This is a genomic window from Scandinavium sp., assembly GCF_032012665.1.
Taxonomy (GTDB): Bacteria; Pseudomonadota; Gammaproteobacteria; order Enterobacterales; family Enterobacteriaceae; genus Scandinavium.
The window spans coordinates 1-115,343 of sequence record NZ_DALZVG010000008.1 but is presented as its reverse complement, the minus strand read 5'-3'; the positions used below and the strand labels follow the sequence as shown (position 1 = coordinate 115,343).

Below are 115,343 nucleotides of genomic sequence, written 5' to 3'. Positions count from 1 at the left end.
TTACTGGAATCACCGTTTACTGGCCATGCGCCAGGTCCTGCCTGATACCGCCACAAGATAATTCTAAATACAGCCTCAACCATACGCATTCCCTGCTCGTTTAATCGCCCGGCCTGAATATAATGGCCGCTCTTTTAACGATCTCGTTATGGCGAGGCTCCTGTACAAATATAAGTTATCGCCCTGACGGTATCGAGAGAGACCCCACAGGGAAATACAGGCATCCATCGAATCAAGGTGTTGCCAAGATAACTTCTGCCGGTGATATATACCGGACAGATACGTTGTACAGTGCTAAATCCAGGACGTGGGGATCTGCTCAGTTTGCTGTTCCTGTCTTGTTCGCCCCTATGAGATATTTTTTATAGGGAATGTAAAATGTCACACCTCCAGCTCCCGGCGCTTTCGCCAGCTTCAGCCTCATTTGACGGCGATACCATTGCCCATTATGTGTCTGCGCAATACATTGCGCTGCCGGACCATTTCTGCGTGCACGAAGCGCGTGAATCTTTTTTATCGCAGCTCAAAGACAACGATATTCCCGGCCATGCTTTTGTGGTGGCAGGAAATAAACTACGGGGCATTTTGTCCGTGCGAAAATTGTTACAGGAAAGCGATACCGGCCAGTCCATCTGCACGCTGATGGACAGCTGCGTTTTTCACGTAACGCCGCAGGATGAACGCCAGCAGGTCGCCGCCCGGCTGGCGGATCGTCAGTTCAGCGTCGTACCGGTTATTGACCAGGGCGTGCTGGTCGGCGGGCTGATGGAAAAAGAGATTGATCGTCTGCTGGCCGATGACGTCACCGAAGATGTGCAACGCCAGGGCGCCACGCTGCCGCTGGAAAAGCCTTATCTGGACACCAGCCCGCTTGCCCTGTGGAAGAAGCGATCCGTCTGGCTGCTGCTGCTGTTCGTCGCAGAAGCCTACACCAGCAGCGTCATTCAGCATTTTGAGGAAGCGCTGGAATCGGCCATCGCTCTGGCTTTCTTCATCCCGCTGCTGATTGGTACCGGCGGCAACAGCGGCACGCAGATCACCTCCACGCTTGTGCGCGCCATGGCGCTCGGTGAAGTGCATCTGCGCGATATGGGACGGGTCATCCGCAAAGAAGTTTCCACTTCTCTGTTGATTGCCCTGACGCTCGGTACGGCAGGCTGTATCCGGGCATGGATGATGGGGATTGGCCCGGAGATTACGCTGATCGTCAGCATCACGCTGGTGTGCATCACGCTGTGGAGCGCACTGGTATCGTCGGTGATCCCGATGGTGCTTAAGCGTCTGGGGATCGATCCGGCCGTGGTCTCAGCACCGTTCATCGCCACGCTTATCGACGGCACCGGACTGATCATCTATTTCAAGATAGCGCAGCTTTTCCTGGGCCTTGAGTAACCCGGCATAGAGAAAGAGAGCCAGCCAAACCGCTGGCTCCTTTTTCAGACCAGCAGCGTTACCAGCGCAAAGCCTGCGGCGGTCATCAGCAGCGAGCCTATAACGTGAATGGCGACCGATGCCGCAGCCCAAAGGTAGTTCTGCGCCTGTAGCAGCGCGTATACCTCGGCAGAAAACGTGGAAAAGGTGGTCATCCCACCGCACAGGCCGGTGGTGATCAGCAGCTTCCAGGCCGGATCCAGCTGCGGCTGACGCAGGAAAAAGGCCAGCGCCGCGCCAATAATCAGCCCACCCAGCAAATTCACCAGAAGCGTACCCGGCGGTAAATCCGGCCACAGCGTATTCAGACGCATCGACAGCACCCAGCGAATCACACACCCGGCAGAGCCGCCCACAATCACAGCCAGTAACGATTTCAGCATCAGGCGCTCACTTAGTCATATCTGCGGAAATATGGTGGATCAGAATGTCGACGCTCAGGCGGTTGATAAAACCAACCGACCGGGAAGACCAGGTGCCGAACAGGCGGTTGCGATGGCCGACAATCACCAGGTCAATCTGCAGATCGGCTACGCATTTCTCAACATCTTCAAAGCGATGAATCGTGACCAGCTGGCGCGTGTTCAGCGGAAATACGGTCAGTTGCACCAGCTTGCTGAACAGCGCTTTGGCTTTAATCACGTCTTCCGCCACGGAATCGTCCATCAGGCAATCGGCGATGTAGTTCATCGCCCGATAGTCTTCGTTGAGGTGGGCAAGCGTGATCTTCACGCCGCTGGGATGCGCTTTGGCAATCTGCACGGCGTGCGTCACAAGTGTTGCGCCATCTTCTGCGCTTTCGATCAGCACCAGCAGGTGCCGGAAGAACAGCTGAGTCCCGCTCTCTTCTGAGGGAATAAAATCAATCATCATCGTTGGCCCGGGTTGGGAAGGCATGTCGGGCGGGAGTATTCAGATACGCCTGACATGCCTCGGTTAAAAGAGACATCGTCAGGCGTCATCAGCTTCTCAGGGAAGCGGTTGGGAAAGGTGGAACGCCATCACCTTATCGGATAAGTGTGAACCTGCGAAGCGCGTTTGGCAAGGCGCTGCGGTGAATCAGCTTTCCACCAGCGCCTGCGCGCAGGCCCATGCGGAAGCCCATGCCCACTGGAAGTTATAGCCACCGAGCCAGCCGGTAACGTCCATCACTTCGCCGATAAAATAGAGACCCGGTGCTTTGCGCGCTTCCATGGTGCGTGAAGAGAGCTCGTTGGTATCGACACCGCCAAGGGTCACTTCCGCCGTGCGGTAGCCTTCGGTACCGTTCGGCTGCACGCGCCAGTGGGTCAATGTTTCCACCAGTTGCGCCTGTTCTTTGCTGTTGAGCTGCTTGAGCTGCACGTCCGGGATTTGCCCAAGTTGTTGCAGGCATTCCACCAGGCGCTTCGGCAGCTGCATCGCCAGGGTGTTTTTCAGGCTTTGATTCGGATGCGCGTTGCGCTGCTCATCGAGGAAACTTCCCAGATCGCACTCCGGTACCAGATTGATATCAACGAACTCACCCGACTGCCAGTAGCTGGAAATTTGCAATACCGCCGGGCCGGACAGGCCACGGTGGGTAAACAGCAGGTTTTCGCGGAACACGGTGCCGTCGTTGGCGGTAATCACCGACGGCACGGAAACGCCGGAGAGCACCTGAAGCTGTTCGAGCAGCGGCTTATGCAGCGTAAACGGCACCAGCCCCGCGCGAGTCGGCAGAACGTTCAGGCCAAACTGCTCAGCGATTTTATAGCCAAACGGCGAGGCGCCGAGGCCCGGCATCGACAGCCCGCCGCTGGCGATCACCAGCTTTTTCGCCGCGACCGTTTCACCGTTAAGCTGCAATACGTAACCTTCGTCATCCTGCTCAACGCTGAGGATTTCCGTGCGCAAGCGTGTCATCACGCCCCCCTTTTCGCATTCTGCCACCAGCATGGCGACAATCTGCTCGGCGGAGTCGTCGCAGAACAGCTGACCGAGGGTTTTCTCATGCCACGCGATGCCGTATTTCCCGACCAGATCGATAAAATCCCATTGGGTATAACGCGCCAGCGCAGATTTGCAAAAATGGGGGTTCTGGCTGAGGTAAGCCGCGGGCTCCACGTACATATTGGTGAAGTTACAGCGCCCGCCGCCGGACATTAAAATCTTGCGGCCCGGCTTTTTGCCGTTATCCAGAAGCAGCACTCGCGCCCCGGCTTGCCCCGCCTGCGCTGCACAAAACATTCCCGCCGCGCCTGCGCCGACAACAATGGCATCAAACCTTTCCACACGTCTGTCCTCTCATTTTGAATGTCGGGAATTGTAAATTTTCCCCTGCGGTACGACCAGTAAGATTTTTTTGATGGTCATTCATACCGTTGAAACATATAGGATAATTCCAAACACTATTTTTACCGTCGTGAACAAATATCAATAAAAGTCTATATTTCTCTTTGCCCACGCTGCGTTTGTCCTGGATAATGCGCCGCGTTCATGTCCTCAAAATGGCGTAACGTCCTATGCTACATTTGTTTGCTGGCCTGGATTTGCATACCGGGCTTTTGTTATTGCTTGCTCTGGGATTTGTGTTGTTCTACGAAGCGATTAACGGCTTCCACGACACCGCAAACGCAGTAGCGACCGTGATCTACACCCGCGCAATGCGTTCGCAATTGGCGGTGGCGATGGCGGCCATCTTCAACTTCTTTGGCGTGCTGTTAGGCGGTCTGAGCGTAGCCTATGCGATCGTGCATATGCTGCCAACGGATTTGCTGCTGAACATGGGCTCTGCTCATGGTCTCGCCATGGTCTTCTCCATGCTGTTAGCGGCGATTATCTGGAACCTCGGTACCTGGTATTTCGGCCTGCCGGCATCCAGTTCGCACACCCTGATTGGCGCCATTATCGGGATTGGTTTAACCAATGCCCTGATGACCGGCACCTCGGTAGTGGATGCGCTGAACATCCCTAAAGTCATGGGGATTTTCGGTTCGCTTATCATCTCCCCTATCGTCGGTCTGGTGATTGCGGGCGGCCTGATTTTCATCCTGCGCCGCTACTGGAGCAACACCAAGAAAAAGGCGCGTATTCACCTGACGCCAGCCGAGCGTGAAAAGAAAGACGGGAAGAAAAAGCCGCCGTTTTGGACGCGTATCGCCCTGATCATCTCCGCAATCGGCGTGGCATTCTCCCACGGCGCGAACGACGGTCAGAAAGGCATTGGTCTGGTGATGCTGGTGCTGATTGGCGTAGCGCCTGCGGGCTTCGTGGTGAATATGAATGCCTCCGGCTACGAAATTACCCGTACCCGTGATGCCGTCAACAACGTGGAAACCTATTTCCAGCAGCATCCTGAGCTGCTGAAAAAAGTGACCGGCGTTGACCAACTGATCCCTTCTCCGGAGCCAGGCGCAACCCAGCCTGCGGAGTTCCACTGCCATCCGGCAAACACCATTAACGCGCTGAACCGCGTGAAGGGCATGCTGGAAAACATTGAGAGCTACGACAAGCTGAGCGTCGATCAGCGCAGCCAGATGCGTCGCATCATGCTGTGCATCTCCGACACCACCGATAAAGTGGCGAAGCTGCCGGACGTCAATGCTGACGACCAGCGTCTGCTGAAGAAACTGAAAACCGACATGCTGAGCACCATCGAGTATGCCCCAATCTGGATTATCATGGCCGTCGCGCTGGCGCTGGGCATTGGTACCATGATCGGCTGGCGTCGCGTGGCGACCACCATCGGTGAGAAAATCGGTAAGAAAGGCATGACCTATGCCCAGGGGATGTCCGCGCAGATGACCGCAGCGGTCTCTATCGGCCTGGCAAGCTACACCGGGATGCCGGTATCCACCACTCACGTTCTGTCGTCCTCCGTTGCGGGTACGATGATCGTTGACGGTGGCGGCCTGCAGCGTAAAACAGTGACCAATATCCTGATGGCGTGGGTACTGACCCTGCCAGCGGCAATTATCCTGTCCGGCGCGCTGTACTGGCTGAGCCTGAAGCTCATCTAAGCCTTTTCGGAAACGACAAAAAAGCGGGCCAGGAGACTGACCCGCTTTTTTTATGTCGGTACTTAATGCCAAATCATCAAAGCAATCATGCTGATAATCACCAGCCCGCACAGCGCGCTGGTTAATACAAACTGACCGCGAACGCGCTCGCAGCGGCGAATAAACTCATCATCATGATGATCGCGATAACGCTGCGCGTAGATATACCACACCAGACGCACCTGTTTGCCAGGCTGACCGTGGGAGGTAAAAAAACCTCCGCCATCCACGTACTGATACAGTAAGGGATCGCAACCACGCAGCACCACCAGCAGCGCGCGCAACGATGAGAAATAGCGCGCCATATTCACCACACACACGATGCACAAAGCCCAAAACAGCGCGACAGTGCTTACCATACCTCCTCCCCGGCGACCCGCCCACGGAGAACCCCTCCGGGACTACCGCACCCCGAAACTCGACAGACAGTCAGTGAAAGAGTGAGAGACTGGTCACGTTACATAAGCGAACCAGCCCTTTAAATAGTGTAGGAGATCAGCTGATTTTTTTGCCACATCCTTAACCCCTATCAATAGAGAAACGTGAAAGATTTGTTTAACTGATTGGTGATCAAGGGACATTGACGTTACTTGAGGCTCGTTTTAAGGTTGAGTTGTCTACACTTACAGTCATTAACCACTTAAGGAAGGAGTAACACTATGGCTTACAAACACATTCTTATCGCGGTCGATCTCTCCCCGGAAAGCAAAGTGCTGGTCGACAAAGCAGTCTCCATGGCGCGCCCGTATAACGCGAAAGTTTCCCTGATTCATGTCGATGTGAACTACTCCGATCTCTACACCGGCCTGATTGATGTCAATCTGGGTGATATGCAGAAACGCATTTCTGAAGAAACCCACCATGCGCTGACCGAGCTTTCCACCAATGCAGGCTATCCGATCACCGAAACCCTGAGCGGCAGCGGCGATCTCGGCCAGGTGCTGGTCGATGCCATTAAGAAATACGATATGGATTTGGTCGTTTGCGGTCATCATCAGGATTTCTGGAGCAAGCTGATGTCCTCGGCTCGCCAGCTGATTAACACCGTGCACGTGGATATGCTGATTGTTCCGCTGCGTGATGAAGAAGACGAGTAACTGATAGAGGCCGGTGACGGAGTGCCCGGTGGCGGCTACGCCTTACCGGGCCTGGCAAACAGAGCGAACTGTAGGCCGGGTAAGGCAGAGCCGTTACCCGGCTTTTTTATTCCGGCGTTCCCGGATAAATATCAAACCGGTGCCCCTTGGTGGTCACCGCATTGGCTGTCGCGACGTCCGCCAGCGGCGGCGCATAATCAGGTCGCTTCACCACTACGCGTTTTGTCGCAAGCTCTCGCGCAGGCGCCAGCAGGCCATCGGCATCTAAATCCGGCCCTACCAGCGACTGAAACACCCGCATCTCCTTTTTCACCAGCGCGCTTTTTTGCTTATGCGGGAACATTGGGTCGAGATAGACAACCTGCGGCCGCGGCGTGATGTCGGTGAGCGCGTTCAGGCTGGAGGCATGAATCAGCTGCAGGCGCTGCTGCAGCCAGCCGCCAATTTCCGGGTCGGCGTAGCCACGGGCAAGACCATCATCCAGCAACGCCGCCACAACGGGATTACGTTCCAGCATCCGTACCCGGCAGCCCACTGACGCCAGCACAAACGCATCGCGCCCAAGCCCTGCCGTGGCATCCACCACATCCGGCAGATAGCTGCCCTTAATACCAATCGCTTTCGCAACGGCTTCCCCACGACCGCCGCCGAACTTGCGCCGGTGCGCCATCGCGCCGCCGACAAAATCTACGAAGATGCCGCCGAGCTTTGGCTCATCGCGCTTACGCAGTTCCAGATGGTCCGGCGTGAACACCAGCGCCATCAGGTTTTCGGCATCGTGCTCCAGCCCCCAGCGGGTCGCAAGAACAGATAAGGCGCCATCGCTGGCGCCTGATTCATCCACTAAGCAGATTTTCACGAACGTATTAGCCCTTGATGCCGTAATGCTCAAGCATCGCATCGAGCTGCGGTTCGCGGCCACGGAAGCGTTTGAACAGGGTCATCGGTTCCTCAGAGCCACCGCGGCTCAGGATATTGTCGAGGAACGACTGCCCGGTTTCGCGGTTGAATATCCCCTCTTCTTCGAAGCGCGAGAACGCATCGGCGGCCAGCACATCGGCCCACAGATAGCTGTAGTAACCTGCCGCATAACCACCGGCAAAGATATGGCTGAAGGCGTGCGGGAAGCGGCCCCACGACGGCCCAGGAACGACGGAAACCTGTTTCTTGATTTCTGCCAGGGTGTCGAGAATTTTCGCGCCCTGCGCCGGGTTGAACTCGGCGTGCAGACGGAAATCGAACAGGCCGAACTCCAGCTGGCGCAGAACAAACATCGCCGCCTGGTAGTTTTTCGCCGCCAGCATTTTCTCCAGCAACTCTTGCGGAAGCGGCTCGCCAGTTTCGTAGTGGCCGGAGATAAACGCCAGCGCGTCCGGCTCCCAGCACCAGTTTTCCATAAACTGGCTTGGCAGTTCGACCGCATCCCACGGCACCCCGCTGATGCCAGACACGCCCGCAGTTTCAATGCGGGTCAGCATATGGTGCAGACCGTGACCAAACTCATGGAACAGGGTGATCACTTCATCGTGGGTGAACAGCGCAGGTTTGCCGTTTACCGGACGGTTGAAATTACAGGTGAGATAGGCCACCGGCTTTTGCAAAGTACCGTCTGCTTTGCGCATTTGCCCTACGCAGTCGTCCATCCACGCGCCGCCACGCTTATGCTCACGGGCGTAGAGGTCGAGGTAGAAGCTACCACGCAGCTCGTTCTTGTCATCGTACAGCTCAAAGAAGCGCACTTCCGGGTTCCAGACGTCCACGTCTTTGCGCTCTTTGGCGGTAATACCATAAATGCGCTGAACCACTTCGAACAAGCCGTTAACGGCTTTGTTCTCCGGGAAATACGGGCGAAGTTGTTCATCGCTGATGCTGTATAAATGCTGCTTCTGTTTTTCGCTGTAGTACGCGATATCCCACGGCTGGAGTTCATCCACGCCGAATTCAGCTTTCGCGTAGGCGCGCAGCTGGGCCAGCTCTTTCTCCCCCTGCGGACGGGCACGTTTTGCCAGATCGGTCAGGAAGTCGAGCACCTGCTGGGGGTTTTCCGCCATTTTGGTGGCGAGGGATTTAAAGGCGTAGCTTTCAAAGCCCAGCAGCTGTGCCAGCTCGTGGCGCAGCGCGAGGATCTCTTCCATCACCGGGCTGTTATCCCATTTCCCGGCGTTTGGCCCCTGATCGGAAGCACGAGTGGTGTAAGCGCGATACATCTCTTCACGCAGCGCCTGGTTATCGCAATAGGTCATTACCGGCAGGTAGCTCGGAATGTCCAGCGTCAGCAGGTAACCTCCCTGCTCTTTCGCTTCAGCCTGCGCTTTTGCTGCGGCCAGCGCGCTTTCCGGCATCCCGGCAAGCTCGGCTTCATCAGTCACCAGCTTGTTCCAGCCCATGGTCGCATCAAGCACGTTGTTGCTGTACTGGTTGCCTAACTCAGACAGACGCGCGGCAATTTCACCGTAGCGTTTCTGCTTTTCTTTCGACAGGCCAATCCCGGAAAGCTCAAAGTCGCGCAGCGCGTTATCCACCGCTTTTTTCTGCGCGGTGTTCAGGCTTGCATAGTGGTCGCCATCCCGCAGATCGCGATAAGCCTGATACAGCCCTTCGTGCTGGCCAACCCAGGTGCTGTACTCGGACAGCAGCGGCAGCGTCTGCTCATAGGCTTCGCGCAGCTCCGGGCTGTTTTTAACGGAGTTCAGGTGGCTGACCGGCGAGAAAATACGGCCCAGCACGTCGTCCACTTCCGCCAGCGGCTGGCAGAGGCTTTCCCAACTGTACGGCGCACCCTGCGCCACAACGTTTTCCACCGCCGAGCGGCAGTCATCCAGCGCCTTAGTCACGGCGGGTACCACATGCTCAGGCTGGATTTTCGAAAACGGTGGCAGTTCGAAGGGCTTTAATAATGGATTGGTCATAAGCGCTGTCCTGTTGAAAAACGGTAAATGAGCGCACGTTCCGGCGCTGTCGATATCAATTCAGAATGGGGTTAAGTGTAGAGGATTTCAATGATCAAAGAGACGGAAAGCACTCTCGCTGCGATACGCTACTGACAACACGCCCGGCGGCGCTTCGCTTGCACGGGCCTACTCGCCAGCAACAAGCAACTGTAGATTGTAGGCACGATAAGCGAAGCGCATCGGGCACTGCCGGGTCAGCGTCCCCGCCACCCGGCACGCATTTAACGCATCCGGTACCCCGCCGCGTACGCCGCAGGTAAATCCACGCGCTGCCAGAACTGCTGTTCAGACGTCAGGCCAGAGAGCGGATACCCGGCAGGCAGCGCCGTTTTCACCATCAGCGTGCGTCGTTGTTCTGCTGACAGCTTCGGCAGCGCGCTTTCCAGCAGCACTTCCGCGCCCTGCGGGACCCTCAGCAAAGGGCCCTCTCCTTTTTGCTGCGGCAAATCATACGTCATCGTGAAGCGATAAAAACGCTGCATCGCCGGGTCACGGTACGGATCGTCCTTGCCGTCCTTTTTCGCGCATTCAGCAAGCGAAATACCGCACTCTTTGGCCAGCGCGGCGCGCAGCTGATCGCGTGCCTCATTGAACAGCGCCCTGTATTTTACGTCATTGAGATAAAACGCCACGTTGCTCTGGGCAACCATTCGCGAGCCCATGATATCCAGTGGATAGTGCACGCCCAGCACGATGCGGGAATAGCCGTAGCGCGCCCCGCGTACCACCAGCGCGTCATAGCGCTCCGGCAGCATCTGCGCCAGCAGCAGCGCATCGGTCACACCGGTGTTGGTGTGCCCGCTCGGGAACGAGCCGCCGCCAGCGGTATAGGGCTTATTGTCTTTCACCACGGTATCGTCCGGTACCAGGTGAATCGTATTCCCCTGCGCGAGGAAAGGTCGCGCGTAGTTAAAGTGTTTTTTTGCCGCGCCGGTACTCACTTCACTGGCCTTGATAAGCGCTGCCGCTTTGCTCAGTTCACCTTTGTCATAGGCCGCGAGAAACGCTTTGCCCAGGCTCGGTCCCAGCGCATCGCTGAGGAAATAGAGATAGCTAATCCCTTCCGCATCGGCCAGCGCCTGATGCCTTGTGGCGGCGAGTGCATCGCGATTAATTTCAGTCACCGTTTGCAGGCTGGCGGCAAGCGTTGAGTCAGGTAGCGAGCTGAACGCTGAAAGCAGCGCAATACCGGCCTGCTGGCGGGCTTTAGTCTGGAAATCGTAGCCGCTGGCCTTGAGCCAGGCGATATCCGCCTGCGTGGCGGATTGCTTCGCCTTCTCCAGTTCATCGCGACTTAACTCAGATGCACTGCCCTTCAGCGCATTACGCAGGGCCGCAAGCGACTGACTTTCCAGCGCATCGAACGCCTGGCTGTTGGCCGCAGGCGTCACGGAGGCGGCAAGCTGCGCGGCAGCGTCTGGCGTCATCTCTTTTGCCAGTGCGGGCAGGGAGAGCAACATCGTCAGAGCCAAAAACGAGTAACGTGATTTCATATTTTTATCCTGGATTCAATCGATTACCCGACGCTAGCGCATCCATTTGACACCTTTATGACAGCCCCGCTCGCCCCCGCCTTCAGCATCAGCGGTAATCCACCGCAATCTGCGGTAAACTGTCGGCATCGTTTATTATTTCGGAACATCCGCCTCCATGCTCAGTTATCGCCACAGCTTCCACGCCGGCAACCATGCCGACGTCCTCAAACACACCGTCCAGAGCCTGATCATTGAATCGCTGAAAGAGAAAGAAAAACCGTTTCTCTATCTCGATACCCACGCGGGCGCCGGGCGTTATCAGCTGAGCAGCGAGCACGCCGAGCGCACTGGCGAATACATGGAAGGCATCGCCCGCATCTGGCAGCAGGACGATTTACCGGCTGAATTAGAGCCGTACATCGGCGTGGTACAGCACTTCAACCGCAGCGGCCAGCTGCGCTACTACCCGGGTTCACCGCTGATTGCGCGTCAGCTGATGCGCGAGCAGGACAGCCTGGAACTGACCGAACTGCACCCGAGCGACTTCCCGCTGCTGCGCTCTGAGTTCCAGAAAGACGATCGCGCCCGCGTGGCAAAAGCCGATGGCTATCAGCAGCTGAAAGCTAAGCTGCCGCCAGCTTCGCGCCGCGGCCTGATTCTGATCGACCCGCCGTATGAGATGAAAACCGACTATCAGGCGGTGGTCTCCGGCATCAGCGAAGGTTACAAGCGCTTCGCCACCGGCACCTATGCGCTGTGGTACCCGGTCGTTCTGCGTGCGCAAATCAAACGCATGATCAAAGATCTCGAAGCCACCGGCATTCGCCGCATCCTGCAAATTGAACTGGCGGTGCGTCCGGACAGCGACCAGCGTGGCATGACCGCTTCGGGCATGATTGTCATCAACCCGCCGTGGAAGCTCGAACAGCAGATGAACAACGTGCTGCCGTGGCTGCACAAAAAGCTGGTGCCGGCCGGCACGGGTCACGCCACCGTCAGCTGGATTGTGCCGGAGTAATCGCAACCATCGGTGGAACCTATGGATTCCAGGTATACAATCGCGGCAATCAACGATTAAGGAAGAAGCTATGACTAAGCATTATGACTACATCGCCATCGGCGGCGGCAGCGGCGGTATCGCCTCAATCAACCGTGCGGCCATGTACGGCCAGAAGTGTGCGCTGATTGAAGCCAAAGAGCTCGGCGGCACCTGCGTAAACGTTGGCTGCGTACCGAAAAAGGTGATGTGGCATGCCGCGCAGATCCGCGAAGCCATCCATATGTATGGCCCGGACTACGGCTTCGATACCACCCTTAATCACTTCGACTGGAACAAGCTGGTCTCCAGCCGCAGCGCCTATATCGACCGCATCCACACCTCGTACGACACCGTGCTGGGTAAAAACAAAGTGGACGTGATCAAAGGCTTCGCTCGTTTCGTGGATGCTAAAACCATCGAAGTAAACGGTGAAACCCTGACCGCAGACCATATCCTGATCGCCACCGGCGGCCGTCCGAGCCACCCGGACATTCCGGGCGTGGAACACGGTATCGACTCTGATGGCTTCTTCGAGCTGCCTGCTCTGCCAAAACGCGTTGCCGTCGTTGGCGCAGGCTATATCGCCGTCGAACTGGCGGGGGTGATCAACGGTCTGGGCGCGGAAACGCACCTGTTCGTGCGTAAGCATGCGCCGCTGCGCAGCTTCGATCCTCTGATTGTCGAAACGCTGGTTGAGGTGATGAACGCCGAAGGTCCGCAGCTGCACACCCATGCGGTGCCGAAATCCGTGGTGAAAAACGCCGACGGCAGCCTGACGCTGACCCTGGAAGACGGCAAAACGTTTGAAGTCGATTGCCTGATCTGGGCGATTGGCCGCGAGCCGGAAACCAACAACTTCAACCTCGGCGTCACCAGCGTGAAAACCAACGACAAAGGCTACATTATTGTCGATAAGTTCCAGAACACCAGCGTGCCGGGTATCTACGCCGTGGGCGATAACACCGGTGCGGTGGAATTGACTCCGGTAGCGGTTGCCGCTGGCCGTCGCCTGTCCGAGCGCCTGTTTAACAACAAGCCGGACGAGCATCTCGACTACAGCAATATCCCGACCGTCGTGTTCAGCCACCCGCCAATTGGCACCGTGGGTCTGACCGAACCGCAGGCGCGCGAGCAGTATGGCGATGACGCCGTGAAGGTTTATAAATCTTCCTTCACCGCGATGTATACCGCCGTGACCTCTCACCGCCAGCCGTGCCGTATGAAGCTGGTGTGCGTGGGCCCGGAAGAGAAAATCGTCGGCATTCATGGAATCGGCTTTGGCATGGATGAGATCCTGCAGGGCTTCGCCGTAGCACTCAAAATGGGTGCAACCAAGAAAGACTTCGACAACACCGTGGCGATCCACCCGACCGCAGCGGAAGAGTTTGTGACGATGCGTTAAGTTGCGCATCTCCTGGAGTCAAAAAGGCCAGCGTCAGCTGGCTTTTTTATTGCTGATGACCCTGCACCGCCTTCACTCAGAGTGAAAACGGGCCATTAATTCAGAAAGAAGTGGCCCGACCCGACGCAGTTCATCCAGATGCGCTGAGCTCAGCGCTGACAGTAGCTTCTCTGCCTGTTCCGTCAGCCCCAACGCCATTTTTCGCTGATCTTCCGCACAATCGATACGGTAAATCAGATTGAGCTCTTCCAGGCGCTTTACCAGCCCGGACGTACTGTGCGGCTGTAAAATAAGCCTTTCCGCCAAAAGACCAATGGTCATTTTCCCGGCCTCGGCCCCTTTAATCGCCAGCAGCGCCTGATGCTGCTGCGGGGTCAGGCCAGCCTGTTTTGCTTCCCTTTCACTGAACGCCAGAAACTGTCTTAAGGTGGCCCGGAAGTCCGCCAGCGCGACATAGTCCGTTTCTGTCATTTCCCGTTTTCCCATATTTAACTCACCGTAACGTTGATTTTATATCGCATTGCGATATAAATTACTTTCCTCTGGCACAGTCATGGCCTGAAAATGAACTTCCCCAACCCCGAATTGTAAGCCTGCAAGCCAAAGAGTCTACCTCCGGTTGGGTATAACAGAAATGCTGCCATTTCTGCATTAAGGATTTATTTGTGATGAATAAAACCGACCCTATTTTGTCGGAATCCTTATTAGTTAGTTTGTTATTTCTGACACATGCAGTGAATTGTATCCGGATGTAATCATCCGGACGCCAGAATTATAAATCATCGTGACTCACATGGCTGAAGATATCCCCTCTTCGGCAAGGCTTTCTGCGCCCAAATATCGGTGGACGGTTATTTCCTTTGCCCTAATCCCGGCGCGGCAAGGGCTTATTACTCTTAGGTGGTAAAATAAATGAAAGAAAATAAACAACGTCTTAGTCATTATGACGGCGCTGCCGGCGGTTGGGGTGCGGTTATCGCCTGTGCCACTCAGGTAATAAGCCAGAAAGCCCCCGTCAGAGACACCATTGCCCTCTTTAAAATGAACCAGGTGAAGGGGTTTGACTGCCCCGGATGCGCCTGGCCCGATCCGGACCATCGCTCGCCTATGGAGCTGTGCGAAAATGGCGTGAAAGCCGTCTCGTGGGAAACCACCAGCAAAAAAGTAACACCTGAATTTTTTGCAGCTCATCCGGTGCAGGCGCTCTGGAAACAAAGCGATTATGAGCTTGAGCAACACGGACGCCTGACGCATCCGATGAAGTACGACATTACCACCGACACCTGGCAGCCCATCGACTGGGAAACGGCTTTTAACGAAATTGGCAAGACGCTGCGCCAGCTTCAGCCGGAACAGGTTGAATTTTATACCTCCGGGCGCACCTCCAACGAAGCCGCGTTCCTCTACCAGCTCTTTGCCCGCGAATACGGCACCAACAATTTTCCCGACTGTTCCAACATGTGCCATAGCCCTACCGGCAAGGGATTAGGCGAGTCAATCGGCATCGGCAAAGGCACGGTTGAGCTAAGCGACTTTGAAGCCGCCGATCTGGTGATTTGCGTGGGCCACAACCCCGGCACCAATCACCCTCGTATGCTGGCAACGCTGCGTGAAGTGGCACGGCGAGGCGGGAAAATTGTCTCGGTGAATCCCCTGCGTGAACGCGGCCTCGAGCGTTTCAGCTTCCCGCAGTCCCCTACCGATATGCTGCTTGGCGGGTCAACGGAGATTTCCAATGACCATTTCCAGATCCGTATCGGTGGCGATGCCTGGTTCTTCCGCGGCGTAATGAAAGCAATGATAGAGCATGACGATGAGAGCCAGAAAAATGGAACGCCGGCGATTATCGATCATGGATTTATCGCCGCCCAGACCCTCGGCTATGAAGCACTCCGTGAGAGCATCGATGCGCTGGAGTGGTCACAAATCGAGTCAGGCGCGGGCGTAACCCGGGAAGAGATCGTCCATTTTGCGGAGATCTACACCGCTCACCAAAAAGTGATTGTCTGCTATGGCCTTGGGATCACCCAGCATCGCAACGGCACGCAAAATGTTCAGCAGCTGATTAATCTGCTGCTGTTACGCGGCAATATGGGCCGGGAAGGCGCAGGGATTTGTCCGCTGCGCGGCCACTCCAACGTGCAGGGCGACCGAAGCGTCGGCATCAATGAAGAGCCGAGTGAAGATTTTAACCTCAGCCTGGAAAAGCATTTCGGGATTAAAGTACCGCGCAAGCACGGCCATTCGTCAGTGGACAGCATCCGGGCCTTTGAACGTGGAGACTCGCGCGCGCTGATCTGCATGGGCGGCAACCTTGCGGTCGCGATGCCCGATCCGCTGCGTACCTTCCCGGCAATCCGTAAGCTCGAGCTTCAGGTCCATGTGGCGACCAAGCTCAACCGCTCACATCTGCTGGCCGCCAAAAACAGCTATCTGCTGCCGGCGCTGGGGCGCACGGAACGCGACATACAGCAGGCGGGCATTCAGTCGGTGACAGTGGAAGATTCCATGAGCATGGTCCACGCCTCTACCGGCTCCCTGAAGCCAGCCTCTCCATGGCTAATGTCCGAACCGGCGATTGTCGCGGGCCTTGCCAAAGCCACGCTGCCGCAGAGCCCGATTAACTGGAAAGCGCTGTCAGGCGATTATCGTCTGATTCGCAACGCTATTGAGGCAGTGATCCCCGAGTTTTATGACTACAATCAGCGCATTGAAGCACCCGGCGGCTTCCGTCTGGATAACCCGGCTTCACGCGGTGAATATCGCACCGCGACAGGGAAAGCCATGTTTATTCCGTGTACCACGGAAGCCATTGATGACCAGGGATTACCTCCGGGGCACCTGGTACTGGCCACCATCCGCAGTCACGACCAGTACAACACAACCATCTACGGAATGAACGACCGCTACCGTGGCGTTACCGGTCGACGGGATGTGGTTTTCCTCAGCGCCAATGAGGCTCGTGTACGCGGGCTCAAACAAGGGGATGTCGTCAATGTGGCGGCCTTAAACGAAAAAGGTGAAATCAGCGAAGAGCGTACGCTGCCTGACCAGACCGTGCATATTGTCTCCATGGCGGTGGGCTCCATAGCGGCTTATCTTCCTGAAGCCAATATTTTGCTCTCGCTGGATGCGGTGGATGAGCAAAGCATGACGCCAGCTTATAAAAGCGTACCGGTACTAATAACGAAGAAAAATTAGGCGATTATCAGGGCACAAGATGTTTGAGCATCGCGTGCCCAACGTAATTACTCCAGTTAAAGCCGTTCTGTAAAACCACCACCGCGTTCTGGTTGGCCTTATCAAAACCGATATAGCTGGAATAACCGCCGATATAACCGACCTGATAAGTGATTTTTTGTTGCCCGTAGGTGTCGGTTATCCAGGCAATATTGGCGGCTTCTTTTTCGCGTGGGAAATAATCGACGGTGACATCGCGGAAGGCTTTATTGAGTGTCGCATCTTTCGTCGGCGAGAAATGAGCCCGGGTATATTCAATCAGATCGCGCGCATCGCTATAAAGACTCGCCGCACCAACCATATTATTGCTGAACTGCCAGTCCGGGGTTAACGCACCGCGAGGAATGAACTTCGGCTGATCTCCGGCGTGCCCCAATGCCCGCAGCGGGAAGGCGCGCAGGGTTTCGGGGCGAAAACTGGCATTCCTCATGCCGAGCGGCTGGAAGACCTTTTGCGCGGCTAACGCGTCTATGGATTGCCCGGTCTGATATTTCAGAAGGTAGCCGGGCCGTTGTGCTCAATCACCGTCACCACCATCCCGGACACCTGTTTGCTGCGCATATATTCGCCAACAAGTTCGTCAACGGACAGCGCCCGGCCATTTTGCGCAAGCTGCTTCACTTCACTGGAAGGCATGTTCATTTGCGACAGCGTGCCGGAGCAGCCGGAGAGCAAAACGCACGTCATCAGCCCAGGGAGTAATAACCCTTTCAATGCGAACCTTCCCGTTGAGTCAAAGGCATCATGTGCGCTGGTCTGTGGAGGGCAGACCTTATCGATATTCACGCTTTGTTGCAAAGTGAAAGCTCTGAAAGTGAGAGGGCGGCTTTTCGCAACCGTTTCACCGATTTTTTCTTAAAAAACGGCGCGTTATCGGAAACAAGTGCTGAGAAAAAAAGCACATAAACGTGACTAAGAGCACGCTTTTCCCTCCTGAGACCGAAGCGAATGACTACGCTTAATTAAGCACCAATATTATGGCACCTTAGTTTTGACGTTATCCGGAGGTTTTTATCGCTATGCTCAACCAGAAATTACGTAACCCGGACACCGACGAAGTGCAGGCCATCGAGCCTGAGCTCAGCTATCTCACGGATCCGTGCGAGTTAAAACTGGATGACATATCCGAGGTCGAGCCCGAACCGGAGATGATAGAGGGGATGCCCGCCTCCGATGCGCTGACGCCCGCCGACCGTTACCTTGAGCTGTTTGAACGCGTGCAGAAAGCGCGGATCTTCACTGACAGCAAAACCTTCCCCGACTGCGCGCCGAAAATGGATCCGCTGGACGTTCTGATCCGCTTTCGCCAACGGAAACGCCAGCCCGGTTTTGATCTGCGGGCGTTTGTTGAGGAGCATTTCTGGCTGCCGGCGACGGACGGCGATCTGTACGTCTCCAATCCCAACAGCACGCTGAAAGAGCACATCGACACGCTCTGGTCAGTGCTGACCCGAGAGCCGCAGGATCATATTCCGTGGTCTTCCCTGCTGGCGCTGCCCCAGGCCTATATCGTCCCGGGCGGACGCTTCAGCGAAACCTATTACTGGGATTCCTACTTCACCATGCTCGGACTGGCGGAAAGCGGCCGCGAAGATCTGCTTAAGTGCATGGCAGATAACTTCGCCTGGATGATCGAGCGCTACGGTCATATTCCTAACGGAAACCGTACTTACTATCTCAGCCGCTCGCAGCCACCGGTGTTTGCCCTGATGGTGGAGCTGTTTGAAGAGGACGGCGTGCGCGGGGCGAAGCGGTATCTGGACCACCTGAAGATGGAGTATGAGTTCTGGATGGACGGAGCAGGTAACCTGCTACCGAACCAGGCCTGGCGCCACGTGGTGCGCATGCCGGACGGCTCGCTGCTTAACCGCTACTGGGACGACCGCGACACGCCGCGCGACGAGTCCTGGGCTGAGGACGTTGAAACCGCCCGCCATTCTGGTCGCCCACCGAACGAGGTCTATCGCGATCTCCGTGCAGGTGCGGAATCCGGCTGGGACTACTCCTCCCGCTGGCTACGCGACAGCACAAGGCTTGCCAGTATCCGCACCACGCAGTTCATTCCCATCGATCTGAACGCGTTTTTGTTCAAGCTTGAAAATACGATTGCCAACATTTCCGGTGCGAAAGGCGACCGTGAAACCGAGGCGGAATTCCGCCATAAGGCCAGCGAGCGCCGGGCGGCGGTGACCCGCTATCTGTGGGATGACGAGCAAGGCTGCTATCGTGATTACGACTGGCGGCGCGAACAATTAGGGCTGTTCTCTGCTGCCAGCGTGGTGCCGCTGTATGTCGGCATGGCGACGCATGAGCAGGCCGATAAGCTGGATACAGCAGTGCGCACGCGCCTGCTGACGCAGGGCGGGATCCTCGCCACCGAGTACGAGAGCGGCGAACAGTGGGATTTCCCCAACGGCTGGGCGCCGCTGCAGTGGATGGCCATTCAGGGCTTTAAGCTCTACGGCAACGACGCTTTAGGCAATGAGATTGCCCGCAGCTGGCTGACCACCGTGAACCATTTTTATCAGCGCCATCATAAGCTGATTGAGAAATATCACATCGCCAGCAGCACGCCCCGCGAAGGGGGCGGTGGGGAATACCCGCTGCAGGACGGCTTCGGCTGGACCAACGGCGTGGTGCGCCGCCTGATGGGCCTCTATGGCGAACCGTGAGTGAATTAATCAATCGCATCGTAAATGGCTGACTGTATGCTCAGCCATTTTTTATGCTGCGCATCCGGCGTCGCATCGGCGCGCAGCTTTGCCTGAGACACGTTATAGCGCTGGCGCTCCACCACTGCGGGCGTCGCGCAGAAGGCCTGCAAATACGATTTGCGCACAGAAGTGAGCGGTTCGCCGCTCGCCATAGCGTGACCGAGCGTGTTGATAAACCGGCGGCAGGGCTTCGGTTCATCCATCTGCAGGCGATAGCGCAGCAGCAGCTCCAGCACTTCATCGTAGCGGAAAGACTGCGCCTGTTCCGTCCATGCCAGCTGCCACGTCATTCCACCCTGTAAAAACAGCGTTGTGACTCGCGTATCATTGCGATCGATGGCCGAACGCAGGCTGTTCACATCCCAGGTAATGCCCATATTCGCCAGCTTTTCACGCTGCGACGGCGTTTCCCGTTCCGGGGCATCTACCAAAGATTCGCTGGCCTGCGCTGCCTGTTCTACAGGGGCGGTACTGTTAAACAGCCACAGCGCGGCAAACGCCATTCCCAGCATCGCCACGCCGACCGCCCCCCACAGTACAGTGGAAATCATCTGGTGCCGCTCTTGCGGGTTTCGCACCTGACTTTTTTTCGGCGGCTCGATGCTTTCACGCACCGGCTGGTTGTCGCCGCCCAGGGCACGGTCACGGCTGCGTGCATTCTCCCAGAAATGATTGAGCTCATTGCTGTCGACCGCCATAAAGGCCATCGGATTGACCCGCGTTCTGCCCTGTTCAAACGCATGCAGAACCGGGCCGGTAATCTGATGCAGGTAATTGTCGATCAGCGCCATTTCCGTGGTGGTCAGCGGGCGCCGGGCGAGAATGGCGTTGCGCATCACCCGGCAATCTTCCAGAAACGCATGCAGCGTAACGCGCTGCTCAGCAAACAACGTCAGCGCAGCGGCAGAATTAAACAAAGGCGAGTAGTGGCGGGCAAACGCCTTTTTATCCACGATGAGCAGGGCAAGCTCGCTGAACAACATCCCGGAGAGGATATCCCCGGTATCACCGTTTGCCAGCCAGCGCCGCACGCTGTCCGCGCCAAATTGCAGCTTCAGCGAGTCATTCAGCCTCATCGCATCGGGAAAGGCCTGGCCGATAAGCGCCTTCAGCGTCAGGGTCATCGCCCGCATCTGCCGCTGGGCCTGCTCCTGACGGTCGCTACCGTCTTCACCCGGCAGCGAGGGAAACGTCAGAAGAGGCTGCTGCTGGCGCACAAACTCCAGCGCCGCCACGAACCGTAGCGCAGCAATCAGCTGGTTGTCCGTCACCGCCTGTCCGCGCTCATAAACCGGCACGATTTGCTGCAAATGGCGCAGCTGCAGGGTGAAATCGCTGATTTGGGCGTCGTTGAGGTTGAGCCGTCGGGCCACGTTTGCCCAGCCGCCGAGGTTCAGGCGCGCCTGTTCAAGCTGCTCCAGAAACCAGCGCGGATCCTTTGCCTCCGCGCCATGGACGTTAAGCAGCGACAGAATCTCAGTGGCCGCCTGACGAATCACGCCCAGGCAGTGTTCAAACTGATCACCAGAGTAGTGCGATGCCGTGTGCATCTGTTTTCCTTCTCAAGGCTTAAGGTATCCCTGCCAGATACAGGGTTTTATTTTTATTTTTAGACGGTTACAAAGTAGCTTACCGCACAACAGGCAGGGCTAATCCGCCTATAAACCGATAAAAAGCCCCGGAGTAAACACGATGATAATCCTCACCACGCCACGGCTACGCTGTGAAATGTTGAAAGAAGCGGACTGGCCTTTCTTTCTGTCGCTTTATCAGGACAGAGTGGTGATGCGCAAGGTCATGGACGCACTAAGCGAAGCGGAGATTCGCGAGGCCTTTGACGTGCGCCTTACGCCCTGGTCGCCAGGAGCAGAGCACTGGCTTTGCCTGATAGTGCGTGACGCCGGCACCCACGAGCCGCTGGGATTAACGGGTTTTATTCAGCGCGAGAGAACCATGGCGGAGATTGGTTTTCTCTTTGCGCCTGGCGCGCAGGGTAAAGGTTACGCCACCGAGTCGCTGCGGGCGGTGTGTGATTATGCCTTTAGTGAAGGTGACTTCAGACGGCTGACGGCGACCGTCACAGCCGGAAATTGGGCATCGCGCCGGGTGCTGGAGAAAATGGGTTTTGTGCTGGAAGGCGAGCTGCGTGAGAGCTACTGGCTCAGCGGGGAATGGCACAATGACTGGCTGATGGGGTTATTACGGCGCGAATATTTCCCCTCACCCTAACCCTCTCCCCAAAGGGGCGAGGGAACCGATTCCTGCGGCCTTTGATTTTCTCCCTCTCCCTTTTAGGGAGAGGGACGGGGTGAGGGTAAGTTAATTAAAGGAACATCCCGCCGGAGACTTCAATACGCTGGGCGTTCATCCAGCCCAGTTCATCGCTCAGCAGCGCCGCAATCGCTCCGCCGATATCATCCGGCAGGCCCGTGCGACCAAGCGCTGTTTGCGCAGCAATATGCTGATTCATCTCGGCGTTATCCCGCACGCGGCCGCCGCCGAAGTCCGTCTCAATTGCGCCTGGCGCGATAATGTTGACCGAAATACCGCGCGCGCCCAGCTCTTTGGCCTGATAGCGCGTCAGCACTTCCATCGCCCCTTTCATTGAGGCGTAGGCCGCAAAGCCCGGCAGAGCAAAACGAGCCAGCCCGGAAGAGACGTTCAGGATACGGCCGCCGTCCTGAATCATCGGCAGCAGGCGCTGGGTGAGGAAGAACGGACCTTTGAAATGGATATTCATCAACTCATCAAACACCGCTTCGCTGGTCTCGGCGAAGGAGCCGTACAGACCGATGCCCGCATTGTTTACTAAATAATCAAACGTGCTGCGCTGCCAGGTGTGCTGTAGCTGCTGCTGCACCTGTTCAGCAAATTTTTCGAAACTTGCGCTATCGGCAACGTTCAGCTGCAATGCCGCCGCTTTCACGCCAAATTGTTCGATTTCAGCGACAACTTTTTGTGCTTCCTGCTGATTACTGTTGTACGTCAGCAGAACATGAATTCCTTTCGCCGCCAGCTTCAGCGCCGCATTTTTCCCCAGACCGCGGCTGCCGCCGGTGATTAAAGCAATACGTTGTGTCATAACCAACCTCATTTCAGACAGGTGAACAGTGAGAAGAAGCTTATTAGGTGATGTATAATCAATAAAGAGAGCAAAATACGTTTCATTGTTTCACTGATAACAACAAAAGGCGTTTGCTTTGGATAAAATACACGCAATGCAACTGTTCATTCGCGTTGCGGAGCTGGAGAGTTTTTCCCGCGCTGCGGATACGCTGGGCCTGCCAAAGGGTAGCGTATCGCGTCAGGTTCAGGCGCTGGAAAACCTGCTCGGGATCCGCCTGCTGCACCGCACAACGCGCCGCGTCCAGCTCACGCAGGACGGCATGGTCTATTACGAGCGGGCAAAAGATTTGCTGAGCAACCTCGACGAACTTGACGGTATGTTCCAGCACGACCCCACCAGCATCAGCGGACGACTGCGCGTGGACATGCCCGTTGGCGTTGCGCGAAATTTAGTCATTCCCAAACTGCCCGCTTTTTTACAGCAGTATCCGGGCATCGAACTGGAGCTCAGCAGCAGCGACCGCCTGGTGGATGTGATTCGGGAAGGATTCGACTGCGTGGTGCGGGTGGGCATACTAAAAGATTCCGGATTAGTGGCACGCCCCATTGGCAAACTGACCGTCGTCAACTGCGCCAGCCCCGATTATCTGGCGCGTTTTGGTTATCCGGAAACGCTTGACGATCTGGCAAGCCACGCGCTGGTCCATTACTCCACCAACCTGGGCGTACGCCCGCAGGGTTTTGAAATCAGCGTGGACAATCAAACGCGCTGGCTGAAAACAGGCGGCATACTGACGGTGAACAGCACCGAAACCTATCACGCGGCCTGCCTGGCGGGGCTGGGAATTATTCAGGTCCCGCGCATCGGTGTGAAAGAAGCGTTGCGCAGCGGCAAGCTGGTGGAGATTCTGTCGCAGCACCGCGCTGAGCCGATGCCGGTCTCGCTGATTTATCCGCACCGCCGCAACCTTTCTCGCCGCGTTCATCTGTTTATGGAGTGGCTGACGGAGATCCTCAAAAGCTACGTGGACTGACATCCGTGAGCTTTCAGAAAATGATCAGCACCTCATCGGCTATAATTTCATTTTGTTGTAAAAGAAAGGAATACGCACCTGATGACGCCGGATAACGACGCAAAACGCCCCACGCAGGATCTTGATTACGATCCCGTCAGGAAAATGGACACCGAAGAGCCCGTTGATAGCGGCCTCAAACAGCGTGCCGCCGGTGCGCTGAACAAAGCGACGGGCACCGCGCAAAAAGTACAGCGCCAGCCCATTATTGCTCACCTGATTCGCGCCGCAGAACGCTTCAACGACAGGCTTGGCAACCAGTTTGGTGCAGCCATCACCTACTTTTCTTTCCTGTCGATGATTCCGATTCTGATGGTGTCCTTTGCCGCAGGCGGGTTTATTCTCGCCTCACACCCGACGCTGCTTCAGGACATCTTCGACAAGATCCTGACTAACGTCAGCGACCCGACGCTCGCTGCAACCCTGAAAAACACCATCAACACCGCCGTGCAGCAGCGTACCACCGTCGGCATCGTCGGCCTGCTGGTGGCGCTCTACTCCGGGATTAACTGGATGGGCAACCTGCGCGAGGCTATCCGCGCCCAGTCGCGCGATGTCTGGGAGCGTACGCCCCAGGACCAGGAAAAAATCTGGGTGAAGTACTTCCGCGATTTCATCTCATTGATTGGTCTGCTGGTGGCGCTGATCGTCACGCTCTCGATCACCTCCATTTCCGGGGCAGCCCAGCAGATGATCATCTCGGCGCTCTATCTCGACTACATTGAGTGGCTGAAGCCCGCCTGGCGGTTGATTGGCCTGGCTATCTCTATTTTCGCCAACTATCTGCTGTTCTTCTGGATATTCTGGCGTCTGCCTCGCCACCGCCCGCGCAAAAAGGCGCTGATTCGCGGGACGTTTATTGCGGCAATCGGCTTTGAGGTGATCAAAATCATCATGACCTGGACGCTGCCCGCGCTGGTCAAGTCACCGTCTGGCGCGGCCTTTGGCTCAGTACTGGGGCTGATGGCGTTCTTTTATTTCTTCGCCCGCCTGACGCTATTCTGCGCCGCCTGGATTGCTACCGCCGAATACAAAGACGACCCGCGAATGCCGGGCAAAACCCATCGCTGAACCTCACATTGGGGTGAAATTTCACCCCAATGCACCTTATTAGCAGATAAATCCAGACGGTAACTTTTCTTTAACCAAAAACTGGTTTTATCTGCTAATTAATTATTTATGTGAAGCATTTCATAGATGTGAATCTGCCAGCCTGAAAATTATCCGCTTTTTGCCGATTTTTCACCCTCCCCCTCGCTTTGTTACACATTGAAATGCGGCTTTTGCTATGCGTAATATGGCCGTTCGTTCGCCAAAAATAAGAAAATGCTATGCAAAATGCTGCCACCACAACACTCGAAAATTCACAGGACATCGCGCCGGTCAATTCACGCAATAAAGTCGTGGTCGCCTCGCTGATTGGCACCGCCATCGAGTTCTTTGACTTCTATATTTATGCCACCGCCGCGGTGATCGTTTTCCCGCATATCTTCTTCCCACAGGGCGACCCAACCGCCGCCACGCTGCAGTCTCTGGCGACCTTCGCTATCGCCTTCGTCGCGCGTCCGATTGGCTCTGCGCTGTTTGGTCACTTTGGCGACCGCGTGGGTCGTAAAGTGACGCTGGTAGCGTCTCTGCTGACAATGGGTATTTCTACGGTCGTTATCGGCCTGCTGCCGGGCTATGAGACCATCGGCATTCTGGCGCCGATGCTGCTGGCGCTGGCGCGTTTTGGTCAGGGTTTAGGGCTTGGCGGTGAATGGGGCGGCGCGGCGCTGCTGGCGACGGAAAACGCCCCACCGAAAAAGCGTGCGCTGTATGGCTCATTCCCGCAGCTTGGGGCGCCAATCGGCTTCTTCTTCGCCAACGGCACGTTCCTGCTGCTCTCCTGGCTGCTGACCGACGAACAGTTCATGAGCTGGGGCTGGCGCGTACCGTTTATCTTCTCTGCGGTGCTGGTGATCATCGGCCTGTACGTTCGGGTTTCGCTGCATGAGACACCGGTGTTTGCCAAAGTTGCCGCTGCGAAAAAACAGGTGAAAGTGCCGATGGGCACGCTGCTCAGCAAGCACCTGCGCGTCACCATTCTCGGCACCTTCATCATGCTGGCAACCTACACGTTGTTCTACATCATGACCGTCTATTCCATGACCTACAGCACCGCGGCGGTGCCGCATGGTCTGGGCTTACCCCGTAACGAAGTGCTGTGGATGCTGATGATGGCGGTGATTGGCTTTGGCGTGATGGTGCCGATTGCAGGTCTGCTCGCCGACCGCTTTGGCCGCCGCAGAAGTATGATCACCATCACCTCGCTGATTATTCTGTTTGGCCTGTTCGTGTTCCAGCCGCTGCTGGGCTCCGGCGATCCTGCGCTGATTATGGCCTACCTGCTGATTGGCCTGAGCCTGATGGGCCTGACCTTCGGCCCGATGGGCGCGCTGCTGCCGGAGCTGTTCCCGACCGAAGTGCGTTACACCGGGGCATCTTTCTCCTATAACGTGTCGTCGATTCTGGGAGCATCCGTGGCGCCGTACATCGCCGCCTGGCTGACCGGCGCTTATGGCCTGGCGTATGTGGGCTACTATCTGGCCTCAATGGCAGCCCTGACGCTGATCGCGCTGGTGTTGACGCACGAGACAAAGCATCAGTCGCTTTAAGTGCCTTTGTGCCGGGTGGCGCGAACGCTTACCCGGCCTACCCTTTATTCCCCCTCTCCCACAGGGAGAGGGAAACCGCTACTTCCGCATCTGCGACAAAATCACATGGCACTGATTTGCATCGCCTTCTGACGGGGAAATCAGCGCCAGCAGCGCCGCCGCAGGCGTCACCAGAGTTGCCAGCGCGGCCGCCACCGCGCCGCGTACAATCAGCGGGCCGGGCTTCACGCCGTAATCCGGATTTTTGAAGGTGCCGCGTACGTACAGCGGTGAACGCAGCGTGATGATACGAATCCCCTTACTCTCCGGATCGATGGTCAAATCCATCTGCTCTGTCGCAAAGCTCGCGGTGCCGGTAACGTTAATCAGCGCGTTTTCCGTATCAAACGCCAGTATTTGCGGTCGCGCCACGCCGTTGCGGATATCCACGTTTGCCGCCGCGCAGTTCACACGCACTTCGTCGTCGCCAAATATCTGCCCGACGATAAAGTTACCGACGTTCAGGCCAAGGATTTCCATCAGGTTGCGGCTGACCACGCCGTCGTTCATCAGCAGCTTCAGGTTACCATTACTGGAACCCAGCAGCGCCGCCACGGAATTCCCCGTGCCGCGCAGCTGCGCATCCCCGTTCATTTCACCCAGGGTCTTCTGCATCAGCTCGACGTTCGGCATCAGCTCTTTCAGCCGCAGCCGCCGGGCCTGAATATCCGCTTCGCCCTGCATGGGTTTTTTATTCCCTGCCAGGTGGATCCTGGCGTTAATGCTGCCGTTGGCCATGCCGAACTTCAGCGGCTGCAGGCGCAAATCGCCGCGCTCAAGGATCACGTGGGTGGAGAGATCGCTGAGCGGCAAAGTCCCACCGTGTTCGATTCTGCCGCCCTTAAAGCGTACATCGGCGTCCATCACGTCCCATTTATCCGTTTCGAATCGCTCGTATGGCAGGACTTTCCCGGCGGGTTGGGGATCTTTCTGCACCTCTTTCTTTTTGGTGCCCTTGCCCGAATCCACGCCAATCAGCGGACCTAAATCGGCAAGCCGTAGCTGCTTCGACTCCATATCGCCTTCCAGCTTCGGCCTTGGTTTGGTCATGCTGTACTTCAGCGTGCCGTGAATATCACTGTCGCCAATGCGCCCGTTGAAGTTTCGGTAGTCAAATACCGAGCCTTTCTCAGTGTCGATTTTTGCCACCAGATGGCCGTCCGTTTCGAACGGCGGCGTGTCCGGCAACACGATACCCGTCAGCTCGTACAGCTGGCCAAGTGAATCGCCGGAGAATTTCAGGCGCAAATCCACGCCGCCCATTTTCATCGGATCGTTAATCGTGCCGCTGAACGCCACCCGCGTATTGCCGGAGTGGACATCCGCCTGCACCGGGAAGGGCGTGCCTTCGCTTTTCAGCGCCAGCATCCCACCAATTTTCCCTGTGCCGGTTAGCGGCTGACCGTTGTAGCGCCCATCGGCCTTAAGGCCAAACACATAGTCGCCCGGCTTCGGCCCGTCGCTTTTACCTTTCTCACCGGTCACTTCGCTGAATGCCAGCGGTTTGCCAAGCGGATCGACGAAGATCTCAATGTCCGCCCGGGTCACTTTATCGTCCACTTTGATCCGCCCGCGATCGAACAAAATGTTATCGAGCCGGAAGGACCAGGACGAAGGCTGGGCGTTGCTTTGCTTGTCGCTGGCGGAAGCAAGGTTGAACGTCCAGTTATTGGTTTTTTCCGACAGGCGAATAATGCGGGCATCCGGCTGCACGAGCTTGATCCAGGGCAGGTAGACGGTTTTGGTAAACAGCGCCAGGGGGGCCAAAGTGGCTTCCACGCGCGGCAGATGCACCATGGTTATCTCAGGAATATCAGGCGGGTTGCCAAGAATAACGTCGTCCGCATGAACATGCGGCCAGGGCACCCAGCTTCGCCAGCCGGTTTCGCCAGGCTGCCGCTCCCAGACCACGCCTAAATCGCCGCGAATGGCGAAGGGTCGGTTCAGCTCAGCCGACATTTTCTGATTGATGGTGGGCTTCAGGCGATTCCAGTCGAAGGTCGCAATGATTATCCAGAGCACGACGATCAGCAGAACTATCGTCGCCAAAGTGATGGTTAAAACCTTTCTGGTTTTTGTCATGCCGTAAACGCTCCTGTTTTGCCTCACCTTTCATGACTATAGCTGAGGCTGACAGAAAGGACGGCAGATCAGGCCAGATTAAGTATCACTTCTTCAAGGGTGGACAGCGGGACGGGACGGGACAGGAAATAGCCCTGTGCCGCGTGTGCCGGGGATTGCTGGACGTCACGCCACTCCTCCAGGGTTTCAACCCCTTCCACAATCACGCCCTGGCAATAGCGGTTCATCAGCTGAATCAGCAGCTCGAACAGATTGCGTCCTTCCGGGGTTTTGCGCAGCATGATGAAGAGATCGCGGGCAACTTTGATGTAGTCATACCGCACTTCACTTAGCGCCGAGAAGTTCGCCATACCGGTACCGAAATCATCAAGCCACAGCGGACCAAACTCGCACAGTGAAGCAAAAGAGGAATCCTGCGGCAGCCGGATGTGCTCCACCAGCTCAAAGCGCAGCCACGGGATCCCTTCAATTTGCGCCATCAGCGACGGATCCTGACGCATCGCCAGCAGCGTCGGGCCGTCAACGTTCACCGATGCCAGGATCCCGTTATCGGTGAAGAAGGTACGTTTTGCCGTCAGCACCGCCAATTGCTCTTTGATAACGTCGATACGCTGACGCACAGCCACCTCTGCAAAATAGCGGTCCGGCGCGATACGTTGGCTGGGGTGATCCGGGTGGGTCACCACGGTCAGTACTTCGACCGCCATCAGAGAGCCATCGGTTTTGTAGATGGGCTGGTAAGTATAAGCACGCTCACACTCCAGCCAATAGCGCCGCTCCTGGAGGCCTTCAATGCCTGCATCGGGAATGCTTAGCCGCTGGATAACCTGCTTTAACTTCATCTCAGCTGTCCTGTAAAAGGGAAATCTATCGGAACTCGTCATTGGGTTATCGGCGCTTAAAGTGAGAACTTTATGTTCACCTTTGGCATTTTGCATTTCTGTACGCGGAGGATTGGAGCAGAACCGGCGTCAGTTCAAAAAAATAATGGAACGTTGTTTTAATATAGTTGACCCCTCCGCAGCCGCAGCGCACACTACCGCTAATTTTTCGATTTCGATAAGGCTTGACGACTATGTCTGAAAAAATTGCCGTCATTGGCGAATGCATGATTGAGCTGTCAGAGAAGGGCTCGCGGGTAAACCGTGGATTTGGCGGCGATACGCTCAATACCTCCGTATACATTGCCCGCCAGGTCGCGCAGGCTGATTTACAGGTGAGTTATGTCACCGCGCTCGGCACCGACAGCTTCAGCCAGCAGATGCTGGAAGCGTGGGAAAATGAAAGCGTCGACACACATTTGATTCAGCGCATGGCCGACCGCATGCCGGGCCTCTACTACATCGAAACCGATGACACCGGTGAGCGCACGTTCTACTACTGGCGCAACGAAGCGGCAGCGAAATTCTGGCTCGAAAGCGAACAGTCGGCGGCGATCTGCGAAGAGCTGGCGACCTTTGATTACCTCTATCTGAGCGGCATCAGCCTGGCGATTCTGAGCCCTGCCAGCCGTGCGAAGCTGTTCTCCCTGCTGCACGAATGCCGCGCCAACGGCGGAAAGGTCATTTTTGATAACAACTATCGTCCTCGCCTGTGGGCCAGTCGTGAAGAGACTCAGCAGACCTATCAGCAGATGCTGGCCTGCACCGATATCGCCTTCCTGACGCTGGATGACGAAGACGCGCTGTGGGGCGAGAAGCCGGTCGATGAAGTGATTGCCCGTACGCACGAAGCTGGCGTGAGCGAAGTTGTGGTTAAGCGCGGCGCAGAGTCTTGCCTGGTATCGCTGGCAGGCGAAAGCGTGGTGGAAGTTCCGGCGGTGAAATTGCCAAAAGAAAAAGTTGTGGATACCACCGCAGCGGGCGACTCCTTTAGCGCAGGGTATCTGGCGGTACGCCTGACCGGCGGTGATGCAGAAGCCGCCGCACAACGTGGGCACCTGACAGCCAGCACCGTGATCCAGTATCGCGGGGCGATCATTCCTCGTGAGGCAATGCCTGTCTGATTGCGGCATTTTGCCGGGCGGTACTGCGTTTGCCCGGCCTACAATAGCTCGTAGGCCCGGTCGGCGTTAGCGCCACCGGGCATTACTGACTTACTGAGCCGGCGGAATATCCGTCACGTCCTGACGATCTTCAGCCGCCGAGGTGGCCGGAGCCGCGGGTGGCACCATCAGCTTATCCCACGTCGCCTGCAACTCTTTCATGCTGTATTCCGGCTCGCCTTTCGGCTGCTGGAGGATGAGCGCCATATCCTGCGACAGCTGCTGGCGCAGATCCTGGTTCAGGCTCTCCACCGTCAGCGAGTTCAGGAACTCCTGGCGCAGCTTCTGATACTGCTCCGGTGCGATATCCACGACCTGGTTCTGCAAAGCACGCATGCGCTGGCTAATCAGCAAATTGGTGTCGGTACGGGCATAGGTCGCAAACAGCTTTTGCAGCTCCAGATTTTTCTGCGCAATCAGGGCATCAAACTCTTCTTTCGTCAGCCCTTCTTCACGCACTTTCGCGAGCTCCCGAGCCACCAGGCCAAGGTTCGCGTTCAGCTTATCGTTCGGGGAATCAACGTTGATCGCGCACTGGGCGCGCAGATAGAGTACGCGGCAGTCAAACCCGATGCCGATATCCTTGACGTTGCTTTTGCTCAGGTTCTGCTGCACGTGCCAGAACAGCGCCTCACGCGCCAGATCGGCACGCCAGTAGCGCTGCAGCGCAGCGGATTCACGAATGGGTGCCCACGAGGTGTCCCACATGATGGCCAGTCTGTCCTGCTGCACCGCGTCGGTCATGATGCTGACGGCTTTCGTCGGCAGCGGCGCCAGCGTCGGTACCACCGCAGGCGTTTCACGTTTGCCTTTCAGCTCACCGAAAATTTTATTGATTTGTTCGCCCACGGTGCGGCTGTCAACGTTGCCGACGATGATCAGCGTCATCGCATCCGGCGTGTACCATTTTTGGTAGAAACTTTTCAGCTGTTCGGCATCGACGGGCTGCTTCATCGGCTCAGACGGATCGTGGCCAAGCATCGTTGACCCCTTCAGGCGATAGCGCCACCAGCCCTCTTTCGGATCCTGCGGCCAGGTCACCACCATATCTTCACCACCGAGCGCATGGTTCACCGCTTCCGGGGTGATATTGAGTTTGCCGCTGGCGTCAGAGAGCCAGGTCAGCGCCTCTTTCAGCAGGTCATTGCGATTGTTCGGCAGGCTCAGGCTGAAAAGGGTGTAATCGTAAGAGACGATGGCGGGCGGCATCGGATGCTGGGGATCGATGCCCTGCTGCCACAGCGAACGAGCCTGCATCGTCGGCAAACTGCCGCTCTGCGTCAGCGCAAGACGCGGGATAAAGTGGCTGTAGCCCGCCTGCGGCGTCATTTCGCTCAGTGAACCGTTGTTCACCTGGAGACGGACTTCAATTCTGTCACTCGGGCGCTGCGGCGTGGCTAAAACCTGCCACTGAAAACCGTTCGCCAGTGTTCCCTGTTGCCATGCCGGGTCCGGCTGGAGCGCTTCTGCTTGCGCATAGCCCACGGCTGCCATCATCAGCATACCGCCCGCTATGAGTCGAATTTTTGTGCCCTGCATGTAAACCCCTGAATCAACAATCCTGGTTATATACCCGAACGATCTCGGGTAATAAAAAAACTCATGCGCATTTTGATGAGCTAAATACGTCGTTTAGACCGTGTAAAAGATGAAATGTCACACGTTCTACGAAAAATATGGTCAATTATGCGCAGGAGCCCGTAGTCCATCAAGTGACTACGGGCAGATATGAAGGATAAGTTGCGGGATTATTGGGAAATTTCTTGTGCTTTCTCAGCGGGAATGCGGTTATTGAGCGTGTCGTCCAGCTTCTTCGAATCCAGCTCTTTCACCCATTTGGCCACCACGATAGTCGCCACGCCATTGCCGACCAGGTTGGTCAGCGCGCGCGCTTCTGACATGAATCGGTCAATGCCCAGAATCAACGCCAGGCCCGCCACCGGCAGATGGCCCACTGCGGAAATCGTCGCGGCCAGCACGATAAAGCCGCTGCCCGTCACCCCGGCGGCTCCCTTAGAAGAGAGCAGGAGCACCACAAGCAGCGTGATCTGATGGAAAATATCCATGTGGCTGTTGGTGGCCTGGGCGATAAACACCGCCGCCATCGTCAGGTAGATAGAGGTTCCGTCGAGGTTAAACGAGTAACCCGTCGGGATCACCAGCCCGACGACCGATTTACGGCAGCCAAGCTTTTCCATCTTATCAAGCATGCGCGGCAGCGCAGATTCGGAAGAGGACGTACCCAGCACGATCAGGAGCTCTTCGCGGATGTAGCGGATGAACTTAAAGATGTTAAAGCCGGTCGCCCGGGCAATGGAACCCAGCACCAGCACCACGAACAGGATACAGGTGATATAGAAGCAGATAATCAGCTGGCCGAGCTGCACCAGCGTGCCGACGCCATATTTGCCGATGGTGAACGCCATCGCGCCAAAAGCGCCAATCGGGGCCAGACGCATAATCATGTTGATGATGCCGAAGATGACCTGCGAGAAGCTTTCAATCACGTTGAAAATCAGCTGGCCTTTGTTACCCAGACGATGCAGGGCAAAGCCGAACATCACCGCAAACAGCAGGACCTGAAGGATATTGCCGCTGGCAAACGCACCGATCACGCTCGACGGGATCACATCCAGCAGGAAGGCGACGACGCCCTGATCTTTTGCCTGCTCGGCGTAGACCGCCACCGCATGCGCATCCAGCGTCGCCGGGTCGACGTTCATGCCCGCACCCGGCTGCACGACGTTGACGATAATCAGGCCGATAATCAGCGCCAGCGTGCTGACCACTTCAAAATAGAGCAGCGCCACCGCGCCGGTACGGCCGACGGCTTTCATGCTCTCCATCCCTGCAATGCCGGTGACGACGGTACAGAAGATAACGGGAGCGATAACCATTTTGATGAGCTTAACGAAGGCGTCGCCAAGCGGCTTCATTTGCGCGCCCAGTTCCGGGTAGTAGTGGCCGAGCAGAATACCGATTGCAATCGCCGTCAGGACCTGGAAATAGAGGCTTTTAAACAGAGAGGTTTTCATAGGATGTCCTTAAGATAAAACCACAGGCTAAGTAGGGTTTTTATTCGCCTGCGGCTTTAAAATAACATCCAGTAAACAATGCAGAAACAAATCATGCAGCAAATGTTAAAAACTTTGAGCTGGCTCGCGCAAGCGCGCAACGCAATTACGCGCTTGCATCATCCGTCCGGGAAGATGAGAGCCAGGTCTCTTCAAACACATCCGGCGCCGTTGCGCGGCCAAACAGGAAGCCCTGAGCAACGTCCACGCCGGCTGACTTCAGCCACGCCAGCTGGGCCTGCGTTTCCACACCTTCCGCCACAATACTCAGATTCAGGCTACGGGCCAGCTGAATAATTGCCGATACCATGCTGGTGTCATCCGGCAGCGACTCAACGAAGATTTTATCGATTTTGAGGATATCCACCGGCAGCGACTTCATATGCTGAAGATGGCGCAGCCCCGCGTAGCCCATGCCAAAATCATCCAGCGCAATCCGTACCCCGGCGTTTCGCAGCGGGCGCAGAATGGCAACGGCAGCTTTCGGATCGTCAATACGACGGCTTTCAGTGACTTCAAGCACCAGGGTGCCTCGCGCGATGCGATAGCGATTCAGCAGCTCAAGCATATCGGCTACCATATCCTGATGCAGCAGCTGCAGGGCCGAGAGGTTCACCGACAGCGGCAGCATAATGCCGCGGCTCTGCCACGCTGCCAGCTGGCGGCACGCCTCTTCCAGCACCCAGTAGCCGATGGTGACCATCAGTCCACAGGATTCGATGCGCTCAATCAAATCGGGCGGGAGTTCCCAACTGCCGTCCGCCTGGCGCAGACGCAGCAGCGCTTCGGCGCTGGACACCTTGCCGCTGGTGATATCAATCTGCGGCTGCAGCCACACGGCAAACTGCTGATTGTCGAGGGCGGAAAGAATATCGCTCTCTTCGGTCAGCCGCTGCTGCGCTTTTTCCATCTGCGCGGGATCGAAAAATTCAATTTGATTTTTACCCTTGCGACGGGCGGTAAAGGCGGCAGAAATGGCCCGACGATAGAGCTGCTCAGCGCTCAGGTCGCCGTGAAACAACGCGATCCCGATGCTGGCGCTTGGGCGCAGCTGAATGCCCTGTAACGGCAGACGCTCATTTACGATAGTGAGTACTTGCTGACCTAATGTAATCGCATGCCAGGGTTCTTTCACGCCGTGCGCCAGAATCGCGAAGTCATAGGCGCTGACCTGCGCCAGCACCATGCGCGGCGAAATCACTGATTTAAGTTTTTCCGCCAGCGTCAGCAGCAGCATCTCGCGCTGGCTCTCCTGCAGCACGCCCGCGGTGTCCTGCAAGGTTTCACAGGCAACGATCATCAGCGCAGTAGTTTCTTTATGAGCGACTGTCTGCTCAAGCAGCGCCAGCAAAAACGCTTTGTTCGGCAGATGCGAAACCGGAGAGCGCGTGGAATGGCTGAGCAGCTCTTCGTGCTGTCGCAGAATGATTTGCTGATTGCGGTTATAGCTGCGCGCAAGCATGCCCAGCTCATCATCATGATGCAGGCGCGGCACCGTCAGCTGATGACTGACACGCTCCTGCGGCGGAACATCATTCAGCTCGCGGGTCAGCGCGCGCAGTGGCCTTACGATTAGCCGGTTGATGCACCAGGTGATGGCCACGGTCAACATCAACACTAAAAGTAAGTAAGCAGTCACTAACGTCGCAAGGGCGCTCATGACGAATTTGTAAGAGCGATAAGAGTCCGACTGTAGCACCAGATAGGCCAGCGGCTGCGGGTTGGCCGGGCGCTCCAGCGAATAGAGGGGCAGAGAAATTTGCACCGGCAGCTCGAACAGGCGAGTCACCATCACCGGCACCGGGCGCTCTTCCATAAAGCGCATCCGCAGCGCCTGGAACTGGTTCGGCAGCACGACGTCGGCGCGGCTCACGATCCCGGCGGGCTTAATTCGGCCCAAAATCATTTCGGCTTCGGGGATCTCGCCTTTCAGGATGGCGGCCGAGAGCGGCTCGCGGACGGCGCGGGCGACGCTTTCCAGCTGAGTGGCAGTGGCATAACGGTTTTGTTGCACAAAATGGAACATCAAAATGGAACAAAAGACGAACACGAACACCATGGTGACAGCTGCCACCATGGCCATTTGTTTAATTGTGAGTGAGCGACTGACGCGCAAATGAACTCTCCCCAGAGTAAAACCACGCCCTCAGGCGCATCACGATAACGCCGGGTTAGCATAGTTAAGCCCGGCGTTACGTGATTTTCGGCACATTATACGCTAAGAGACTGCTCATCGGGATGGCAGAAAACGTATTTAAGGCGAATCTGTTTACCAGTCCGCGTAAGGGATTAACGGCTGCGGCGGGAGATCCATATCCCCCTGCCAGCCCGCGGCAGAATAACGCACATACAGTAACGCATGGCTTGGGGTGTAATCCTTCGCCTGCTGAATATCTATCGCCGCGCCGACAAACCAGTTCGACGTCACGCGCCGCTCGATAAGCGCGTGGGCCGTGTAGCCGGTGCCGCTACTGCTGCTGCCTTCATCCACGATGTTGCCGCCTTCAAAATTGGCGGGCAGCAGGTTTTGCAGCGGATAACGCGCCTGGGCGTTGGTCTTCGAGTGTGACCATGATACCGAACCGCCAAGCTCCCAGGACCAGTTTTCCGTACGCTGACGCCAGTTCACCGGTACCGCAAACGACAGATACTGCTGCGGGCTGTAATACCCACCCTGGCCGAGCGTGTAGCCGCTGAGGTCTTTGTCGTAGTGCCAGATCATGTTGCTCAGGCCGACGGTGACCCGGCGATCGTTTTCGTTGATGACTTTGTAGTAATACCCCGCCATCCAGCGAGCGCGCCAGTTATCTTCCACGTTTTTACCGGTCAGCGTGTCGGCGCTTAAGGAAGCCCAGACGCCGTTGGCTTCGCCTTTGTCGTAGCTCAGGCTGACGCCGCCGCCATTGGCGCGCACGCCGCCCCAGGTAGTGCCGGTATTAGGATCTTTCTGCCCGCCAAACGCCAGCAGCGAGCTGGAGATCGGACGGCGGTGGCCTTCCAGCGTATAGCCGAGGGAGCCAATGCTGTCGCTGTAGCTCAGGCCGCCGACCACATCGACCACGTCGAAGCCCATCGGCGTGGTGCCGATATCCATGTTCCAGGTATCGTTGCGCCAGCCTACTGCAACGCTCGCGCCCCTGTCGCTCTGGCTCTTGTCGCCGCCAAAACAGGTCAGTTCAGAACAGGTACCCCACTTCGGCGAATAGCCGCCGCCGCTTTCGGTAGAGAAATTCCCGGCGTTCATGTTGACGTAATCGCTGCGGAAGAACATCCGGCCATCCGCCAGCGGCGCGTCCACCTGAAGCAGGGTGGTGTGCGCTTTGAGATCCGAATAGCCGCCGGTACCGCTGGAGCCCCAGTAGTTGTGCTCCAGGGTCACGTTCACGTCCTGCTGACGATAGAGATCGGCGGCATCGCTGCGCACGCCGCGCTTAAGCCAGTCGTCTTTTGGGTCGTTGCGGGTCAGGCGGGTAAAGCTGTCGTTATCCTGAGGTCGGGTTGGCGTGATGCCAGCGGCAACCATTGCATCTTTATAGCCTTCCAGCGCCCGCTGAGGATCGCCGCTCCCGACCTGGAAACGCGCATTATCGCGCAGCACCAGCGCATTCTCCATGGAGGCGGGTTGCGCTTTGGCCTGCGGCACAATGCTGTTGAAGATTTGCTGTGCTTTCGCATTATCGCCAACGCTGGCATTCACCATTGCCATGCGGCGCTGCGTGTTGAGAGATGGCGTCTCATTCGCGGCAGGGATTTTAATGTGGGCCAGTTGTTCACGAGCCGCAACCTGATTGCCATCGGCGGCATACACTTCTGCAAGGCCAAGACGAGCATCGTCGTTAGTGGCCTCTTTCGCCAGTACCGCGCTGTACTGAGTGACGGCGGTGCCCGTATCGCCGCGCTGCTGCGCCCAGTCCGCCAGCGTCAAATCAAACCGCGTGGACGGAGGCTGCTGTTTCAGCAGAGCAATCGCCCGCTCTTCATGGCCGTTATCCCGTAAAAGGTTGGCTTTTTGCAGGATCCGATCGGCCTGTAACCGGTTGTCCAGCTCCCGAATGTTATCGTTCCACTGGCTCTTCGGAAGCCGGTTGAGATGCGACAGCGCAGCCATATCCTGCCCGTTGCCGGAAAGATACAGGCTGTACGCATAGACCTGATCCGGATCGCCCGATTTCTGCCTCGCCAGATTCAGCATTAAATTATCCGCTTCGCTGCGCTGCCCGGCGCTGGCGAGATCTTTTGCCAGGCGATACGTTACCCACACATCGCCGGGGTTGAGGGCCAGCCGACGACGCTGAATTTCCGCCGCCTGCGCCCAGCGTCCCTGGCTTTCCAGCGCTTCAGCCTGCTGCGACAGGCGGTCATTAGTGAGGCTGCGCTCGATATCGTCAATGCTTTTACGCTGGCTGGCGGAAAGCCCGTTAATAAACGCCGTCGCCTTTTCCGGCGACTCGCCGCGATAAATATTCGCCAGGCCACGCACCGCGCTGCTGTTGGTACGGTCCAGGCGCAAAGCCTGCTGGTAGTAGCGCTCGGCCGAAGCGCTGTCTTTGCGCGCCATCGCCACATCGCCAAGCCCCAGCACCGCGTAGCTGTTGCTGCCGTCCACGCGCTGCGCCTGCTGATAAAAACGCTGTGCCTGATCGAGATGATTTGTTTTGAGCGCCGCATCGCCTTTGCGAATCAGCGGCCAGACGATTTGCCAGGCCTGCGGCTTGCTGGCTTCCACTTTCGCCACTTCTGCGGCTTTCGCCTGCTGCTGCGCTTTGGCATGGAACACCGGATCGGCGAGCTGTTTTTGCTGATCCGCAAGCTGCCCGCGCGCTTCGTCGGCCAGGTCGCCGGTGGTGAAGAGCGTCAGAAAACGCTGGAGGGATTTCACGCTGGCGTCGCTGACCGGCTGGTTTTTGATTTGATCGTACCAGATGTCTGCCGCCGTGCCGCGCCCGGCGTTAGACTTCGCCATCTGCTCAAGCACTGTGTAGCCTTCGTCGTTGCGATTATCTCTGAACAGCATTTTGGCAAGCGTCGTCTGTAGCTGGACGTTGCCCGGCGATCGGGCATTCAGGGCTTTGAGTTTATTGACCGCTTCGTTATGGCGGGCCGGCAAACCCGCCACCGCCGTCCAGTACTCGACGGCCAAATCGCCATCCGGCGGCGTGCCGTTGAACAGCTTGTCATACAGCGCGATCCCCTCAGGGATATGCCCGGTTGTGACCTGCAAACGCGCCTGCTGCAGCGCCTGACGGCCATCACCGCTGGATATCTGCATCTCGCTCAGCGAGGTTTTATAGGCATCAGAATCCGGCGCGAGGGTTTTGAGACGATCGAGCTGCTTTTTCGCGCCCGCGGTATCGCCCTGGCGCAGCTCATAGCGCATGCGGGCGGCAATCACCTGCGGGTCATCCGGCGCAATCAGCTCAAGACGGTAGAGCGACTGGCGCACCAAATCGTCACGTTTAGCCGCCTCGCCAAGACGTACCTGGTTCAGCAGCTGCTGTTGCGCCGACGAATCGGCGTGCGCCAGGGGCATCAGCGTCATGCCGAGCGAAAGGCTGAGTAAACTTAATGAGAACTTACGCATTCCTGGCCCCAGTCAGGTAGAAGTTCACCGCGGGCGGTGAAACGAAAACGATGTTGATCCCATCCTTGCCCGAACAGGGTCAGAACATAGCTGTAATAGGCGTCATTGCCGGGGAAACGATCGGCGACACGCTGGCGTTGTACCGCCTGGGCATCGCGATTTTGCAGAAACGGCAGCAGCGAGGCAGAGAAGCCCACCGGGCCGTTGCCCTCCATCTTCCCGGTGGCAATATCAATTTTTTCAGGCGGTAGCCCCGCCTTTTCTGTTTGGGTCGCCATCGGCCTGAACTTCGCCAGCAGCCGCGCCTTGTGCGGATCGGCATCATTAAGCATGCCGGTCCACAGATAAACGCGGATGGCGTCATAGCTGCCAACAAGCGTCTTGTCCTGCTTCAGCTGCCAGCCTTTTTTCTTGTCAAAGCGCACCCAGTTGGGCGAGTAGCCTTTCGGTGCGGTTTCCAGCAGCAGGCGTAAATTGGTGGCCTGCAGCGCATTCCACGGCGCGCCGAAGCGTACGAAGTAGCTGGCAAGCTGCGGCGGAAGATAGCTGGGATTGAAGCGCCAGCCCGCGTCATCCGCGAAGCCGACCTTGCCCGGCAGCAGCATTGAACCCAGCCCCGGCACCTTCACCACTTCTTCACTGGCAATACGCGACAGCAGCGCTTTGCCGGTCGCGGTGTAGTCCGGCATCTTCCACAGGCGGCCTGCTTCCAGCAGCGACCAGGCAATCCAGACGTCGGCGTCAGACGCGGAATTGCCGTCGAGCACCGTCCAGCTGTCGTTCCCTTTTTTGCCCCACAGCCAGCCGGGCAGACGCGCTTTTAAATCGCCCTCCGCCAGATTGTTCTGCGTCCAGTTGAACAGCGAGGCGAACGCCTCACGATCGTTGGCGGCCAGGGCAAAGAACAGCGCGTAGCTCTGCCCTTCCGAAGTGGTAATTTTGCGGGCGTCGCTCGGGTCAATCACCCGGCCGCCGTCGCTGATATAATCCTGTTTAAACTGCTCCCACGCGGGCCAGTCGCAGGCGGCTGAGGCCTGCAACGTAGCCAGCAGAAGTAGCGCGAGGGATCCCTGGCGTACGCCTTTCATCATCTTTTACTCATCATCCGGATCCAGGCGGCGGCGGCTCAGGATACGCAGCAGTCGCCACAGCACCCACGCCAGCAGCACAACGCTCAGCGCCGCAAGAATGGACAATAAAATCGGGTGGTTGGAGAGCGCAAACCACACGCGCTCATACCACGGCAGATGGCCAACGTAATAGACATCGCCCACGCGCAGACTGTTCACACCGGACTCACGAATCACCGAAACGGAGCCAAACATCGCCGCACGCTTGCCGCTGTCGTTCAGTGCATCGTTCAACAGCTCAAAGCCGCGCGGGCTGTCGGCCATCAGGGCGATGACGCTGCGCTGATCGTGGTACGGCGACTGGAAGCCAACGATCGCGGCCATCGGGCCTTTCGAACTGACGGTAGCCTGCGCCATCGGCTGACGTTCGTCATCGTCGAGCCTTACCGAGGCCAGCTCGTTATGCCGCTGCGGCGTTTTCACCCAGCTCTGGGTAGCATTGACCAGCAGGTCGATATGGCGGTCGTCTTTCAGTTTTTCCGGGATCTTACCGATGAGCAGGATGTCTGCATCATGCTTTTGCATCTCGACAGGATCGTCGGTCAGCTTCAGGTTTGCGCCGGTCAGACCGACCTGGCCGCCGATGGTTGCTACGGTGTCCAGCATCGTGCTGACCTGGCCCTGCGTCGGATCCTTCGGCATCACGATGAGCGTATCGGAGAGATCCGCCATGCGGCTGAACGGGAAGCCCGCGTTGGCAAACGAACGCAGATCCGGCATCGCCAGGAAGTGATAGTAGTCAGAAAAATCGATCGTGGAATCGTCACCAATTACTACGTTATTTTTCACCGGCTGGAAGGTTATACAGTTCTCAATGGTTCCGCCGGGCATCGGGTTCATGTACTGGAAGTCGAAGCGCAGCTGGTTGGCGGCCCCCAGGCGCAGCGCCGGGATCGATACTTCATTTTTGCCGTCCAGCAGCCCCTGCACAATCGGCAGACGCAGCAGCAGGCCCTTCGTTTCATCGCTGCTGCTCAGGTTATACGACTGCAGGAACTGGTTATTGAGGTTGATATCCATCCGCGAGCTGTCTTTGATAGCCGGCTGGGTGTAGCGATATTTCAGATCCATATCGATGCCGTTGCTGCGCATCAGATAGAGATCCGGTGGCAGATTTAACGACAGGGTGATCGACGCCGGTTCAAGCCCGCTGGACTGCAGCTGCTGATCGTAAGTTTTCAGTTCGCCGAAGGTGACCGGGCGGTCGGTGCGCACCCAGTTCGGCGCATCGTAGGGTTTACGCGCCAGCAGCGACTTCACTTCGTCGACGGTGACGGTGTCGCCACGGAACAGAATATTACCCGCCGCAATACCTTCCGCCGCCTGGAGCAGGTCTTTGTCGTCACGCCCGAAAATCACCAGCAGCTTCAGATATGGCTTTTCAGGGTTGTTAATCATCTGGATGGTTGGAGCCTGCACCTGCGGATAATCACGCAGGAAGTCCGGGCGCTTATCGTTGGTGGCGAAGACGATGGCGTTTCTGTCCGGCAGCTGGTTATACAGCACCGGGAACGTCTGCCCGCGCCAGCCTGCTCGTGCGCCAAACCAGGAGGCGATGACCGCCGCGGCTTTTTGCTGAGTGCTGTCAGGCGCGCCTGCAAAGACCATCGGGAGATTGAGCTGGCGATTGTCGCGGGCGTCGAAAAACGGGATCGGGAAGTGGGACAGGTCGTTTTTCACGTCCAGCTGCTGGAGGGTCAAATCCAGCGAGGTGTTACGCGCCACATCCAGCCACAGCGTGGTGCTGGCCGGGTTTTCACATACGTCGCGGTAGTGGCCGACAAACTCCAGCCGCACGGTGTTCAGGTCGGTAATGTAGAGCGGATCGACCGGCACCTGAGCCATCACTTTTTTGCCCAGCTGCTCTTTGGTGACAGGCAGGACACCCATCAACTCTTCGTTGAGATAAACCTTCAACTGCGACTGCACCGGCAGCAACGATGGCGATGGCGTATAGACGAGGTTCAGCAGCGCTTTCGACACCACCTCATCGCTGCGGGTGCCAAACTGCACCGAACCGGTTGGGTTTGAGCCTCTCAGCACCATGCTGCCCGGCGCGGGCGCAATCTGCGCAAAGCTGAGCTTCACGTCCCGCGACGGAGAGCTTTCAACCACCGCAGGTGCGGTAGCGGCGTCAGCATTGACCGCCGCAGGGTCGGTAATAGTGGGGTCGACCGTCGCGGGGGTCGCCACCGTAGTTTCAGAGAAGGTAGTCACGGGGACCAAAGCGCTCATGCCCACAGCCGCTGCGCACATCCAGGAAAGTTTTCTTTTCATCGTATAGTCATCATTGTTGAGCCAGTGCCGGTTCACGGAGTGTCGTTACCGCGCTGCGCTCCGGGCGACGCGGTATGAAAGAGACAATCCAGGCGACGAGAGAGAGAAGCGATCGGAAGATAAATTTCACCGAAGGCGGCGCGAACTCCGCAAGGTGGCGATAGCCACGGAACCCCAGTTTCAAAATGTCCAGCATGCTTTCCAGCGGTTTGTCTTCCGGATAGCTGTCCTGCCACAGCGCCCAGGTATCGGCGCGGGCGAACGTACACTGAACAAAATCAATATGCTGCTGCGTCGACATCGGCAGCAGCTTCAGGCCAACTTCGCTACCGAATACACGAGTGACCTGCATCGGGAAGGCGTACTCCTGCTGGCCGCGTTTGAGCAGCAGGCTGACGTTCTGTCCTTCCAGCACCTGCGCCTTACCGTTAATTTTCAGGCCGACGCCGCCGTCAGAAAAATCATGCAGCGTACAGGAGAAGAGATGTCCGTCTTCGCGGGCAATCGCCGCCGGCATTCTCATCTCGACGCGGTGGGAACGACGCACCTGTTTGCTTTCCACGGACACCGCCACCGCGCCGCCGAGGATAATCAGGTTATAGAACACCCACACGATACTGACCCAGACGGTCAAAATTTCATTCTCAGGACCGGTAAAATAACGCCAGATGCCCATGGCTACGCCAACCAGGTTGAGGATAACCAGCAGGAGATAGGGCCGTGAAATCACCCAGTCGACATACTCCTCTTTCACCAGGCCGCCCTTCGCCGTCACGTTAAAAGTGCCGATTTTCGGGTTAATCAACGCCACAATGGTCGGCGGCGCGATGTACCAGGCCAGTACGGTTTCGTAGATTTCACTCCAGAACGAGTGGCGGTATTTGCCCTGAATCTTCGAGTTGGTGAGGCTCGCATGAATCATGTGCGGCAGGACGAAAAGAGCAATCATCAGCGCCGGTGCGTAAATGATGTAGGCATGCAGCAGCAGAAACGCCAGCGGCGCGGTCAGGAAGATAAGCCGCGGCACGCCGGAGAGGAAGTGGAGCATGGCGTTGGCATAGCAGAGGCGCTGTGGCCACTTCAGGCCTTTACCAAACAGCGGGTTATCCATACGGAAAATTTGCACCATCCCGCGCGCCCAGCGAATACGCTGGCCAATGTGTGCTGACAGGCTTTCTGTCGCCAGCCCCGCCGCCTGTGGAATACGCATGTAGGCAGAGGTATAGCCACGACGGTGTAAACGCAGCGACGTGTGCGCATCTTCGGTAACAGTCTCCACGGCGATACCACCGACTTCATCCAGCGGCCCACGGCGGATCACCGCGCAGGAACCACAGAAGAACGTCGCATCCCACATGTCATTGCCGTCCTGCACCAGGCCGTAGAACAACGTGCCTTCGTTGGGCGTTTTACGGAAGCGCCCGAGGTTACGTTCAAACGGATCGGGAGAGAAAAAGTGATGCGGCGTCTGCATGACGCCCAGTTTTTTGTCCTTCAGGAACCAGCCGACGGTCATTTGCAGGAAGGAGCGCGTCGGCACGTGGTCACAGTCGAAGATGGAAACAAGCTCCCCTTTCGCCAGCTTCAGCGCGTTATTGATGTTGCCTGCTTTTGCATGCTCATGGGTCGTTCGCGCAACGTATTCCACTTCAACGTCTTTGGCGAACTGGCGAAACTCTTCACGCCCACCGTCGTCGAGGATCCAGATTTTGAGTTTGTCTTTCGGCCAGTCAATCCCGAGCGACGCGTACACGGTGTTTTTCACCACGTTCAGGTCTTCGTTATAGGTCGGGATGAAGATATCCACCGACGGCCAAAGCGCCATGTCTTTCGGCAGCGGCACCGGCATGCGGTTCAGCGGCCAGATAACCTGGAAATACCCGAGCACCAGCACTATCCAGGCGTAAGTCTCGGCGAACAGCAGAGTCAGGCCGCACACCAGGCTCACGGGGTCATTCCAGTTCAGCGTCGAGGTGTAGCGCCACCAGATGTAGCGGCAGGAGACCGTAAGCGACAGCACCACCAGCATCAGCGCCGAGAAGCGCCCCGGCATCCGGCGTACCAGCAGCGCCACGCCCCACAGCAGCAGCAGGAAGATAAACTGCGACAGCGGGTTAAACGGCTGCGTCACGCAGACCAACGCCAGCAGCAGTGAACAGAACACCACAACCCCAAGAATGATTTTTCGCGTTTTTGGGTTGACGTGCGCCAGCTCTTTTTTATGGTCAAGGTGGGCAGTTTTCTTGCTCATCCTTTCAGGCAAATCTTCCATCCATTGATGGTAGCGCCCACGCGCGCTGGTCATGGTTTTCAGCCTTTTCCAGTCGACATTTTTCTTCTCGTCAACGGGCCGGGTCACCACCAGCCACAGGCTTTGCAACAGATAGCGCAGCGGGTCGAGAGGCCGCGGGCGATGGGCGTTAATGTGCGGATAAAATGCGGCATGGTTTGCACGAATGCGCTGCCAGCGCGGGAGTTCCAGGGGGAGGAAGATCCAGGCCAGTGCCACCCACAGGCAGCCCATCGTCGCCGCGAGCCACGAGGCTTTATGTTGACGGTAGTCAAGGTAACGCGCACGCAACCGCGCCCCGGCTTCAGGGGCCAGCAGCAGAGCGGTGAGGCGAATCATGTTGTCTGCTCCACGCCTGCATGCATGCCGGCATAGTGCATCAGGCACCAGTTAGCGAGTGTGACGACCTCTTCCGCCGCCAGAGCATCGCTGCGATATTCACCCAGCGGCTGCTTCGCAGCCAGGCATTCGGCAATGGCTTCATCCCGATGAACGACCACCGGCAGCATGCGCGGCTGGCTCTGGAGCCAGATACGGTACAGGTCATCCTGAATATGGCTACCGATACGCAAATCGTTGATAAGAATGTGCCCGTGTTTAGGTAACGCCTGCTGATGCAGGCGAATATGGGCGTTGGCATCTGGATTAACGATCGTCAGTACGTGCTGACAGGCTTCGACGAGCGGCGGCGTCCATGGCGTCACTTCATGAGGCAGGTCGATGAGTAACCACTGATGCGGGCGCTGTTTTTGCAGCGTCCGCACAATCTCTGCAGCCTGGTTCAGCGGGGACAAAAGAGGGATATTTACGCGTTCCGTAACAGATAGCTGACCAAAAGGGAGAAAATCGAGCTGAGAAGTGTACCCCATCCCCGTATCACGCCACTCTTTATTGTCTAAAAGCGCACGCGCCCAGCCGTCGCGATGGGCAATATCATCGTTGAAAAAAAAGCGCAGCATGTTGTCCGGGCAGGCATCCATCACGATGACGGACTCGCCAAGCATCTGTAGTGCCCAGCCAAGCGCGGCGGTCAGCGACGTCGTTCCCGTGCCGCCTCGCAGGCCCTGCAAACCCAAAATGGCCATTCTGGCTTCCTTATTTTTGTTCCGCAAACTCTGCCAGCAATGGCCAACGCTTGAATGCGGCGGCGAGGTGCTCGCGTTGGGAAATATCGGTGTAATCTATTTCAGGCAATGAAAATGCCCGACTTAAAGCCAAAAAATCATTTTGGAAGGTGTAACCAGGCGTAGTATCTGACGGTGTCCGGAGTTCATTTTCAGACATATCATTGACCCTTTATCGGACAGTACTTGGATAAACGTGGCGGACATTTCCCGGACTCAAGAAACCAAAACACGAGTTCACCTTTTAGATACACTATGTCCGACCAGGAAATTCGTTTACATGCTAAATCTGTTACTCTTTAATTTCAATGTTAGGTTTAATCTGACCCTTTTGCTAGTAAACTAATAGATAGCCATATTTGCACACGAGGGACACCGTGGACCCTGTATTTTCACTTGGAATCCAGTCCTTATGGGACGAAGTCAGTCATATGCCGCTGGGTGGCGTGTGGTGGATTAATGTTGAACGTCGCGAAGATGCCGTGAACCTGATGAATCAGACGATTTCGGCACAGCCTTCTGCCGCCAAAATCGCCGCGATTACAATGGGGGAAAAGCCGCACAAGATAGTAAAACTAAATGCATCTCACGGTCCTGAAAAAATACGTCTTTTCAACATGCCAAAAAATGAAAGTGGTCTATACTCGCTACGCCGGGATCTACTTTGTTCATTAGATCCGACAGGATATTTATTTATCCTTCTGTGCTCCAATGATGTCTGGCAGAATATCGGGCCAGAGAAAATCAAGAAATGGCTAAATAATGCCCAGAGCTGGGCCAAATACTATCGTTGCTCGTTACTTCTTTTAAATCCCGGTAACAATACAGACTCACAACTTTCACTATTGATGGCGGAATATCAATCTCTCGCCGGTCTCGCCAGTCTGCGTTTTCAGGGCGACAGCCATCTTTTCGACATCGCTTTCTGGACCAATGAAAAAGGCGTCAGTGCTCGCCAGCAGCTTGAGGTGAGCTATAAGGGAAACACCTGGCAGCTGGCGGAACAGCAAGAGGCCGTCGTTCAGCCACGCAGCGATGAGAAAGATGTGCTCTCGACCAATAGCGCGCTCGAAGGCGCACCGCCGCTGTCCGAATACTGGTCCGTCTTTGACACCAACGATGCCGTCTTCAACGCCGCCCGCTCCGCTCAGGCCGCTACCGTCATTTTCACCGTGGAGCAGACCAGCCAGATAGAACAGCTGGCGCACGATATTCACACCCTGCGCCGCCAGCGCGGCAGCGCCATGAAAATTGTGGTGCGAGAAATTACCGCAAGCCTGCGCGCTACGGATGAACGCCTGCTGCTTGGCTGCGGCGCAAACCTGGTCATCCCCTGGAACGCCCCTCTCTCGCGCTGCCTGACGCTGATTGAAAGCGTGCAGAAGCAGCAGTTCCAGCGCCACGTACCGGACGAAATCAGCACGCTGCTGGCAATGACTCAGCCGCTGAAACTGCGTGGCTATCAAAAATGGGACACCTTCTGCCAGGCCGTGCACAACATCATGAACAATCCACTGCTGCCTGCCGATAATAAAGGGGTGATGGTGGCGCTGCGCCCCGTGCCGGGCCTGCGCGTCGAACAGGCGCTGACGCTATGCCGCCCCAACCGCGTCGGCGACATCATGACCATTGGCGACAACCGGCTGGTGATGTTCTTAACCTTCTGCCGCATTAACGATCTGGACACCGCCCTGAACCACATTTTCCCCTTGCCGACGGGCGATATTTTCTCCAATCGCGTGATCTGGTTCGAGGATAAACAGATCACCGCAGAAATTGTTCAGATGCGGGCGGTCACCGCCGATCGCTGGACTGCGCCACTGCCGCTAACAACCGAAAAGAACACCGTAGTGAACGCCATCCACAATGGCCGCAGCTGGCGGCGCTACCCGGAACCACGACGCCTGGCTGATGCGCAAGGAGAAGAGCCCATATGATGTCAATTACTGATATTATTCAATTGGTTATATTATGTGCCCTGATCTTTTTCCCGCTGGGATATATGGCACGTCATTTCCTGCGTCGCATTGAAACCACCCTCCGGTTGATGTTTTTCAGACCCCGTTACGTTAAACCGGCAGGCATTTTGCGCCGGGAAGTAAACGCCAAGGCAAAACAAAACGATGACTAACCCAACTCACACCGCCGTTTCCCCGTCGCCATTCTGGCAATACTGGCGCGGCCTTTCCGGCTGGAACTTCTACTTTCTGGCAAAGTTCGGCCTGCTGTGGGCGGGCTATCTCAATTTTCACGCCATGCAGAACCTGGTATTTATGGCGTTCCTGCTGCTGCCAATCCCCAACAGCAAGCTGCACAAGCTCCGCCACTGGATTGCCATTCCGATAGGCTTCGCCCTCTTCTGGCATGACACCTGGCTGCCCGGCCCGGAAAGTATCCTGAGCCAGGGTTCGGAGGTCGCGGGCTTCAGCATGGGGTATCTCGTTGATCTGGTGACTCGCTTTATCAACTGGCAGATGGTCGGGCTGTTCTTCGTACTGCTGGTCGCCTGGCTGTTTTTATCCCAGTGGGTGCGCATCACGGTGTTTACCGTGCTGATCATGGTCTGGCTTAACTTCATCACGCTTGTCGGCCCGAGCTTTACGCTGTTCCCCGGGGGTCAACCAACCGGCACCGTAACGACCTCAGGCGCGACCGCGGCAGCCACCGTCGCAACGGCCAACGCCAAACCGGTGGTTGGCGATATCCCGGCGCAAACCGCCCCGCCAACGTCAGCTAACCTGAACGCCTGGCTTTCGAGCTTCTATGCGGCAGAGCAGAAGCGGCAGACCCCCTTCCCGGCCTCGCTGCCCGCTGATGCGCAACCCTTTGAGCTGCTGGTGATTAACATCTGCTCCCTCTCCTGGGATGACATCGAAGCCGCAGGCCTGATGCAGCACCCGCTGTGGTCGCACTTCGATATCGTATTCAAAAACTTTAACTCTGCGACCTCCTACAGCGGCCCGGCGGCGATTCGTCTGCTGCGCGCAAGCTGCGGTCAGGCGTCGCATACCGATCTCTACTCTCCGGCGAGCAAGCAGTGCTACCTGTTCGATAACCTCGCGGCGCTGGGCTTTAAAACGCAGCTGATGCTCGGCCACAACGGCGTGTTCGGCGACTTCCTGAAAGAGATGCGCAACTACGGCGATATGCAGGCTCCGCTGATGGATCAGAAAGGCTTGCAGCAGAGCCTTGTCGCCTTCGACGGCTCGCCGGTCTATGACGATCTCGCCGTATTGCAGCGCTGGAATGAGGGAGAGCTGAAGGAACCAGGTGCCCGCACCGCGACCTTCTACAACACTCTGCCGCTGCATGACGGCAACCACTTTGCAGGACAAAGCAAAACCGCAGACTATAAAGTGCGTGCCCAGAAGATGTTCGATGAACTGAATACCTTCTTTAACGAGCTGGAAAAGTCGGGCCGCAAAGTGATGGTAGTGATAGTGCCGGAACACGGTGGCGCGCTGAAGGGCGATAAAATGCAGGTTTCCGGCCTGCGTGATATCCCAAGCCCGCACATCACCAACGTGCCAACGGCCATTAAATTCTTCGGCATGAAGGCACCGCATCAGGGCGCGGCGATTGAAATCGATCAGCCAAGCAGCCTGCTGGCGGTGTCGGAACTGGTAGCCCGTGCCGTCGACGGCAAGATGTTTACCGCCGACAGCGTGAACTGGGATGAATACACCAGTAACCTGCCGCAAACCGCGCCGGTATCGGAGAACTCCAACGCCGTGGTGATTCAGTATCAGGGCAAACCGTACGTGCGCCTGAACGGCGGCGACTGGGTGCCTTATCCGCAGTAATCACGACGTATAAAAAAACCGGAGCGCATGACATGGCTCCGGTTTTTTTCTTTAGCCTGAATCGCTACACCAGCGGCTTCTCGGCGTTTTGATCCTGATCCACAGCAAAACAAGCCACCAGCTGGCCGCCGTAGTCTTTCAGCTGTGGCTGAAGCTGCGTGCACGGCCCGAAACGACGACGGCAGCGCGCGTTAAACGCACAGCCCGGCGGCGGATTCAGCGGGCTTGGCAGCTCGCCGGTCAGCTTAATGCGTTCGCGGCGCTCGTCCGGGTTCAGGCGCGGCGTCGCGGACAGCAACGCCTGAGTGTACGGATGCTGAGGATTGTTGAAGATCTGATCCTTAGTGCCCTTCTCCACGCAGCGGCCCAGGTACATCACCATCACTTCATCGGCGATGTGTTCCACCACCGACAAATCGTGTGAGATGAAGACATAAGACAGCCCCATATCCTGCTGCAAATCCATCATCAGGTTCAGCACCTGTGCACGCACGGAAACGTCGAGCGCAGACACGGGTTCGTCGGCGATCACCACGTCCGGATCAAGCATCAGACCACGCGCGATGGCGATACGCTGACGCTGGCCGCCTGAGAACATGTGCGGATAGCGATCGTAGTGCTCCGTTTTCAGGCCGACTTTCGCCATCATCTCCAGCACTTTTTCCCGGCGCTCCGCTTTGCTGAGCGTAGTGTTGATTTGCAGCGGCTCTTCCAGAATCTGGCTCACTTTCTTGCGCGGATTCAGAGAGCCATACGGGTTCTGGAAGACGATCTGGATCTTCTGACGACGCAGCTTCTGGGCGTGCGGATCGTGCTGTAGCAGATCCTGGCCCTGATAGTAGAGCTCGCCGCCGGTCGGGACTTCAATCATCGTCAGCAGACGACCCAGCGTGGATTTCCCACAGCCGGATTCCCCGACCACCGCCAGCGTTTTCCCGCGCTCAAGGGTGAATGAAACCCCATCAAGGGCTTTTACCAGGCGCTCCGGAGCAAACATGCCCTTCTTCACCGGATAGTGTTTTTTCAGGTCGATAGCCTGCAACAGCGGCTGCTGCGAGGTGGCCTCGTGCGTACTCATAGGGTTGGCCTCCCGGCATCATCGAGTGGGAAGTGGCATTTCGACTGGCGACCGTTGTCCACCAGATTCAGTTCAGGTTCTACCGTGCGGCATTTGTCTGTCGCATACGGGCAGCGCGGGTTAAGCAGGCAGCCGTTCGGGCGGTCATACTTGCCCGGCACCACGCCCGGCAGCGAGGCCAGACGAGCTTTGTCCTGCGCAAATTCCGGCAGCGCGCGCAGCAGCGCCTGGGTGTATGGATGCCGCGGCGCGCGGAAGATATCCTGCGCGGCCCCGGTTTCCACTACCTGGCCTGCGTACATCACGATGATTTTGTGTGCCGCTTCCGCTACCAGCGCCAGGTCATGAGTGATCAGCACCAGCGCCATGTTCTCCTTCTGCTGAAGCTCCAGCAGCAGCTCGATGATCTGCGCCTGAATGGTCACGTCGAGCGCCGTCGTCGGCTCATCGGCGATCAGCAGCTTTGGCCGACAGGCAATCGCCATCGCGATCATTACGCGCTGGCTCATCCCGCCGGAAAGCTGGTGCGGATAAACGTCCAGGCGCGATGCCGGATCGGGAATACCGACCTGATTCAGCAGATCGATGGCCCGCTGACGGCGCGTTTTCTTATTGCCGCCCTGGTGTACCTTGATGGCTTCCATAATCTGGTAGCCGACGGTGTAGCACGGGTTCAGGCTGGTCATCGGGTCCTGGAAGATCATCGCCACTTCCGCGCCCACCAGCTGACGGCGCTCTTTTTCGGAAATGCGCTTCAGGTCGCGACCGTTAAACTCCAGTTTTTCCGCCATCACGCGGCCCGGGTAATCAATCAGCCCCATGATCGCCAGCGAGCTGACGGATTTACCGGAGCCGGATTCGCCCACGATACCGACCACTTCGCCCTGCTTTACGCTATAGCTGATGCGGTCCACGGCGCGAAACGGGGTGCCTTCGTCACCGAAGTGCACCGATAATTTATCTACATTTAATAACGCCATCTCGTGCCTCTTACTGCTTCAGTTTGGGATCCAGCGCGTCACGCAGACCGTCGCCCATCAGGTTAAATGCCAGCACCGTCAGCAGGATAGCGAGACCCGGGAAGGTCACGACCCACCAGGCGCTTTGCGCGAACTGCAACACATCGGAGAGCATGGTGCCCCACTCCGGTGTTGGCGGCTGCGCACCCATGCCAAGGAAGCCAAGAGCGGCCATATCGAGAATGGCGTTCGAGAAGCCGAGCGACGCCTGAACAATCAGCGGCGCGAGGCAGTTTGGGAAAATATTGACGAACATCTGGCGCATTGCGCCGGCGCCCGCCACGCGGGAAGCGGTGACGTAGTCGCGGTTCACTTCCACCAGCACTGCGGCACGCGTCAAGCGCACGTAGTGAGGAAGGGCCACGAAGGTCAGCGCCAGCGCGGCGTTGCCGATGGACGGGCCGAAAATCGCCACCAGTACCAGCGCCAGCAGCAGGCTCGGCAGCGCCAGCATGATGTCGACGACACGCATGATGATGTTATCGACGATGCCGCCGAAGTAGCCCGCCACCAGGCCGAGGACAATCCCCAGCACCAGCGACAGCACCACTACCAGACAACCCACCAGCAGCGACAGGCGCGCGCCGTACATCAGACGTGAGAGCACGTCGCGACCCACGTCATCGGTGCCCAGCAGATGCGCGAAGCTGCCGCCTTCCTGCCAGAACGGCGGAGCCAGCAGCGAATCACGGAACTGATCCGCCGGGTTGTACGGCGACAACCAGTTGGCGAAGATCGCGATAAACATCACCACGACGACATACACCAGCCCGATGACTGCGCCTTTATTACGTTTAAAGTAGTGCCAGAACTCCTGCAGCGGGGTCATAGGCACCGGTGCAGCAACTTTAGATTCAGTGACTTGTGACATGATGGCCCCTTACTTCCGATGACGAATACGCGGGTTCACCACGCCGTACAGCAGATCGACCAGCAGGTTAACGAGGATAATCATCGTCGCCACCAGCAGGACGCCGCCCTGAACGACCGGGTAATCACGGCGCTGCAGGGCATCAATCAGCCAGCGCCCAAGGCCCGGCCAGGAGAAAATCGTTTCGGTCAGAATCGCGCCGGCCAGCAGCGTGCCGACCTGCAGGCCGATAACGGTGACCACCGGCAGCATCGCGTTACGCAGCGCATGAACGATGATGACGCGCATACGGGTCAGGCCTTTGGCGCGCGCGGTACGGATATAATCCTCACCCAGCACTTCCAGCATCGCCGAACGGGTCATACGCACGATGACCGCCAGCGGGATAGTGCCCAGCACCACCGCAGGCAGCACCATGTGTGCCAGCGCGTCGATAAAGTCGCCCGGCTCGCCCCAGATGGCGGTATCAATCAGCATGAAGCCGGTCAACGGCAGCGTATCGTCGAGGAACACAGAATCGCTGATACGCCCGGACACCGGCGCGAGGTTCAGCTGCACCGACACCAGCATGATCAGCATCATGCCCCACCAGAAGATAGGCATGGAGTAACCAGTCAGCGCGAGGCCCACGGCGGTATGGTCGAAGATGGATCCACGTTTAACGGCAGCCAGCACGCCGACGGGAATGCCCACGGCCACGGCGAAAATCATCGCGCACACGCCAAGTTCCAGCGTGGCTTTGAAACGTGGAACGAACTCGTCCCACACCGGCAGGCGGCTTTTCAGCGAAATGCCTAAATCGCCGTGCAGAACGCCCCAGATATAGTTGAGGTACTGCTGCCACATCGGCTTATCAAGACCCAATGCGGCCAGAAGCTGGGCGTGACGCTCAGGGGATATACCGCGCTCGCCCGCCATAATCATCACCGGATCGCCGGGGATCATATGGACAAAGGCAAAGGTGAGCAGGGTAATACCGATAAAGGTCGGGATGACTAATCCCAGACGTCGGAGGATGAACTGCAACATAACACGTACTCTCTCTCATAACGTACAGCCTGGCGACGGTACGTCGTATTGCTCATCAGACTCTCCCCAATTTGGAGAGAAGAAGCCCGTTCCCTCCCCCAAGGGGAGAGGGAATCAGGCAAGGTACTTATTATTCGACAGAGACGTTTTCGAAGTGGTGCTTGCCAAGCGGATCAACCACATAGCCTTTGACTTCTTTACGCACTGGCTCGTACACGGTGGAGTGAGCGATGATCAGCGCCGGAGCCTGGTCATGCATGACAACCTGAGCCTGCTTGTACAGTTCAATACGCTTGTTGTGATCGTCGGTCGCACGCGCTGGCTGAATCAGGTCTTCAAACGGCTTGTAGCACCAGCGGGAGTAGTTGGAGCCGTCTTTCGCTGCCGCACAGCTGAACAGGGTCGCGAAGAAGTTGTCCGGATCCCCATTATCACCGGTCCAGCCCATCATCACAGACTGATGCTCACCGGCTTTCGCACGCTTCAGGTACTCGCCCCACTCGTAGGTCACGATGTTGGCTTTCACGCCTACTTTCGCCCAGTCAGCCTGAATCATCTCAGCCATACGGCGAGCGTTCGGGTTGTAAGGACGCTGAACCGGCATCGCCCACAGGTCGATGGTGAAGCCATCGGCGTGGCCCGCTTCTTTCAGCAGTTCTTTCGCTTTTTCCGGATCGTAGGTGTAATCCTTAACGTCGTCGTTATAGCCCCACATGGTTGGTGGGATCAGGTTCTTCGCGGCAACGCCAGCGCCCTGATAAACGGCTTTGATGATCGCTTCTTTGTTCACCGCGTAGGTCAGCGCCTGACGAACTTTGACTTCATCCAGCGGTTTCTTCTCGGTGTTGAAGGAGAGATAGCCCACGTTCAGGCCAGCCTGAGACAGCAGGTTGATGTTTTTGTCCTGCTTCATGCGAGCAATGTCAGCCGGGTTCGGGTACGGCATAACCTGGCACTCGTTTTTCTGCAGTTTGGCATAACGCACGGATGCATCAGGCGTGATGGAGAAGACCAGACGGTCGATCTGCGGCTTGGTGCCCCAGTAACCCGGGAACGCTTTGTACAGAATACGGGAGTCTTTCTGGTACTGCAGCAGCTGGAACGGACCAGTACCGATTGGGTTCAGGTCTACTTTCTCCGGCGTACCGGCTTTCAGCATGTTGTCTGCGTATTCTTTGGAGAGAATGGACGCAAAGTCCATTGCCAGATCCGCGAGGAACGGAGACTCCGGACGAGTCAGCACGAACTGAACGGTGTTGTCGTCCACTTTCTTCACTTCGCTGATCAGATCCGGCAGGCCCATGCCTTCAAAGTATTCGTAGCTGCCGCCAGAGACTTTGTGGTACGGGTTTTTGTCGTTTTTCTGACGATCGAAGGAGAAGACGATGTCGTCCGCGTTCATGTCGCGGGTCGGTTTAAAATCTTTGTTGTCCTGCCACTTCACGCCCTGACGCAGGTGGAAAGTGTAGGTTTTGCCGTCGGCGCTGACGTCCCACTTCTCAGCCAGACCCGGGACGATTTCGGTGGTACCGGTTTTGAATTCGACCAGACGGTTATAGATCGGTACAGAACTCGCATCGTAAGTCGTACCAGAGGTGAACAGCTGTGGGTTAAAGCCTTCCGGCGAGCCTTCAGAACAGTAAACCAGGGTTTTGGCCTGCACGCTTGCCGCAACGGTCAAAGCCACCAGGCTGAGACCAAGCTTCAGCATCCCTGACTTTTTCAAGGAAATACTCATTATTCTGCTCCAAATGTGATGTTTGTTTGTTGTGTATTTCCGCCAGGCCTTTATTTATTTTTTACCCGGTCTGGTCGGTAGTGCCCGAAGGCGTTAAAAGGGTTGGAGATTCCTTTCAGAAGAGCGGCTGAGTAGCAGCGCAGATTCTCCCTGAAATGCCCCTCATGCCCTACAATCTGTCAACAAGATGTGCAAACGTCAATACAGGTAACCGGGATTTACATCAGCGGTGAGAAACCACTGACAAAGATTAAAAAAACTTCGACAGGGTATTTTCAGCAGGGAAATTTATGCTACGCGCTTAACAGCAGCACAATCATCTTCACACCTTGCAATAACCAGTGATTAACAATTGCGCGAAATACTAAAAATTTCTGGCAGAATGGCGATTATCTGAGCGATTAATAGCGTGAACGTTAAAACGCACAGGTGAAAATGCTGAGCTTATCCATAAGTAACGCAAGATTTGAGCTTATCAAATATAAAAAAATACAATGGAATATGTCACAAAACGGTGAGCTGACGGCGGGATGTGGGGTGAACAGGGGGTTTTTGCTATTCTGCTCATATTGCCCGGCGGCACTGCGTTTGCACGGGCCTACAAAGGCCGCAGTTTCGTAGGTCGGGTAAGGCGAAGCCGCCACCCGACGATAGCCCCGGCGCTTCTCATCCTCATTAGCTTTAAATGCAAAAAGGCCTGCTCAAAGAGCAGGCCTTTCGAATATGGTCGGCGAGAGAGGATAACTCGCCACTACGTGGCTCGCCCTGCGGGCCGTTGCTGAAGCAACGTTCTCTCGCTACGCTCGAGTCGAACCTCCTGCCCCGGAGCTTCTCATCCTCGTCAAGCTACAGTTGTAAAAAAGCCGCTCAAAAGAGCGGCTTTTCAAATGTGGTCGGCGAGAGAGGATTCGAACCTCCGACCCACTGGTCCCAAACCAGTTGCGCTACCAAGCTGCGCTACTCGCCGAATGCGGAGCGCATCTTACTGCTGCGATGCTACCCCGTCAATCCCTTTTCGCCAAAAGCCAGGTCGATCGGCGAGAAACTCGCCAGCCCGCTATTTCCCGCCTGCCGGAACGCGGCACCAGTTGCTGTTTTCGTTGATACCGCCGTCCGGCGAGGTGTATCCGAGGCAGCCCATTATGGTGTCGTAAAGCTCCACATGGCGACGCGGAACCTTCATTTTAGCCTGCTCTTTCAGATGCTGGAACGCCTGTTCATTCGCCGGGTTTTCACGATACTTATCCGACATCCAGACCAGCATCGGCACGCGGAACTGCTCCGGCGGCGCGAGCTTGCGCGGCGTACCGTGCAGATGCTCCTGCTCGTTGATGGATTCACCATGGTCGGCGGCATAGAACACGATCGCCTTTTTATCCCGCAGTTGGTCAAACACACGACTGATAAAGGTATCGATATACAGCACCGAGTTGTCGTAGGCGTTAATCAGCTCCTGCTTGCTGCAGTTTTTGTTAATCCCCACGCACTCAGGCCCCCATTTAGCGAAATCACGGGTGTAGCGCTGATAGTAGCTGTAGTGAGATCCTTTAGTGTGCAGGATTATCAAATGCTTACCTTTAGGATGCCCTTCCAGCGAGCGGGACATCTCGTTCAGCAACAGCATGTCGTCCACATCTTTGCCACGGTTGCGCGGCTCGGCGCCGATCTGCTCGCGGTAGGCAATGTTATCGGCCATGGTATTACTGTAGAACCACATCTCACTCTGCATCGCGAACAGGTCGGAACTGAAACCAAGCTGCTTCAGAACGGCAAAGACATTCTGCTCTTTCAGGGTTCGCTGTGGATTATCATCCGCGCCGCCCTGACGGACAAACATACAGCGTAAAGAGAGCTTCGTTGCGGTATCGCAGGAGTAGCCGCGATAGGCGATCAGGTTTTTCTCCTGCGCTAATTTTGGCGTAGTGTTCCGGTCATAGCCCAGAATCCCCATGTGATCCCAGCGGGTGGTTTCGCCGATGATAAACACCACATAGGTGTCATCCAGCTCATGGCCCGGCGCCACATAGGTGAATTTCTTCGCCGGGTTGATCAGGGATTTGTTATCCGTAGATTCATCCACCTGTGCCCAGGCATACAGGCCCAGTGCTGAGAGCCAGTTCGAGGGCAAATAAGAGTTCGCCACTACGCCGCCGTAGCTTGGCATATCCACGCCGGTGGCTTTTTCGATTTTCTTCTGCTGCTGCTCCATGACCCGAATCGGCGCCCAGACCAGCAGCCCTGCCATCACCACCACGGCGATATTACGCAGGCGCTGACCGCGGGTGCGAAGCTGACGCAGCAGCGTGTAACGGCAGCGGTTGCTCCAGATGAAGAACAGCGGCGGCAGGCTTGCCAGCACGGTCCACATCATCAGGCCGCGCCCTACCACTTCTTTGGACAAATCGATGTCGGTAGTCATGACAGAAGCGACGATACCGTAGCCAATCACCACGTTCATAAACGTCATGTAGTAGCTGGCGGCGGCGGAAATCACCACCACAAGCGAGGCCAGCACCTTCCAGGGGCGGCGGCCAAAAAGCGAGAGCAGTCGTAACAGGAAGAAGGTAGCGAGAACCGAACCAAAGATTTCGATGACGGCGGAAATCCCATTTCTGACCGTCAGATCTTCAAGGTAGCCCATCAGGCGTCTGATGAGCACGGCACCGTTCAGAAACAGGCCGATATACAGCGCCAGGAACAAGCACAGCCGCTGTTGCGTTAACGATTTAATGTAATTCATGCAAGCAAACCCTGGGAAAAGGGGTATAAAAAACCGACTTAGCCGTCGGCATGACGGTAAGCAGATTAAGGAATCGCGTAAGAAACAGTTATGAGAAACGTCTATAAGCGCAACAAGTAGACCATGACATGCGGGAAAAGTGTCATCAGGAAATGCGATCGGGGGCAATATTTACAAAAATAATTGCCCCCCGAGGGAAGATTTATTCCGTGAATGTATTACTCGCGGATAAAAAGCGGTGAAATCAGGCGTGCGCCTCCTGCAGCGTCTCACGGTTTGGCTGACGAATGGTGCTGGACAGCGCCAGAGACAGAATCAGCAGCGCGAAGATCACGCAGAACGTCACGTAGAACCCACCGAACAGCGACGCGATGATGGAACCACAGATGCTGCCAATCCCGAAACCGAGATAAATCACGCCATAGTTTTTTGCCAGATTGTTCAGACCGAAGAATTCGCTGACCAGCGACGGGAACACGGTAATGGTGCCGCCAAAGTTAAACGCCACGCAGGCAATCGCGGCAAAGAAGCTCACGGCATTCAGCGGAGCGAACAGCAGCGCCGCCATACCCACCAGCGAAATCACCTGACCAATTGTAATCACACGAATGCGGGCGATTTTATCGGAAAGAATACCGAGCACCAGACGGCCGCTCAGGTTAGCGATGGAAATCACCGTCACCGCATTTGCCGCGGTCATCACGTCGAGATGGACCATGCTCTGCGCAATGTCTTTCGCCACGCCAATCACGTACAGGCCGCTCATGCAGGCAGTCAGGAACATTACCGCCAGCATCCAGTACTGCGGTTTACGCATCGACTGTGCCAGCGTGAAGTCGTTATCTACTACGCCGTTATGGGTTTTCACTTCCTGCAGCGGGGCGTCTTTCATCAGCGTCGCGCCGAAGACAATCATCACCAGCACAATTGCGCCCCAGATCATAAAGGTCTTCTCAAGACCAACGCTTGCCAGCAGTTGGCTGTCGATAAACTTGAAGCCGAGGCTACCGAGGCCATAGGCGCCGATGGAGAACGCCGAAATCAGCCCTTTGCGCTCCGGGAACCACTTCACACAGTTGGAGAGCGTCAGCAGATACCCTGCTCCGTCCGCCAGCCCCACCAGCACACCGGCGCTCAGCCACAGCATCATCAGGTTATTGGCATGGGCGGTGAGGAAGAAACCGACGCCAAGTAGAATGCCGGACGCCATGGTCACACGCTTCACGCCAAATCGTTCCTGTAACTTACCGGCCACGGAGGACGAAATCGCCAGACCCAGGCTCAGCAGACCGAAGGAAAACGCCACCTGGCTTACCGGTTCATCCAGCTTGGTGGACAGCGCGCCGTTAAACAGGCTCCAGGTATAAACTGACCCCAGCGCAAACTGGGTGATGATGGTCCCGATCAGCGTCAGCCAGCGGGTAGAAGGACGGATTGCAGCGTTCATCGCAGAGTTGCCTTATGAAGATTAACTGCTGCTTAAAATAACGAAGTGCACTTCATGGCAGGTTAAAAAAGGCATGAATTGCCGCCAGCGCGGAATGAAATGCACTGAATGCAGAATGAATGACATTGCCGAAAAGAAAAAAGTACGAACGTGAGCGGTCACTATCACGCTAAAGCGCGTCATAATTGTAATAAGATGGGAATAAAAGTGTGCTAAAAGCGTTTATGAAATGTTAGAAACGAGCGCTGACGCCCATAACGTAGAGATAGTTGGCGCTGACGCTCATGTTATCCGCCTGAGATAAGGCAGCATAGGCTGCAACGTTCTGATTTAAAAGCATATCGGCCCCAACCGTAACGTCAACCCAGTTGCCGTCCTGCGTGGAAGTAGGCGTCCGGTTCAGGCCCGATTGCGACTTCCACTGGTTCTCGCCAAACTGCTGGTTGTAGCTAATTTGCGCCCAGGGATGCACGCCCCACAGCGGCTGCGAGTCAAAGCGCCAGCCGAGCGTGCTGATGCTGGCGTGCCACATCGGATCGGTCAGCGCCGTGGTGCTGGTATCGCTGTCGCCAAATTCATTCCAGACAGAAGTCGCCGAGCCGTCATAATGCCAGCTTGCTACCGGGCCGGTGGTGAACATCGCGCTTAAGGGAATATTCCAGCCCACGCTTAACGTGCGCGTGGCGTCCAGCGGAGTCTCATCAGGATGATTCACGGCAACGCCAGGCTGCATTTGCGCGGCGCTGATGCGTTCCGCGAGAATGTCGTCATAACGCGGTTGGTGATCGCTATCCCAGGTATAGCGTTCAGGCGTATTACTTTGCGGGTCAGAAACGATATATTCCTGTTGCCAGGCGCATGCCGATGTCACAAAAGACATCCACACAAAAACAGAAGCCGGGTAGACACAACCCCGAAAGCCATTGCAATTCTTAACGATCATTTTTGCGACTCCGAAAGAGCCGAACCCGGCATTGTTGTTATGATTTTTTTCGCAACTGCGTATTACTAAATATTGCCATTTTATTTCTGTCGTCAAGGCAGGTTGTACATTTCTTCAGAGACATCAAAAAAGTGGGAGAATCAGATGGAACGTTGCGGTTGGGTAAGTACAGACCCGCTTTACATGGCTTACCACGATAGCGAATGGGGCGTAGCTCAGAGGGATAACCAAAAGCTGTTTGAAATGATCTGCCTTGAAGGCCAGCAGGCCGGGCTTTCGTGGATAACGGTGCTGAAAAAGCGTGAAAACTACCGCGAAGCATTCCACCACTTTGATCCGGTAAAAGTCGCCGCTATGGACGAAGCCGACGTAGAGAAACTGGTGCTCAACGCGGGTATCATTCGCCACCGCGGGAAAATTCAGGCCATTATCGGCAACGCCCGCGCTTATCTGGCGATGCAGGCCAACGGCGAAGACTTCGCGGATTTCGTCTGGTCGTTTGTCGATAACCACGCGCAGGTGAGCCATGCCGCCAGCCTCGCTGAAATCCCCACCAGCACGCCCGCCTCGGATGCGCTGTCGAAGGCGCTGAAAAAGCGCGGCTTCAAATTTGTCGGCACCACGATTTGCTACTCCTTTATGCAGGCCTGCGGACTGGTCAACGACCATATTACCGGCTGCTTCTGCTATCCCGGAGGCGATGATGATCCGCAAATGGCAAAATAACGATCGCACGCCTTTGCTGGCGCTGTGGCTCGAAAGCACCATCTATGCCCATCCGTTTATTGAAGAAAGCTACTGGCATGACAGCGAACCGCTGGTACGCGATGTCTATTTCCCCGCCGCGCACACGTGGGTCTGGGAAGAGGAAGGCAACGTGAAAGGCTTCATCAGCGTGATGGATCAGCGCTTTATCGGGGCGCTGTTTGTCGCCCCGGACAGCATCGGGCGCGGCATCGGCCGGGCGCTGCTCGCGTTTATCTGCGACCGCTACCCGGATTTAAGCCTTGAGGTGTACCAGAAGAACAGCCGGGCAGTGAATTTCTACCATGCGCAGGGCTTTCGTATTGAAGACAGCGCATGGCAGGATGACACTCAGCAGCCGACCTGGCTTATGCGCTGGCAGGCGGATCGAATGCCGTAAGCGGAAGCCACGGCCCGTGGTATTTCTCCAGCCACACCAGCGCCGTATTCCCCGCACAGCCGTTCCCCAGCTTCGAGCTGGGGATGTCTTTGGTCAGCACGTTCACCGCGCCGTTTTTGCAGATGCCACCGGCCTCACGATCCAGATCCGGCCACGCGCCTTCGTGCAGGCAAATCACGCCCGGTCGGATCCCCCCGGACACCACCGCTCCGGCCAGCACCTGCCCGCGTGAGTTCCAGACGCGCACCAGATCGCCATCGCTGATGCCGCGCGCCCTGGCGTCTTCAGGATTTAACGTCAAAGGCTCGCGCCCCGCCACGGCATACTTCTCACGCAGGGAGGTGTGATTGAGCTGGCTGTGCAAACGGTGCGCCGGATGTGCAGACAACAGCTGAAGCTGGCCGGGCTGCGCATTGCCGTGCCACTCGTCAGGCTCAAGCCACGTCGGGTGCCCCGGACAGTCGGCATAGCCGAATCCGGCGATGCGCTGCGAATAGATTTCAATCCTGCCGCTGTCTGTTTTCAGCGGGTTGGCCTGAGGATCCTTGCGGAAGGCCGCGAAGCGGATGAACTGCGCGTTCTGTTCGCTCTCCGGCATTTCAATAAGCGCATTCGCTTCCCAGAATTCACGGAACGGCGGCAGCGTCACCTGTTGGCTGGCACCGCGCTGTCCGGCTATCTCATAGAAGGTCTCTAACCATTCGAGATCGCTTTTCCCTTCGGTAAAACGTTCGTGGCCGCCCGCTTCCCAGCGCTCGCTGAGTTCGGCAAACACCTCTAAATCATCCCGCGCCTCGTCGCGCGGTGGCACCACGCGCTTCATCGGCACCAGATGCTGGTTGCTGTAGTCGCCGGTCATGGTCAAATCATTGCGCTCGAACGAGGTCGTCGCCGGTAAAACGATATCCGCATGGCGCGCGGCCGCGGTCCAGAAGCATTCGGAAATGACCACCAGCTCCGGTTTTTGCCAGGCGCGAATCAGGCGGTTGGTATCCTGATGATGGGTAAAGTTGGCCCCGCCGCACCACCAAACGAAACGAATATCCGGGAAATGGCGGTCCATGCCGTTGTGCTGGTAGGGCACACCCGGGTTTTCCAGCGCTTCCACAATGCGCGCCACCGGGATTTTATCGACGGCATCCGTTCCGCCTTTCACGCAGCCCTGCATTGAGGCCAGCACCGCCGCACGACGCGTCGGGTTGCCGCCGTTGGCAAAGTGGTACGAAAGCCCAAAACCACCTCCCGGCGTGCCGATTTGCCCGAGCATCGCCGCCAGCGTGACCAGCATCCAGTGCTTTTGCTCACCAAACTGCTGGCGCTGCATGCCCCAGCCGGACATCAGCATGGTGGTATTTTCATGGAACAGCTTCGCCAGTTCGCGGATTTTGGCCGCCTTTACGCCGCAAACTTCTGCCGCCCACTCGGCGGTTTTCGCCACGCCGTCGCGCTCACCCATCAGGTAAAGCGCAAACTGTTCATAGCCCGTAGTGCAGCGTTCCAGGAACGCCGTATCGTGCCAGCCGTTTTCCACCAGCGTATGCGCTATTCCGAGCATCAGCGCCACGTCGGTGCCCATATGCGGGGCAATCCACTCCACCGACTCCCCGAAGAAATCGACGGTTTCCGATCGCATCGGATCGATGCAGATCAGCCGCTTGCCGCTGCGTCGCAGCCTGGCGAAGAAGGTAATGCCCTGCTCATCGGAGGCGTTCCAGGCAATCTTAAGCGTGTTTAGCGGATTGGCGCTCCACAGCACCACCACGTCGGTATGTTCCAGAATCATCGGCCAGCTGGTCTGCTGCTGATAGACCTCATTGCCTCCAACGACGTAAGGCATAATCGCCTGCGCCGCCCCGGTGGAGTAATCCCCCAAATGCCCGGTATAGCCACCCGCCAGGCTCATATAGCGCTGCAGCAGCGTGGCGGCTTTGTGTAACACCCCGTTCGAACGCCAGCCGTAGGAGCCCGCGAAAATCGACGCCGGGCCGTAGGTTTCACGAATTCTTTTATGCTGCGTGTGGATCAGATCCAGGGCCTCATCCCAGCTCACACGAACAAACTCATCCTCTCCGCGCACGCCCTGCGGATTTTCTGGCGAGGCCAGAAATCCTTTGCGCACCATCGGGTAACGGACGCGCGTTTTACTGTGCACCTGATCCCGCACCACGCTTTGCAGGGAGTTTTCAAACGTGCCGGAAAGCGCGCCGCGCGAGGCCAGTACGGTGTCGCCGTCGGTGTCGACCAGCATCGGCCCCCAGTGGGCGGCGGTCAGAACGGTTTTTGTTGCGGATGAGTTGGCCAAAACAGGCTCCTGGTTTACGAATGCAGGTGTTGCGACGCCAATTTTTTCATCAGCGTTCCATTTATTTACATATTTCAGGATTGCTCCGGGAATTTTCCTCGCAATCCCGCGTCATAATCAACCGCCACGTTCGTCGTGGCAAAGAATAAAAAGGATTAAGGAAATAAGATGAAAAAACGCGTAATCGTGATTGCTGCTATGGTCAGCGGCGCACTGGCCCTTTCCGGCTGTACCACCAACCCTTATACCGGTGAGCGCGAAGCGGGCAAATCCGGTATTGGCGCAGGCATTGGCGCGCTGGCGGGTGCGGGTATCGGCATGCTGTCGTCGTCGAAGAAAGACCGCGGCAAAGGCGCGCTGATTGGTGCCGCAGCAGGTGCTGCCGTCGGCGGCGGCGCAGGGTATTACATGGATGTGCAGGAAGCGAAACTGCGCGAAAAAATGCAGGGCACCGGCGTCAGCGTCACCCGTAACGGCGACAACATCGTGCTGAATATGCCCAACAACGTCACCTTCGACAGCAGCAGCGCCAACCTGAAACCGGCGGGTGCCAACACGCTCACCGGCGTGGCAATGGTGCTCAAAGAGTATCAAAAGACGGCCGTCAACGTGGTCGGCTACACCGACAGCACCGGTAGCCAGGATCTGAACCTGCGCCTGTCTCAGCAGCGTGCAGACTCCGTTGCAAGCGCGTTGATCACTCAGGGCGTTGCGGCTAACCGCATCCGCACCAGCGGAATGGGCCCGGCGAATCCGATCGCCAGCAACGGCACGGCGGAAGGCAAAGCCCAGAACCGTCGCGTAGAGATTACGCTGAGTCCGTTACAGTAACCATTATGTCGGGCGGCGAGGCAATCGCCCCCGGCTTACGTTTCCCCCAGTTCCCCCCGGCATTAACCGCTTGCCATCGCCCATTTTCACGCTAAGGTGTTCACACATTCAGGCGAAGGAACCCCTCATGGCGAACAAGGCGCGAGCGACCATCAGCGACGTGGCAAAAGCAGCAAAAACGGGCAAAACCAGCGTGTCACGCTACCTCAACGGCGAAAAACATCTGCTGTCCGATGCCCTGCTGGCACGTATTGAAACCGCAATTGCCGCTCTCGATTACCGTCCGAGCCTGATGGCGCGCGGCCTGAAGCATGGCCGAACCCGGCTGATTGGTCTGATCATCGCCGATATTACCAACCCTTACTCCGTCAACGTGCTGAGCGGTATTGAAGCCGCCTGCCGCGAGCAGGGCTTTACGCCTCTGGTCTGCAACACCAATAACGAAGTTGACCAGGAGCGGCATTACCTCGACCTGCTGCGCAGCTACCAGGTGGAAGGGATCGTGGTGAACGCCGTGGGCATGCATGAAGAGGGGCTGAACCGCCTGCAACAGTCAGCGCTGCCGATGGTGCTCATCGACAGAAAAATTCCTGATTTCGCCTGCGACGTGGTGGGGCTGGATAACAACCAGGCCGCCACCACGGCTACCGAACACCTTGTTGAACAAGGATTTGAAGCACTGCTGTTCATCAGCGAACCGCTCGGAAGCGTCAACACGCGCAGGGAGCGCCTGGCCGCGTTTCGCGCCACGCTTGCCCGCTATCCGGGTATCAGAGCCGAGAATGTGGAAGTGCCGCTGAATGATGGCGCGCTGATTGATAACGCCCTGCGCCAGTTCCACGCCGCTCATCGCGGAATGCGTAAAGCCGTGATCTCCGCCAACGGCGCGCTGACGCTGCTGGTGGCGCGCTCCCTTAAACGTCTCGGCCTGCACTGGGGAAGCGACATCGGTCTGCTGGGCTTTGATGAGCTGGAGTGGGCTGAACTGGCGGGCGTCGGCATTACCACCCTCAAACAGCCGACCTGGAAAATTGGCCATGCCGCCGTAGAACAGGTGGTACGGCGGATCGAAGGCAGCAACGAACCGATCCGCGAGCAGGTATTCTCCGGCGAGCTGATCGTGCGCGGATCCACCCGCCGCTAATTCCCTTGTGATGGCGATCATAAAACAGCCAGCCCTGACTTTTCTTTGGAACCGGTTCCATCTAGCGTAGTAAAGAGAAACCCCGCTCAATACGCTTTGGAGTTACCGGATGACAAGAAAAATCATCGTCGTCACTGCCGCCTATGGCCATGACCGAATCAGGTCCCTGGGCGGGCAAGCCGCCGTGCTGCCCATTATTGCCGCGGCCGGTGCCGATGGCGTCGAAATCCGCCGTGAGCTGTTGAGCCCGCAGGATATTGACCGCCTGCCACCGCTGGCAACGGCAATAGCGCACCACAACCTGCTGGCCTGCTACTCCGCCCCAGAGGCGCTGTTTACCGATGACGGTAGCCTTAACCCCCGCCTTCCCGCTCTGCTTGATGAAGCCCACGCCCTGAACGCACTGTGGCTGAAGCTTTCACTCGGCCATTTCAGAAAGACAGACGAACTGACCTCATTGCGCACGCTGCTGGCCGAAAGCCCGGTGCCGCTGGTTATCGAGAATGACCAAAGCGAGTACGGCAGACTGGCACCGATGCAGCGCTTCCTGGCGGCGATTGACGAGCATAGCCTGCCCGTCAGGCTGACGTTTGATATGGGCAACTGGATATGGCTGGGTGAGTCGCCTGAACAGGCCTCTCGCCTGTTAGCTCCCGGTGTGGACTACGTGCATGTTAAAGCCGCTGAACCCCATCACGCCGGCTGGCGCGCTGGCGTGCCGGACCGCGATCCACGCTGGGCGGCGCTGCTCGACAGCCTGCCGGGCGACGTTCCACGCGGCATTGAGTTTCCGTTGGAAGGCGACGATTTAGTCGCCGTCACCCGTCACTATGTCCGCTGGCTGCGCGAGGAGTAACCATGAAACAGGCACTGGATGTCATCACCATCGGCGAGGCCATGGCAATGTTTGTCGCCCAGAACACCGGCGAGCTGCACCAGGTTGATCGCTTTATTAAACGCGTGGCCGGAGCTGAACTGAACGTGGCCATCGGCCTGGCACGCCTGGGGCTAAACGTCAGCTGGGTGAGCCGCGTCGGCACGGACAGCTTCGGACAGTTCGTGCTGGATTCGCTGCAACAGGAAGGAATCAACCGGGAGGGGGTAACGATGGATGAACGCTATCCGACCGGTTTCCAGCTCAAATCGAAAGCCGAAAATGGAACCGATCCCATTGTGGAATACTTCCGCAAAGGTTCGGCTGCCAGCCATCTCAGCCAGGAAGATTTTACCCTTTCACATTTCGCCCGTGCCCGCCATCTGCACCTTAGCGGCGTCGCCGCCGGTCTGTCAGACAGCGCTTATGCGCTGCTGGATCATGCCGCGAGCGAGATGAAACGGGAGGGGAAAACGATCTCCTTCGATCCTAACCTTCGTCCGGTGCTCTGGCGCAGTGAAAGCGAGATGCGCGAGAAGCTTAATCGGCTGGCCTGCAAAGCGGACTGGGTTCTGCCCGGTTTGAAAGAAGGCGCAATCCTCACCGGAGAACACACGCCGGAAGGGATTGCTGAGTTTTACCTGAGCCGCGGCGTGAAGGCAGTCATCATCAAAACCGGCGCTGACGGCGCATGGTATCAGAGCCAGAACGGCGAACGTGGTGCCGTAGCGGCGTTGAAAGTAGAGAACGTCGTCGATACCGTCGGCGCTGGCGATGGTTTTGCCGTCGGCGTCATCAGCGCACTGCTCGAAGGCAAAACGCTGCCGCAGGCCGTCACTCGCGGCAACAAAATTGGCTCGCTGGCAATTCAGGTACAGGGCGACAGCGAAGGCCTGCCCACCCGGGAAGCGCTCGGCGAGGCATAACCAGACTGCAATCTGGCCGTAAAACGAAAAAAAACGCTACCCTGTCCCCTACAAACGGCGGTGGCACCTACCTCAACAACAGAGGCTCGCATATGAACCGTTCAAGCCATGCAACGAAACGCTGGTTGTACATCATGCCTATCGTGTTTATCACCTACAGCCTGGCGTACCTCGACCGCGCAAACTTCAGTTTTGCCTCCGCCGCCGGCATCAACGACGATCTCGGCATCACCAAAGGCGTCTCCTCCCTGCTTGGGGCGCTGTTCTTCCTCGGCTACTTCTTCTTCCAGATCCCCGGTGCGGTGTACGCCGAACGCCGCAGCGTGCGCAAACTGATTTTCGTCTGCCTGATCTTATGGGGCGGCTGCGCCTCGCTGACCGGCATGGTCAGCAACATCCCGATGCTGGCCGCGATCCGCTTCATTCTGGGGATCGTCGAGGCCGCCGTGATGCCTGCGATGCTGATTTACATCAGCAACTGGTTTACCCGCTCGGAGCGCTCGCGAGCCAACACTTTCCTGATCCTCGGCAATCCCGTGACGGTGCTGTGGATGTCGGTGGTCTCCGGCTACCTGATTCAGTCCTTCGGCTGGCGTGAAATGTTTATCTTCGAGGGCATTCCGGCGGTGATTTGGGCCTTCTGCTGGTGGGTGCTGGTGAAGGACAAACCGACCCAGGTGGGCTGGCTGTCAGAGGCAGAGAAAACCGAACTACAGGCACAGCTTGACCGCGAGCAGCAGGGTATCAAAGCGGTACGTAACTATGGCGAGGCCTTCCGCTCGCGCAACGTGATTTTGCTGTGCATTCAATATTTCGCCTGGAGCATCGGGGTGTACGGGTTTGTGCTGTGGCTGCCGTCCATTATTCGCAGCGGCGGGGAAAACTTAGGCATGGTTGAAGTGGGCTGGCTCTCCGCCGTGCCTTATCTGGCGGCGACCGTTGCAATGATCCTCGCGTCCTGGGCGTCTGACAAACTGCAGAATCGTAAGCTGTTTGTCTGGCCGCTGCTGCTGATTGGCGGCCTCGCCTTCATTGGCTCCTGGGCCGTAGGGGCCGATCACTTCTGGATCTCTTACAGCCTGCTGGTGATTGCCGGTGCCGCCATGTATGCCCCGTACGGACCGTTCTTCGCCATTGTGCCGGAGATGCTGCCGCGCAACGTCGCCGGAGGTGCGATGGCGCTTATCAACAGCATGGGCGCACTGGGCTCCTTTTTCGGCTCGTGGTTTGTCGGCTATCTCAACGGCGCAACCGGCTCGCCGTCTGCCTCCTACATTTTTATGGGGGTAGCGCTTTTCGTCTCCGTGTGGCTGACTTTAATTGTTAAGCCTGCTAATAATCAAAAAATCCCCGTCGGCGCACGCCACGCCTGAACCCTTTAAAATGGAGAGAGAAATGAAACCATCCGTCATTCTCTACAAGTCATTACCTGACGATCTGCAAAACCGCCTTGAGGAAAACTTTACGGTTATCAGGGTTCCAAATCTCAGCATAGAGACCGTTAACCAGCATGCCGACGCGTTTAAAAACGCCGTGGGCCTGCTCGGCTCAAGCGAAAAAGTGGGGGCTGAGCTGCTGGAAAAAATGCCCGCGCTGCGCGCCACTTCCACCATTTCCGTGGGCTATGACAATTTCGATGTCGACGCGCTAAATGCCCACAAGGTCCTGCTGATGCACACGCCGACCGCGCTGACCGAAACCGTTGCCGACACGCTGATGGCGCTGATCCTGAGCAGCGCCCGCAGAGTTGTTGAAGTGGCCGAACGCGTCAAAGCAGGTGAGTGGACAAAGGGCATCGGCCCGGACTGGTTCGGTACTGACGTACACCATAAAACCATCGGCATCGTCGGCATGGGGCGTATTGGCCTGGCGCTGGCGCAGCGCGCGCATTTTGGCTTCGGCATGCCGGTGCTCTACAACGCCCGTCGCCAGCATAAAGAGGCTGAGGAACGTTTCAACGCTCGCCATTGCGACCTCGACACGCTGCTGCAGGAAGCGGATTTTGTCTGCTCGATTCTGCCGCTGACCGAAGAAACCCGTCACCTGTTCGGCACGAAGCAGTTCAGGCAGATGAAGCCAACGGCGATTTTCATCAACGCAGGCCGCGGCCCGGTGGTGGACGAACAAGCGCTGATCGGCGCGCTAAAAAACGGCGACATTCATGCCGCAGGGCTGGACGTATTCGAGCAGGAACCTCTGCCGGTCTCTTCAGAACTGCTGAAGCTGCCAAACGTAGTGGCGCTGCCGCATATCGGCTCTGCCACGCATGAAACACGTTATGCGATGGCAGAAACGGCGGTGGATAACCTGATTAATGCGCTGAACGGAAAAGTGGAGACGAACTGCGTCAATCCGCAGGTGCTTTAAGAGGGAATTGCCCGGCGGCACTGCGTTTGCCGGGCCTACGTGTAGGCCGGATAAGTTTGTCGGCCCGGTAAGCACAGCGCCACCGGGCACTAGCAGCACATTAACGCGTGGCGTTAACCGCCGCGGTCCAGGCCTGGTTAAACGCCTGATGCTGGGAAGCCAGCGGGCCAATCAGCGAGTTGTACTGGCTTGCCTGCTGCGAGGTCGGGAACTGAATACCGTTCGCCACAAAGCTCACCTGCGTGCCCTGCTGTGCGACAAAATCGCCCACCTGCACCAGCTGCTGGGTGAAGATCTGTGCGGCCGGGATCAGCGGCTGCATCGCAGTCGCAGGCTGGGTCACCACCTTGTTGTACACCTGGTCAAACACAGGTTTCAGATCGTCGCTCTGCTTCAGGGCAGAGTGTGCGGCATCGGCCTGCATTTTGGCGTTTTCAAGCTGCTGGCTCAGGACGCCGAGCGCACCGTTCGCCTGACGCAGCGGCTCACGCTGAGTCATGTAATCCTGCGGCACGCGGATGGCGTTCACGCTGTCGACAACCGGACGCAGACCCGCGTCCATCGCCTGGCTCACCTGCTGTGAATAGCCGTAGATCACCGCATAATCGGAGACAAACGGACCAAACTGCTTTTTCTGATCGGTGGTCAGCGTCGGCAGACGTTCCCCACTCCGCATCGCGGAATTTTGCAGGAAGTCGATAAACGCTTTGCGCTGATCGCCTTCTTTATCGAAACACCCACTCAGGCTAACTACCATCAATAACGCCACCACGGACGCAAACCAGCGAGAGCAGGACTTTCCTGTCGCCATTTTCATACTCCTTCAGCCAAAAAAGCGCAAACTGGCACACACGTGCCTGACGCTGACAAGGATAGTCGAGGTAAGCCTTACAGGATACTCTTTCCTGCATTCCTGGAGGGAAAAGTCACCGGCCTGTCATCATCGCGGAAAAGGTTAGTTATTTATTGCCTTCATCACAATTCATAAGATTTCTCTTCCTCGACATGCATTAGATAACGCCATGAATTAATGGCCGTTTATTCAGTACCATGGGTGTTTCTTCCCCACGCGGTACGATAATCGTACGCATCCCCCGACCAGCACGTTGTTGAACAACGCTCTACGACCAAAAGCAACGCAAAAACCTGATCGCGGGCACGGCACATCACGCCCGCCCTTTTGCGTTTTTTTACTGTCGATTTACAAAAAAAGTGCTGAACAACTTTCCCGTTTCTTTATCAGATAATTAGTTCTGGCGGACGTCTGGCTGAAACGCGTCAGGGAAAATATATCGCACGAATAATCACTCCCGTGACAACACCTCATCCTTTTTACTGACTACGCTTAATGAGCTTGCCAAAAATAACAATCTCATTAGGCCCTCCAGAGGAGTTCTCAATGGAATATAAAGATCCGATGTCTGAACTGCTGAGTAGTCTGGAAAACATTGTTTTTAAAGACGATTCACAACGTATTACCCTGACACAAAAGCCCACTGCCTTTACCGAGTTTGAGCAACTGCGTAAAGGCTCCGGTTTAAAGATTGATGATTTCGCCCGCGCAATGGGCGTCAGCGTGAGCATGGTGCAGGAGTGGGAATCAAGACGAGAAAAGCCGACGGCCTCCGAACTGATGCTGATGCGCTTAATTCAGGCGAATCTTGCCGGTAGTAAACAGCCCGTCTGAAAGCATTACCGCTTTATCAGCCCCCGCCAGTGCGGGGGTTTTTGTTTTCCGTCAGCAAATACGCTGGCAGGAATCGTTCAAAAATCATCAAAAACAAAATCCAGCGCATTTTTAATGTTCTGCCGCCAGGGGCGCGCATTCATCACTTGATCCCCAATCTGGGCCATCCGCACGCTGGCCATTTCATGGGTCATCACCAGATAGTCTGTCCCTTCAACGTTCAGAATGGGCGTTAAGCGCCGGACAGGCGGTGCGGTTAACCTGCTCGCCGGATACAGAGGGATCACGATGCGGGTGTTAAGTTCTTCAATGATGTCGCTTTGAACATCCAGCAAATAAGGGTAGGCCTGACGATTCCCGTTATTACGATAGACAACGTACTGCATCGCTAAAACGTCCTGAAATCATCGGACAGGAGCTCATGCTCATCGGAAATCCGGTTGAGCTCCTGCAGCCCGGCCCGATTTTCCTGTTTCCAGCGTTCATTCCCTGAGGCATCAATCGCCTGCTTCAACGCGTCAGTCAGCACCGCTGAGAGATTGAGTCCCGCATCGCGCGCCTGCTGAAGTAATCCAGGTTCAAGCGTGACGCTCACCGTTTTTTTATGTCGAACATGCACGACTGGCATACCGGCCCCCCTTATTACACGTGTAAACTGCACCTGTCATTATGAGCAAAATTTGCTCACATAACCATTCCACCGCAGTGAAAGGACAGTTGAGCAACAATGCCAGCTCATGCTAACACGCAGGCATACACAGTATGCTGTCGCCAGAGAGAATCTGCGTGGAGGCTCGTAAAAACACGAATATTCCCCCGCGTTGTCGTAAAACCCCAGTCATAAAAAAACCCGCCGAGTGGCGGGTTTCTGACATGCGGAAAACCAATTACTGAAGCAGCGAAATATCCGCAACCTGCAGGAACAGTTCACGCAGCTTAGTCAGCAGCGTCAGGCGGTTGATACGCACGTCTTTATCTTCGGCATTCACCATCACGTTCTCGAAGAACTCGTCCACCGGCTCACGCAGGGCGGCCAGCTCAACCAGCGCTTCCTGATAGCGGCCTTCGGCGAAGAACGGCTGCAGTTTATCGCGCAGGACAACCAGATGGGTCGCCAGCTTGATCTCTGCGGCTTCTTTCAGCACGGAGGCATGAACGGTATCGTTCAGCGTCTCTTCGGATTTTGCGAGAATGTTGGACACGCGCTTGTTGGCTGCCGCCAGCGCCGCCGCTTCTTCCAGCGTACGGAAGTGCGAAACCGCCTTCATGCGCGCATCGAAGTCTGCCGGGCGAGTCGGACGACGCGCCAGCACGGCCTGGATGGTATCGACGCTGAAGCCTTCGTCCTGATACCAGGCACGGAAGCGGCCCAGCATAAAGTCGATAACCTCATCCACAACCTTCGCGTTGGTCAGCTTGTCGCCGTACAGGCGCACCGCTTCTTCGGTCAGCGTCTGCAGATCGAGGTTCAGGTTCTTCTCAACGATGATACGCAGCACGCCAAGCGCGGCACGACGCAGCGCAAACGGGTCTTTGTCGCCTTTCGGATGCTGGCCAATGCCAAAGATGCCCGCGAGGGTATCCATCTTGTCGGCGATCGCGACAGCACACGCAACCGGGTTGGACGGCAGGTCATCACCGGCAAAGCGCGGCTGATACTGCTCGTTCAGCGCAACGGCCACGTCTTCGGCTTCGCCGTCGTGACGCGCATAGTGCATGCCCATGATGCCCTGAGTGTCGGTAAATTCGAACACCATGTTGGTCATCAGGTCGCACTTGGAGAGCAGGCCCGCGCGGGTTGCATGATTCACATCTGCGCCAATCTGCCCGGCAATCCAGCCCGCCAGGGCCTGAATGCGGTCAGTTTTGTCACGCAGGGTGCCGAGCTGTTGCTGGAACAGCACGGTTTGCAGGCGCGGCAGGTTGTCTTCCAGACGCTTTTTACGGTCGGTGTTGAAGAAGAACTCCGCATCCGCCAGACGTGGGCGAACCACTTTCTCGTTACCGGAGATAATCTGGATCGGATCTTTGGATTCGATGTTAGACACGAAGATGAAGTTTGGCAGCAGCTTGCCGTCGTTGCCGTAGACCGGGAAGTACTTCTGGTCACCTTTCATGGTGTAGACCAGCGCTTCCGCAGGCACCGCGAGGAATTTCTCTTCGAACTTCGCGGTCAGCACAACCGGCCATTCCACCAGCGAGGTCACTTCTTCCAGCAGGCTTTCGCTCAGATCGGCGTTGCCGCCGATTTTGCGTGCTGCGGCTTCAGCATCCGCTTTGATGGTGGCTTTACGCGCTTCGTAGTCAGCAATAACTTTGCCGCGCTCCAGCAGAATTTGCGGGTACTGATCGGCGTTATCGATGGTGAATTCCGGCTCGCCCATAAAGCGATGGCCGCGGATCACGCGATCGGAGTCGATGCCGAGAATCGTTGCCGGAACAACTTTATCGCCCAGCAGCAGGGTCACGGTGTGAACCGGACGCACGAACTGCACGTCGGACGCGCCCCAGCGCATCAGTTTCGGAATAGGCAGCTTCGCCAGCGACGTCGCTACCATGTTCGGCAGCAGCGCTTCTGCGCTTTCGCCTTTAACATGGGCGCGATACAGCAGCCATTCACCTTTGTCGGTTGCCATGCGCTCGGCCTGGTCTACGGTGATGCCGCAGCCGCGCGCCCAGCCTTCAGCCGCTTTGCTCGGTCTGCCTTCGGCATCAAACGCCGCAGAAACCGCCGGGCCGCGTTTTTCAACTTCGCGATCGGGCTGCGCCGCCGCAAGGCCAGCGACCTTCAGCGCCAGACGGCGAGGAGCAGCGAACCACTCAACGTTGCCGTGGGCAAGACCGGCGTTATCCAGCTCAGCAGTGAAGTTCGCAGCAAAGGATTCCGCCAGGCTGCGCAGGGCTTTTGGTGGCAGCTCTTCGGTGCCGATTTCCACCAGGAAAGTTTTTTCAGACATGGCCGCCTCTTATTTATTCTTGTTGCACATCGGGAAGCCAAGGGCTTCACGGGAAGCGTAATAGGCTTCTGCCACGGCTTTGGTCAGGGTGCGAATGCGCAGAATATAGCGCTGACGCTCGGTGACGGAGATGGCTTTACGCGCGTCCAGCAGGTTGAAGCTGTGCGCGGCCTTCAGAATACGCTCATAGGCAGGCAGCGGCAGCGGGTTTTCCAGCGCCAGCAGCTGCTGTGCTTCCTTCTCGTACTGCTCGAAGCAGGAGAACAGGAAGTCGACGTCGGCGTATTCGAAGTTATAGGTGGACTGCTCCACTTCGTTCTGATGGAACACGTCGCCGTAGGTGGTTTTACCCAGCGGGCCGTCGCTCCAGACGAGGTCGTAAACGCTGTCTACGCCCTGAATGTACATTGCCAGACGCTCCAGACCGTAGGTGATTTCGCCGGTCACCGGCTTACACTCCAGGCCGCCAACCTGCTGGAAGTAGGTGAACTGCGTCACTTCCATGCCGTTCAGCCACACTTCCCAGCCCAGACCCCAGGCGCCCAGCGTTGGGTTTTCCCAGTTATCTTCCACGAAGCGGATGTCGTGAATGGTCGGGTCCATACCCAGCTCTTTCAGGGATCCGAGGTACAGCTCCTGAATGTTGTCCGGCGATGGCTTAATCACCACCTGGAACTGATAGTAGTGCTGTAAACGGTTCGGGTTTTCGCCATAGCGACCATCGGTCGGGCGGCGGGACGGCTGCACGTAAGCAGTCGCCATCGGCTCCGGGCCGAGCGCGCGCAGACAGGTCATCGGATGGGAGGTGCCAGCGCCGACTTCCATGTCCAGTGGTTGAACAATGGTGCAGCCCTGACGAGCCCAGTAATCCTGTAAGGTCAGGATCAGGCCCTGGAAAGTCCTGGTATCAAACTTTTGCATATTTTTCGTGCTGGATACGTGTGGAATTAAGGAAGGGTCAAGTATACCCGCTGGCTGCGAGATATACAGTATGAATGACAGTTGTTGCAGGAAAATTGAGGGAATAGTGGGGAAATGCGGGGCATTTCCCTCCTGCATCCTCGCTGCTTAGCGCATCGAAAGGTGCAAAAATTGACCATCAGCATCAAAAGAGCAAACGAAGCTCTCATTCTTCGGCGTATAGCCTTTAAGCTCGTAGCTGCCCTGAAACTGCTCGAAGCCGGTGACATCAACCTTTTGTGCCCCAGTGTTATAGCGTTCTGCCGCTTTGTCTTTGCAAAGCTGTTCCATATTCAGCGAACGGGTCGAATCGATTTTCGCCCTTTGCGCTTTTTGCTCCGGCGCTTTTGGCGCGCTACACCCTGCAAGTAGCGCAGCCATCAGCAGCGCCAGGAAATACTTCATCATCATTTTTCGTTACGGCCTTATTCTTTGCCTGTTATTGTCACTTTTAAGACTAGAGTGTTTTTCTGACTCTGCATTCTGCGAATCCGTTCCCTGGTCGACAAGCCATCCGCGGTAAACTCAGATTTTTCCAGAGGGACAATGGCCGGACGCACCGGTCAGACTTTTTTTAGCACCGAACTGAGGAACCGATGTCAGGAAAGATTAGCTGGATTAACAACCTGCGAGGGATTGCCTGCCTGATGGTAGTGATGATCCACACCACCACCTGGTATGTCACCAACGCCCACAGCACCAGCCTGCTCAACTGGGATATCGCCAATCTGCTGAACTCCGCCTCCCGCGTCAGCGTGCCGCTCTTTTTCATGATTTCCGGCTACCTTTTTTTTGGTGAACGCAGCGCCGCACCGCGTCACTTCCTGCGTATCGGCCTGTGCCTGCTGTTTTACAGCGCCATCGCGCTGGCTTACATCCTGCTGTTCACCCACATCAACGCGGAGCTGTCACTGAAGCATCTGCTGCAAAAGCCCGTGTTCTATCATCTGTGGTTTTTCTTCGCAATTTTCGTGATTTACCTGCTTTCTCCCTTAATTCAGGTAAAAAGCGTCAACGGCTGGATGCTGATGGCATTGATGGTCATGCTCGGCGTGGTCGCTAACCCCAACACGGTGCCGGTGAAAACGGGCGGATTTGAATGGCTGCCGGTCAATTTATATATCGACGGCGACACGTTTTACTACGTGCTCTATGGCCTCTTAGGCCGTGCGCTGGGGATGATGAACACCGATAAAAAGCCGCTGACGCTGCTTTGTGCGGGCCTGTTTGTCGCATCGGTCTGGATTATTTCACGCGGTACGCTGCACGAACTGAAATGGCGTGGCAATTTCGCCGATACCTGGTATCTCTACGCCGGGCCGATGGTGTTTATTTGCGCCGTCACGTTATTCACCTTTGTGAAAAACATGCTGAACAGTCGCGAACTGCCCGGATTAAGCCTCATTTCGCAGCATTCTCTGGGGATTTACGGCTTCCATGCGCTGATCATCCACGCGCTGCGTTCAGGCGGCATTGAGCTGAAAAGCTGGCCGCTGCTCGATATCCTGTGGATTTTCTGCTCCACGGTGGCGGGCAGCCTGCTGCTCTCAATGCTGGTGCAGCGGATCGACGCTCGTCGGTTGGTGAGCTGACGCCCGGGAACGGGCGCGATGCAGCTGGCGTGCCGAGGTGAACCCTGCCGCCAGCGCCGCCTGTTCCATACCGCGCCCCTGCAACAGCTGCTGTTCAGCGAGCGCCAGCCGGAGCTGCTCCAGATAATCCCGCACGCTGATGCCCAGATGCTGCCTGAACAACCGCGTCAGATGGCGCGGCGTGACGTGCGCCTGCCCGGCAATGTCCACCAGCGGCCAGGCACGTTGTGGAGCAGCGGTTAATGCATCCTGTGCACGGTGAATGGCCGGATGCAGGTGGTTACGGTAGCGCAGCCAGGGCGAAAGCTGCGGGTCATCCCCGGAGCGACGAAACCACACCACCATCTCCCGCGCCACCGCCATTGCTCGTTCCGGGCCGTATAACCGGTTGATAAGATGCAGCGCCAGATCGATACCGGAGGTGATCCCGGCGCTGGTCCAGATGCCTTTATCCTCAATAAAAATGCGGTTCTCTTTAACGATCGCCCCTGGTGCCGCAGCCTTCAGGCGTGAAATCACATCATGATGGGTGGTGCACTGCACGCCGTGCAGCAGTCCGGCTTTCGCCGCCAGCAGCGAGCCGGAACAGACGCACATCAGCGCGATCTCCCGCGCATGCAGCTGCGGCTGCTGGCGCATCAGCCAACGGCGGGCCAGCTCTGCCTGCGGCGTGGAAAAGAAATGGTCTGAATCGCAGACGCCGGGCAGCACCAGCAGGCTGCCCGGCGGAAGACTGTCCGGCAGCGGCTGAATATTGCCCATCGTCATGCCGATGGAGGTGGGTACTTCCGCGTCTGGCCCAATGTAGTGCAGGCGAAACGCCTCCCCCGCCAGCACGAACGTTTCTGCCGGGCCGGTCATATCCAGCGACAGCACTCCGGGCAGCATCACGAACCAGACGTCAGTGGTCATAGCGATTCAAGCGTCTCCGCAACGGTTTTGGGGGTGGCAAAGCGCCCGGCCAGCACGGTTTCAGTGCGGTGGCGCAACGTTTCAACATCCAGCGTAACGCCTTTGTGGGTCATCGGGAAGGTCAGCGTCGCTTCGGTAACAAAGGTCACCTCGTAGCCCAGATCGGAAGCCACGCGCGTGGTGGTTTCACAGCACTGTTCAGTCCGCATACCGCAGATGACCAGATGATTGATGTCGCGGCTGCGCAGCCAGAAATCCAGCCCGGTATCGGTAAAAGCATTATGGACGTGTTTGTGGAAAACCACATCAGGCTGATGACGTAAAAAGGACATCGGCTTAACGAAACCACTCTCAAGCGAGAAGACACCCCGATCGTCAACGTGGAAGATATCCACAACGGGCACGTTACGCTGCTGACAGCCTGCAATCAGCGCCAGCATTGACGCCTGGAAGGCAGGAAAATCGGCGGTTTGCCAGAAGGCGCGATGCTCGAAGGACTGCTGGGTATCAATGTTAATTAATGCGGTGCGGGACATAGTCAGACTCCTGTTCGTGTCGGTGTAGAGCCATTGTGGACACGAACAGGCGGCCTGATAAGGTCAAAAAAGGACAGCTAAACGCTGCTTCAGGACATCAGCGGCTTGAGCTGCTGATAAAGCTGGCGGAAGGTTTCGCGACGTGGCGCATAGGCGGCATGCTGCGGCGCATCAGGCTGATGCGTCTGCTCCAGCGTGAGCTGCGGCAGCAGGTCGGTATACGGTTTACCGGGATGCAGGGCAAGCTGAGCAAGGCGCGCGGCACCCAGTGCGGGCCCCACGTCGCCACCGGTACGGTATTCCAGCGCGATACCGCTGATATCCGCCAGCATTTGCCGCCAGTAGGCACTGCGGGCACCGCCGCCTATCAGCGTCACGCTGTCTGGCTTAATGCCGCAGTCGTGAACAACGTCCATACCGTCAGCCAGCGCAAAGCCCACACCTTCCAGTACTGCCAGCGCCAGCTCCGCCGGGCCATGTTGATGGGTCAGACCGAAAAATACGCCCTTCGCATTCGGGTTGTTGTGTGGCGTGCGCTCGCCGGACAGGTACGGTAAAAACCACACCGGATCGGCATTTTTATCTGCCGTTTGCGCGGCAGCCAGCAGTGCAGGAACGTCGCCGATCCCGGTCAGTTTCGCGGCCCAGTCAAGGCATGAGGCTGCACTTAGCATCACCGACATCAGATGCCATCGGCCGGGCAAGGCGTGGCAGAAGCTGTGCACCGCGCTCTCAGGCTTGCTGAGAAAACCGTTGCTGACGGCAAAATAAACCCCCGACGTACCCAGCGATAACATGGCCTGGCCCGCGTCGACCATGCCGACGCCAACTGCACCCGCAGCATTATCGCCACCACCTGCAACAACGGGCACCGCAGGCATATTCCAGGCCTGGGCTACCGACGGCAAAAGCGCGCCGGTGATGTCGCAGCCCTCAAACAAGGCAGGCATGTTATCGCGCGTTAAGCCGCACGCCTGAAGCATCTCGTCGCTCCAGTCACGCTTTGCCACGTCCATCCACATCGTGCCCGCCGCGTCCGACATATCGCTGGCGAAATCGCCGGTCATGCGCAGACGAAGATAATCTTTTGGCAACAGCACCTTATCCACTTTGCGGAACACATCTGGTTCGTGGCGCTGTACCCACAGCAGCTTCGGTGCCGTAAAGCCAGGCATCATCAGGTTGCCGGTAATTTCCCGCGAGCGAGGGACAGCCTTTTCAAGCATGACGCACTCTTCAGCGCAGCGCCCGTCGTTCCACAAAATGGCCGGACGCAGCACGCGCTGATGCTTATCAAGCAGCGTTGCGCCATGCATTTGCCCGGCAATGCTCAGGGCTTTCACTCCGGCGAGAGAATGCTGAGCGCCTAACGCTTTCATCGCGCTATCCGTAGCCCGCCACCAGCTCTCAGGATCCTGTTCCGACCACAGCGGAGACGGACGCGAGACCGTGAGCTTTTCCGTCTGCGTTGCCAACAAATCACCCTGCTCGCTGAGCAGAATGACTTTTACCCCGGATGTGCCGAGGTCGATCCCGATGTACATAGTGGCTTCTCCATAATCAACGTGCCGGGCGGCGCTACGCTTGCACCGGCCTACAGATTTTGTAGGCCCGGTAAGCATCGCGCCACCGGGCGATCAGGTATTACTTATCAAACAGATAATGGTTAACCAGGTTCTCCAGCAGCTCCTGATGCCCGCTATGGTGCTGCGGAGCAAGGCTGTGCTGCTCGGCATATTTAGCAATATCGGTCAGCGACATCTGCCCTTTCAGGATCTGCTGGCCCAGTTCGCCATTCCAGCCCGCATAGCGGCGCGCCACGCGCTTGTCGAGCTCACCGTCTTCAATCATGCGGGCCGCCACCTTCAGTGCCAGCGCCATGGTGTCCATGGCACCAATATGACCGTAGAACAGATCATATTTATCGGTGCTCTGGCGACGTACTTTGGCATCAAAGTTCAGGCCGCCGGTGGTAAAACCACCCGCTTTGATAATTTCATACATCACCAGCGCATTTTCTTCCACGCTGTTCGGGAACTGATCGGTATCCCAACCAAGCTGCGCATCGCCGCGGTTGGCGTCCACTGAGCCGAACAGCCCCAGCGCGATAGCCGTGGCAATTTCATGGTGGAACGAATGTCCCGCGAGCGTCGCGTGGTTGGCCTCGATATTGAGCTTAATCTCTTTTTCCAGACCAAACTGCTTCAGGAAGCCATAAACGGTCGCCGCATCATAGTCGTACTGGTGCTTGGTCGGTTCCTGCGGCTTCGGCTCAATAAGCAACGTGCCACGGAAGCCAATTTTGTGTTTGTGCTCAACCACCATCTGCATGAAGCGGCCAATCTGTTCACGCTCCTGGCGCAGGTCGGTATTCAGCAGCGTTTCATACCCTTCACGCCCGCCCCACAGGACGTAGTTTTCGCCACCGAGCTGATGGGTGGCGTTCATTGCCGTCACCACCTGCGTGGCGGCCCAGCTGAACACTTCCGGATCCGGATTGGTGGCGGCACCTGCGCCGTAGCGCGGATGGGTGAAGCAGTTGGCGGTGCCCCACAGCAGCTTCACGCCGCTTTGCTGCTGCTTTTCGGCCAGCACATCGACCATCTGCGCAAAGTTATTAAGATATTCCTTCAGCGAGGCGCCCTCTGGCGACACGTCCACGTCGTGGAAGCAGTAGTACGGCACGTTCAGCTTGTGGAAGAATTCAAACGCCACGTCAGCCTTACGCTTTGCCAGCGCCAGCGCTTCGCCGGGCTGCTGCCACGGACGGTCAAACGAGCCCACGCCAAACATATCTGCGCCATTCCAGCAGAAGGTATGCCAGTAGCACGCCGCGAACCGCAGGTGATCTTCCATGCGCTTGCCGAGCACCAGCTCGTCCGGATTGTAGTGGCGGAAAGCCAGCGGATTTTGCGATGTCGGGCCTTCATAGCGAACACGATCGAGTTGGTCGAAATAAGCTTGCATAATTGAACTCCATTAGACGCGGCGAATACCAGGTTGTGCAGTAATACTGTTACCTGATTTGCGGTTGCTCAATTACGTTATTTCACACTGCGATTAAGAGAATCCACAAACGTGCGCTGGCTCGCAAAATATCCGCCACGCTTTTCTTTTACGATCGCGCTTCCATACATCCATGCAACAAAAGGCTGAAACGATTTAAAATTCGATCGCGGTCATAATTCGGAAAATAAACCAAATATCGTAATCAGAAGATAAAAATCTGTAATTGCCATAAATCTCGACCGTGCTAAAAATTTGCAGCGTGTCCATCGTGCTTGTTTCTTTTTTCACCAGTATCACCCCTACGTACCGACAAAAGGCCCTACGATGATGAAAATGAAAAAACTTTGCCTCACGCTTTGCGCCTCGCTGCTGCTGACAAGCTTTGCGGGTATCGCTAAGGAAGTCAAAATCGGCATGGCGATCGACGACCTGCGTCTTGAACGCTGGCAAAAAGATCGTGATATCTTTGTGAATAAAGCCGAATCTTTAGGTGCAAAAGTATTTGTACAATCTGCTAACGGCAATGAAGAAACGCAAATGTCGCAGATTGAAAATATGATTAACCGCGGCGTGGATGTATTAGTCATTATTCCTTACAACGGTCAGGTATTAAGCAACGTTATTAAAGAAGCAAAACAGGAAGGCATTAAAGTGCTGGCCTATGACCGTATGATTAATAATGCTGATATTGATTTCTATATTTCCTTTGATAACGAAAAAGTCGGTGAAATGCAGGCACAAAGCCTCATTAATAAAGTCCCTGAAGGTAACTACTTCCTGATGGGCGGATCACCGGTGGATAACAATGCGAAGCTGTTCCGTGCCGGGCAAATGAAAGTCTTAAAACCGTATATCGACAACGGCAAAATTAAAGTCGTGGGCGATCAGTGGGCCGACGGCTGGCTGCCGGAAAACGCGCTAAAAATCATGGAAAATGCGCTGACCGCCAACAACAACAAAATTGATGCTGTCGTCGCCTCCAACGATGCCACTGCCGGGGGCGCAATCCAGGCGCTGAGCGCGCAGGGCCTGGCAGGGAAAGTCGCCATTTCCGGCCAGGATGCCGACCTGGCCGGCGTAAAACGCATTATTGCGGGCACCCAGACGATGACCGTATATAAACCCATTACTCAGCTTGCCACCACCGCCGCAGAAATTGCGGTTGAGCTTGGCAACGGTCAGCAGCCGAAATCAGACGCCACGCTCAACAATGGCCTGAAAGAAGTGCCCGCGCGCCTGCTCACACCCATTGAGGTCAATAAAACCAATATTGACGCCACCGTGATTAAAGACGGTTTCCACAAAAAGAGTGAACTGTAATTCCGCGGTCCCTCTCAGGAGGGGCATTTGCTTATGACGTGGAACATGACGTGGAGCCGCCATGCCTTATTTACTTGAAATGAAAAGCATCACCAAAACCTTCGGGGTGGTGAAGGCGATAGACAACGTCAGCCTGCGCCTGAACGCCGGGGAAGTGGTTTCCCTGTGCGGCGAGAACGGTTCAGGCAAGTCGACGCTAATGAAAGTGCTGTGCGGTATTTACCCGCACGGCAGCTTCGAAGGTGAGATTATCTTTGCCGGGGAGCCGCTGGAGGCAGGGCACATTCGCGACACTGAACGCCGGGGCATTGCCATCATTCACCAGGAGCTGGCGCTGGTTAAGCATCTGACCGTGCTGGAAAACATCTTTTTAGGCGCAGAGATCACCCGCCACGGGATTCTTGATTACGATCAGATGACCCTGCGCTGCGAAAAGCTGCTCGCACAGGTCAGTCTTGCCATTTCGCCCGACACACGCGTCGGTGATTTAGGGCTTGGGCAGCAGCAGCTGGTCGAAATCGCCAAGGCGCTGAACAAACAGGTCCGGCTGCTGATTCTGGACGAACCCACGGCCTCGCTCACCGAGCAGGAAACCGCTGTGCTGCTGAATATTATTCGCGACCTGCAAAACCACGGCATCGCCTGCATCTACATCTCCCACAAGCTTAACGAGGTGAAGGCTATTTCCGATACCATCTGCGTGATCCGCGATGGCCAACATATCGGCACCCGGGACGCCACCGGCATGAGCGAAGACGACATCATCACCATGATGGTCGGCCGTGAGCTGACGGCCCTTTACCCGAACGAACCTCACACGCCGGGGGACGAAATCCTCCGTATTGAGCACCTCACCGCCTGGCATCCGGTAAATCGTCATATTAAACGGGTCAATGACATCTCCTTCTCACTACGGCGCGGAGAAATTCTGGGTATCGCGGGTCTTGTCGGTGCGGGGAGAACTGAGGCCGTACAGTGCCTGTTTGGCGTCTGGCGTGGCCGTTGGGAAGGCAAAGTGTTTATCGACGGCAAAGCGGTGAACATCGCTAACTGTCAGCAGGCGATTGCCCACGGCATCGCAATGGTGCCAGAAGATCGTAAAAAAGACGGCATCGTGCCGGTGATGGCGGTGGGGAAAAATATTACCCTCGCCGCGCTCGACCAGTTTTCGGGGCCGCTTAGCGCACTGGACGATGCAGCAGAGCAAAACTGCATCCTGAACTCCCTTTCCCGGCTGAAGGTGAAAACCTCCTCACCGGAGCTGGCGATTGGCCGCCTCAGCGGCGGGAACCAGCAGAAGGCCATTTTAGCCCGCAGCCTGCTGCTTAACCCCCGCATTCTGATCCTCGACGAGCCCACTCGCGGCATCGATATCGGCGCGAAATACGAAATCTACAAACTGATTAATCAACTGGTGCAGCAGGGCATCGCGGTGATCGTCATCTCTTCCGAACTGCCGGAAGTGCTGGGCCTGAGCGACCGCGTGCTGGTGATGCACGAAGGCAAACTGAAAGCGGACCTGGTCAACCATCAGTTGACCCAGGAACAAGTGATGGAAGCGGCCCTGAGGAGTGAACGCCATGTCGAAAAACACGCCGTCTGAACTGAAGCTGGATGCGTCAGCGCCCGCCACCTTTGCGGGGCTAAAGACGCTTAATTTGCAGGTATTTGTGATGATCGCCGCGATCGTTGTCATCATGCTGTTCTTTACCTGGACCACCGACGGCTCGTACCTCAGCGCACGTAACGTCTCGAACCTGCTGCGCCAGACCGCCATCACCGGCATTCTGGCGGTGGGGATGGTGTTTGTGATTATCTCGGCGGAAATCGACCTGTCGGTCGGGTCGATGATGGGCCTGCTCGGCGGCGCGGCGGCAATTTTTGACGTCTGGCTGGGCTGGCCTCTGCCGCTGACGATTATCGTCACTCTGGCGCTGGGCCTGGTGCTCGGTGCATGGAACGGATGGTGGGTCGCCTACCGCAAAGTCCCGTCGTTTATCGTCACGCTTGCCGGGATGCTGGCGTTTCGCGGCATCCTGATTGGTATCACCAACGGCACCACCGTTTCCCCTACCAGCCCGGCGATGTCGCAAATTGGTCAGAGCTACCTGCCGGACGGCGTCGGTTTCATCATCGGCGTTGTCGGGCTGATGGCGTTTGTCGCCTGGCAGTGGCGTGGGCGCATGCGCCGCCAGTCGCTGGGGTTAACGAATTCAGCGTCCACTGGCGTCGTGGGTCGCCAGGCGTTAACTGCGGTGATTGCCCTTGGGGCCATCTGGATGCTGAACGACTATCGCGGCGTGCCCACCCCGGTGCTCATTCTCGCCCTGCTTCTGCTGGCGGGCATGTTTATGGCAACCCGTACGGCGTTTGGCCGCCGCATCTATGCCATTGGCGGCAATCTTGAAGCAGCGCGCCTGTCGGGCATTAACGTGGAGCGCACGAAGCTCGCCGTCTTCGCCATCAACGGCCTGATGGTGGCTATCGCCGGGCTGATCCTGAGCTCACGTCTGGGGGCAGGCTCGCCTTCGGCAGGGAACATTGCCGAGCTGGATGCTATCGCCGCCTGCGTCATTGGCGGCACCAGCCTGGCGGGTGGCGTGGGCAGCGTCGCGGGTGCGGTAATGGGGGCGTTTATTATGTCCGCGCTGGACAACGGAATGAGCATGATGGACGTACCGACTTTCTGGCAATATATCGTTAAGGGCGCCATTTTGCTGCTGGCGGTGTGGATGGACTCGGCCACCAAGCGGCGAACCTGATCGCAGCCATTTCCGCTACCATGGCGACACCCGCGGGTATCGCCATTCTTGCCTCTTCAGGAAAGCAAAACATGTTTGAAAAGCGCCACCGGGTCACGCTGTTATTCAACGCCAACAAAGCCTACGACCGCCAGGTTGTAGAGGGCGTGGGGGAATATTTACAGGCGTCGCAGTCGGAATGGGACATTTTTATTGAAGAGGATTTTCGCGCCCGTACTGAAAACATCAAAGAGTGGCTCGGCGATGGCGTGATTGCTGATTTTGACGACCCAATCATTGAGGCCATGCTCGCCGATGTGGACGTCCCTATCGTCGGCGTTGGCGGCTCTTATCACCATCCGGACAGCTACCCGGCGGTGCATTATATCGCCACGGACAATCATGCCCTGGTGGAGAGCGCCTTTTTGCACCTGAAAGAAAAAGGCGTGCATCGCTTTGCGTTTTACGGCCTGCCTGCCTCCAGCGGCAAGCGCTGGGCCGTGGAGCGAGAGCACGCGTTCTGCCAGATAGTGGCGAAGGAAAAATACCGCGGCGTGGTGTATCAGGGCCAGGAAACGGCCCCGGAAAACTGGCAGCATGCCCAGAACCGTCTGGCAGACTGGCTGCAAACGCTGCCGCCGCAAACAGGGATAATCGCCGTCACCGACGCCCGCGCGCGTCATATTTTGCAGGCCTGCGAGCATCTGCACATTCCGGTGCCGGAGAAGCTCTGCGTCATTGGTATCGATAACGAAGAGCTGACCCGCTATCTGTCACGCGTGGCGCTCTCCTCCGTGGCGCAGGGCACCCGCCAGATGGGCTATCAGGCGGCAAAACTGCTGCATCGCCTGCTGGATAATGAACGCCTGCCACTCCAGCGGCTGCTGGTGCCGCCAGTGCGCGTCATCGAACGCCGCTCTACGGACTACCGTTCCCTTGACGACCCGGCGGTGATTCAGGCCATGCACTACATCCGCAACAACGCCTGCAAGGGTATAAAGGTGGAGCAGGTGCTGGATGCGGTCGGGATTTCGCGCTCAAATCTGGAAAAACGATTTAAGGAAGAGGTGGGGGAAACCATTCACGCGGTGATCCACAGTGAGAAGCTGGAAAAGGCACGCAGTCTGCTGGTATCCACTTCGTTGTCTATTAACGAAATTTCGCAGATGTGCGGCTATCCGTCGCTACAGTATTTCTATTCGGTATTTAAAAAAGAGTACGACACCACGCCGAAGGAATACCGGGAACGTTTTGGGGAAACCCTTATTTAAAAAACAAAAAGTCAGAAAACAAAAACGCCTTCCGATGGAAGGCGTTTCAGGATACTGAGCGGTGATTGATGCCGGGTGGCGCTTCGCTGACCGGCCTACAAGACTTCTCACAGGCCCGTGCTAACGGAGTGCTGCCGGGCAATCTTTCCGCCTTACATATGCGCGGCAATCAGACGCTGGTTATCCTGGTACATACTGAACAGGTAGTTGTTGTAGCTTGAACCGCGCGTTGAATAGCCTTTCAGCTTGTGGATCATGGCGCTGGCGGTCACTTCCTGGTCCGTTTTGCGCAGCTGCGCACGGGACTTACGGAAAGAGTTGTAGGCCGGATGGGTGTTGAGATTCACCGCGTAAGCTTCAACCGATTCTTTCACCGATTCAAACTGCGAGTACCCTTTCACTTTCCCGTTACCCGCCTGGCACTTGCCTTTGACACACTTCATGCCAAACAGATTATTGTTGGCACGGGCAAGTTTCGACGTACCCCAGCCGCTTTCGGCTGCGGCCATGGTCGCAACCATGCTGCCAGGGATAATATCCACACGCTCAAGCAGCGAGTTCCACGGCACTTTACGCGTATTCCCGGACCAGCTGATTTTATAGCGCTTAGTAATATCCTTCAGGCGCGCACGCTCAGAAGGCGACCAGCGAGCGTCATACTGCTTGGAAACAAGCCAGTTACGATCGGCGGTGATAGCCGCATTTTGGCTGGTGATATAAGGCATTACGGTCCGGAGAAACGCTTTTTTACGAGGTGTTCCGGAAGGGTATTTTCGCAAATCAGGAAGTGAACTACTCTTTGCACTATTGCGAGAATACTCTTGTTTACTGCTAACCTTACTACTACTGCTTGCCTTTATTACCGGGGCTTTGTGACTCGTTGTTGCTGTGTGCGTCTTTGCCAGCACGCCACCTGAAAATATACAGGTGAGTAACATGAGTATCGTGGCCCCATATCGTCGAATGGGAGTCGATATCATCAGGTCTCCTGGTCGGATTAAATCAGTCCAACGTCTTGAATTATTCACATAACTGCGAAATGAATCGCGAATTGTACCAAAAATACCCTGCGAGCGCACCCCAAGAAATAGTCTAATTCCGAAACAATGTCACGCATAAAAGACTCTCATTCGGCTCACGGCGCTGAAATTGCAGGCTTTATCGCAGAAATTTTTGCGCTGATTAGAGCCCGATCGCTCACCCTGCGTCGTCATCCCCCTAAATGCAGCCAAAGGAGGAGTGATGGCATCGTACCGGCTGGCAAAATGCCCAAAAACTGACACAGGTGAACGGAATGAAACTTGCTGCTCTGACCCTGCTGCTTCTGCCCGGCATAGCCGCTGCCGCCTGGAGCACGCCGGACTTTCCCGCTTTCACACCTGAAGGCAGCGGAACATTCATCAGTCAAAAATCGCTGGCGAAGGGTACGCGCCCTCTGACATTAAATTTTGACCAACAGTGCTGGCAGCCCGCTTCCGCGATCAAACTCAATGAAATGCTCTCGCTTAAGCCTTGTCAGGGCAGCGCTCCGCAATGGCGACTGTTTCGCGATGGGGTTTACACCCTGACGATCGACACCCGTTCCGGCACGCCCACGCTGATGCTAAGCGTCAAAAGCGAGACCCGCGACGCCGCGAAAGTGGAGGTTCGCCAGTGCCCGCGCGGGAATGGCAAACCGCTGACGCTTGATGTAGCCAAAACCTTTGCAGAAGGCAGCAAAGTCCGCGATTTTTACAGCGGGCAGACGGCCACCGTCAGCGGCGGCAAAATAACGCTCCAGCCTGCGGAGGGCAGCAACGGGCTTCTGCTGCTGGAAAATGCACAAACCAGCCAGCCTGCCCCTTTCAGCTGGCACAACGCCACCGTCTATTTTGTGCTCACCGACCGCTACGTGAACGGCAACCCACAGAACGACAGCAGCTATGGCCGCCACAAGGATGGTTTGCAGGAGATCGGCACATTTCACGGCGGCGACCTGCAGGGCCTCACCAGCAAGCTTGATTACCTTCACCAGCTTGGTGTGAACGCGCTGTGGATAAGCTCCCCGCTGGAACAAATTCACGGCTGGGTGGGCGGCGGTACCAAGGGTGATTTCCCGCATTATGCCTATCACGGCTATTACCCGATGGACTGGACAAAGCTCGACGCCAATATGGGTACGGAGGATGACCTGCATCGCCTTGTCGATGAGGCCCACAAGCGCGGCATCCGCATTCTGTTCGACGTCGTGATGAACCACACCGGCTACGCCACGCTCGCGGATATGCAGCAATACCAGTTTGGCACGCTCTACCTTAAGGGTGACGAGCTGAATAAGACGCTCGGAAAGCGCTGGACTGACTGGAAGCCCGGACTGGGCCAGAGCTGGCACAGCTTCAACGACTACATCAACTTCAGCGACAAAACCGCGTGGGCCAACTGGTGGGGGAAAAAGTGGATCCGTACCGATATCGGCGATTACGACAATCCCGGCTTTGACGATCTGACCATGTCGCTGGCCTTCCTTCCCGATCTCAAAACCGAATCTACCGTGGCATCCGGCCTGCCCATTTTTTATCAGCACAAACCCGATACCGCCGCCAAAGCCATTGCGGGCTTCACACCCCGGGATTACCTGACCCACTGGCTGAGCCAGTGGGTACGCGATTACGGCATTGATGGCTTCCGGGTGGATACCGCCAAACACGTTGAGCTTCCGGCGTGGGATCAGCTGAAAACCCAGGCCACGGCGGCGCTGGCTGAGTGGAAAAAAGCCAATCCCGACAAAGTTCTGGACGCAGCCCCGTTCTGGATGACCGGCGAAGCGTGGGGGCACGGCGTGATGCAGAGCGAGTATTACCGCCACGGTTTTGACGCGATGATCAACTTCGATTATCAGGATCAGGCCGCCAAAGCCGTGGACTGCCTGGCGAATATCGACCTGACCTGGCAGCAGATGGCCGACAAACTGCAACAGTTCAACGTCCTGAGCTATCTTTCCTCGCACGACACCCGACTGTTCCGCGAAGGCGGCAGCACGGCCGCCGAACTGCTGTTGCTGGCGCCAGGCGCCGTGCAGATTTTTTACGGTGATGAATCCGCCCGTCCGTTTGGCCCGACCGGTTCCGACCCGCTTCAGGGCACGCGTTCGGATATGAACTGGCAGGACGTCAGCGGAAAAGAAGCCGCCACGGTGACGCACTGGCAGAAACTTGGCCAGTTCCGCGCCCGCCATCCCGCCGTTGGGGCAGGCAGCCAGACCACACTCTCCTTACCGCAAGGTTATGGTTTCGTTCGCCAACACGGCGACGACAAAATAATGGTGGTATGGGCGGGAAAAGCAGACTGAATTTACCCTCTGCGTTAAAACAGAGGGTTATTCCACCCTGACATATGTATGCAGGATAAATAACCGGCACTGAATCCATTCACCCGTTTGCACCTCACAGTCGCAGGGGTTATGGTTAGCCCCTACCCAGAAGATCGACAGAACACCTGCATATGACTTTTTCACTTTTCGGCGACAAATTCACCCGTCATTCCGGTATCACCCGCCTGATGGAAGATCTTAACGATGGTCTGCGCACGCCAGGCGCCATCATGCTCGGCGGCGGTAACCCGGCGCAAATTCCGCAGATGAATGACTACTTCCACAATCTGCTGGCAGAGATGCTGGAAAGCGGCAAAGCCACCGAGGCGCTGTGCAACTACGACGGCCCGCAGGGGAAATCCGAACTGCTGTCCGCGCTGGCACAGATGCTGCGCGAAGAGCTCGGCTGGGATATCGGACCACAGAATATTGCACTGACTAACGGCAGTCAGAGCGCGTTTTTCTACTTGTTTAACCTCTTCGCAGGTCGCCGCGCCGACGGCAGCGTGCGCAAAGTGCTGTTCCCGCTGACGCCGGAGTATATCGGCTATGCCGATTCCGGTCTGGAAGACGATCTGTTTGTCTCAGCGCGTCCGAATATCGAGCTGCTGCCGGAGGGCCAGTTTAAATACCACGTTGATTTTGAGCACCTGCACGTCACCGAAGAAACCGGGATGATCTGCGTTTCCCGCCCAACTAACCCGACGGGCAACGTCATCACCGACGAAGAGTTAATGAAGCTCGACGTGCTGGCCAATCAGCACGGTATTCCGCTGGTCATTGATAATGCCTACGGCGTGCCGTTCCCGGGTATCATCTTCAGCGAAGCACGACCGCTGTGGAACCCGAACATCGTGCTGTGCATGAGCCTTTCCAAGCTTGGCCTGCCGGGCAGCCGCTGCGGCATCATCATTGCTAACGAGAAAATCATCAGCGCCATCAGCAACATGAACGGCATTATCAGCCTTGCGCCAGGCGGCATCGGCCCGGCGATGATGTGCGAGATGATCAAGCGTAAAGACCTGCTGCGCCTGTCCAAGACGGTCATCAAGCCGTTCTATTATCAGCGCGTACAGGAAACCATTGCGATTATTCGTCGCTACCTTCCGGAAGAGCGCTGCCTGATCCACAAACCGGAAGGGGCGATTTTCCTCTGGCTGTGGTTTAAAGACCTGCCGATCACCACCGAAATTCTTTATCAGCGCCTGAAGAAACGCGGCGTGCTGATGGTGCCGGGTGATTTCTTCTTCCCGGGTCTCGACAAACCCTGGCCGCATACGCATCAGTGCATGCGTATGAATTACGTTCCGGAAACGGAAAAAATCGAAGCCGGGGTGAAAATTCTCGCCGAAGAAATAGAAAAAGCCTGGGCCGAAAGCGGATGTTAAATAATAGTGGGTTCCGAATTTCAGGAGCCCATTTTTTCCGTGATCGATATCGTTAATTAAGGATATATCCTGATAACAATATTCCCTTCACGCCATTAAGAATCATCTCAAATTATTCGATGAATTAACGAGCGCTTTATTTCCGACACATGAATTTAGCAGCACTTAAATGAACACAATGATTTAACCAGCTGATTTTCAACCACTATAAAAAGCATTCATTTTACTCTCCCGGTTTATAAAAAAACGGCATTGCTATTATCCGTGTCTTCACCCTCCTCACAGGCACAACCCATTAATTTCCTCTTACACTGTTCTATACGCCGCCCGGCGTTTTAATCAGTGGAGTATTGTTATGGCCTCGAATAACGTTAGCCACTTAAGCGTTATCGCAGTGGCGGTACTGCTCGCATTTTCTCTTTCTGCCTGCAGCGGCAGCGGCGGAGGTTCACATTCCACCGCGAAAAATAATCCCACCACCGGCAGCAGCGGCTCGGGTTCTGACGACGGCAGCGGTGGTGGCACAACCGCCAACAACGGCGGCGGCGGCTCCGGAGGCGGGGGAACAGGCACTGGTGGTGGTGGCACAGGAACCGGAGGCGGAGGAACCGGCACTGGCGGAGACGGAACAGGCGCAGGAGGTGGTGATGGAACCGGCAACGGCTCCGGCGGCACCTCTACAGCTGCGCTGAATAACGTGCTCAGCGATACCGGCAAAACCGTCACCTCGGTCGGCAACACCGTCGATAGCCTGGGCAGCCAGTTGCCGACGGATAACCCGGTCACCTCAACCGTTTCCACCACGGTTAGCGGCGTAGGCAATGCGGTTTCTACCGTCGGAACGGGTGTCACGGCAGGCATTGGCAACCCAGCCAATGCTAACGGCCTCGGCACCACAACCAAAGGCGTTACCACAACCGTAACCTCACTGGGTGATACCGTCTCGACCGTCGGCACGGATCTGGCAAGCTCGACGTCCGGCACACCGCTTGGCGGCGTAACCGGCGTGGTAGGCAACGCCGTGAACAGCACCGGGCAGCTGGTGAGCAACACCGGCACCGGCCTGACCAACGTTGTAGATAGTCAGGGCGTGACCAAAGTGACCACCGATGCAACCAGCGCCGTGAATAAAACACTCGGCGGCGTGCAGGGCGTGACGCAACAGGTCGGCACCACGACCGGACTTGGTGCACCGGTGAACGGTTTGCTGACTCAGGTAGGTACGAGCGTGAGTCAGATCGGCACCAACGTCAGCGCCAGCAATTCCGGGCTGAACGGCGTGGGTCAGGTCGTCACTAACGTCGGTCAGACGGTAACGGATACCGGCGGCCTGGTGAAACCAACCACCACGACCACCCCGGCCGGCAGCGGCAACGTCTCAGCTAACGCCTCGGTTAATACCAATAACAACGGTCTGGTCGCCACCGTCGACACCACGGTTAACAACCTGACCGCAGGCCTGACCGCCAACGCAGGCACAACGACCACAACCAGCCAGAGCAGTACCAACAACAACCCGCTCGGTGGCCTGAACTCGCTTGTCGGCGGGATTCTGAAACCGAAACATAACTAAGACAGACGTTCTGTGCCCCCGCAAAGGGGGCACATTTCACAGCAGTGACGACCCGCGCAGACGGGGCTCAGAACAGGGATTGCACACATGATACAGCAACTTTATTACGCGCTGCCCGGGCTGCTTCTGCTAAGCCTTGCCCGCGCCGATACCTTGCCCGCACTGATCGATCCCACTAACCCGGCGAAAGCCTCACGCGACGTTGCGCCCCCCGCAGAACCGCGCCCTGAACCCAAAGTCACGATACAAAAACCAGAATCAAAGCTGACGCCGGATACGCCAATTCAGGTCGGGCATATCCAGTTTATCGGCGGTACCGTTTATCCGTTGAAATCACTGCTGGATCCCTTCCGTCCCTACGCACAAAAAACCGTGCCGCTGAAAACCATCATTGGGCTGGTGAATGATATTACCGCCCGCTATAAAGCCGACGGCTACCCGCTTTCGTATGCGTTTTTGCCCGATAACAACTTTCAGAACGGCAATATCAAAATTGTGCTGGTCGAAGGTTACGTGGCCCACAGTGATATCAACAGCAACAACCCGAATATCGCCGCACGGCTGAAACGGCTGGCGGAGAAGATCATGGCAGAGAAGCCGCTGACCCAGGACACCTTCGATCGCTACAGCCAGCTGATGACCCGTACGCCCGGCGTGCCCGTCGATACCAGCGCACAGCTGCCGAAGAATATCTACGGGGCCGCCGCCATGCAGGTCACCGGGCTACAGCCGCATATCTGGGATATCTCCTCGACGCTGGATACGCGCAAAGGGCAGAACCTGGCGCTGGTTAACGGCACGCTGAGTAATTTGACGAGCTACGGCGATCAGCTTGGTGTTGCCACGCTGATCCCGCTCGACAAGGACACCCGCAAAACCTATCTCGGCCTGAACTGGCAGCAGTTTCTCAATGACGAAGGGCTGACCATGCAGCTGAAGGGCAGCTACTACCATGAGGACCCGCGGGATTTCACGCCGCTGCTTTATTTGCCCAACGACATCGCCATTAACGCGCGGCAAAAAACGACGCAGTACAACGGCGGCGTGAGCTTTGGCTACCCGCTGATCCTCACCGGTAAAGAGCAGCTCAACCTGACCGGAGGCATGGATTACACCGACAAACGCAACGATTACGATCTCCAGGCGAATATTGCCGGGCAGAAGTATGGCCTCGACGCGCAGCATCAGCACGTGCGCTACCCGGCGCTGGAGTTTGGCGTCAACGGCGTGAAGGCGTTCGCCACCACCAGCCTCAGCGGCCGCTTTGCGGTACGCCAGGGTATTAACGATCTCGGTGCAGACGCCGCCCCGGCGCAAAATACTGACCTGAACTTCACGCTATGGAAAGGGAACGTGGATGCGGCCTGGATGATAAGCGAAAAATGGAAACTCTCCACCTCATGGGAAGGTGACTGGTCGGACAATGACCTGCCGGAACCCGAGCGCGTCAGTTTTGGCGCGCAGCGCTTCGGGCGCGGCTATCAGGACAGCGAAGCCAGCGGCGATTATGGCTACGGCGGGCAGGTGGAGCTGCGCTATCTGCACATGCGTAAAGAGAGCACGTGGCTCGCCACGGTGCAGCCCTATGTGCTGGCGGACACGGCGCAAACCTGGTTCAACCAGCCGGGCTTGCCGCACCAGCGCCTCGGCTCAATTGCCACCGGGATCATGGTTGGCGATAACCGACACTACAGCGTGACCGTTGAAGCGGCAAAGCCAGTCGGCGATGTGCCGACCGACAACCACAGCCGCGACTGGCGCTACAGCCTGACGGTCACCTGGAACTTTAACAATCTGCGCTGATTCAGGTCCAGGGCGATGACAAATTGCGGATATGGGTAATAGCGGAGCCGTGTGGCCTGTCAGCAACATCACAATGCCCGGCGGCACAAGCTTGCCGGGCCTACAAAGCCCTATACTTCACCGTAGGCCCGGTCAGCGACGCGCCACCGGGCAATTAAACTCGCTCTCCGGCTAAAAATTCGCTCACTTCTCCTGCCCAATCCTGCGGATAAAGTCCTTCACGAACATCACGGTAAAACGTTGAGAATGGCCAATCCTTTACTCGTTTAACCCATCCATGTTTCACGGGATTGATGTAGCAATAATCCACATGTCGGCGGTAATCCTCTTCGTTGCGAATCGTATGTTCCCAGAAGCGCGGTTGCCAGATATCACCCGACCCGATATCCCGTGAAAATCTCTTTTTGATATCCCGCCAGCGACCGGAGAAATCACAATCATCAACAGGTAGCGTCCAGATACAGTGCATATGTTCGGGTAAAATAACCCAGGCATTAATGTGAAATGGCCTCCGGCGTTTCACCTGTGCGATAGCATTTTTAAGATACATAATTTGATCGGTCAAAAGAGAGCTTTGCCTGTCTCTGAGATTTACCGTGAAGAACCATGTTCCACCCTTGATATAATTGCGGCGGTAATTCGACATACCTTACCTCCTTCATTACCCGGCATCGCCGGGGGGCGCCAAAGCTTACCCGGCCTACAATCGTATTCCTTATTGCATATCTGATTTAATGGCGACAATACGGCAAACTCGCCCGATCCACTTCCCCAAAATCTCCTTTCAGGAAAGCATCACGCAAACAACCTGTGCAGCAATGCAACCCGCGCCGTATTTTTCGACACTCACCGCAATTCCGCTTCCAGCGGCCGTTTGTCAATCTGTGTGCTTTACGCTGACGCTGTTTGACAATTCATGACCAGGCAGTAATCATTATTTTAATTACTGACCAGGCAGCTATCATGACTTCTTCCACCGCTTCTTCTGACAAAAACCTGCACCTTGGCCTGTTGTTCCATTTGGCAAACCAGTTTAAAGACCAGCTTATTGGCCACTATTTTTCCGGCAGCGGCATTACCGCTCCGCAATTTAAGGTGTTGATTAATATATTTAAAGGTAATACCAGCCCGGCAGAAATCTGCAAAAGCCTGCAAATGGATACCGGCGCCATGAGCCGGATGGTAGAGCGGATGGTGAAGAGCGATCTGATTGAGCGCCACCCCAACCCGCAGGACAAACGTCAGGTGATCCTGGCGCTGACCGCCAAAGGCCAGGCGCTGTGCGAAACCTTTCAAAATGAGGCGTTGAAAACCATTCTGGGCGAGTTAACCGCTCGCCTGACCACGGAAGAATCGCACCAGCTGACTCACCTGCTGATAAAAATGCTGCCGGATGAATTTACGGCCCCCCATCGCTAATAAAGGCCACACGCTATGTCTATGGAAAATACCGCTCCGGCACCTGAAAAACGCCCGAGTAAACGCAAACGCAACTTTGCGATCCTGTTCCTCGTGCTGATGCTGGCGGCGGCAGGTTGCCTCGCCTGGTATCTGCTTTATGCCCGCTATTACGAGTCCACTGACGATGCCTACGTCAACGGCAACCAGGTCACGCTGACGCCGCAGATTGCGGGCACCGTCACCCAGGTCAGCGTCGATGAAGGGGATTTTGTGCAGAAGGGCCAGCCGCTGGTGCTGCTCGATCCGAGCGACACCGAAATTGCGTTGCAGCAGGCCGAAGCCGATCTTGCCAGCACCGTGCGCCAGGTTCGCGGCCTGTACAGCACCGCGGATAACTACCGCGCGCAGGTGGCCGCGAAAAAAGTTGCCCTGCAAACCGCGCAGAGTGACTACGCCCGCCGGTTGAAAATCGCCGCTTCCGGGGCAATTGCCAGGGAAGATCTGGCCCACTACCGCGATGCCGTAACCAGCGCACAGAGCGATTTACTGGCCACCGAACAGGCACTGAAGACTAACCAGGCGATGATTGATAACACCGTTATCGACCAGCATCCGGAAATCAAAACCGCCGTCGCCACGCTTCGTCAGCGCTATCTGGATAACTCCCGCGCCACCATCGTCGCGCCGGTAAGCGGCTACGTCGCCAAACGCGCGGTGCAGCTCGGCATGCGGGTCACTTCAGGCACCACGCTGCTCGCCATCGTGCCGCTAAAGGAAGTGTGGGTGGACGCGAACTTCAAAGAGAGCCAGATGCAGGACATGCGCCTTGGCCAGAAAGTGACGCTGAATGCCGACCTGTACGGTGATGACGTGCAGTACCACGGCGTGATTGAGAGCCTGGGGATCGGCACCGGCAGCGCCTTCTCGCTGCTGCCAGCCCAGAACGCCAGTGGTAACTGGATCAAGATTGTGCAGCGTCTGCCGGTACGTATTGCCCTTGATGAACACGACATGCAGAAGCACCCGCTGCGTATCGGCCTGTCGATGAACGTGAAGGTGGATATCCGCGACGCCGACGGTCATCTGCTGCCGCAGAAAACGGTGGAGAAACCGCGCTTTACCACTGACGTATACGACACGCCGATGGCCGCTGCCGACAAGCTGGTCGCCAAAATTTTGCATGACAACAGCAGTGCTGTAGCCCAGCGCTAAGAGAGACGCTATGTCAGAGCCTAAGGCGGCCTTTACGCCGCCCAGCCTGTTTCTGGCGACGCTCGCGCTGTCGCTGGCCACCTTCATGCAGGTGCTGGACTCCACCATCGCCAACGTGGCGCTGCCGACCATTTCCGGCAACCTCGGGGTAAGCGCCGATCAGGGCACGTGGGTTATTACCTCCTTTGCGGTGTGTAACGCTATCGCCCTGCCGCTTACCGGCTGGTTTACCCGTCGCTTCGGCCAGCTGCGGCTGTTTATCGCCTCGGTGATGTTTTTCACGCTGACCTCATTCCTGTGCGGTTTCGCCCACAGTATGACGGAGCTGATTATCTTCCGCGCGCTGCAGGGCTTTTTCGCCGGGCCGATGTTCCCGATGTGTCAGACGCTGCTACTGGTGATTTTCCCGCCGATGAAGCGCAGCATGGCCCTGGCGCTGCTGTCGATGGTGACGGTCGTCGCGCCGATTGTCGGGCCGATTACCGGCGGCTGGATCACCGACAACTACTCCTGGCCGTGGATCTTCTACATCAACGTGCCGATCGGGATTTTCGCCTCCATCGTGGTGTGGACGCAGCTGCGCGGGCGTGAAGAAACCACCCAGTCGTCGCCCATCGACTACATCGGCATTATGCTGCTGGTGCTCGGCGTCGGGCTGCTGCAGGTGGTGCTGGATAAGGGCAACGACGAAGACTGGTTCTCTTCAACGCCGATTATCGTGATGTCGATTGTGTCTGCCATCAGCCTGGTCAGCTTCGTGATGTGGGAGCTGGGCGAACGCCATCCAATCGTCAACCTGCGCCTGTTTAAGGACCGCAACTTCGCCATCGGCACGCTGGCGCTGATGCTCGGTTACGCCGCGTTCTTCGCCATCAACATTATTCTGCCGCAGTGGCTGCAAACGCAGATGGGCTATACCGCCATCTGGGCCGGGCTTGCCGCCGCACCGATGGGCTTCTTGCCGCTGCTGCTGACGCCGATTGTGGGCCGCTACGCCACGCGCGTGGACCTGCGCCTGCTCTGTTCAATTTCATTCCTGACGATGGGCGTTTCGTGCCTGATGCGTGCGCAGTTCAACACCGACGTGGATTTCCGCACCATCGCGGGCGTGCAGATGTTCATGGGGATTGGCGTGGCGTTCTTCTTTATGCCACTGACCACGATCGTATTGTCGAACCTGCACGGTAACGAAGTGGCGGAAGGCTCGGGGCTCGCAACGTTCTTCCGCGTATTGGGCGGTTCGTTCGCTTCATCGCTCACTACGTGGATCTGGCAGCGCCGGGAGATTTTCCACCACGCGAACCTGACGGAGAGCATATCGCAGTACAACCCGGCAGCGGTGGATTACGTGCAGAAGATGGGTGGCCCCACGCAGCAGCATTTTGCGATTATCGACCAGACCATCACCCAGCAGGCCTACATGATGTCGACCATCGATTACTTCTGGATCCTTGGCTGGGGCTTTATGGGGCTGATCGTGATTATCTGGTTTACGCGCCCACCTTTTGTGAGAGCAGGTGCACCGGGCGCGTCTACGGCTGCGCATTAACTGAGATTGCCCGGCGGCGCTAACGCTTGCACGGGCCTACGGAACGCAACACCGTAGACCGGATAAGCGAAGCGCCATCCGGCATCGTGGTTTTAAGAGCGGTCACCGTCGTCAGGGAACAGCATCGCGTCGCGCAGCAGATGATCGTTGCCGCGACGGCGCGTGAAGCCGATGCGGTCGAAATACTCGAGGATCTGAATGGCCAGCTTGCGCCCGACGTTCAGGCTGTCGCGAAAATCTGCCGCACAGGTTGAGCCGCGTTCCTGATCCAGTTTGCGGATCAGTGCAGCAAACTGCACAATCCGATCGTTTCGGTAGTAACGATCTTTGACGATCGCCGTAATCATGCCCTGCTGCGCCGCCTGCCGCAGCGTGACGCGCATCTCCTGCTCATCGGCACCCGTTTCACGGGCGATATCCCGCACCCACCACGCTTCGTCACCAAACAGCGCCCCGGCTTTATGCCACAGCGCGGCCTGCTCGTCGGTGAACCCGGCTTTGTGATCCGGCAGATGCAGCCAGCCGTGATGGCTGGCGATAAGACCTGATGCGCGCATCTGCTCCAGCAGCGCCAGCACCAGCGCCTCATCCTCCATCGGCAATGCGATACGGCGCAGGCGTTCGCGGCCCGGGCCTGGCTCATCGCGATGCTGATCGTGATAAATCGTCAGCGCGTTCAGCAGCTTCTCCTGCCAGCGTGCGGCAAGTGTGGCGCTGAGAATACTGTCATCCGCGCGCAGCAATTCCGGCTTCGCGGTCATTTCAGTCAGACCTTCGTTGTTAAGCTGTCGCGCCCAGCCAAACTCACTCAGGCGAACCGCATCGCGCTGTAAATGTATCTCCAGCGCCTGCGCATCGGTTCCGGCATCGGCGAGCGTTGCCAGCCAGTTCAGATATTCCGGCTTGCGCTTGCCGCGACGCGGCGGGTTGAGCGTCACCACCCGTGCGCCCGCAAGCGTCACGCGGGCTGAGATATCGCGCAGCACCAGGCGGTCGTTGTCTGCCAGCCACAGCGGCGTGTCGAACACCAGCTCCGCCAGGTTGTTCTCCAGCAGCGAAACGCGCCCGGTAATGTGGCTCGCCGCGTGGTGGATATGCAGCGGCTGCCACTGGCTCAGAGGTGTGTGGCAGTGCAGCTCGACAATCACGCGTTCCATCGGTTCAGGTAGCTGCTGCGCCAGCAGCCAGTCGCCGCGCGTCAGATCGTCTTTCTGCGCATCGCCCGCAATATTCAGCGCAATACGCTGCCCGGCTCGGGCCTGTTCAACCGGCTGGTTCTGCGCGTGCAGGCCGCGCACGCGCATCGGTTTATTTACGCCCGTCAGCCACAGCGTATCACCCACGTTCACTTCACCCGACAGCGCAGTACCGGTCACCACCAGGCCCGCGCCTTTCACGGTGAAGGCACGGTCAATCGCCAGCCGGAAGCGCTGATGCTCCACGTGCTGACGTTCGGCCAGCTGTAAAAGATGGGCGCGCAGTTCATCAATGCCCTGCATTTGCGTGGCGGCGGTTTCAAACAGCGAAACGTTCTCAAAGCCGTATTCACGCAAAACATCCAGAATTTGCTGGCGAACTTCGGCGATACGGGCCGCATCCACGCGATCGGTTTTGGTTAGCGCGGCGGTCAGCGTCGGCTTGCCCGTCAGCTGTAAAATCGCCAGATGCTCGCGGGTCTGGGCCATCACGCCGTCGTCGCAGGCCACCACCAGCAGGGCATGATCGATGCCGCCGACGCCTGCCAGCATGTTCGCCAGAAACTTTTCGTGGCCCGGCACGTCGATAAACCCCGGCACGCGCCCGTCAGGCTGCGGCCAGTAGGCGTAGCCCAGATCGATGGTCATGCCGCGGGCTTTCTCTTCGGGCAGGTGCGAGGCGTTCACCCCGGTGATGGCCTCCAGCAGCGTGGTTTTGCCGTGGTCGACGTGCCCGGCGGTGGCGATAATCATTTCAGCAGGTTCTCCAGAAAGCGCGGTTCATCCTCAAGGCAGCGCAGGTCGAGCCACAGGCGCCCGTCATAAATGCGCCCGAGGACGGGAAGCGCCAGGCGACGCCAGCGTTCGGCAAGCGATTCAAGCGACGCACCGCGCCCGTCATTGGGGGTAAACGTCAGGGCGTGAGAAGGCAAACGATCGACCGGCAGCGAGCCGCTGCCAATCTGCGACAGGCAAGGCTCCAGCCGCACGGTAAAGTCGGGAAGCTGCGCCTGAAGCGGCGGCAGCAGGCGTTCGCCCAGCTCACGAATGTCGTTTTCAGCACGCGTCAGTAAGCGCAGCGTTGGCAGCGCCTGAGCAAGTTTTTCCGGGTGCAGATAGAGGCGCAGCGTGGCCTCCAGCGCCGCCAGGGTCATTTTATCGGCCCGCAGCGCACGCTTGAGCGGGTGGGATTGCAGCTTCGCAATGAGCTCCCGTTTGCCGACGATGATCCCCGCCTGCGGGCCGCCGAGCAGCTTGTCACCGGAGAAGCTCACCAGGCTCACGCCGCTGGCGATAAGCTCCTGCGGCATGGGCTCTTTCGGCAGGCCGTACTGGCTTAAATCTACCAGTGAACCGCTGCCCAAATCGGCCACCACGGGAATGCCGTGCTCGTCGCCGATGGCCGCCAGCTCCGCTTCGTCCACCGCTTTGGTGAAACCTTCGACGCTGTAGTTGCTGGTATGGACCTTCATCAGCAGCGCGGTGCTTTCATTAATGGCTACGCGGTAGTCCCGCGCGTGGGTGCGGTTGGTGGTGCCGACTTCATGCAGCACGCAGCCCGCCTGGCGCATCACATCGGGGATGCGGAACGCGCCGCCGATTTCCACCAGCTCACCGCGCGAAACCACCACTTCTTTGCCGCCCGCGGTTGCCGCCAGCATCAGCAGCACCGCCGCAGCGTTGTTATTGACGATACAGGCGTCTTCCGCGCCCGTCAGGCGGCAGAGCAGCTCCGCCAGCGCGCTGTCGCGATGCCCGCGCCCTGCGCCATCCAGCGAATATTCCAGCGTCACCGGAGAACGCATCACCTGGGCGACGGCCTCGACGGCGGCCTCAGCCTGAAGCGCACGCCCGAGATTGGTGTGCAAAACGGTGCCAGTGAGGTTAAACACCGGACGCAGCGGGGTTTGTGCATCAGCGGCCAGCCGCAAGGCGGCGGCCTGCGGCCAGTTCTGACACCAGTCCGGCAGCGTACCGTTTTCGCGAATAGCCGCGCGGGCCTCGTCCTGCATCTGACGCAGCACGGCCACGACCTGGCTGTGCCCGGCCTGTTCGACCAGCACGGTAAAAGAAGGATCGCGCAGCAGGCGATCGGTGGCTGGAATCTGACTGAAGAGCGAAGGATTTTCAGTGTTCATGAGTAAGCCTGTTGTCTGCCGCCTCCCGACGGGAGAGGGGCTTTTGGCTTAATCATATTGATGAATGCTGCGCCTCTCAATGCGCTGGCGCGGGGTTTTGGTGAAAAGGTGAGGCTCCTGGACAGATGAATGGGAGAATAAAACCTCAGTTCTGACCATACTGTCCGGCTACTTTCCGGGAGGTATGGAGCACACGCAGGATGCGCACACGGGTATTTTCAGCCACGTACACGATGATGAACGGGAAGTGGGGCACCACCAGTTTACGCTGCTTGTCTGAGCGTCCGGCTCTCACCCCGGCGAGCGGGTTTTCTGTCAGGATTGATGCCATGCCAGCCAGCCTCCCATCGGCGGCGATGGCAACCACTGCGCCAGCTTCCCGGTTCAGATACAGGAAGATGTTTTCCCTGTCTTGTTGTGCGCGTTTTTCCCATTCAATCCTGATGGTCACAGCGACCCCCGCGTGGCGCGCCGCTTCAGCGCGTGCATTCGGTTTTCCATTTCATCGTTGCTGATGTACTCACCTTCACCTGCATCGTGGCGACTGAACGCCTGGGCTATCTGCTCTTCCAGCCAGCCTTCATGCTCGCTGCTTTGATAACGGCGCTCTTCGGCGGCCAGCTCCTCTGCGCGCTGACGCATGATTTCTGTCAGACTCGTCTGCTGACGCTCAGCGGCCTGCATTGCCAGACGCTTGGTTTCCTCATCGATACGGAAGTGGATGGTGCTGCTCATTGTCATAACCTCGCGTGGTGTCAGTTGTGTTGTCATTATGATATTCACTCTCCATGTTGTCATCCGGGATTTTCGCTTCACACTCTGCCTGGCCTGTCGTTGTATGGACTACCTGCAAAACCCGCACTGGTATATCTGTGCAAATAAGGCCCCTACAATTTTGCATTCAGTATCATTATTTCCTGAAGCCGCCTCGCATTTATTTAATCTGGCAAGAATCAAAGCACTGTATTTTTATTCAGAAAGGTATAATGGGCACAGAGTAATTTCATACATGTAAAGAAAGGGAAATATTCAAAGGCTGAATATCAATCATTAAAGAACGCGGCATGAAAGTGTTACCAGCACCTCCATGCCGCTGACCACAGACAACTATCAAGGAGTTGAATATGGCTGATACGAATCTTAAGCCAGGAACCACTCTCGCCAAAACACAATCGAAATTTTTGGCAGGTAATACAGAAAAACACGAGGCAGTACGCAAAAATAACAATTGCAGCTTGCCTAAGAAGGCAGAACCCAAAGCGTTGAGGCGTATGACGGTCAGCTACGTCAGCATTCGTCACTACGACCGCAAAACCAACAGAACGAAACGCTACACCCGAAGCGCCAGCCTGCGCCTGAACGGCACCTGGATGGAGGAAGCCGGGTTTACCACTGGCACAAAATTAGATGTTCGTGTGATGCCGGGTTGCTTGGTCATCACCACCCGCCCCGTGGACACGCCCCTGATGAAGGAGCTGAACAACATCAGCCAGTTGCCACAAGAAGAGCAGCAGCAGGCAATGGCATTTCTTCAGGGCGTGGCGGCCAGAGTGGCTCTTGAGACGGCGTAAGTGACATAAAAAATCCCGGCTTTTCGGGCCGGGATTTGTCGTTTAAGGTTGGTAGTCCTCGTATTCCCAAGCAAAGACACGGGAGAGTTTTTGCGCTATCGCCATCCAGTCATCGCCTTCACACTGATCGATATAATCCGTAATGGTCTTTTTGATCTCATCCAGATCGTATTTACGGACCAGAAGCGTATGACGCATCAACTCCGGTAACCAGTGGTGCTTGCAGAGCCATTCCGGGGTGCAAATACGAAGATCAAAATTGTCTGCTCCAGAGCTATCTTCTCCTCCAATACGCAATAATAACCTGAGAGAAAAACTATGCTCATCCTCCGGATAAAATTTATCCAACTCAAAATCGTCATTTGAAATACTTTTTAAAATAGCCTTCATATTTATTTCCTATTTTATATCCAGATGACCATTACCAATCTTGGTTTTATCCCCTGTCACCGGATCTATTTTGAAAGTTTCAAAATTAGCCTGAGTACCGGTTGTTGCATATGAACTATTATCTTTTGACGCTGGAAAACGATATACACGAGCACCATCAGCACTCATCAATCCAGTTCCATCACTGGTGAGTCTTGCACCATCACCAACCCATATCTGACCCAACCGATCAGCTTCTGCTTTAGTACCGGAACCCACACCATAATTCAGTTTACCATTATCTCCCTGAACCACTGCTGCCAGTATCGGATCCTGCTTCGCAATATTATTCAGGTTCTGCTGCATTAAGTCGTCTTTCAGCTTCGGATAGGTGGCGGTATTCTCCGCACCGCTCGAAGGTTTACTTTCTGTCTGGCTACCAGTTCCCGTTCCCGGCTTAGTCGATGGCGCAGACGGCTTCACCCCCGGTGTCAGCCCCTCATCCACCGCTTTCCCTGAGCCGATACCTGCTATCCCGCCAGCAATATACATCGCACCCAGTTGATAGCTAACAGCCGCTTTTGCAGACTCTTCACTCATTCCGGTGCGCATATACGCCGACACCATGCCGTTAAACAGTTCCTGCGTCTGTTGCGCTTCCGGGCTGGTTCCGTTAAGTAATTGCTGTATCTGCTGATAACCTGCCTGGGCTTCCTTCGTATTCTGGTAGCCCAGGTTCTGATAGGTGTCCTGCTTCTCCTGCGCATCCTGACGCGCTGCACTACAGGCCATCGCACTGCCACTCATGCAAGCATCAACCAGTGCCTTACTGGTTTCCGCATCCTTACGGTTCAGTGCATCCCGCTCCTGCTGCTCCTTCGGTGTCAGACTCTGTTTGTGGTTCAGCTCCGTCTGACGGCTCTTCTCCGTACTGCTCAGATAATTATTCTCAACCGCATTCTTCCCAGCGCTGGTGCCTGTTGCAGCTCCAGCTGTATTCCCTGTAGTGATCCCACCAGCCATACCCGCTGAAATACTCGCCAGCGCACTAACTGTCTGCTTCTGTTCCTCAGAAAGTTTATCTACACCAGGGTAGAGCATATTAGCGATTGCGCGTGCCGCCAGCTCTCCGCCCCCTGCACCAATCGCACCTGCCGCCGCGCTATTTCCCTGAAGCGCTGCAACCGCACCACCAAGGATCGCGTGAGCGATAGCATTGACCGCAGGGTTACCTTCTGTCGATTTCAGTAAGTGCGCCAGCTCCGGTGCCGAAGCACCCGCCAGTGCACCCGCTAAATTACCACCCGCGAGGCCCTGAAGTGCTGCCGTTGCGGCCTGGATACCGCGCTGAATGTCGCTGCCAGTGCCATACTTTTCCTGTTCCTTTTTGTATTCCGGCGTATCACGCAGTTTTGCCAGATATGCCTGCCGCTGTTCTTCCGTCGCATCCGCCGGAACAGGTCCATATTTATCCTGCGCAGCCTTCAGCGCATTCAGCTCACCCTGCGTCCGGGCGATATCCGCCACCTGGCCGCCGATATCGCTGATCATCCCGATTTCCTTCAGGCGGTTCTGCTCTTTCTCCTTGTCGAAGATCGGGCTGATGCTGTCATTGGCATGCTCGGTGTCGCGGCTCAGGTTCGCCACGTCCTGCTTCTGATGGTCCTTGTCGCGGATGGTGATGGTGCCATCAGCCACAGCGGCCTGAGTCGTGCCTTCGGCATGGCCGCTGTTGCCCGCCGCCGAAATCATTCCGCCCGGCATGTTGCCCTTGAACTGGTCGCCAAAACTGCCCGCGCCGCTGATGCTGATGCCGGAGTGCTCAGTTTTGAAATCCGCTTCGTTATGGATGTCCGTGAAGCCCAGCGTCCCGGTATCGAGGCTGTTTTTATCTGCCGTCGCCGTGGAAGCGATAACAGCACCATCCAGCTGGGTGTGGTTACCAACCGTGATATCGAAGCCGCCATCTCCGGCAAACATCCCGGTTTGTTCGGCGACGGAGTCAAAGCGGCTCTTCATCTTGTCCTGCGAGGCAGAGATGTAGCCGGAGCCCGTCATGCTGCCGAAGGTGAAGCTGCCGCCTGCCGCCACGCTGCTCTGCTTGCTGTCATATTTGTTGCTGTCCTGCTGGCTGCTCATCAGCAGGTCGTGGCCCACGTCGGCGACAATTTTATTGCCGTTGACCTGCGCCCCGTTGAGCACGGTGTCGTTTCCGCTCTTAATGGTGACGGTCTTGCCGCTGTCTATCGTGGTTTCAGTCCAGTCGGTGCCGTTGCCGTTGTCCTTGCCTTTTGCCGCGTTGACGTTGGCAAACACGCTGATACCGGCACCTTTACCTGCACCAATACTTACGCCGACACCGCCGCCGCTGCTGCTGTTCTTGCCGCTGGACTGTTGAGTGTTAGCGGCCCCGCTGAGAATGACGTCGTTCTTCGCATCCAGCAGCGTGTCGCCGCCCGCTTTCAGCTGGCTTCCGGCAATCACGATATCGCCGCTGTTCGGGCCTTTACCTTTTCCGTTCGCAGTGATGGAAAGGTTATTGCCCGCATTCAGGGTGCTGCTCGCCACCGCATCGCTTTCGGCATGCTGCTGCGATTTAGATTTCTGCGTCGTCAGCGAGAGGCTGACGCCCATCGCGTTCGGGTCGGCCGTCAGGTTAGCCGCCTCAGCCGCCTGACCAGCCTGGACGCCGGAGAGGACCGTTTTAGTCGCCTGGAGTGCTTTGAGACGTCCGTCGCTCTCCTCTTTGGTGTCCTGCGCCGACGTGACAGCATTGTTAATCGCGCTGCCGACGGTGCCCGAAAGCGCCAGCGTCAGCCCGCTTTTCTTCTGCTCGAAGGTTTCATCGCGGGTGCGTTTGTCGTGACCCGGATCAATGATCACGCTGCTGCCGCTGAGGCTCATATCCTTCCCGGCAATCAGGTCTGCGCCGCCAATGTGCGCCTGGTTGCCAGCGGCGATAACCACGTTACCGCCCGTAGAGCCGACTGTGCTGAAGCTCTGGCTTTGCGTGGTGCCCGCCTCGCGCAGGTCGTGGGTGGATTTGCTGCTGCCGATGGTGATGCCGATACCGCCGGTGCCCATCAGGCCGCTCTTTTTGGTCTCTTTAAAGCGCCAGGAGGAATCGGTGTTGGTCGCCACCACGATATCGACGTTGTTACCTGCGCCCAGCGCCACGGTGTTATCGCCCACCACGGAGGAGCCTTTCACCAGCAGGTTGTTGCCCGCCTGCACGGTCACGTCCTCGCCGGAAAGCAGGGTGCCTGCCTCGCGCGTCGCGCTGTCTTCCTCGATGGTGTGGGTCGTTTTCTTGCTGCTGTGGCGATAAGCATTTAAATGAGCAATTTAAAATGCAACGTTACACCAATCAATAATATTTCCTGAAGCGGCCTCGCAGATATTAACTTTGTTCATGCATCCAGTGCTGGATTTTTATTCAGCAAGGTATAATAGACGCAGCAAAGCAATCGAAAGAACGCAACAGGAAAATCGATAAAATAGAAAATTCTGATTATTAAAGAGCGCGACATAAAAGTGTAACCAGCACTTCCATGCCGCTGACCACAAACAACTTCCGAGGAGTTGAATATGGCTGACACCAATCTTAAGCCAGGAACCACTATTGCCAAAACACATTCGAAACTTTTGGCAGGTAATACAGAAAAACACGAGGCAGTACGCAAAAATAACGATCGAAGATTGCCTAAGAAAGCAGAGCCCAAGGTATTAAGGAATATGACGGTCAGCTATGTCAGCATCCGTCATTACGACCGTAAAACTAACAGAACTAAACGCTACACCCGCAGTGCCAGCCTGCGCCTGAACGGCACCTGGATGGAAGAAGCCGGGTTTACCACAGGCACAAAATTAGATGTTCGTGTGATGCCGGGTTGTCTGGTGATCACCGCTCGTCCCACGGAGACACCGCTGATGAAGGAAGTGAACAACATCAGCCGGTTGTCTGAAGAAGAGCAACAGAAGGCGATATTATTTTTGCAAGGCGTGGCGGCCAGAGTGGCGCTTGCGGGGATCTAAGGGTGATAAAAGATCCCGACTGAGAGCCGGGATCTATGTTGAATTTTAGGATCTAGCGACGAGGCCATTAATCAATAGGGGTTGCTACATATTCATCAAGGATATGAACATCTTGAACGTCGCATTCTGGATAGATCCATTTTGCCCAATTATTAACAACCCATTCAGTACTCAAAGCCCTGCCTTCAGATGATTCACTTTCAATCGGTAAAGAGATCAAAATTAATCCAGCTTTATGTCCTGAAGAGACAACCAGCCCGTGAGTATCAAATAAATCAATGACCATAAAATCGACCCATGCTTCATACGGCCAAATAGCAGGCAACCTAAACACGGAACCTCGCTTTATGGATTTATTAGCATAATTAACCAATTTCATCACTTCACCTTCAGATCATGTCCACCAGATTTATCGATTGAATTTGGTACAGGATTCATTCCCATATCCACTTCACCAAGATGTTTACCTTTCGTATCCAACATTTCGAAACGTCCATGTTGAGTATCAAGAGCGTATAAGTTCCCATCGGTCCCTCTGTAGACATCCCGGTTATTCATTCGCGTTAGCTTGCTATCTTTGACCATACCATTCGCACTAGCAACCGAAGAGGCCGTTTGTTTTACTTGCGCCACTCGCTCACCTGCTGGGAGGTTGAATAAGGTTTTTTCAAACTCAGCAACAGTCTGTCCTGTGGCTAATTTGGCAATTCTAGCATCTGGAATCTTTTTACCGGGTAGGATGATACTTGCCAGCATTCCACCCGTAGCTTCCAGAGCTGCCTGATTTCCTCCAGCTGCCTGTTTAACCGTATCTGCAACCGCTGACCAAGTTTCACTCTTCATCAAAGCAGTAACGGTATCCGCCACCGCCTGATTCTTCCCGGCCAGGTCGCTCATAGCTTTGCTGCAATAGCCGTCTCCTGCCGCACATGCAGCCAGTGCCATTGCTGCATCAGCAGCATAATCCGCAGAACCTAATGCCGTATCACCAGTATCCGCAAGGGCATTAATAATGCCGTTTGCGATGGAAGAAGTTGTACCTTCACCAAGCTTGTCTCTGACCTGATTTTTCAGGGATTCTGCAGCCTGTTTCACCGTCTCGCGCGCTTGGTCACCACTCAGCGAGTTATTCTCAGCCGCATTCTTCCCGGCCTGAGCGCCAGCTGTTGTGCCCGCGGAGTTTCCACCCGCCAGATTCCCCGCCAGCCCTGATGCCAGAGTTGCCAGGTTGCTGATCAGTTGCTTGTCACTTTCGCTCAGCTCACTGTTGCTCTTGCCAGGGAACATTTGCTCTTTAATAGCTCTGGCAGCCAGTTCACCGCTCAACGCGCCTGCTGCACCGGCTGCGGCGCTGTTCCCCTGTAACGAAGCCACCACGCCACCGAGTACTGCATGGGCTATCAGTGCTTCATTATCGCTGAGGCCGGATCGGTGCCCGATAATATTCGCCAGTTCCGGGGCCGATGCGGCGGCCAGAGCACCAGCCAGATTGCCACCGCCAGCCAGGGCGGTCAGCGCTCCTGTCACCGCCTGAAGTCCACGCTGAACCGCACCACCCGTGCCGTACAATGACGAGGCATTGTTGTAAGCACGTTCTGCGACTGCGGTATCTGTAACTGATTTTCCTTCCTTGATCAGTTGCTGACGCGCTTCTTCCAGCGAGGCCGGATCTTTCGCCGCTTTACGTCCTTCCAGATCGCCCTGCGTTCTTGCCACATCGGCAGCCTGAGAACCCACCTCGCCGATCAGCTGAATTTCCTGTAGCCGTTTCTGCTCTTTCTCCTTGTCGAAGATCGGGCTGATGCTGTCGTTGGCGTGTTCTGTGTCGCGGCTGAGGTCCGCAACATCCTGCTTCTGATTGTCCTTGTCGCGGATGGTGATGGTGCCATCAGCCACAGCTGCCTGAGTCGTGCCTTCGGCATGGCCTTTATTACCGCCGCCTGCCAGCAGGGCATTCGCCGCATTGCTCGCAAACTGCCCGGCGATGCTGCCGCCGGTATTGAAAGAGCCGCCCGTGTGTTGAGTTTTGAAATCCGCTTCATTATGGATATCGCTGAAGCCCAGCGTCCCGGTATCGAGATTGTTTTTGTCCGCCGTGGCCGTGGAAGCGATAACAGCACCATCCAGCTGGGTGTGGTTGCCGACCGTGATATCGAAGCCGCCATCCCCGGCGTAAAGCCCGGTTTGCTCAGCCACCGAGTCGAAACGACTCTTCATCTTGTCCTGATTCACGCTCATATAAGCCGAACCGGACATGGAGCCAAAGGTGAAACTCCCGCCTCCGGCAACGCTGGTCTGTTTGCTGTCGTAGTCGTTATTGTCCTGCTGGCTGCGCATCAGCAGGTCGTGGCCCACGTCGGCCACGATTTTATTGCCGTTGACCAGCGCGCCATCGAGTACGGTGTCATTCCCGCTTTTGATGGTGACGGTTTTACCGCTGTCGATCGTGGTTTCGGTCCAGTCGGTGCCGTTGCCTTTGTCCTTGTCCTTGCCTTTTGCCGCGTTGACGTTGGCAAACACGCTGATTCCGGCATCTTTACCTGCACCAATACTCACGCCGACACCGCCGCCGCTGCTGCTGTTCTTGCCGCTGGACTGCTGGGTGTTGGCAGCCCCGCTGAGAATGACGTCGTTCTTCGCATCCAGCAGCGTGTCGCCGCCCGCTTTCAGCTACATTTCATATTTAAATAATGCAAAGTTAGATGAACCGATAATATTTCCTGAAGCGGCCTCGCAAATATTAACTTTGCTCATGCATCCAGTGCTGTATTTTTATTCAGCAAAGTATATTAGACACAGCAAAGCAACCGAAAGACCACAACAGGGAAATCGATAAAATAGAAAATGCTGATTATTAAAGAGCGCGACATGAAAGTGTTCAAAGCACTTCCATACCGCTGACCACAAGCAACTAAGCAGGAGCTGAATATGGCTGAAACCGATCTTAAGCCAGGAACCAACATTGCCAGAACAAAATCGAAACTTTTGGCAGGCAATACAGAAAAACATGAGGCAGTACGCAAAAATAACGATCGCAGCCTGCCTGAGAAAGCAGAACCCAAAGTATTAAGGGATATGACGGTCAGCTACGTCATTACGATCGCAAAACTGACCGAACTAAACGCTATACCCGAAGCGCCAGTCTGCGCCTGAACGGCACCAGGATGGAAGAAGCCGGTTTTACCACAGACACCAAACTGGATGTTCGGGTAATGCCGGGTTGTCTGGTGATCACTGCTCGCCCAACCGACACACCACTAATCCAGGTACTCAACAAAGCCAAAGAATTACCAGAATCTGAGCAGCAGAAAGTTATGGCCTTTCTGCAAGGCGTGATAGCTCGGATGAATCTGGGGAAACTTTGAGTATGTGAAAATCCTCCCGCCCGGATAGGGCGGGATTGCCATCAATTCTCATATTTAAAGTCGATATTTATCTTAAGTGTTTCAATATTTACAGTAACTTCACAGCCATGCCAGAATGGCTTTTCTTGTGATTTAAAGTTCTCTACAAAAAAATTCCTCAGCTCGACCAGAAGATCCAAAAGCCGTTCACTGGCATCTGCTGTTTCAGTTACCCAATGTTGATCACCCTGTTTATCCACATAGTCATATGTAAATTCTCCACAATCACTTTCCGGCTCTAGCTTAGCGTATAGAATAATTTTAATCGCATTTTCAGGTGCGATAGAGAGTAATACTGAACCGATATCATTGTATATTTCTTGATCAGACCGCATTACTTACCTCCAGGTGAGTTATTAAATACTTTTTCAATCGGGCGACCACCATCAATTGAATACACTACTTTAAATTTATCAGGTCTGACACTGTCCCCAATATATGACGGCTGAATGTTGACCTTAACCTCTTTTCCTTCCCCTAATGCTTTTGCCCACGTATTTTCCATCTGCTTCCAGGCTCCTTTGTTCAGATTTCCATCCATCGGAACAAGGTTCAATTTCTCACCAGGCCCATTAAAAATACTGGCTATTAAATGACCCCCCTCATCTCCATCGAAGCCACACTTACCTGCTTTACATTGTTGATAGCCATTTCTGTCTTTTACATTAGGACTAAGAGTTGCTTCAACCTGGCTTGGTCTTGCCTGAGCATCAGTTTTATAAATTTTATCACCATCTACATGATAAACTTTATTCGGCTGTGGGTTATTTAGCTCTTTGCTCCAGTTCCCTTTAACACCTGAGTCCAGCATCACCTTTTCAAGTGACTCTGCACTGATTTTCTGACCTGTCTGTTTTTCAACAGCCATCAGAGCCTTCAACTCTGACAACTCGCTGGCAGACATTTTGCCAACCGCCGCTACTGTCAGGCCCGCAGGAAGAGCATCTCCAGCGGCCATTTCCGCAACCCAGATACTGACTTCATTTGCACACAGTACAGTATTCGCACCACAGGCACTGACTGCGGCCTGAGCGGCTGCAATTGCTTCCGGAGTCAGAGCAATCACTACCCCACCTGTAGCACCTCCAACAAGCGCTGCTGCAATCGCTTTGTTTACAGCCTCACCGCGTTTACATTCAGCCCCACCAGGACTAGTCGAGCAGGATGCAATATCTTTGCCATGCTCCTGAACAAACTTCGTCTGCGCATCTTCGTTACCTGCAATGAGGTTGTTTTCAGCAACATTCTTCCCAGCCGAAGCTCCGGTAGCCACACCCGCAGTATTCCCACCTGCAATACCACCCGCCATGCCTGCTGAAATGCTCGCCAGCGTGCTCAGTGTCTGCTTCTGGTCTTCAGTCAGCTTCGACAGGTCTTTTACATCTGGATATAACACCTTCGCTATTGCACCTGCGATAAGTTCACCTGATGCTCCACCCACAGCACCAGCTGCGGCGTTGTTACCCTGAAGAGCCGCCGTCACGCCGCCGAGAATGGCATGAGCAATAGCTTTCGCTGCATCGTTATCATTAATTCCGGCATTGTGCCCAATAAAGTTTGCCAACTCCGGTGCCGAAGCCCCGGCCAGAGCACCCGCTAAATTGCCGCCCGCCAGGCCCTGAAGTGCTGCCGTCGCGGCCTGGATACCACGCTGAACGGCACCACCGGTGCCCATTCCTGTCGCGTTAAAGGCTTCGTTGTAGTAGTTCTGATAAACCTGCCCGTTGATATCATCATTGCTGGCGGTTTTGCCCGGATTTGCCTTCTCCCATTGGGCTTTGGCAGCGTCCCGGTCTTCAGGCTTCACGTCGTTCATGCGCTCTTTGGCCGTTTTAATGGCGCTCAGCTCACCCTGCGTCCGCGCGATATCCGCCACCTGGCCGCCGATATCGCTGATCATCCCGATTTCCTTCAGGCGGTTCTGCTCTTTCTCCTTGTCGAAGATCGGGCTGATGCTGTCATTGGCATGCTCGGTGTCGCGGCTCAGGTTCGCCACGTCCTGCTTCTGATGGTCCTTGTCGCGGATGGTGATGGTGCCATCAGCCACAGCGGCCTGAGTCGTGCCTTCGGCATGGCCGCTGTTGCCCGCCGCCGAAATCATTCCGCCCGGCATGTTGCCCTTGAACTGGTCGCCAAAACTGCCCGCGCCGCTGATGCTGATGCCGGAGTGCTCAGTTTTGAAATCCGCTTCGTTATGGATGTCCGTGAAGCCCAGCGTCCCGGTATCGAGGCTGTTTTTATCTGCCGTCGCCGTGGAAGCGATAACAGCACCATCCAGCTGGGTGTGGTTACCAACCGTGATATCGAAGCCGCCATCTCCGGCAAACATCCCGGTTTGTTCGGCGACGGAGTCAAAGCGGCTCTTCATCTTGTCCTGCGAGGCAGAGATGTAGCCGGAGCCCGTCATGCTGCCGAAGGTGAAGCTGCCGCCTGCCGCCACGCTGCTCTGCTTGCTGTCATATTTGTTGCTGTCCTGCTGGCTGCTCATCAGCAGGTCGTGGCCCACGTCGGCGACAATTTTATTGCCGTTGACCTGCGCCCCGTTGAGCACGGTGTCGTTTCCGCTCTTAATGGTGACGGTCTTGCCGCTGTCTATCGTGGTTTCAGTCCAGTCGGTGCCGTTGCCGTTGTCCTTGCCTTTTGCCGCGTTGACGTTGGCAAACACGCTGATACCGGCACCTTTACCTGCACCAATACTTACGCCGACACCGCCGCCGCTGCTGCTGTTCTTGCCGCTGGACTGTTGAGTGTTAGCGGCCCCGCTGAGAATGACGTCGTTCTTCGCATCCAGCAGCGTGTCGCCGCCCGCTTTCAGCTGGCTTCCGGCAATCACGATATCGCCGCTGTTCGGGCCTTTACCTTTTCCGTTCGCAGTGATGGAAAGGTTATTGCCCGCATTCAGGGTGCTGCTCGCCACCGCATCGCTTTCGGCATGCTGCTGCGATTTAGATTTCTGCGTCGTCAGCGAGAGGCTGACGCCCATCGCGTTCGGGTCGGCCGTCAGGTTAGCCGCCTCAGCCGCCTGACCAGCCTGGACGCCGGAGAGGACCGTTTTAGTCGCCTGGAGTGCTTTGAGACGTCCGTCGCTCTCCTCTTTGGTGTCCTGCGCCGACGTGACAGCATTGTTAATCGCGCTGCCGACGGTGCCCGAAAGCGCCAGCGTCAGCCCGCTTTTCTTCTGCTCGAAGGTTTCATCGCGGGTGCGTTTGTCGTGACCCGGATCAATGATCACGCTGCTGCCGCTGAGGCTCATATCCTTCCCGGCAATCAGGTCTGCGCCGCCAATGTGCGCCTGGTTACCAGCGGCGA

Annotated in this window: 92 protein-coding genes, 1 tRNA gene, 1 other RNA gene, 3 pseudogenes and 2 riboswitches (1 of these 99 running past the window's edge); of the genes and pseudogenes, 41 read left to right on the top strand and 56 right to left on the bottom strand. The window is 56.5% G+C overall.

Annotated elements, in window-relative coordinates; all coding sequences use genetic code 11:
* Together RTU33_RS09510 and RTU33_RS09505 are read left to right on the top strand one after the other, a co-directional pair.
* Positions 1 to 61: the 3' end of an NlpC/P60 family protein gene (locus RTU33_RS09510; RefSeq protein WP_312626883.1), read on the top strand. The gene continues 461 nt to the left of window position 1, outside the view; 61 of the gene's 522 nt are visible here — the last part of the coding sequence; its start codon lies beyond the left edge, outside the window; it ends in the stop codon at positions 59 to 61.
* 74 nt (positions 62 to 135) lie between these two features.
* Positions 136 to 320: riboswitch (M-box (ykoK) riboswitch) on the top strand.
* A gap of 58 nt (positions 321 to 378) precedes the next feature.
* A complete protein-coding gene (locus RTU33_RS09505; protein WP_312626881.1) occupies positions 379 to 1,392 on the top strand; it encodes a magnesium transporter in 1,014 nt (337 codons plus the stop codon).
* Positions 1,393 to 1,436: 44 nt separating this feature from the next.
* Here RTU33_RS09505 and crcB read toward each other — a convergent pair whose 3' ends face one another.
* The 3 genes from crcB to RTU33_RS09490 all read right to left on the bottom strand — a co-directional run bounded on the left by crcB (position 1,437) and on the right by RTU33_RS09490 (position 3,684).
* Positions 1,437 to 1,814: a fluoride efflux transporter CrcB gene (crcB, locus tag RTU33_RS09500; RefSeq protein ID WP_312626880.1), complete on the bottom strand. Its 378-nt coding sequence runs from the start codon at positions 1,812 to 1,814 to the stop codon at positions 1,437 to 1,439.
* Positions 1,815 to 1,821: 7 nt separating this feature from the next.
* Positions 1,822 to 2,304 (bottom strand): universal stress protein, encoded by a 483-nt coding sequence (locus RTU33_RS09495; protein WP_312626879.1) that lies wholly within the window; start codon positions 2,302 to 2,304, stop codon positions 1,822 to 1,824.
* Positions 2,305 to 2,376: 72 nt separating this feature from the next.
* Positions 2,377 to 2,446, bottom strand: a riboswitch (Fluoride riboswitch).
* A 44-nt stretch (positions 2,447 to 2,490) separates the two neighbouring features.
* The gene (locus RTU33_RS09490; protein WP_312626878.1) at positions 2,491 to 3,684 is read right to left on the bottom strand and encodes an NAD(P)/FAD-dependent oxidoreductase; all 1,194 of its coding nucleotides are present in this window, start codon (positions 3,682 to 3,684) and stop codon (positions 2,491 to 2,493) included.
* A 230-nt stretch (positions 3,685 to 3,914) separates the two neighbouring features.
* Here RTU33_RS09490 and pitA point away from each other — a divergent pair, with 230 nt between their 5' ends.
* The gene (gene pitA / locus RTU33_RS09485; protein ID WP_312626877.1) at positions 3,915 to 5,411 is read left to right on the top strand and encodes an inorganic phosphate transporter PitA; all 1,497 of its coding nucleotides are present in this window, start codon (positions 3,915 to 3,917) and stop codon (positions 5,409 to 5,411) included.
* A gap of 62 nt (positions 5,412 to 5,473) precedes the next feature.
* Here pitA and uspB read toward each other — a convergent pair whose 3' ends face one another.
* Complete coding sequence (gene uspB / locus RTU33_RS09480; protein WP_312626876.1) at positions 5,474 to 5,809, bottom strand: universal stress protein UspB; 336 nt, start codon at positions 5,807 to 5,809, stop codon at positions 5,474 to 5,476.
* A 300-nt stretch (positions 5,810 to 6,109) separates the two neighbouring features.
* Here uspB and uspA point away from each other — a divergent pair, with 300 nt between their 5' ends.
* Complete coding sequence (gene uspA, locus RTU33_RS09475) at positions 6,110 to 6,547, top strand: universal stress protein UspA (protein WP_049848808.1); 438 nt, start codon at positions 6,110 to 6,112, stop codon at positions 6,545 to 6,547.
* Positions 6,548 to 6,653: 106 nt separating this feature from the next.
* Here uspA and rsmJ read toward each other — a convergent pair whose 3' ends face one another.
* The 3 genes from rsmJ to RTU33_RS09460 form a co-directional block, all read right to left on the bottom strand.
* Positions 6,654 to 7,406: a 16S rRNA (guanine(1516)-N(2))-methyltransferase RsmJ gene (gene rsmJ, locus RTU33_RS09470; protein WP_312626875.1), complete on the bottom strand. Its 753-nt coding sequence runs from the start codon at positions 7,404 to 7,406 to the stop codon at positions 6,654 to 6,656.
* A 7-nt stretch (positions 7,407 to 7,413) separates the two neighbouring features.
* The gene (gene prlC / locus RTU33_RS09465) at positions 7,414 to 9,456 is read right to left on the bottom strand and encodes an oligopeptidase A (protein ID WP_312626874.1); all 2,043 of its coding nucleotides are present in this window, start codon (positions 9,454 to 9,456) and stop codon (positions 7,414 to 7,416) included.
* Between the two features lie 263 nt (positions 9,457 to 9,719).
* Positions 9,720 to 10,991, bottom strand: coding sequence for a phosphatase PAP2 family protein (locus RTU33_RS09460; RefSeq protein ID WP_312626873.1), 1,272 nt, complete (start codon positions 10,989 to 10,991; stop codon positions 9,720 to 9,722).
* 157 nt (positions 10,992 to 11,148) lie between these two features.
* On the opposite strand from RTU33_RS09460, the gene RTU33_RS09455 reads away from it, so the two are divergent.
* Both RTU33_RS09455 and gorA read left to right on the top strand, forming a co-directional pair.
* Complete coding sequence (locus tag RTU33_RS09455) at positions 11,149 to 11,991, top strand: 23S rRNA (adenine(2030)-N(6))-methyltransferase RlmJ (RefSeq protein WP_312626872.1); 843 nt, start codon at positions 11,149 to 11,151, stop codon at positions 11,989 to 11,991.
* 70 nt (positions 11,992 to 12,061) lie between these two features.
* Positions 12,062 to 13,414, top strand: coding sequence for a glutathione-disulfide reductase (gorA, locus tag RTU33_RS09450; RefSeq protein ID WP_312626871.1), 1,353 nt, complete (start codon positions 12,062 to 12,064; stop codon positions 13,412 to 13,414).
* Between the two features lie 72 nt (positions 13,415 to 13,486).
* Here the strand turns inward: gorA and RTU33_RS09445 are convergent, their stop codons facing one another.
* Entirely contained in the window at positions 13,487 to 13,885 is a 399-nt protein-coding gene (locus tag RTU33_RS09445; protein ID WP_312626870.1) for a MarR family transcriptional regulator, read from the bottom strand.
* 441 nt (positions 13,886 to 14,326) lie between these two features.
* Here RTU33_RS09445 and RTU33_RS09440 point away from each other — a divergent pair, with 441 nt between their 5' ends.
* Entirely contained in the window at positions 14,327 to 16,615 is a 2,289-nt protein-coding gene (locus tag RTU33_RS09440) for an FdhF/YdeP family oxidoreductase (protein WP_312626869.1), read from the top strand.
* A gap of 7 nt (positions 16,616 to 16,622) precedes the next feature.
* Here RTU33_RS09440 and RTU33_RS09435 read toward each other — a convergent pair.
* Together RTU33_RS09435 and RTU33_RS09430 are read right to left on the bottom strand one after the other, a co-directional pair.
* Positions 16,623 to 17,159 (bottom strand): annotated as a pseudogene (locus tag RTU33_RS09435) (serine hydrolase); the annotation flags it as partial.
* Complete coding sequence (locus RTU33_RS09430) at positions 17,147 to 17,341, bottom strand: hypothetical protein (RefSeq protein WP_312626868.1); 195 nt, start codon at positions 17,339 to 17,341, stop codon at positions 17,147 to 17,149. The pseudogene RTU33_RS09435 and the gene RTU33_RS09430, both read right to left, overlap by 13 nt.
* 332 nt (positions 17,342 to 17,673) lie before the next feature.
* Between RTU33_RS09430 and RTU33_RS09425 the strand changes: the two genes are divergently transcribed.
* A complete protein-coding gene (locus RTU33_RS09425) occupies positions 17,674 to 19,326 on the top strand; it encodes an alpha,alpha-trehalase (RefSeq protein ID WP_312626867.1) in 1,653 nt (550 codons plus the stop codon).
* 5 nt (positions 19,327 to 19,331) lie between these two features.
* On the opposite strand, the gene RTU33_RS09420 is transcribed toward RTU33_RS09425, so the two are convergent.
* Positions 19,332 to 20,918: an STY4199 family HEPN domain-containing protein gene (locus tag RTU33_RS09420; protein ID WP_312626866.1), complete on the bottom strand. Its 1,587-nt coding sequence runs from the start codon at positions 20,916 to 20,918 to the stop codon at positions 19,332 to 19,334.
* 142 nt (positions 20,919 to 21,060) lie between these two features.
* On the opposite strand from RTU33_RS09420, the gene RTU33_RS09415 reads away from it, so the two are divergent.
* A complete protein-coding gene (locus tag RTU33_RS09415) occupies positions 21,061 to 21,597 on the top strand; it encodes a GNAT family protein (RefSeq protein WP_312626865.1) in 537 nt (178 codons plus the stop codon).
* Positions 21,598 to 21,691: 94 nt separating this feature from the next.
* On the opposite strand, the gene RTU33_RS09410 is transcribed toward RTU33_RS09415, so the two are convergent.
* Complete coding sequence (locus RTU33_RS09410; RefSeq protein WP_312626864.1) at positions 21,692 to 22,450, bottom strand: SDR family oxidoreductase; 759 nt, start codon at positions 22,448 to 22,450, stop codon at positions 21,692 to 21,694.
* Positions 22,451 to 22,568: 118 nt separating this feature from the next.
* Here RTU33_RS09410 and RTU33_RS09405 point away from each other — a divergent pair, with 118 nt between their 5' ends.
* From RTU33_RS09405 to RTU33_RS09395, 3 genes are all read left to right on the top strand, one after another.
* On the top strand, positions 22,569 to 23,468 hold the full coding sequence (locus tag RTU33_RS09405; protein ID WP_312626863.1) for a LysR family transcriptional regulator: 900 nt from the start codon (positions 22,569 to 22,571) through the stop codon (positions 23,466 to 23,468).
* Positions 23,469 to 23,549: 81 nt separating this feature from the next.
* A complete protein-coding gene (yhjD, locus tag RTU33_RS09400) occupies positions 23,550 to 24,578 on the top strand; it encodes an inner membrane protein YhjD (protein WP_312626862.1) in 1,029 nt (342 codons plus the stop codon).
* Between the two features lie 260 nt (positions 24,579 to 24,838).
* Positions 24,839 to 26,164, top strand: coding sequence for an MFS transporter (locus RTU33_RS09395; protein ID WP_312626861.1), 1,326 nt, complete (start codon positions 24,839 to 24,841; stop codon positions 26,162 to 26,164).
* 78 nt (positions 26,165 to 26,242) lie between these two features.
* Here the strand turns inward: RTU33_RS09395 and RTU33_RS09390 are convergent, their stop codons facing one another.
* Together RTU33_RS09390 and pdeH are read right to left on the bottom strand one after the other, a co-directional pair.
* Positions 26,243 to 28,285 carry an AsmA family protein gene (locus RTU33_RS09390; protein WP_312626860.1) on the bottom strand — a complete coding sequence of 681 codons (2,043 nt, stop codon included), beginning with the start codon at positions 28,283 to 28,285 and terminating at the stop codon, positions 26,243 to 26,245.
* Positions 28,286 to 28,353: 68 nt separating this feature from the next.
* Positions 28,354 to 29,127, bottom strand: coding sequence for a cyclic-guanylate-specific phosphodiesterase (gene pdeH, locus RTU33_RS09385; protein WP_312626859.1), 774 nt, complete (start codon positions 29,125 to 29,127; stop codon positions 28,354 to 28,356).
* Between the two features lie 233 nt (positions 29,128 to 29,360).
* On the opposite strand from pdeH, the gene RTU33_RS09380 reads away from it, so the two are divergent.
* On the top strand, positions 29,361 to 30,290 hold the full coding sequence (locus tag RTU33_RS09380) for a sugar kinase (RefSeq protein WP_312626858.1): 930 nt from the start codon (positions 29,361 to 29,363) through the stop codon (positions 30,288 to 30,290).
* A 90-nt stretch (positions 30,291 to 30,380) separates the two neighbouring features.
* Here the strand turns inward: RTU33_RS09380 and RTU33_RS09375 are convergent, their stop codons facing one another.
* The 9 genes from RTU33_RS09375 to bcsR all read right to left on the bottom strand — a co-directional run bounded on the left by RTU33_RS09375 (position 30,381) and on the right by bcsR (position 45,965).
* Positions 30,381 to 31,868 carry a pitrilysin family protein gene (locus tag RTU33_RS09375; RefSeq protein ID WP_312626857.1) on the bottom strand — a complete coding sequence of 496 codons (1,488 nt, stop codon included), beginning with the start codon at positions 31,866 to 31,868 and terminating at the stop codon, positions 30,381 to 30,383.
* A gap of 209 nt (positions 31,869 to 32,077) precedes the next feature.
* Positions 32,078 to 33,364 (bottom strand): dicarboxylate/amino acid:cation symporter, encoded by a 1,287-nt coding sequence (locus RTU33_RS09370; RefSeq protein WP_312626856.1) that lies wholly within the window; start codon positions 33,362 to 33,364, stop codon positions 32,078 to 32,080.
* Positions 33,365 to 33,509: 145 nt separating this feature from the next.
* Entirely contained in the window at positions 33,510 to 35,519 is a 2,010-nt protein-coding gene (hmsP, locus tag RTU33_RS09365; protein ID WP_312626855.1) for a biofilm formation regulator HmsP, read from the bottom strand.
* A gap of 153 nt (positions 35,520 to 35,672) precedes the next feature.
* Positions 35,673 to 38,984, bottom strand: coding sequence for a cellulose synthase complex outer membrane protein BcsC (bcsC, locus tag RTU33_RS09360; protein ID WP_312626854.1), 3,312 nt, complete (start codon positions 38,982 to 38,984; stop codon positions 35,673 to 35,675).
* Positions 38,966 to 40,072, bottom strand: a complete 1,107-nt coding sequence (gene bcsZ / locus RTU33_RS09355) for a cellulose synthase complex periplasmic endoglucanase BcsZ (RefSeq protein WP_312626957.1) — start codon at positions 40,070 to 40,072, stop codon at positions 38,966 to 38,968. The genes bcsC and bcsZ overlap by 19 nt, the downstream gene beginning before the upstream one ends.
* 6 nt (positions 40,073 to 40,078) lie before the next feature.
* Entirely contained in the window at positions 40,079 to 42,391 is a 2,313-nt protein-coding gene (bcsB, locus tag RTU33_RS09350; protein WP_312626853.1) for a cellulose biosynthesis cyclic di-GMP-binding regulatory protein BcsB, read from the bottom strand.
* Between the two features lie 10 nt (positions 42,392 to 42,401).
* Positions 42,402 to 45,020, bottom strand: coding sequence for a UDP-forming cellulose synthase catalytic subunit (gene bcsA / locus RTU33_RS09345; RefSeq protein ID WP_312626852.1), 2,619 nt, complete (start codon positions 45,018 to 45,020; stop codon positions 42,402 to 42,404).
* Positions 45,017 to 45,766, bottom strand: a complete 750-nt coding sequence (bcsQ, locus tag RTU33_RS09340; protein WP_312626851.1) for a cellulose biosynthesis protein BcsQ — start codon at positions 45,764 to 45,766, stop codon at positions 45,017 to 45,019. The genes bcsA and bcsQ overlap by 4 nt, the downstream gene beginning before the upstream one ends.
* A gap of 10 nt (positions 45,767 to 45,776) precedes the next feature.
* Entirely contained in the window at positions 45,777 to 45,965 is a 189-nt protein-coding gene (gene bcsR / locus RTU33_RS09335; protein ID WP_312626850.1) for a cellulose biosynthesis protein BcsR, read from the bottom strand.
* A gap of 217 nt (positions 45,966 to 46,182) precedes the next feature.
* Between bcsR and bcsE the strand changes: the two genes are divergently transcribed.
* From bcsE to bcsG, 3 genes are read left to right on the top strand one after another with little or no spacing between them, the layout of a single operon-like run.
* Positions 46,183 to 47,742, top strand: coding sequence for a cellulose biosynthesis protein BcsE (gene bcsE, locus RTU33_RS09330; protein ID WP_312626849.1), 1,560 nt, complete (start codon positions 46,183 to 46,185; stop codon positions 47,740 to 47,742).
* Entirely contained in the window at positions 47,739 to 47,936 is a 198-nt protein-coding gene (bcsF, locus tag RTU33_RS09325) for a cellulose biosynthesis protein BcsF (protein ID WP_312626848.1), read from the top strand. Before bcsE ends, bcsF begins: the two co-directional genes overlap by 4 nt.
* Positions 47,929 to 49,608, top strand: coding sequence for a cellulose biosynthesis protein BcsG (gene bcsG, locus RTU33_RS09320; RefSeq protein ID WP_312626846.1), 1,680 nt, complete (start codon positions 47,929 to 47,931; stop codon positions 49,606 to 49,608). The genes bcsF and bcsG overlap by 8 nt, the downstream gene beginning before the upstream one ends.
* A gap of 64 nt (positions 49,609 to 49,672) precedes the next feature.
* On the opposite strand, the gene dppF is transcribed toward bcsG, so the two are convergent.
* The 10 genes from dppF to RTU33_RS09270 all read right to left on the bottom strand — a co-directional run bounded on the left by dppF (position 49,673) and on the right by RTU33_RS09270 (position 60,473).
* On the bottom strand, positions 49,673 to 50,686 hold the full coding sequence (gene dppF, locus RTU33_RS09315; RefSeq protein WP_312626845.1) for a dipeptide ABC transporter ATP-binding subunit DppF: 1,014 nt from the start codon (positions 50,684 to 50,686) through the stop codon (positions 49,673 to 49,675).
* The gene (gene dppD / locus RTU33_RS09310) at positions 50,683 to 51,666 is read right to left on the bottom strand and encodes a dipeptide ABC transporter ATP-binding protein (RefSeq protein WP_312626844.1); all 984 of its coding nucleotides are present in this window, start codon (positions 51,664 to 51,666) and stop codon (positions 50,683 to 50,685) included. Before dppD ends, dppF begins: the two co-directional genes overlap by 4 nt.
* A 10-nt stretch (positions 51,667 to 51,676) precedes the next feature.
* Positions 51,677 to 52,576 (bottom strand): dipeptide ABC transporter permease DppC, encoded by a 900-nt coding sequence (gene dppC / locus RTU33_RS09305; RefSeq protein WP_312626843.1) that lies wholly within the window; start codon positions 52,574 to 52,576, stop codon positions 51,677 to 51,679.
* A gap of 9 nt (positions 52,577 to 52,585) precedes the next feature.
* Complete coding sequence (gene dppB / locus RTU33_RS09300; RefSeq protein ID WP_312626842.1) at positions 52,586 to 53,605, bottom strand: dipeptide ABC transporter permease DppB; 1,020 nt, start codon at positions 53,603 to 53,605, stop codon at positions 52,586 to 52,588.
* Between the two features lie 130 nt (positions 53,606 to 53,735).
* The gene (gene dppA / locus RTU33_RS09295; protein ID WP_312626840.1) at positions 53,736 to 55,343 is read right to left on the bottom strand and encodes a dipeptide ABC transporter periplasmic-binding protein DppA; all 1,608 of its coding nucleotides are present in this window, start codon (positions 55,341 to 55,343) and stop codon (positions 53,736 to 53,738) included.
* 724 nt (positions 55,344 to 56,067) lie between these two features.
* Positions 56,068 to 56,200: non-coding RNA, RtT sRNA (locus RTU33_RS09290), on the bottom strand.
* Between the two features lie 33 nt (positions 56,201 to 56,233).
* Positions 56,234 to 56,310: transfer RNA gene (locus tag RTU33_RS09285), tRNA-Pro, on the bottom strand.
* Positions 56,311 to 56,400: 90 nt separating this feature from the next.
* Positions 56,401 to 58,083 carry a kdo(2)-lipid A phosphoethanolamine 7''-transferase gene (eptB, locus tag RTU33_RS09280; protein WP_312626839.1) on the bottom strand — a complete coding sequence of 561 codons (1,683 nt, stop codon included), beginning with the start codon at positions 58,081 to 58,083 and terminating at the stop codon, positions 56,401 to 56,403.
* Positions 58,084 to 58,327: 244 nt separating this feature from the next.
* Entirely contained in the window at positions 58,328 to 59,530 is a 1,203-nt protein-coding gene (locus RTU33_RS09275) for an MFS transporter (protein WP_312626838.1), read from the bottom strand.
* A 232-nt stretch (positions 59,531 to 59,762) separates the two neighbouring features.
* Positions 59,763 to 60,473, bottom strand: a complete 711-nt coding sequence (locus tag RTU33_RS09270; RefSeq protein ID WP_312626837.1) for an autotransporter domain-containing protein — start codon at positions 60,471 to 60,473, stop codon at positions 59,763 to 59,765.
* Between the two features lie 144 nt (positions 60,474 to 60,617).
* On the opposite strand from RTU33_RS09270, the gene tag reads away from it, so the two are divergent.
* Together tag and RTU33_RS09260 are read left to right on the top strand one after the other, a co-directional pair.
* On the top strand, positions 60,618 to 61,199 hold the full coding sequence (tag, locus tag RTU33_RS09265; RefSeq protein ID WP_312626836.1) for a DNA-3-methyladenine glycosylase I: 582 nt from the start codon (positions 60,618 to 60,620) through the stop codon (positions 61,197 to 61,199).
* Entirely contained in the window at positions 61,177 to 61,617 is a 441-nt protein-coding gene (locus RTU33_RS09260; RefSeq protein ID WP_312626956.1) for an N-acetyltransferase, read from the top strand. The genes tag and RTU33_RS09260 overlap by 23 nt, the downstream gene beginning before the upstream one ends.
* Here RTU33_RS09260 and RTU33_RS09255 read toward each other — a convergent pair.
* Entirely contained in the window at positions 61,586 to 63,919 is a 2,334-nt protein-coding gene (locus RTU33_RS09255) for a molybdopterin guanine dinucleotide-containing S/N-oxide reductase (protein ID WP_312626835.1), read from the bottom strand. The two genes, RTU33_RS09260 and RTU33_RS09255, sit on opposite strands and share 32 nt — an antisense overlap.
* A 168-nt stretch (positions 63,920 to 64,087) precedes the next feature.
* Here RTU33_RS09255 and RTU33_RS09250 point away from each other — a divergent pair, with 168 nt between their 5' ends.
* From RTU33_RS09250 to ghrB, 6 genes are all read left to right on the top strand, one after another.
* Complete coding sequence (locus tag RTU33_RS09250) at positions 64,088 to 64,750, top strand: OmpA family lipoprotein (protein ID WP_312626834.1); 663 nt, start codon at positions 64,088 to 64,090, stop codon at positions 64,748 to 64,750.
* Between the two features lie 127 nt (positions 64,751 to 64,877).
* Positions 64,878 to 65,894 (top strand): LacI family DNA-binding transcriptional regulator, encoded by a 1,017-nt coding sequence (locus RTU33_RS09245; protein WP_312626833.1) that lies wholly within the window; start codon positions 64,878 to 64,880, stop codon positions 65,892 to 65,894.
* 109 nt (positions 65,895 to 66,003) lie between these two features.
* Entirely contained in the window at positions 66,004 to 66,750 is a 747-nt protein-coding gene (locus tag RTU33_RS09240) for a sugar phosphate isomerase/epimerase (protein ID WP_312626832.1), read from the top strand.
* Between the two features lie 2 nt (positions 66,751 to 66,752).
* A complete protein-coding gene (locus tag RTU33_RS09235; protein WP_312626831.1) occupies positions 66,753 to 67,694 on the top strand; it encodes a sugar kinase in 942 nt (313 codons plus the stop codon).
* Positions 67,695 to 67,786: 92 nt separating this feature from the next.
* Positions 67,787 to 69,067, top strand: a complete 1,281-nt coding sequence (locus RTU33_RS09230) for an MFS transporter (protein WP_312626830.1) — start codon at positions 67,787 to 67,789, stop codon at positions 69,065 to 69,067.
* Positions 69,068 to 69,089: 22 nt separating this feature from the next.
* The gene (ghrB, locus tag RTU33_RS09225) at positions 69,090 to 70,061 is read left to right on the top strand and encodes a glyoxylate/hydroxypyruvate reductase GhrB (RefSeq protein ID WP_312626828.1); all 972 of its coding nucleotides are present in this window, start codon (positions 69,090 to 69,092) and stop codon (positions 70,059 to 70,061) included.
* Between the two features lie 100 nt (positions 70,062 to 70,161).
* On the opposite strand, the gene RTU33_RS09220 is transcribed toward ghrB, so the two are convergent.
* Positions 70,162 to 70,872, bottom strand: coding sequence for a DUF3053 domain-containing protein (locus RTU33_RS09220; protein WP_312626827.1), 711 nt, complete (start codon positions 70,870 to 70,872; stop codon positions 70,162 to 70,164).
* Between the two features lie 588 nt (positions 70,873 to 71,460).
* On the opposite strand from RTU33_RS09220, the gene RTU33_RS09215 reads away from it, so the two are divergent.
* Entirely contained in the window at positions 71,461 to 71,748 is a 288-nt protein-coding gene (locus RTU33_RS09215; protein ID WP_312626826.1) for an HTH-type transcriptional regulator, read from the top strand.
* A 77-nt stretch (positions 71,749 to 71,825) separates the two neighbouring features.
* Here RTU33_RS09215 and RTU33_RS09210 read toward each other — a convergent pair whose 3' ends face one another.
* From RTU33_RS09210 to RTU33_RS09190, 5 genes are all read right to left on the bottom strand, one after another.
* Positions 71,826 to 72,134 (bottom strand): CcdB family protein, encoded by a 309-nt coding sequence (locus tag RTU33_RS09210; protein WP_312626825.1) that lies wholly within the window; start codon positions 72,132 to 72,134, stop codon positions 71,826 to 71,828.
* Between the two features lie 2 nt (positions 72,135 to 72,136).
* Positions 72,137 to 72,376 carry a type II toxin-antitoxin system CcdA family antitoxin gene (locus RTU33_RS09205; protein WP_312626824.1) on the bottom strand — a complete coding sequence of 80 codons (240 nt, stop codon included), beginning with the start codon at positions 72,374 to 72,376 and terminating at the stop codon, positions 72,137 to 72,139.
* Positions 72,377 to 72,635: 259 nt separating this feature from the next.
* Positions 72,636 to 74,705 carry a glycine--tRNA ligase subunit beta gene (glyS, locus tag RTU33_RS09200; RefSeq protein WP_312626823.1) on the bottom strand — a complete coding sequence of 690 codons (2,070 nt, stop codon included), beginning with the start codon at positions 74,703 to 74,705 and terminating at the stop codon, positions 72,636 to 72,638.
* A gap of 9 nt (positions 74,706 to 74,714) precedes the next feature.
* Positions 74,715 to 75,626: a glycine--tRNA ligase subunit alpha gene (glyQ, locus tag RTU33_RS09195; protein WP_004126458.1), complete on the bottom strand. Its 912-nt coding sequence runs from the start codon at positions 75,624 to 75,626 to the stop codon at positions 74,715 to 74,717.
* 147 nt (positions 75,627 to 75,773) lie between these two features.
* Positions 75,774 to 76,076, bottom strand: a complete 303-nt coding sequence (locus RTU33_RS09190) for a YsaB family lipoprotein (protein WP_312626822.1) — start codon at positions 76,074 to 76,076, stop codon at positions 75,774 to 75,776.
* A 185-nt stretch (positions 76,077 to 76,261) separates the two neighbouring features.
* Between RTU33_RS09190 and RTU33_RS09185 the strand changes: the two genes are divergently transcribed.
* Positions 76,262 to 77,257, top strand: coding sequence for an acyltransferase (locus tag RTU33_RS09185; RefSeq protein ID WP_312626821.1), 996 nt, complete (start codon positions 76,262 to 76,264; stop codon positions 77,255 to 77,257).
* Here the strand turns inward: RTU33_RS09185 and RTU33_RS09180 are convergent.
* From RTU33_RS09180 to xylA, 4 genes are all read right to left on the bottom strand, one after another.
* Positions 77,213 to 78,169, bottom strand: a complete 957-nt coding sequence (locus RTU33_RS09180) for a helix-turn-helix domain-containing protein (protein ID WP_312626820.1) — start codon at positions 78,167 to 78,169, stop codon at positions 77,213 to 77,215. The genes RTU33_RS09185 and RTU33_RS09180 overlap by 45 nt on opposite strands.
* The gene (locus RTU33_RS09175; RefSeq protein WP_312626819.1) at positions 78,166 to 78,705 is read right to left on the bottom strand and encodes an isochorismatase family protein; all 540 of its coding nucleotides are present in this window, start codon (positions 78,703 to 78,705) and stop codon (positions 78,166 to 78,168) included. Before RTU33_RS09175 ends, RTU33_RS09180 begins: the two co-directional genes overlap by 4 nt.
* 89 nt (positions 78,706 to 78,794) lie before the next feature.
* Complete coding sequence (gene xylB / locus RTU33_RS09170; protein ID WP_312626818.1) at positions 78,795 to 80,249, bottom strand: xylulokinase; 1,455 nt, start codon at positions 80,247 to 80,249, stop codon at positions 78,795 to 78,797.
* 100 nt (positions 80,250 to 80,349) lie between these two features.
* Positions 80,350 to 81,672, bottom strand: a complete 1,323-nt coding sequence (gene xylA / locus RTU33_RS09165) for a xylose isomerase (protein ID WP_312626817.1) — start codon at positions 81,670 to 81,672, stop codon at positions 80,350 to 80,352.
* A gap of 369 nt (positions 81,673 to 82,041) precedes the next feature.
* Between xylA and xylF the strand changes: the two genes are divergently transcribed.
* The 4 genes from xylF to xylR all read left to right on the top strand — a co-directional run bounded on the left by xylF (position 82,042) and on the right by xylR (position 87,046).
* Complete coding sequence (gene xylF / locus RTU33_RS09160; RefSeq protein WP_312626955.1) at positions 82,042 to 83,034, top strand: D-xylose ABC transporter substrate-binding protein; 993 nt, start codon at positions 82,042 to 82,044, stop codon at positions 83,032 to 83,034.
* Between the two features lie 61 nt (positions 83,035 to 83,095).
* A complete protein-coding gene (locus RTU33_RS09155) occupies positions 83,096 to 84,637 on the top strand; it encodes a xylose ABC transporter ATP-binding protein (protein WP_312626816.1) in 1,542 nt (513 codons plus the stop codon).
* On the top strand, positions 84,615 to 85,796 hold the full coding sequence (gene xylH, locus RTU33_RS09150; RefSeq protein WP_312626815.1) for a xylose ABC transporter permease XylH: 1,182 nt from the start codon (positions 84,615 to 84,617) through the stop codon (positions 85,794 to 85,796). The genes RTU33_RS09155 and xylH overlap by 23 nt, the downstream gene beginning before the upstream one ends.
* A gap of 71 nt (positions 85,797 to 85,867) precedes the next feature.
* Positions 85,868 to 87,046 carry a D-xylose utilization transcriptional activator XylR gene (gene xylR, locus RTU33_RS09145; RefSeq protein WP_312626813.1) on the top strand — a complete coding sequence of 393 codons (1,179 nt, stop codon included), beginning with the start codon at positions 85,868 to 85,870 and terminating at the stop codon, positions 87,044 to 87,046.
* A gap of 152 nt (positions 87,047 to 87,198) precedes the next feature.
* Here xylR and RTU33_RS09140 read toward each other — a convergent pair whose 3' ends face one another.
* Positions 87,199 to 88,026 carry a protein bax gene (locus tag RTU33_RS09140; protein WP_312626811.1) on the bottom strand — a complete coding sequence of 276 codons (828 nt, stop codon included), beginning with the start codon at positions 88,024 to 88,026 and terminating at the stop codon, positions 87,199 to 87,201.
* A 314-nt stretch (positions 88,027 to 88,340) separates the two neighbouring features.
* Between RTU33_RS09140 and RTU33_RS09135 the strand changes: the two genes are divergently transcribed.
* The 4 genes from RTU33_RS09135 to RTU33_RS09120 all read left to right on the top strand — a co-directional run bounded on the left by RTU33_RS09135 (position 88,341) and on the right by RTU33_RS09120 (position 95,159).
* Complete coding sequence (locus tag RTU33_RS09135) at positions 88,341 to 90,374, top strand: alpha-amylase (RefSeq protein WP_312626810.1); 2,034 nt, start codon at positions 88,341 to 88,343, stop codon at positions 90,372 to 90,374.
* Between the two features lie 152 nt (positions 90,375 to 90,526).
* Entirely contained in the window at positions 90,527 to 91,783 is a 1,257-nt protein-coding gene (gene avtA / locus RTU33_RS09130; RefSeq protein WP_312626809.1) for a valine--pyruvate transaminase, read from the top strand.
* A 355-nt stretch (positions 91,784 to 92,138) separates the two neighbouring features.
* Positions 92,139 to 93,356 (top strand): collagen-like triple helix repeat-containing protein, encoded by a 1,218-nt coding sequence (locus RTU33_RS09125; RefSeq protein WP_312626808.1) that lies wholly within the window; start codon positions 92,139 to 92,141, stop codon positions 93,354 to 93,356.
* Between the two features lie 87 nt (positions 93,357 to 93,443).
* Positions 93,444 to 95,159, top strand: coding sequence for a ShlB/FhaC/HecB family hemolysin secretion/activation protein (locus RTU33_RS09120; protein ID WP_312626806.1), 1,716 nt, complete (start codon positions 93,444 to 93,446; stop codon positions 95,157 to 95,159).
* A gap of 154 nt (positions 95,160 to 95,313) precedes the next feature.
* On the opposite strand, the gene RTU33_RS09115 is transcribed toward RTU33_RS09120, so the two are convergent.
* Positions 95,314 to 95,805 (bottom strand): REP-associated tyrosine transposase, encoded by a 492-nt coding sequence (locus RTU33_RS09115; protein WP_312626805.1) that lies wholly within the window; start codon positions 95,803 to 95,805, stop codon positions 95,314 to 95,316.
* 317 nt (positions 95,806 to 96,122) lie between these two features.
* On the opposite strand from RTU33_RS09115, the gene RTU33_RS09110 reads away from it, so the two are divergent.
* Genes RTU33_RS09110 through RTU33_RS09100 form a run of 3 tightly spaced genes read left to right on the top strand, consistent with a single transcriptional unit; the run spans position 96,123 to position 99,321 of the window.
* The gene (locus RTU33_RS09110; RefSeq protein WP_312626804.1) at positions 96,123 to 96,578 is read left to right on the top strand and encodes a MarR family transcriptional regulator; all 456 of its coding nucleotides are present in this window, start codon (positions 96,123 to 96,125) and stop codon (positions 96,576 to 96,578) included.
* A 15-nt stretch (positions 96,579 to 96,593) separates the two neighbouring features.
* Positions 96,594 to 97,772 (top strand): efflux RND transporter periplasmic adaptor subunit, encoded by a 1,179-nt coding sequence (locus RTU33_RS09105; RefSeq protein WP_312626803.1) that lies wholly within the window; start codon positions 96,594 to 96,596, stop codon positions 97,770 to 97,772.
* A 10-nt stretch (positions 97,773 to 97,782) separates the two neighbouring features.
* Positions 97,783 to 99,321, top strand: coding sequence for a DHA2 family efflux MFS transporter permease subunit (locus RTU33_RS09100; protein WP_312626801.1), 1,539 nt, complete (start codon positions 97,783 to 97,785; stop codon positions 99,319 to 99,321).
* A 92-nt stretch (positions 99,322 to 99,413) separates the two neighbouring features.
* On the opposite strand, the gene selB is transcribed toward RTU33_RS09100, so the two are convergent.
* The 4 genes from selB to RTU33_RS09080 form a co-directional block, all read right to left on the bottom strand.
* Positions 99,414 to 101,270 carry a selenocysteine-specific translation elongation factor gene (selB, locus tag RTU33_RS09095; RefSeq protein ID WP_312626799.1) on the bottom strand — a complete coding sequence of 619 codons (1,857 nt, stop codon included), beginning with the start codon at positions 101,268 to 101,270 and terminating at the stop codon, positions 99,414 to 99,416.
* On the bottom strand, positions 101,267 to 102,655 hold the full coding sequence (gene selA / locus RTU33_RS09090) for an L-seryl-tRNA(Sec) selenium transferase (protein WP_312626798.1): 1,389 nt from the start codon (positions 102,653 to 102,655) through the stop codon (positions 101,267 to 101,269). Before selA ends, selB begins: the two co-directional genes overlap by 4 nt.
* A gap of 145 nt (positions 102,656 to 102,800) precedes the next feature.
* Positions 102,801 to 103,106: a type II toxin-antitoxin system RelE/ParE family toxin gene (locus RTU33_RS09085; protein ID WP_312626797.1), complete on the bottom strand. Its 306-nt coding sequence runs from the start codon at positions 103,104 to 103,106 to the stop codon at positions 102,801 to 102,803.
* Positions 103,103 to 103,390 carry a damage-inducible protein J gene (locus RTU33_RS09080; protein WP_312626795.1) on the bottom strand — a complete coding sequence of 96 codons (288 nt, stop codon included), beginning with the start codon at positions 103,388 to 103,390 and terminating at the stop codon, positions 103,103 to 103,105. Before RTU33_RS09080 ends, RTU33_RS09085 begins: the two co-directional genes overlap by 4 nt.
* A 389-nt stretch (positions 103,391 to 103,779) precedes the next feature.
* On the opposite strand from RTU33_RS09080, the gene RTU33_RS09075 reads away from it, so the two are divergent.
* A complete protein-coding gene (locus RTU33_RS09075; RefSeq protein WP_312626793.1) occupies positions 103,780 to 104,226 on the top strand; it encodes a SymE family type I addiction module toxin in 447 nt (148 codons plus the stop codon).
* 42 nt (positions 104,227 to 104,268) lie between these two features.
* On the opposite strand, the gene RTU33_RS09070 is transcribed toward RTU33_RS09075, so the two are convergent.
* Complete coding sequence (locus RTU33_RS09070; RefSeq protein ID WP_312626792.1) at positions 104,269 to 104,616, bottom strand: immunity 8 family protein; 348 nt, start codon at positions 104,614 to 104,616, stop codon at positions 104,269 to 104,271.
* A 9-nt stretch (positions 104,617 to 104,625) separates the two neighbouring features.
* Positions 104,626 to 107,910: pseudogene (locus RTU33_RS09065) on the bottom strand (hemagglutinin repeat-containing protein); the annotation flags it as partial.
* A gap of 273 nt (positions 107,911 to 108,183) precedes the next feature.
* On the opposite strand from RTU33_RS09065, the gene RTU33_RS09060 reads away from it, so the two are divergent.
* Positions 108,184 to 108,630: a SymE family type I addiction module toxin gene (locus tag RTU33_RS09060; protein ID WP_312626790.1), complete on the top strand. Its 447-nt coding sequence runs from the start codon at positions 108,184 to 108,186 to the stop codon at positions 108,628 to 108,630.
* A 67-nt stretch (positions 108,631 to 108,697) separates the two neighbouring features.
* On the opposite strand, the gene imm45 is transcribed toward RTU33_RS09060, so the two are convergent.
* Together imm45 and RTU33_RS09050 are read right to left on the bottom strand one after the other, a co-directional pair.
* A complete protein-coding gene (gene imm45, locus RTU33_RS09055; RefSeq protein ID WP_312626788.1) occupies positions 108,698 to 109,009 on the bottom strand; it encodes an Imm45 family immunity protein in 312 nt (103 codons plus the stop codon).
* Positions 109,009 to 111,300: pseudogene (locus tag RTU33_RS09050) on the bottom strand (hemagglutinin repeat-containing protein); the annotation flags it as partial. The gene imm45 and the pseudogene RTU33_RS09050, both read right to left, overlap by 1 nt.
* A 258-nt stretch (positions 111,301 to 111,558) precedes the next feature.
* Here RTU33_RS09050 and RTU33_RS09045 point away from each other — a divergent pair.
* Entirely contained in the window at positions 111,559 to 111,783 is a 225-nt protein-coding gene (locus RTU33_RS09045; RefSeq protein ID WP_312626787.1) for a hypothetical protein, read from the top strand.
* Positions 111,696 to 111,995 (top strand): SymE family type I addiction module toxin, encoded by a 300-nt coding sequence (locus tag RTU33_RS09040; RefSeq protein WP_312626953.1) that lies wholly within the window; start codon positions 111,696 to 111,698, stop codon positions 111,993 to 111,995. Before RTU33_RS09045 ends, RTU33_RS09040 begins: the two co-directional genes overlap by 88 nt.
* A gap of 41 nt (positions 111,996 to 112,036) precedes the next feature.
* On the opposite strand, the gene RTU33_RS09035 is transcribed toward RTU33_RS09040, so the two are convergent.
* Positions 112,037 to 112,369 carry an immunity protein YezG family protein gene (locus RTU33_RS09035; protein ID WP_312626785.1) on the bottom strand — a complete coding sequence of 111 codons (333 nt, stop codon included), beginning with the start codon at positions 112,367 to 112,369 and terminating at the stop codon, positions 112,037 to 112,039.
* The coding region (locus RTU33_RS09030) for a hemagglutinin repeat-containing protein (protein ID WP_312626784.1) at positions 112,369 to 115,343 on the bottom strand (2,975 nt) is incomplete at its 5' end. The genes RTU33_RS09030 and RTU33_RS09035, both read right to left, overlap by 1 nt.

Excerpts from the sequence above, each read along its gene's own strand:
- RTU33_RS09505 (WP_312626881.1), top strand. The coding sequence starts at position 379 with ATGTCACACCTCCAGCTCCCGGCGCTTTCGCCAGCTTCAGCCTCATTT.
- crcB (WP_312626880.1), bottom strand. The coding sequence starts at position 1,814 with ATGCTGAAATCGTTACTGGCTGTGATTGTGGGCGGCTCTGCCGGGTGT.
- RTU33_RS09495 (WP_312626879.1), bottom strand. The coding sequence starts at position 2,304 with ATGATGATTGATTTTATTCCCTCAGAAGAGAGCGGGACTCAGCTGTTC.
- pitA (WP_312626877.1), top strand. The coding sequence starts at position 3,915 with ATGCTACATTTGTTTGCTGGCCTGGATTTGCATACCGGGCTTTTGTTA.
- uspB (WP_312626876.1), bottom strand. The coding sequence starts at position 5,809 with ATGGTAAGCACTGTCGCGCTGTTTTGGGCTTTGTGCATCGTGTGTGTG.
- uspA (WP_049848808.1), top strand. The coding sequence starts at position 6,110 with ATGGCTTACAAACACATTCTTATCGCGGTCGATCTCTCCCCGGAAAGC.
- prlC (WP_312626874.1), bottom strand. The coding sequence starts at position 9,456 with ATGACCAATCCATTATTAAAGCCCTTCGAACTGCCACCGTTTTCGAAA.
- RTU33_RS09460 (WP_312626873.1), bottom strand. The coding sequence starts at position 10,991 with ATGAAATCACGTTACTCGTTTTTGGCTCTGACGATGTTGCTCTCCCTG.
- RTU33_RS09455 (WP_312626872.1), top strand. The coding sequence starts at position 11,149 with ATGCTCAGTTATCGCCACAGCTTCCACGCCGGCAACCATGCCGACGTC.
- gorA (WP_312626871.1), top strand. The coding sequence starts at position 12,062 with ATGACTAAGCATTATGACTACATCGCCATCGGCGGCGGCAGCGGCGGT.
- RTU33_RS09445 (WP_312626870.1), bottom strand. The coding sequence starts at position 13,885 with ATGACAGAAACGGACTATGTCGCGCTGGCGGACTTCCGGGCCACCTTA.
- RTU33_RS09440 (WP_312626869.1), top strand. The coding sequence starts at position 14,327 with ATGAAAGAAAATAAACAACGTCTTAGTCATTATGACGGCGCTGCCGGC.
- RTU33_RS09430 (WP_312626868.1), bottom strand. The coding sequence starts at position 17,341 with ATGACGTGCGTTTTGCTCTCCGGCTGCTCCGGCACGCTGTCGCAAATG.
- RTU33_RS09425 (WP_312626867.1), top strand. The coding sequence starts at position 17,674 with ATGCTCAACCAGAAATTACGTAACCCGGACACCGACGAAGTGCAGGCC.
- RTU33_RS09420 (WP_312626866.1), bottom strand. The coding sequence starts at position 20,918 with ATGCACACGGCATCGCACTACTCTGGTGATCAGTTTGAACACTGCCTG.
- RTU33_RS09415 (WP_312626865.1), top strand. The coding sequence starts at position 21,061 with ATGATAATCCTCACCACGCCACGGCTACGCTGTGAAATGTTGAAAGAA.
- RTU33_RS09410 (WP_312626864.1), bottom strand. The coding sequence starts at position 22,450 with ATGACACAACGTATTGCTTTAATCACCGGCGGCAGCCGCGGTCTGGGG.
- yhjD (WP_312626862.1), top strand. The coding sequence starts at position 23,550 with ATGACGCCGGATAACGACGCAAAACGCCCCACGCAGGATCTTGATTAC.
- RTU33_RS09395 (WP_312626861.1), top strand. The coding sequence starts at position 24,839 with ATGCAAAATGCTGCCACCACAACACTCGAAAATTCACAGGACATCGCG.
- RTU33_RS09390 (WP_312626860.1), bottom strand. The coding sequence starts at position 28,285 with ATGACAAAAACCAGAAAGGTTTTAACCATCACTTTGGCGACGATAGTT.
- pdeH (WP_312626859.1), bottom strand. The coding sequence starts at position 29,127 with ATGAAGTTAAAGCAGGTTATCCAGCGGCTAAGCATTCCCGATGCAGGC.
- RTU33_RS09380 (WP_312626858.1), top strand. The coding sequence starts at position 29,361 with ATGTCTGAAAAAATTGCCGTCATTGGCGAATGCATGATTGAGCTGTCA.
- RTU33_RS09375 (WP_312626857.1), bottom strand. The coding sequence starts at position 31,868 with ATGCAGGGCACAAAAATTCGACTCATAGCGGGCGGTATGCTGATGATG.
- RTU33_RS09370 (WP_312626856.1), bottom strand. The coding sequence starts at position 33,364 with ATGAAAACCTCTCTGTTTAAAAGCCTCTATTTCCAGGTCCTGACGGCG.
- bcsC (WP_312626854.1), bottom strand. The coding sequence starts at position 38,984 with ATGCGTAAGTTCTCATTAAGTTTACTCAGCCTTTCGCTCGGCATGACG.
- bcsZ (WP_312626957.1), bottom strand. The coding sequence starts at position 40,072 with ATGAAAGGCGTACGCCAGGGATCCCTCGCGCTACTTCTGCTGGCTACG.
- bcsB (WP_312626853.1), bottom strand. The coding sequence starts at position 42,391 with ATGAAAAGAAAACTTTCCTGGATGTGCGCAGCGGCTGTGGGCATGAGC.
- bcsA (WP_312626852.1), bottom strand. The coding sequence starts at position 45,020 with ATGATTCGCCTCACCGCTCTGCTGCTGGCCCCTGAAGCCGGGGCGCGG.
- bcsQ (WP_312626851.1), bottom strand. The coding sequence starts at position 45,766 with ATGGCCATTTTGGGTTTGCAGGGCCTGCGAGGCGGCACGGGAACGACG.
- bcsR (WP_312626850.1), bottom strand. The coding sequence starts at position 45,965 with ATGTCTGAAAATGAACTCCGGACACCGTCAGATACTACGCCTGGTTAC.
- bcsF (WP_312626848.1), top strand. The coding sequence starts at position 47,739 with ATGATGTCAATTACTGATATTATTCAATTGGTTATATTATGTGCCCTG.
- bcsG (WP_312626846.1), top strand. The coding sequence starts at position 47,929 with ATGACTAACCCAACTCACACCGCCGTTTCCCCGTCGCCATTCTGGCAA.
- dppF (WP_312626845.1), bottom strand. The coding sequence starts at position 50,686 with ATGAGTACGCACGAGGCCACCTCGCAGCAGCCGCTGTTGCAGGCTATC.
- dppD (WP_312626844.1), bottom strand. The coding sequence starts at position 51,666 with ATGGCGTTATTAAATGTAGATAAATTATCGGTGCACTTCGGTGACGAA.
- dppC (WP_312626843.1), bottom strand. The coding sequence starts at position 52,576 with ATGTCACAAGTCACTGAATCTAAAGTTGCTGCACCGGTGCCTATGACC.
- dppB (WP_312626842.1), bottom strand. The coding sequence starts at position 53,605 with ATGTTGCAGTTCATCCTCCGACGTCTGGGATTAGTCATCCCGACCTTT.
- dppA (WP_312626840.1), bottom strand. The coding sequence starts at position 55,343 with ATGAGTATTTCCTTGAAAAAGTCAGGGATGCTGAAGCTTGGTCTCAGC.
- eptB (WP_312626839.1), bottom strand. The coding sequence starts at position 58,083 with ATGAATTACATTAAATCGTTAACGCAACAGCGGCTGTGCTTGTTCCTG.
- RTU33_RS09275 (WP_312626838.1), bottom strand. The coding sequence starts at position 59,530 with ATGAACGCTGCAATCCGTCCTTCTACCCGCTGGCTGACGCTGATCGGG.
- RTU33_RS09270 (WP_312626837.1), bottom strand. The coding sequence starts at position 60,473 with ATGATCGTTAAGAATTGCAATGGCTTTCGGGGTTGTGTCTACCCGGCT.
- tag (WP_312626836.1), top strand. The coding sequence starts at position 60,618 with ATGGAACGTTGCGGTTGGGTAAGTACAGACCCGCTTTACATGGCTTAC.
- RTU33_RS09260 (WP_312626956.1), top strand. The coding sequence starts at position 61,177 with ATGATCCGCAAATGGCAAAATAACGATCGCACGCCTTTGCTGGCGCTG.
- RTU33_RS09250 (WP_312626834.1), top strand. The coding sequence starts at position 64,088 with ATGAAAAAACGCGTAATCGTGATTGCTGCTATGGTCAGCGGCGCACTG.
- RTU33_RS09245 (WP_312626833.1), top strand. The coding sequence starts at position 64,878 with ATGGCGAACAAGGCGCGAGCGACCATCAGCGACGTGGCAAAAGCAGCA.
- RTU33_RS09240 (WP_312626832.1), top strand. The coding sequence starts at position 66,004 with ATGACAAGAAAAATCATCGTCGTCACTGCCGCCTATGGCCATGACCGA.
- RTU33_RS09235 (WP_312626831.1), top strand. The coding sequence starts at position 66,753 with ATGAAACAGGCACTGGATGTCATCACCATCGGCGAGGCCATGGCAATG.
- RTU33_RS09230 (WP_312626830.1), top strand. The coding sequence starts at position 67,787 with ATGAACCGTTCAAGCCATGCAACGAAACGCTGGTTGTACATCATGCCT.
- ghrB (WP_312626828.1), top strand. The coding sequence starts at position 69,090 with ATGAAACCATCCGTCATTCTCTACAAGTCATTACCTGACGATCTGCAA.
- RTU33_RS09220 (WP_312626827.1), bottom strand. The coding sequence starts at position 70,872 with ATGGCGACAGGAAAGTCCTGCTCTCGCTGGTTTGCGTCCGTGGTGGCG.
- RTU33_RS09215 (WP_312626826.1), top strand. The coding sequence starts at position 71,461 with ATGGAATATAAAGATCCGATGTCTGAACTGCTGAGTAGTCTGGAAAAC.
- RTU33_RS09210 (WP_312626825.1), bottom strand. The coding sequence starts at position 72,134 with ATGCAGTACGTTGTCTATCGTAATAACGGGAATCGTCAGGCCTACCCT.
- RTU33_RS09205 (WP_312626824.1), bottom strand. The coding sequence starts at position 72,376 with ATGCCAGTCGTGCATGTTCGACATAAAAAAACGGTGAGCGTCACGCTT.
- glyS (WP_312626823.1), bottom strand. The coding sequence starts at position 74,705 with ATGTCTGAAAAAACTTTCCTGGTGGAAATCGGCACCGAAGAGCTGCCA.
- glyQ (WP_004126458.1), bottom strand. The coding sequence starts at position 75,626 with ATGCAAAAGTTTGATACCAGGACTTTCCAGGGCCTGATCCTGACCTTA.
- RTU33_RS09190 (WP_312626822.1), bottom strand. The coding sequence starts at position 76,076 with ATGATGATGAAGTATTTCCTGGCGCTGCTGATGGCTGCGCTACTTGCA.
- RTU33_RS09185 (WP_312626821.1), top strand. The coding sequence starts at position 76,262 with ATGTCAGGAAAGATTAGCTGGATTAACAACCTGCGAGGGATTGCCTGC.
- RTU33_RS09180 (WP_312626820.1), bottom strand. The coding sequence starts at position 78,169 with ATGACCACTGACGTCTGGTTCGTGATGCTGCCCGGAGTGCTGTCGCTG.
- RTU33_RS09175 (WP_312626819.1), bottom strand. The coding sequence starts at position 78,705 with ATGTCCCGCACCGCATTAATTAACATTGATACCCAGCAGTCCTTCGAG.
- xylB (WP_312626818.1), bottom strand. The coding sequence starts at position 80,249 with ATGTACATCGGGATCGACCTCGGCACATCCGGGGTAAAAGTCATTCTG.
- xylA (WP_312626817.1), bottom strand. The coding sequence starts at position 81,672 with ATGCAAGCTTATTTCGACCAACTCGATCGTGTTCGCTATGAAGGCCCG.
- xylF (WP_312626955.1), top strand. The coding sequence starts at position 82,042 with ATGAAAATGAAAAAACTTTGCCTCACGCTTTGCGCCTCGCTGCTGCTG.
- RTU33_RS09155 (WP_312626816.1), top strand. The coding sequence starts at position 83,096 with ATGCCTTATTTACTTGAAATGAAAAGCATCACCAAAACCTTCGGGGTG.
- xylH (WP_312626815.1), top strand. The coding sequence starts at position 84,615 with ATGTCGAAAAACACGCCGTCTGAACTGAAGCTGGATGCGTCAGCGCCC.
- xylR (WP_312626813.1), top strand. The coding sequence starts at position 85,868 with ATGTTTGAAAAGCGCCACCGGGTCACGCTGTTATTCAACGCCAACAAA.
- RTU33_RS09140 (WP_312626811.1), bottom strand. The coding sequence starts at position 88,026 with ATGATATCGACTCCCATTCGACGATATGGGGCCACGATACTCATGTTA.
- RTU33_RS09135 (WP_312626810.1), top strand. The coding sequence starts at position 88,341 with ATGAAACTTGCTGCTCTGACCCTGCTGCTTCTGCCCGGCATAGCCGCT.
- avtA (WP_312626809.1), top strand. The coding sequence starts at position 90,527 with ATGACTTTTTCACTTTTCGGCGACAAATTCACCCGTCATTCCGGTATC.
- RTU33_RS09125 (WP_312626808.1), top strand. The coding sequence starts at position 92,139 with ATGGCCTCGAATAACGTTAGCCACTTAAGCGTTATCGCAGTGGCGGTA.
- RTU33_RS09120 (WP_312626806.1), top strand. The coding sequence starts at position 93,444 with ATGATACAGCAACTTTATTACGCGCTGCCCGGGCTGCTTCTGCTAAGC.
- RTU33_RS09115 (WP_312626805.1), bottom strand. The coding sequence starts at position 95,805 with ATGTCGAATTACCGCCGCAATTATATCAAGGGTGGAACATGGTTCTTC.
- RTU33_RS09110 (WP_312626804.1), top strand. The coding sequence starts at position 96,123 with ATGACTTCTTCCACCGCTTCTTCTGACAAAAACCTGCACCTTGGCCTG.
- RTU33_RS09105 (WP_312626803.1), top strand. The coding sequence starts at position 96,594 with ATGTCTATGGAAAATACCGCTCCGGCACCTGAAAAACGCCCGAGTAAA.
- RTU33_RS09100 (WP_312626801.1), top strand. The coding sequence starts at position 97,783 with ATGTCAGAGCCTAAGGCGGCCTTTACGCCGCCCAGCCTGTTTCTGGCG.
- selB (WP_312626799.1), bottom strand. The coding sequence starts at position 101,270 with ATGATTATCGCCACCGCCGGGCACGTCGACCACGGCAAAACCACGCTG.
- selA (WP_312626798.1), bottom strand. The coding sequence starts at position 102,655 with ATGAACACTGAAAATCCTTCGCTCTTCAGTCAGATTCCAGCCACCGAT.
- RTU33_RS09080 (WP_312626795.1), bottom strand. The coding sequence starts at position 103,390 with ATGAGCAGCACCATCCACTTCCGTATCGATGAGGAAACCAAGCGTCTG.
- RTU33_RS09075 (WP_312626793.1), top strand. The coding sequence starts at position 103,780 with ATGGCTGATACGAATCTTAAGCCAGGAACCACTCTCGCCAAAACACAA.
- RTU33_RS09070 (WP_312626792.1), bottom strand. The coding sequence starts at position 104,616 with ATGAAGGCTATTTTAAAAAGTATTTCAAATGACGATTTTGAGTTGGAT.
- RTU33_RS09060 (WP_312626790.1), top strand. The coding sequence starts at position 108,184 with ATGGCTGACACCAATCTTAAGCCAGGAACCACTATTGCCAAAACACAT.
- imm45 (WP_312626788.1), bottom strand. The coding sequence starts at position 109,009 with ATGAAATTGGTTAATTATGCTAATAAATCCATAAAGCGAGGTTCCGTG.
- RTU33_RS09045 (WP_312626787.1), top strand. The coding sequence starts at position 111,559 with ATGGCTGAAACCGATCTTAAGCCAGGAACCAACATTGCCAGAACAAAA.
- RTU33_RS09035 (WP_312626785.1), bottom strand. The coding sequence starts at position 112,369 with ATGCGGTCTGATCAAGAAATATACAATGATATCGGTTCAGTATTACTC.